At 69.6% G+C, this 113,608-nt stretch carries 97 protein-coding genes and 3 pseudogenes (2 of these 100 running past the window's edge); 50 read left to right on the top strand and 50 right to left on the bottom strand.

Going from position 1 to position 113,608, the window contains the following annotated elements:
• Positions 1-2,887, top strand: the 3' portion of a protein-coding gene (locus LZ199_RS46485; protein WP_323389801.1) for a protein kinase domain-containing protein. 734 nt of this gene lie to the left of the window's left edge; the window shows 2,887 of its 3,621 coding nt (coding positions 735-3,621); its start codon lies off the left edge, out of view; its stop codon occupies positions 2,885-2,887.
• A gap of 69 nt (positions 2,888-2,956) precedes the next feature.
• Here the strand turns inward: LZ199_RS46485 and LZ199_RS23455 are convergent, their stop codons facing one another.
• From LZ199_RS23455 to LZ199_RS23445, 3 genes are all read right to left on the bottom strand, one after another.
• On the bottom strand, positions 2,957-3,523 hold the full coding sequence (locus LZ199_RS23455) for a hypothetical protein (protein ID WP_253995968.1): 567 nt from the start codon (positions 3,521-3,523) through the stop codon (positions 2,957-2,959).
• A 92-nt stretch (positions 3,524-3,615) separates the two neighbouring features.
• A complete protein-coding gene (locus LZ199_RS23450) occupies positions 3,616-5,244 on the bottom strand; it encodes a sigma 54-interacting transcriptional regulator (protein ID WP_253995967.1) in 1,629 nt (542 codons plus the stop codon).
• Between the two features lie 70 nt (positions 5,245-5,314).
• Positions 5,315-5,707, bottom strand: coding sequence for a hypothetical protein (locus LZ199_RS23445; RefSeq protein ID WP_253995966.1), 393 nt, complete (start codon positions 5,705-5,707; stop codon positions 5,315-5,317).
• Between the two features lie 344 nt (positions 5,708-6,051).
• Here LZ199_RS23445 and LZ199_RS23440 point away from each other — a divergent pair, with 344 nt between their 5' ends.
• The gene (locus tag LZ199_RS23440; protein WP_253995965.1) at positions 6,052-10,998 is read left to right on the top strand and encodes a C39 family peptidase; all 4,947 of its coding nucleotides are present in this window, start codon (positions 6,052-6,054) and stop codon (positions 10,996-10,998) included.
• Between the two features lie 3 nt (positions 10,999-11,001).
• On the opposite strand, the gene LZ199_RS23435 is transcribed toward LZ199_RS23440, so the two are convergent.
• The 3 genes from LZ199_RS23435 to LZ199_RS46480 all read right to left on the bottom strand — a co-directional run bounded on the left by LZ199_RS23435 (position 11,002) and on the right by LZ199_RS46480 (position 12,672).
• Positions 11,002-11,424 carry a DUF4326 domain-containing protein gene (locus LZ199_RS23435; RefSeq protein WP_253996087.1) on the bottom strand — a complete coding sequence of 141 codons (423 nt, stop codon included), beginning with the start codon at positions 11,422-11,424 and terminating at the stop codon, positions 11,002-11,004.
• A gap of 12 nt (positions 11,425-11,436) precedes the next feature.
• Entirely contained in the window at positions 11,437-11,721 is a 285-nt protein-coding gene (locus LZ199_RS23430; RefSeq protein ID WP_253995964.1) for a hypothetical protein, read from the bottom strand.
• 183 nt (positions 11,722-11,904) lie between these two features.
• Positions 11,905-12,672: an SAM-dependent methyltransferase gene (locus LZ199_RS46480; protein WP_267145154.1), complete on the bottom strand. Its 768-nt coding sequence runs from the start codon at positions 12,670-12,672 to the stop codon at positions 11,905-11,907.
• 146 nt (positions 12,673-12,818) lie between these two features.
• On the opposite strand from LZ199_RS46480, the gene LZ199_RS23415 reads away from it, so the two are divergent.
• Positions 12,819-13,133 (top strand): hypothetical protein, encoded by a 315-nt coding sequence (locus LZ199_RS23415; RefSeq protein ID WP_253995963.1) that lies wholly within the window; start codon positions 12,819-12,821, stop codon positions 13,131-13,133.
• Positions 13,134-13,268: 135 nt separating this feature from the next.
• On the opposite strand, the gene LZ199_RS23410 is transcribed toward LZ199_RS23415, so the two are convergent.
• Together LZ199_RS23410 and LZ199_RS23405 are read right to left on the bottom strand one after the other, a co-directional pair.
• A complete protein-coding gene (locus LZ199_RS23410) occupies positions 13,269-14,801 on the bottom strand; it encodes a Fic family protein (protein WP_253995962.1) in 1,533 nt (510 codons plus the stop codon).
• Between the two features lie 317 nt (positions 14,802-15,118).
• Positions 15,119-15,682 (bottom strand): DJ-1/PfpI family protein, encoded by a 564-nt coding sequence (locus LZ199_RS23405; protein ID WP_253995961.1) that lies wholly within the window; start codon positions 15,680-15,682, stop codon positions 15,119-15,121.
• Positions 15,683-15,771: 89 nt separating this feature from the next.
• Here LZ199_RS23405 and LZ199_RS23400 point away from each other — a divergent pair, with 89 nt between their 5' ends.
• From LZ199_RS23400 to LZ199_RS23375, 6 genes are all read left to right on the top strand, one after another.
• Complete coding sequence (locus LZ199_RS23400) at positions 15,772-16,509, top strand: FadR/GntR family transcriptional regulator (RefSeq protein WP_253995960.1); 738 nt, start codon at positions 15,772-15,774, stop codon at positions 16,507-16,509.
• Complete coding sequence (locus tag LZ199_RS23395) at positions 16,506-17,888, top strand: FAD-binding oxidoreductase (RefSeq protein ID WP_253995959.1); 1,383 nt, start codon at positions 16,506-16,508, stop codon at positions 17,886-17,888. The genes LZ199_RS23400 and LZ199_RS23395 overlap by 4 nt, the downstream gene beginning before the upstream one ends.
• Positions 17,889-18,087: 199 nt before the next feature.
• The gene (locus tag LZ199_RS23390; protein WP_253995958.1) at positions 18,088-18,483 is read left to right on the top strand and encodes a YciI family protein; all 396 of its coding nucleotides are present in this window, start codon (positions 18,088-18,090) and stop codon (positions 18,481-18,483) included.
• 2 nt (positions 18,484-18,485) lie between these two features.
• Positions 18,486-19,742: an RNA polymerase sigma factor gene (locus LZ199_RS23385; RefSeq protein WP_253995957.1), complete on the top strand. Its 1,257-nt coding sequence runs from the start codon at positions 18,486-18,488 to the stop codon at positions 19,740-19,742.
• Positions 19,743-19,873: 131 nt separating this feature from the next.
• On the top strand, positions 19,874-20,518 hold the full coding sequence (locus LZ199_RS23380) for a peptidoglycan-binding domain-containing protein (protein ID WP_253995956.1): 645 nt from the start codon (positions 19,874-19,876) through the stop codon (positions 20,516-20,518).
• Between the two features lie 3 nt (positions 20,519-20,521).
• Positions 20,522-21,541 carry a hypothetical protein gene (locus tag LZ199_RS23375; RefSeq protein WP_253995955.1) on the top strand — a complete coding sequence of 340 codons (1,020 nt, stop codon included), beginning with the start codon at positions 20,522-20,524 and terminating at the stop codon, positions 21,539-21,541.
• A 98-nt stretch (positions 21,542-21,639) separates the two neighbouring features.
• On the opposite strand, the gene LZ199_RS23370 is transcribed toward LZ199_RS23375, so the two are convergent.
• Both LZ199_RS23370 and LZ199_RS23365 read right to left on the bottom strand, forming a co-directional pair.
• The gene (locus tag LZ199_RS23370) at positions 21,640-22,464 is read right to left on the bottom strand and encodes an alpha/beta hydrolase (protein WP_253995954.1); all 825 of its coding nucleotides are present in this window, start codon (positions 22,462-22,464) and stop codon (positions 21,640-21,642) included.
• A 148-nt stretch (positions 22,465-22,612) separates the two neighbouring features.
• Positions 22,613-24,190, bottom strand: a complete 1,578-nt coding sequence (locus LZ199_RS23365; RefSeq protein WP_253995953.1) for a beta-lactamase family protein — start codon at positions 24,188-24,190, stop codon at positions 22,613-22,615.
• 263 nt (positions 24,191-24,453) lie between these two features.
• On the opposite strand from LZ199_RS23365, the gene LZ199_RS23360 reads away from it, so the two are divergent.
• Both LZ199_RS23360 and LZ199_RS23355 read left to right on the top strand, forming a co-directional pair.
• Entirely contained in the window at positions 24,454-26,673 is a 2,220-nt protein-coding gene (locus LZ199_RS23360) for a phosphodiester glycosidase family protein (RefSeq protein WP_253995952.1), read from the top strand.
• A 123-nt stretch (positions 26,674-26,796) separates the two neighbouring features.
• A complete protein-coding gene (locus tag LZ199_RS23355) occupies positions 26,797-27,432 on the top strand; it encodes a hypothetical protein (protein WP_253995951.1) in 636 nt (211 codons plus the stop codon).
• Between the two features lie 39 nt (positions 27,433-27,471).
• On the opposite strand, the gene LZ199_RS23350 is transcribed toward LZ199_RS23355, so the two are convergent.
• From LZ199_RS23350 to LZ199_RS23315, 8 genes and pseudogenes are all read right to left on the bottom strand, one after another.
• Entirely contained in the window at positions 27,472-29,520 is a 2,049-nt protein-coding gene (locus LZ199_RS23350) for a serine/threonine-protein kinase (RefSeq protein WP_253995950.1), read from the bottom strand.
• Between the two features lie 70 nt (positions 29,521-29,590).
• Entirely contained in the window at positions 29,591-31,810 is a 2,220-nt protein-coding gene (locus LZ199_RS23345) for a serine/threonine-protein kinase (protein ID WP_253995949.1), read from the bottom strand.
• A 154-nt stretch (positions 31,811-31,964) separates the two neighbouring features.
• A pseudogene (gene sitI6, locus LZ199_RS23340) lies at positions 31,965-32,684 on the bottom strand (SitI6 family double-CXXCG motif immunity protein).
• Between the two features lie 139 nt (positions 32,685-32,823).
• Positions 32,824-33,636, bottom strand: coding sequence for an exopolysaccharide biosynthesis glycosyltransferase EpsA (epsA, locus tag LZ199_RS23335; RefSeq protein ID WP_253995948.1), 813 nt, complete (start codon positions 33,634-33,636; stop codon positions 32,824-32,826).
• Complete coding sequence (gene epsB / locus LZ199_RS23330) at positions 33,633-35,978, bottom strand: GH44 family glycoside hydrolase EpsB (protein ID WP_253995947.1); 2,346 nt, start codon at positions 35,976-35,978, stop codon at positions 33,633-33,635. The genes epsA and epsB overlap by 4 nt, the downstream gene beginning before the upstream one ends.
• Before the next feature lie 37 nt (positions 35,979-36,015).
• Positions 36,016-36,570: a serine O-acetyltransferase EpsC gene (gene epsC, locus LZ199_RS23325; protein WP_256569373.1), complete on the bottom strand. Its 555-nt coding sequence runs from the start codon at positions 36,568-36,570 to the stop codon at positions 36,016-36,018.
• A gap of 5 nt (positions 36,571-36,575) precedes the next feature.
• Complete coding sequence (epsD, locus tag LZ199_RS23320; RefSeq protein WP_253995946.1) at positions 36,576-37,604, bottom strand: exopolysaccharide biosynthesis glycosyltransferase EpsD; 1,029 nt, start codon at positions 37,602-37,604, stop codon at positions 36,576-36,578.
• Positions 37,601-38,122: a hypothetical protein gene (locus LZ199_RS23315; RefSeq protein ID WP_253995945.1), complete on the bottom strand. Its 522-nt coding sequence runs from the start codon at positions 38,120-38,122 to the stop codon at positions 37,601-37,603. The genes epsD and LZ199_RS23315 overlap by 4 nt, the downstream gene beginning before the upstream one ends.
• Positions 38,123-38,279: 157 nt before the next feature.
• Between LZ199_RS23315 and epsE the strand changes: the two genes are divergently transcribed.
• From epsE to sitA5, 3 genes and pseudogenes are all read left to right on the top strand, one after another.
• Positions 38,280-39,506 (top strand): exopolysaccharide biosynthesis GT4 family glycosyltransferase EpsE, encoded by a 1,227-nt coding sequence (gene epsE, locus LZ199_RS23310; protein ID WP_253995944.1) that lies wholly within the window; start codon positions 38,280-38,282, stop codon positions 39,504-39,506.
• 384 nt (positions 39,507-39,890) lie between these two features.
• Positions 39,891-41,453, top strand: coding sequence for a response regulator EpsF (gene epsF, locus LZ199_RS23305; protein ID WP_253995943.1), 1,563 nt, complete (start codon positions 39,891-39,893; stop codon positions 41,451-41,453).
• Positions 41,454-41,565: 112 nt separating this feature from the next.
• Positions 41,566-42,552: pseudogene (gene sitA5 / locus LZ199_RS23300) on the top strand (SitA5 family polymorphic toxin); the annotation flags it as partial.
• Between the two features lie 72 nt (positions 42,553-42,624).
• Here sitA5 and LZ199_RS23295 read toward each other — a convergent pair.
• Both LZ199_RS23295 and LZ199_RS23290 read right to left on the bottom strand, forming a co-directional pair.
• Entirely contained in the window at positions 42,625-43,878 is a 1,254-nt protein-coding gene (locus tag LZ199_RS23295; protein ID WP_253995942.1) for a type II toxin-antitoxin system HipA family toxin, read from the bottom strand.
• Positions 43,865-44,101, bottom strand: a complete 237-nt coding sequence (locus LZ199_RS23290; protein ID WP_253995941.1) for a helix-turn-helix domain-containing protein — start codon at positions 44,099-44,101, stop codon at positions 43,865-43,867. Before LZ199_RS23290 ends, LZ199_RS23295 begins: the two co-directional genes overlap by 14 nt.
• A gap of 420 nt (positions 44,102-44,521) precedes the next feature.
• Between LZ199_RS23290 and LZ199_RS23285 the strand changes: the two genes are divergently transcribed.
• Both LZ199_RS23285 and mgtE read left to right on the top strand, forming a co-directional pair.
• Positions 44,522-45,577 (top strand): cation diffusion facilitator family transporter, encoded by a 1,056-nt coding sequence (locus tag LZ199_RS23285; protein ID WP_253995940.1) that lies wholly within the window; start codon positions 44,522-44,524, stop codon positions 45,575-45,577.
• Positions 45,578-45,740: 163 nt separating this feature from the next.
• Complete coding sequence (gene mgtE, locus LZ199_RS23280; RefSeq protein ID WP_253995939.1) at positions 45,741-47,060, top strand: magnesium transporter; 1,320 nt, start codon at positions 45,741-45,743, stop codon at positions 47,058-47,060.
• Between the two features lie 6 nt (positions 47,061-47,066).
• Here mgtE and wzy read toward each other — a convergent pair whose 3' ends face one another.
• Positions 47,067-48,656 (bottom strand): exopolysaccharide repeat unit polymerase, encoded by a 1,590-nt coding sequence (wzy, locus tag LZ199_RS23275; protein WP_253995938.1) that lies wholly within the window; start codon positions 48,654-48,656, stop codon positions 47,067-47,069.
• A gap of 54 nt (positions 48,657-48,710) precedes the next feature.
• Between wzy and epsH the strand changes: the two genes are divergently transcribed.
• Positions 48,711-50,018, top strand: a complete 1,308-nt coding sequence (gene epsH, locus LZ199_RS23270) for an exopolysaccharide biosynthesis glycosyltransferase EpsH (RefSeq protein ID WP_253995937.1) — start codon at positions 48,711-48,713, stop codon at positions 50,016-50,018.
• A gap of 8 nt (positions 50,019-50,026) precedes the next feature.
• Here the strand turns inward: epsH and LZ199_RS23265 are convergent, their stop codons facing one another.
• The 4 genes from LZ199_RS23265 to LZ199_RS23250 all read right to left on the bottom strand — a co-directional run bounded on the left by LZ199_RS23265 (position 50,027) and on the right by LZ199_RS23250 (position 52,789).
• A complete protein-coding gene (locus LZ199_RS23265; protein WP_253995936.1) occupies positions 50,027-50,932 on the bottom strand; it encodes a nucleotidyl transferase AbiEii/AbiGii toxin family protein in 906 nt (301 codons plus the stop codon).
• Positions 50,929-51,513: a type IV toxin-antitoxin system AbiEi family antitoxin domain-containing protein gene (locus LZ199_RS23260; RefSeq protein WP_253995935.1), complete on the bottom strand. Its 585-nt coding sequence runs from the start codon at positions 51,511-51,513 to the stop codon at positions 50,929-50,931. Before LZ199_RS23260 ends, LZ199_RS23265 begins: the two co-directional genes overlap by 4 nt.
• Before the next feature lie 105 nt (positions 51,514-51,618).
• Positions 51,619-52,026 carry a carboxypeptidase-like regulatory domain-containing protein gene (locus tag LZ199_RS23255; protein ID WP_253995934.1) on the bottom strand — a complete coding sequence of 136 codons (408 nt, stop codon included), beginning with the start codon at positions 52,024-52,026 and terminating at the stop codon, positions 51,619-51,621.
• An 85-nt stretch (positions 52,027-52,111) separates the two neighbouring features.
• A complete protein-coding gene (locus tag LZ199_RS23250) occupies positions 52,112-52,789 on the bottom strand; it encodes a hypothetical protein (RefSeq protein WP_253995933.1) in 678 nt (225 codons plus the stop codon).
• Between the two features lie 227 nt (positions 52,790-53,016).
• Between LZ199_RS23250 and LZ199_RS23245 the strand changes: the two genes are divergently transcribed.
• Positions 53,017-54,711 carry a DUF4091 domain-containing protein gene (locus LZ199_RS23245; RefSeq protein ID WP_253995932.1) on the top strand — a complete coding sequence of 565 codons (1,695 nt, stop codon included), beginning with the start codon at positions 53,017-53,019 and terminating at the stop codon, positions 54,709-54,711.
• Here the strand turns inward: LZ199_RS23245 and LZ199_RS23240 are convergent, their stop codons facing one another.
• The gene (locus tag LZ199_RS23240; protein ID WP_253995931.1) at positions 54,712-56,910 is read right to left on the bottom strand and encodes a YfbK domain-containing protein; all 2,199 of its coding nucleotides are present in this window, start codon (positions 56,908-56,910) and stop codon (positions 54,712-54,714) included.
• 212 nt (positions 56,911-57,122) lie between these two features.
• On the opposite strand from LZ199_RS23240, the gene LZ199_RS23235 reads away from it, so the two are divergent.
• Positions 57,123-58,535 (top strand): serine hydrolase domain-containing protein, encoded by a 1,413-nt coding sequence (locus LZ199_RS23235; protein WP_253995930.1) that lies wholly within the window; start codon positions 57,123-57,125, stop codon positions 58,533-58,535.
• A gap of 15 nt (positions 58,536-58,550) precedes the next feature.
• On the opposite strand, the gene LZ199_RS23230 is transcribed toward LZ199_RS23235, so the two are convergent.
• From LZ199_RS23230 to LZ199_RS23180, 12 genes and pseudogenes are all read right to left on the bottom strand, one after another.
• Positions 58,551-59,504 carry a carboxypeptidase-like regulatory domain-containing protein gene (locus LZ199_RS23230; RefSeq protein WP_253995929.1) on the bottom strand — a complete coding sequence of 318 codons (954 nt, stop codon included), beginning with the start codon at positions 59,502-59,504 and terminating at the stop codon, positions 58,551-58,553.
• 135 nt (positions 59,505-59,639) lie between these two features.
• Positions 59,640-60,848 carry an exopolysaccharide biosynthesis GT2 family glycosyltransferase EpsU gene (gene epsU, locus LZ199_RS23225; protein WP_253995928.1) on the bottom strand — a complete coding sequence of 403 codons (1,209 nt, stop codon included), beginning with the start codon at positions 60,846-60,848 and terminating at the stop codon, positions 59,640-59,642.
• Between the two features lie 23 nt (positions 60,849-60,871).
• Entirely contained in the window at positions 60,872-62,389 is a 1,518-nt protein-coding gene (gene epsV, locus LZ199_RS23220; protein WP_253996085.1) for a PCP family exopolysaccharide biosynthesis protein EpsV, read from the bottom strand.
• A 2-nt stretch (positions 62,390-62,391) separates the two neighbouring features.
• Positions 62,392-62,796, bottom strand: coding sequence for an exopolysaccharide biosynthesis response regulator EpsW (gene epsW / locus LZ199_RS23215; protein ID WP_253995927.1), 405 nt, complete (start codon positions 62,794-62,796; stop codon positions 62,392-62,394).
• A gap of 29 nt (positions 62,797-62,825) precedes the next feature.
• Entirely contained in the window at positions 62,826-63,002 is a 177-nt protein-coding gene (locus LZ199_RS23210) for a hypothetical protein (protein ID WP_176433534.1), read from the bottom strand.
• A gap of 10 nt (positions 63,003-63,012) precedes the next feature.
• The gene (gene epsX, locus LZ199_RS23205) at positions 63,013-64,272 is read right to left on the bottom strand and encodes an exopolysaccharide export protein EpsX (RefSeq protein ID WP_253995926.1); all 1,260 of its coding nucleotides are present in this window, start codon (positions 64,270-64,272) and stop codon (positions 63,013-63,015) included.
• A gap of 3 nt (positions 64,273-64,275) precedes the next feature.
• Entirely contained in the window at positions 64,276-64,914 is a 639-nt protein-coding gene (gene epsY, locus LZ199_RS23200) for an exopolysaccharide export protein EpsY (RefSeq protein ID WP_253995925.1), read from the bottom strand.
• A gap of 18 nt (positions 64,915-64,932) precedes the next feature.
• Positions 64,933-66,483 (bottom strand): exopolysaccharide biosynthesis flippase, encoded by a 1,551-nt coding sequence (gene wzx, locus LZ199_RS23195; RefSeq protein ID WP_253995924.1) that lies wholly within the window; start codon positions 66,481-66,483, stop codon positions 64,933-64,935.
• Positions 66,484-66,590: 107 nt separating this feature from the next.
• On the bottom strand, positions 66,591-68,078 hold the full coding sequence (epsZ, locus tag LZ199_RS23190; RefSeq protein ID WP_253995923.1) for an exopolysaccharide biosynthesis polyisoprenyl-phosphate hexose-1-phosphate transferase EpsZ: 1,488 nt from the start codon (positions 68,076-68,078) through the stop codon (positions 66,591-66,593).
• Positions 68,079-68,416: 338 nt separating this feature from the next.
• The gene (fdhD, locus tag LZ199_RS46990) at positions 68,417-69,277 is read right to left on the bottom strand and encodes a formate dehydrogenase accessory sulfurtransferase FdhD (RefSeq protein ID WP_407667239.1); all 861 of its coding nucleotides are present in this window, start codon (positions 69,275-69,277) and stop codon (positions 68,417-68,419) included.
• A 60-nt stretch (positions 69,278-69,337) separates the two neighbouring features.
• A pseudogene (mobB, locus tag LZ199_RS46985) lies at positions 69,338-69,799 on the bottom strand (molybdopterin-guanine dinucleotide biosynthesis protein B); the annotation flags it as partial.
• Positions 69,800-69,941: 142 nt separating this feature from the next.
• A complete protein-coding gene (locus LZ199_RS23180) occupies positions 69,942-71,201 on the bottom strand; it encodes a molybdopterin molybdotransferase MoeA (protein ID WP_253995921.1) in 1,260 nt (419 codons plus the stop codon).
• Positions 71,202-71,616: 415 nt separating this feature from the next.
• Between LZ199_RS23180 and mobA the strand changes: the two genes are divergently transcribed.
• The 3 genes from mobA to LZ199_RS23165 all read left to right on the top strand — a co-directional run bounded on the left by mobA (position 71,617) and on the right by LZ199_RS23165 (position 72,976).
• Positions 71,617-72,222 (top strand): molybdenum cofactor guanylyltransferase, encoded by a 606-nt coding sequence (gene mobA / locus LZ199_RS23175; RefSeq protein ID WP_253995920.1) that lies wholly within the window; start codon positions 71,617-71,619, stop codon positions 72,220-72,222.
• 175 nt (positions 72,223-72,397) lie between these two features.
• Entirely contained in the window at positions 72,398-72,673 is a 276-nt protein-coding gene (locus LZ199_RS23170) for a hypothetical protein (protein ID WP_253995919.1), read from the top strand.
• A gap of 24 nt (positions 72,674-72,697) precedes the next feature.
• Complete coding sequence (locus LZ199_RS23165; protein WP_253995918.1) at positions 72,698-72,976, top strand: hypothetical protein; 279 nt, start codon at positions 72,698-72,700, stop codon at positions 72,974-72,976.
• A gap of 27 nt (positions 72,977-73,003) precedes the next feature.
• On the opposite strand, the gene LZ199_RS23160 is transcribed toward LZ199_RS23165, so the two are convergent.
• The gene (locus tag LZ199_RS23160) at positions 73,004-74,170 is read right to left on the bottom strand and encodes a hypothetical protein (RefSeq protein ID WP_253995917.1); all 1,167 of its coding nucleotides are present in this window, start codon (positions 74,168-74,170) and stop codon (positions 73,004-73,006) included.
• Entirely contained in the window at positions 74,167-74,571 is a 405-nt protein-coding gene (locus LZ199_RS23155; protein ID WP_253995916.1) for a hypothetical protein, read from the bottom strand. The genes LZ199_RS23160 and LZ199_RS23155 overlap by 4 nt, the downstream gene beginning before the upstream one ends.
• Positions 74,572-74,737: 166 nt before the next feature.
• Between LZ199_RS23155 and LZ199_RS23150 the strand changes: the two genes are divergently transcribed.
• Positions 74,738-75,043 (top strand): DUF3817 domain-containing protein, encoded by a 306-nt coding sequence (locus LZ199_RS23150; protein ID WP_163868554.1) that lies wholly within the window; start codon positions 74,738-74,740, stop codon positions 75,041-75,043.
• On the opposite strand, the gene LZ199_RS23145 is transcribed toward LZ199_RS23150, so the two are convergent.
• Positions 75,034-75,510: a hypothetical protein gene (locus tag LZ199_RS23145; protein ID WP_253995915.1), complete on the bottom strand. Its 477-nt coding sequence runs from the start codon at positions 75,508-75,510 to the stop codon at positions 75,034-75,036. The two genes, LZ199_RS23150 and LZ199_RS23145, sit on opposite strands and share 10 nt — an antisense overlap.
• Before the next feature lie 72 nt (positions 75,511-75,582).
• Positions 75,583-76,347, bottom strand: coding sequence for a hypothetical protein (locus tag LZ199_RS23140; protein WP_253995914.1), 765 nt, complete (start codon positions 76,345-76,347; stop codon positions 75,583-75,585).
• Positions 76,348-76,523: 176 nt separating this feature from the next.
• Here LZ199_RS23140 and LZ199_RS23135 point away from each other — a divergent pair, with 176 nt between their 5' ends.
• On the top strand, positions 76,524-77,138 hold the full coding sequence (locus tag LZ199_RS23135; protein ID WP_253995913.1) for a TIGR02265 family protein: 615 nt from the start codon (positions 76,524-76,526) through the stop codon (positions 77,136-77,138).
• Between the two features lie 3 nt (positions 77,139-77,141).
• Here LZ199_RS23135 and amrB read toward each other — a convergent pair whose 3' ends face one another.
• Entirely contained in the window at positions 77,142-77,948 is an 807-nt protein-coding gene (amrB, locus tag LZ199_RS23130; RefSeq protein WP_253995912.1) for an AmmeMemoRadiSam system protein B, read from the bottom strand.
• A 595-nt stretch (positions 77,949-78,543) separates the two neighbouring features.
• Between amrB and LZ199_RS23125 the strand changes: the two genes are divergently transcribed.
• Positions 78,544-79,098, top strand: a complete 555-nt coding sequence (locus tag LZ199_RS23125) for a hypothetical protein (protein ID WP_253995911.1) — start codon at positions 78,544-78,546, stop codon at positions 79,096-79,098.
• A gap of 57 nt (positions 79,099-79,155) precedes the next feature.
• Here LZ199_RS23125 and LZ199_RS23120 read toward each other — a convergent pair whose 3' ends face one another.
• The 4 genes from LZ199_RS23120 to LZ199_RS23105 all read right to left on the bottom strand — a co-directional run bounded on the left by LZ199_RS23120 (position 79,156) and on the right by LZ199_RS23105 (position 82,746).
• Positions 79,156-80,025 (bottom strand): hypothetical protein, encoded by an 870-nt coding sequence (locus LZ199_RS23120; protein WP_253995910.1) that lies wholly within the window; start codon positions 80,023-80,025, stop codon positions 79,156-79,158.
• A gap of 186 nt (positions 80,026-80,211) precedes the next feature.
• Complete coding sequence (locus LZ199_RS23115) at positions 80,212-81,147, bottom strand: proline dehydrogenase family protein (RefSeq protein WP_253995909.1); 936 nt, start codon at positions 81,145-81,147, stop codon at positions 80,212-80,214.
• Entirely contained in the window at positions 81,144-82,031 is an 888-nt protein-coding gene (locus tag LZ199_RS23110) for an alpha/beta fold hydrolase (protein WP_253995908.1), read from the bottom strand. The genes LZ199_RS23115 and LZ199_RS23110 overlap by 4 nt, the downstream gene beginning before the upstream one ends.
• Complete coding sequence (locus LZ199_RS23105) at positions 82,024-82,746, bottom strand: lysophospholipid acyltransferase family protein (protein WP_253995907.1); 723 nt, start codon at positions 82,744-82,746, stop codon at positions 82,024-82,026. The genes LZ199_RS23110 and LZ199_RS23105 overlap by 8 nt, the downstream gene beginning before the upstream one ends.
• 303 nt (positions 82,747-83,049) lie before the next feature.
• On the opposite strand from LZ199_RS23105, the gene LZ199_RS23100 reads away from it, so the two are divergent.
• The 13 genes from LZ199_RS23100 (at position 83,050) to LZ199_RS23040 (ending at position 97,036) form a co-directional block, all read left to right on the top strand.
• On the top strand, positions 83,050-83,562 hold the full coding sequence (locus tag LZ199_RS23100) for a hemerythrin domain-containing protein (RefSeq protein WP_253995906.1): 513 nt from the start codon (positions 83,050-83,052) through the stop codon (positions 83,560-83,562).
• A 193-nt stretch (positions 83,563-83,755) separates the two neighbouring features.
• Entirely contained in the window at positions 83,756-84,289 is a 534-nt protein-coding gene (locus tag LZ199_RS23095; RefSeq protein ID WP_163868546.1) for a cell wall protein, read from the top strand.
• Positions 84,290-84,420: 131 nt separating this feature from the next.
• On the top strand, positions 84,421-85,305 hold the full coding sequence (locus tag LZ199_RS23090) for a tryptophan 2,3-dioxygenase (RefSeq protein ID WP_253995905.1): 885 nt from the start codon (positions 84,421-84,423) through the stop codon (positions 85,303-85,305).
• Positions 85,306-85,606: 301 nt separating this feature from the next.
• Complete coding sequence (locus LZ199_RS23085; protein ID WP_253995904.1) at positions 85,607-86,728, top strand: hypothetical protein; 1,122 nt, start codon at positions 85,607-85,609, stop codon at positions 86,726-86,728.
• 120 nt (positions 86,729-86,848) lie between these two features.
• Complete coding sequence (locus tag LZ199_RS23080; RefSeq protein ID WP_253995903.1) at positions 86,849-89,722, top strand: GAF domain-containing protein; 2,874 nt, start codon at positions 86,849-86,851, stop codon at positions 89,720-89,722.
• Positions 89,723-89,785: 63 nt separating this feature from the next.
• Entirely contained in the window at positions 89,786-90,844 is a 1,059-nt protein-coding gene (locus LZ199_RS23075; RefSeq protein WP_253995902.1) for an OmpA family protein, read from the top strand.
• A 130-nt stretch (positions 90,845-90,974) separates the two neighbouring features.
• Complete coding sequence (locus tag LZ199_RS23070; protein ID WP_163868542.1) at positions 90,975-92,432, top strand: adenylate/guanylate cyclase domain-containing protein; 1,458 nt, start codon at positions 90,975-90,977, stop codon at positions 92,430-92,432.
• A gap of 54 nt (positions 92,433-92,486) precedes the next feature.
• Positions 92,487-92,903, top strand: a complete 417-nt coding sequence (locus tag LZ199_RS23065; protein ID WP_253995901.1) for a type II secretion system protein GspG — start codon at positions 92,487-92,489, stop codon at positions 92,901-92,903.
• Between the two features lie 166 nt (positions 92,904-93,069).
• On the top strand, positions 93,070-94,419 hold the full coding sequence (locus LZ199_RS23060; RefSeq protein WP_253995900.1) for a universal stress protein: 1,350 nt from the start codon (positions 93,070-93,072) through the stop codon (positions 94,417-94,419).
• A 230-nt stretch (positions 94,420-94,649) separates the two neighbouring features.
• Positions 94,650-95,237, top strand: a complete 588-nt coding sequence (locus tag LZ199_RS23055) for a Fis family transcriptional regulator (protein WP_253995899.1) — start codon at positions 94,650-94,652, stop codon at positions 95,235-95,237.
• Positions 95,238-95,362: 125 nt separating this feature from the next.
• A complete protein-coding gene (locus LZ199_RS23050; RefSeq protein WP_253995898.1) occupies positions 95,363-95,896 on the top strand; it encodes an O-acetyl-ADP-ribose deacetylase in 534 nt (177 codons plus the stop codon).
• Positions 95,897-95,950: 54 nt separating this feature from the next.
• Positions 95,951-96,430 carry a hypothetical protein gene (locus LZ199_RS23045; RefSeq protein WP_253995897.1) on the top strand — a complete coding sequence of 160 codons (480 nt, stop codon included), beginning with the start codon at positions 95,951-95,953 and terminating at the stop codon, positions 96,428-96,430.
• A gap of 150 nt (positions 96,431-96,580) precedes the next feature.
• Positions 96,581-97,036 carry a hypothetical protein gene (locus tag LZ199_RS23040; RefSeq protein ID WP_253995896.1) on the top strand — a complete coding sequence of 152 codons (456 nt, stop codon included), beginning with the start codon at positions 96,581-96,583 and terminating at the stop codon, positions 97,034-97,036.
• A gap of 543 nt (positions 97,037-97,579) precedes the next feature.
• On the opposite strand, the gene LZ199_RS23035 is transcribed toward LZ199_RS23040, so the two are convergent.
• Complete coding sequence (locus LZ199_RS23035; RefSeq protein ID WP_253995895.1) at positions 97,580-98,239, bottom strand: SCO family protein; 660 nt, start codon at positions 98,237-98,239, stop codon at positions 97,580-97,582.
• Positions 98,240-98,762: 523 nt separating this feature from the next.
• Here LZ199_RS23035 and LZ199_RS23030 point away from each other — a divergent pair.
• The 5 genes from LZ199_RS23030 to LZ199_RS23010 all read left to right on the top strand — a co-directional run bounded on the left by LZ199_RS23030 (position 98,763) and on the right by LZ199_RS23010 (position 103,506).
• A complete protein-coding gene (locus LZ199_RS23030; protein WP_253995894.1) occupies positions 98,763-99,071 on the top strand; it encodes a hypothetical protein in 309 nt (102 codons plus the stop codon).
• On the top strand, positions 99,068-99,997 hold the full coding sequence (locus LZ199_RS23025) for a cytochrome c oxidase subunit II (protein WP_253995893.1): 930 nt from the start codon (positions 99,068-99,070) through the stop codon (positions 99,995-99,997). The genes LZ199_RS23030 and LZ199_RS23025 overlap by 4 nt, the downstream gene beginning before the upstream one ends.
• The gene (locus tag LZ199_RS23020) at positions 99,994-101,751 is read left to right on the top strand and encodes a cytochrome c oxidase subunit I (protein WP_253995892.1); all 1,758 of its coding nucleotides are present in this window, start codon (positions 99,994-99,996) and stop codon (positions 101,749-101,751) included. The genes LZ199_RS23025 and LZ199_RS23020 overlap by 4 nt, the downstream gene beginning before the upstream one ends.
• A gap of 148 nt (positions 101,752-101,899) precedes the next feature.
• Entirely contained in the window at positions 101,900-102,505 is a 606-nt protein-coding gene (locus tag LZ199_RS23015) for a cytochrome c oxidase subunit 3 (RefSeq protein ID WP_253995891.1), read from the top strand.
• The gene (locus LZ199_RS23010; RefSeq protein ID WP_253995890.1) at positions 102,502-103,506 is read left to right on the top strand and encodes a c-type cytochrome; all 1,005 of its coding nucleotides are present in this window, start codon (positions 102,502-102,504) and stop codon (positions 103,504-103,506) included. The genes LZ199_RS23015 and LZ199_RS23010 overlap by 4 nt, the downstream gene beginning before the upstream one ends.
• Here the strand turns inward: LZ199_RS23010 and LZ199_RS23005 are convergent.
• A complete protein-coding gene (locus LZ199_RS23005) occupies positions 103,475-104,275 on the bottom strand; it encodes an acyl-CoA desaturase (protein WP_253995889.1) in 801 nt (266 codons plus the stop codon). The genes LZ199_RS23010 and LZ199_RS23005 overlap by 32 nt on opposite strands.
• 337 nt (positions 104,276-104,612) lie before the next feature.
• Here LZ199_RS23005 and LZ199_RS23000 point away from each other — a divergent pair, with 337 nt between their 5' ends.
• The 3 genes from LZ199_RS23000 to LZ199_RS22990 all read left to right on the top strand — a co-directional run bounded on the left by LZ199_RS23000 (position 104,613) and on the right by LZ199_RS22990 (position 108,435).
• Positions 104,613-106,283 carry a sensor histidine kinase gene (locus LZ199_RS23000; RefSeq protein WP_253995888.1) on the top strand — a complete coding sequence of 557 codons (1,671 nt, stop codon included), beginning with the start codon at positions 104,613-104,615 and terminating at the stop codon, positions 106,281-106,283.
• A 142-nt stretch (positions 106,284-106,425) separates the two neighbouring features.
• Entirely contained in the window at positions 106,426-107,874 is a 1,449-nt protein-coding gene (locus LZ199_RS22995) for a hypothetical protein (RefSeq protein ID WP_253995887.1), read from the top strand.
• 135 nt (positions 107,875-108,009) lie between these two features.
• Positions 108,010-108,435 (top strand): nuclear transport factor 2 family protein, encoded by a 426-nt coding sequence (locus tag LZ199_RS22990; RefSeq protein WP_253995886.1) that lies wholly within the window; start codon positions 108,010-108,012, stop codon positions 108,433-108,435.
• 6 nt (positions 108,436-108,441) lie between these two features.
• Here LZ199_RS22990 and LZ199_RS22985 read toward each other — a convergent pair whose 3' ends face one another.
• Positions 108,442-110,289, bottom strand: coding sequence for a sensor histidine kinase (locus tag LZ199_RS22985; RefSeq protein ID WP_253995885.1), 1,848 nt, complete (start codon positions 110,287-110,289; stop codon positions 108,442-108,444).
• A 502-nt stretch (positions 110,290-110,791) separates the two neighbouring features.
• Here LZ199_RS22985 and LZ199_RS22980 point away from each other — a divergent pair.
• From LZ199_RS22980 to LZ199_RS46195, 4 genes are all read left to right on the top strand, one after another.
• Entirely contained in the window at positions 110,792-111,442 is a 651-nt protein-coding gene (locus LZ199_RS22980) for a hypothetical protein (RefSeq protein WP_253995884.1), read from the top strand.
• A gap of 62 nt (positions 111,443-111,504) precedes the next feature.
• On the top strand, positions 111,505-112,083 hold the full coding sequence (locus tag LZ199_RS22975) for a YceI family protein (RefSeq protein ID WP_253995883.1): 579 nt from the start codon (positions 111,505-111,507) through the stop codon (positions 112,081-112,083).
• Positions 112,080-112,877 (top strand): Rieske 2Fe-2S domain-containing protein, encoded by a 798-nt coding sequence (locus LZ199_RS46725; protein ID WP_253995882.1) that lies wholly within the window; start codon positions 112,080-112,082, stop codon positions 112,875-112,877. Before LZ199_RS22975 ends, LZ199_RS46725 begins: the two co-directional genes overlap by 4 nt.
• A 145-nt stretch (positions 112,878-113,022) precedes the next feature.
• Positions 113,023-113,608 carry the 5' portion of a hypothetical protein gene (locus LZ199_RS46195; RefSeq protein ID WP_256569353.1) on the top strand. The gene runs 260 nt beyond the window's last position, so the window shows 586 of its 846 coding nt (coding positions 1-586); it begins with the start codon at positions 113,023-113,025; its stop codon lies beyond the right edge, outside the window.

The following is a 113,608-nucleotide window of genomic DNA, read 5'->3' as shown; positions in this document are numbered from 1 at the left end:
CGATTGGAAGGAAGGGGCCACCGCGACGGGGACAGTGCTCGGCACGCCGCACTACATGTCGCCCGAGCAGGCTCGCGGAGAGGTGGCTCGGTTGGACCGGCGCGCGGATGTGTACAGCCTGGGCGCCACGCTCTATGCGCTGTTGACGGGCACGCCTCCCATCCCCGGGGAGAACGGACTGGAGGTGCTCGGCCGCATCGCCACGGTGGAGCCTCGTCCTCCTCGCGCCCTGGACCGCGACATCCCCGTGGACCTGGAGGCCATCACCCTCAAGTGTCTGGAGAAGGAGCGCTCGGCGCGCTACGGCTCGGCGCGTGAGCTGGCGGAGGACCTGGACCGCTTCCTCGAGGGCGCGCCTGTGCTGGCTCGCACCGGGCCCGGCTATCGCGCGCGCAAGTGGCTGCGCAGACACCGGCGCTCCGTGGCGGTGGGCACGGGGGCATTGTTCGTGGTGACGCTCGCGGTGGGGCAGGGCGTGCTCGCCCGTCGCGAGGTCTCCGAGCGCGAGGCCCTGGCCCGCCGCTTCACGGAGCAGGTGGAGCGCATCGAGGCGCAGGCTCGCTATTCGGGCACGTCGCCCGCGCATGACACGCGTCCTGACCGACAGGCGCTGCGCGCGCGGATGCAGGAGCTGGAGACGGCGATGCGGGACGCGGGCCCTCTGGCTCAGGGGCCGGGTCACTATGCGCTGGGGCGCGGCTTCCTCGCGCTCGGTGAGGAGGAACAGGCGCGAGTGCATCTGGACGCCGCGTGGAAGGCGGGCGCCACGGAGCCCCGCGTGGCGTACTCGCTGGCGCTGGTGCTGGGACATCTGTACCAGCGAGCGCGACTGGAGGCGGAGCGGGTGCGGGACGTGGGGGCTCGCGAGGCTCGCTTGCGTGAGGCCGACTCGCGCTTCGGCACCCCGGCCCGCGAGTTCCTGCGTCGCAGCGAGGGCGCGGAGGTCCCCGCCCCTGAGTACGTCGCCGCGCTGCTCGCCTTCTTCGAGAACAAGTCGGACGAGGCGCTGGCGAAGCTGGATGCGCTGGGCACGCGACTGCCCTGGTTCCATGAGGCGCCGCTGCTGCGCGGAGACATCCTGCTCACGCGAGGGGCGAGCCGATGGAACACGGGGAATCGACAGGGCGCGCTCGCGGACTTCGAGGAGGGACGACGGGCCTATGCGCGCGCGGCGGACATCGGCCGCAGCGTGCCCGCCGTGCATCGCGCGCTGGCGCACCTGGAGGGGTGGGCGCTCCTCGTGGCGCTTTATGGGCAAGGCGATGTGGAGGCGCACTACGCGAAGGGCGTGGAGGCGGTGTCCCGGGCGCTCGTGCTCGCGCCCGATGACGCGGAGGCGCATGAGCTGGAGGCAGGGCTTCATCGTCGGCTCGCCGAGCACCATGCTCGACACGGTGGCGAGGTGGAGCCGCTGCTGGACAAGGCGCTGACGTCGGCCCGGCGCGCGGTGGAGCTGGCGCCGGCCCGGCCGCGCGTGCTGCATGAGCTGGCCCTGGCCCACTGGCAGCGAGCGCGCTTCCGACAGGAGAAGGGGTTGGACCCTCGCGAGTCCCTGCGTGAGGCCACCGCCGCCTTCGAGCGGATTGCTCCCGAGGCCCGCGACTACGACTTCCACGCGGACCTGGGGCAGGTGTTCCGCGTGTGGGCGGACCACGAGGAGGGTGCCGGAGGAGACTCGCTGCCGTACCGGGAGCAGGCCATCGCCTCGCATGAGCGGGCCGTCGCGCTGGATGCACGCAGGGCCGAGGCGTGGATCAACCTGGGCACCGAGTACCTGGCGCGGTCCTCACATCCGCGCGCCGTGACTCCGGCGGAGGACCTGGACAGGGCCGCGTCCTCGCTGGAGCGCGCGTCGTCCATCAATCCCGACCATGTGGCGCCGTGGTTCTACCTGGGCGAGGTGCAGCTCGCTCGGGCCGCGAGGCTGCGGGACTCGGGGAAGGACGCGGAGCCGGCGTTGGAGCGGGCGCTGGAGGCCTACCGCAAGGGCGTGGCCATCAACCCGAAGCTGCCTCCGCTGCACAACGGTATGGGCACGGTGTGGTTCGAGCAGGCGAAGCAGCGCTGGGAGCGAGGCGGTGACGTGGAGCCGCTGCTGCGCGAGGCGCTCCAGGCGTTCGGTGCCGCAGTCTCACTGGCACCAGCCCAGGGCTACGGACAGAACAACGTGGGCGAGGTCCAGGCCTGGCGCGCGGGGACTCGCGTGCTGGAGGGGAAGTCGCCCGAGGCCGAGGTGAGCGCGGCGCGTGTCGCGTTGAAGGACGCCCTGGCGCGGGTGCCGGACCTGCCTCAGCCCTGGATGAACCTGGGCACCGCGCTCCACGTGGAGGCGGCGTGGAGGCTGGGACAGGGGCTCCCACCGGGCCCGGGGTTGAGCGAGGCGATGAAGGCCCTGCGCCGCGCACTGGAGCTGAACCCGAAGCAGGCACAGGCGTGGCGCGTGTTGGGCGAGGCGCTGGCTACCGACGCGTTCTCGAAGGCTCGACCCGGACATGCTCGGCCGGAGGACCTCGCGGAAGTGGAGAAGGCCTTCACCAAGGCCATCGCGCTGGAGCCCGCTCAGCCCGAGCACCGGGTCTCCTTCGGGCACTTCTATCTGGAGTGGGGACAGGCGCTCGGAGAAGCGGGAGCGGCGCTGCTGGAGCGAGGCGTGGTGCTCGCGGACGAAGCGCTGGTGGAGAAGCCCGACTGGCCCCGTGCCCGAGCACTGCGCGCGCGCTTGAGTCTGGCCCTGGCGGAGCTTCCTGCCCGTGCCGGGGCGAGCCCGGAGTCAGGCCCTCAGGCGCGTGAAGCCCTCTCCCGCGCGCTCCGCGACAACGTGCATCTGGCTCGCGAACAGCGGCGCTTGTTCCCCGCCGCGAGTCATCCCTCGACTGTCGCGAGATAGCGCCTCCGTGCGGACTCGCGCCTGGGCGGTACGTGCCTCACCGCCCAGGCGTCGAAGCAGGCCGTCGACTCAGTGCGCGCCGTGGGGCTCGGGCACCTTGGTGACGACGTCGATGTTGCCTCGGATGGTCTGCTCATCCGTGACGGCGCAGTCCGACTGCTTGCACCCCCGCGAGCAGTCGTTGCCCGTGTTGTCACAGAGGCTCAGGCAGTACTGGCCCGGGGCCAGCGAGCTGTCCTCCCAGCTCCCCTGTCCCGTGAGGCTCGTCAGCGCGATGACGCCCCCATCACCGTTCGCGCCGACGTCGCGCAGGTCGACACAGAGCCCCTGGTCCGTCAGCGAGCTGAGCACCAGGCCCTGTCCCGCGCACATCTTCCAGCCTCGCTTGCCGGGCTTGGGGTTGAAACCCTTCCCGGTGGAGGTGGCCGTGACGGTGATGTCCAGGCAGCCCATGCCCCCATCCGCCGGACACGCGTCGACCGCGCAGCCGCCATCACTCGCTTGGATATCCGTCGCGTCGAGCGCCAAGGGCGCTTGCCCTGCTTCCATCGTGCTCGCCGGCTCACGCGTCCGCGTCGCACAGGCCACCCAGCCCACGACGAGCAACATCCCCACGACCAGGCTTCTGTTCCTCACGTTTCACACCCTCCCATCGACACAGTGTCGCCGTGTCCGCAGCACGCACCGTGCCACGCATGCACGGCGCGCTTCGGAGCAGCGACGCGAAGTCACTCCGCGCGAGGTGTCAGGCCCAGCTCCTTCAAGCGCCGACCCAGGGCCCTGCGTGAGACCTCCAGTCCGCGCGCCATCGCATCCAGGTCCCCCGCGTGTGTCTCAAAGGCGCGGGTGATTTCCTCCGCGCTCAAGTCGCCCGCGGTGCGCAGGTTCGGGCTCTTGTCGATGAGGTCGTAGAGCGACGGCCTGGGAATCCCCAGCGCCTCGGCGGTGGCCTTCAAGTCCCACGCATGCTCGCGCAGCGCGCCCAGCAGCTCCTGCTCCGTCACCTGGGACGCCTTGCGGCGCGGGGCCGGGGCCTCGACCTGGCCCACAGTGCTCGGCCCGTCGCTGGAGGACGGGATTGCGGCACCGGGCGCGACTCCCGCGGCGACCTCCAACTCCTGCTCCAGTCGCGGCTCCGCCTGGAGACACGGCTGTCCCCGGCTGCCGATGACGAGCTGCCGGGCGAGGTTGCGAAGCTGGCGGATGTTCCCAGGCCACGGGAAGCGCACCAGTCGCGTCGCGAGCGGCGCGGGCAACCACGGCTCCGCGTAAGCGTCGTCGTTGTCCAGCCGGTGCGCCTCGCCCAGCGTCGTCAGCTCCTCGCGGGCGAAGTGGAAGAAGAGGCGCCCCAGGTCTTCGCGCCGCTCCCGCAGCGGGGGCACGTGGAGGTCATAGCCCGCGAGCCGGTGCAGCAGCGGGGCCTTGAATCTCCCGTCGCGAATGCGCGCGTCCAGGTCCGCGTCCGTCGCGGCGAGCAGGCGCACGTCCACGGCGATGGGCGTGGTGCCTCCGACGGGGAACAGCTCTCCCGTCTCCAGCACGCGCAGCAGCAGCACCTGCACCTCGGGCGGTGCCTCGCCCACTTCGTCCAGGAAGAGCGTGCCGCCGTGCGCGGCGCGGAAGAAGCCGTCGCGGCCCTGCGTCGCTCCCGTGTACGCGCCCTTCTGCGTCCCGAACAACTCCGCGGCGGCCAGCTCCTTGGGAATGGCGCCCAGGTTGACGCTGAGGAAGCGGCCCTCGCGCCGACGACTGCGCTGATGGATGGCCTGGGCCACGTGCTCCTTGCCCGTGCCCGTCTCTCCCCGGATGAGCACCGGCACGTCCAGGTCCGCCACGCGCTCGATGTGTCGGCGCAGGCGGCGCACGCCGGTGCTCTCACCCACCATGCCGAGCGCATCCGGCGCGGGCGCATCATCCCCCGGCTCCATGAGGTGCAGCAGCAGCACCACGCGCCCGCCCAACTCCAGCGGGACACCGGTGGTCAGCTCCTCCTCGGACAGCTCCCACGTCCCTTCCAGCACCGAGCCCGCGAGCGCCACCCGCGTGCCTCCGTCGGGGCTCGTCAGCCGCACGCTCCCGGGCTTCCCACCGGGAGACAGCACCAGGGGCTTGCGGCTGATGAAGGGGTCATTCAGCGGCTGTCCCAGCGCGAAGCCGGGGCGCGTGAAGTCCGGTCCGTTGCGAGACAGGGACACCTGGCGGCCCGCGGTGAGCGCGTCGAGTCGCAGTCGCTCGCCGACGCGCCGGGGCACCGGGTGGGAGATGACGGTGAGGGCCGGCGCGAGGCGAAGCCCCTGTGGGCCGCCGCCACGCTCCGGCACGGCGGCGGTGGACACATCGGCGAGCGTGGGAGACATTGGTGGTGGGCCTTGCGCCTCATGCTAGCCCAGCAGGGCCGCCCTCAAGTCCCCACGCGCACGCGAGTGCTCAGCCGCTGATGAACCAGGAGGCGGACAGGTTCCAGCCGCTCAGCGAGCCGCTCTCCTGCGCGTTCAGCCCCGGGGTCGTCTGCCAGTTGATTTGATTGGGGCCCACGGAGGGAATGGTCCAGTTGAGCGTGAAGGTGGCGTTGTTCACCGCGGTGGCCTGGTACTTGACGATGCCAGCGGAGGGGTTGCTGAAGTCTCCAGGGCTGGAGAACTGCCCGGACTGGCCCGGGGCGATGGTGCTCGGAGGCGGGATGGTCCACTGCTCGTCGGTGGTCGAGCTCACCAGCACGAGGTTGCCCTGCGTCTGGTTGACGATGGTGGCGGTGAGGCTCTCCGTGGAATCGGGAGATGGCTTGGTCTGGGCCGGCTTGTCGATGCTCACTTCGGGCATGGCTCACTCCTGGGTGAAGAGGGCGTCGTCACGGCGCGATGGCGTCGCGAGCTTGCTTGCCCCCCGTGCCCTCCCTCAGTGCAGCGCGCGTGCCGGGCACTTCGACGCCGCTCTCCCCGGGAATCCCCAGGCGCGGTGACCTCCGACACGGCTCTCGACATGTCGGGTCCCGCCTGCCGACACGCCGGACAGGGCTAGGATGTCGAGCACGCCAGGAGGGCTGGGAGGTCGCTGTCAGGCGGTCATCCTCGTGGCGTCCTGAACCGCCGATGCGCCCTGAACCGATGCCGTCCTCCGTGTCCTCCTCCGCCCCGCTGTTCCTCTCGAGTCAACCCGTTGGAGGCGTGACGCCCGAGCTGTACGCCCAGGTGCGGGCCCTCTATGAGCAGGGCCTCTACCTCCAGGCGTACCGGTTGACCGAAGCGGGCGTGCCCCTGGAGCGGTGGACCGGGGCCCGGGCGCGGGTGCTGGCGGGGCGACTGCTGCATCAGCTCGGCGCCTCGCGCGCGGCCTGGCTCCAGTGGACGCGCGCCTGCCGGGAGTCCCCGCGTGACGCGGAGGCCCGCTACTACTTCTCGGAGCTGCTCCAGCGCCGCAGGGGTCCGCTGGCCGTGCTGGACTTCCTGGACGGCCCGGTGGACCTGGAGGCCGCGTCGCTGGAGCAGCGCTCGGACCTGCTGCTCGCGCGCGCGGAGGCGCTCGTCGTGCTGCGCGACTTCGAGGACGCGGAGCGCTGGGTGAACGAGGCGCTCACCCTCGTGCCCGAGCACCCCTGGGTGTACGTGGTGCGCGCGTCGCTGCTGGAGGAGCAGGACCGGCGCGAAGAGGCGCTCGACGCGCTGAAGCACGCGCTCTCGCTGCACCCCTTCTACCGCCCCGCCGTGCACATGACGGGGAGCCTGCTCACGCACCTGGGGCAGGACGCGGAGGCGCTGGAGCTGCTGTCCACCGCGTCGGCGCGGCTGGAGTGCTCGGCGGTGTCGGGACAGCTCGCGCGGCTCCAGGAGGAGCTGGGCCTGTACGACGACGCGTGGGCGAGCTGGGAGCGGACGGTGCTGCTGGCGCCGAAGCTGGAGGCGAAGAACTTCGGCCTGCTGATGGCGATGTGCTCCGACACCATGTACCTGCGCGGAGACGTGGCGCGGGCCATCGAGCTGTCCGAGCTGAGCGGCTCGCCCTTCCACCAGCAGGTGGCGGCGCGGATGGAGGCGAACGCGGAGGGGCGCCGGCGGCTGTTGCCCGTGCGCTTCGTGCGGCAGCACCACAAGACGTGCGCGCCCGCGACGCTGGCCTCGGTGGCGGCGCTGTGGGACGTGCCGGTGGAGCACCTGCAGGTGGCGGAGTCCATCTGCTACGACGGGACGCCCGCGTACCAGGAGCGCCACTGGGCGGCGACCACGGGCTGGCACGTGCGCGAGTTCCGCGTCACCTGGGACAGCGCCCGCGCGCTGTTGGACCAGGGCATCGCCTTCACGCTCACCACGCAGGAGCCGGGCAGCAGCCACCTCCAGGCCGTGGTGGGCTACGACGAGCGCCGGGGCACGCTGCTGGTGAGGGACCCGTCCACGCGGCACCTCGTCGAGTTCGACACGGAGAAGGCGCTGGAGCACTTCGCCTCCTGTGGCCCGCGCGGCATGGCGCTGGTGCCCCTGGCGCAGGCCGCGCGGCTGGACGCGGTGGAGCTGCCCGAGGCCGCGCTGTACGACGCGCTTCACCGGGTGGATGCGGCGCTGGTGGCCAATGACCGGGCGGCGGCGAAGGGCGCGGTGGAGTCGATGGAGCGCGATGCTCCCGGCCACCGGCTGACGTGGCAGGCGAAGCGCGCGCTCGCGACCTACGACGACAGCACGCCGGACGCGCTGGCGGCGCTGAGCGGGCTGCGCGAGACGTACCCCGACAACATCAACTACCTGATGTCGTGGCTGGGCTGCCTGAACGAGCTGGGGCGCCGCGAGGAGCTGCTCGCCGTGCTGCGCGAGCGCGCCCGGGAGAAGAAGGCGCATCCGCTGCTGTGGCACGCGCTGGCGGCCGAGCTGATGACGGACGCGCGCGAGGAGGCCGAGGCGGAGCGACTGCTGGTGCGCACCCTGCGCGTGCACCCCACCTTCGCGCCCACGTATCGCTCGCTGGCGCGGCTGTGGGACTCGCAGCTTCGCCGTGACGAGGCGCTGCGGCTGTACCGCGCGGCGGCGTGCCTGGAGAAGCTGAGCGAGGGCCATGCCTGGAGCTACTTCGAGGCGGCCCAGGCGCGCGGCGAGACGGCGCGCGCGCTGGCCTTCGTGACGGACCGCTTCCAGCGCTTCGGGGCGCGCAACGGAGGGCCCGCGCGCACGCTGTGTCGCGCGCTGGAGTCGCTGCGCCGGCCCGAGGAGGCGCGCGCCGTGTTGGAGCAGGCGTGCGTGTCGCGGCCCGAGGATGGTGAGCTGTCCCTCTTCGCCGCGGAGCTGTCCGCGCGCGTGGGTGACGCGGAGGCGGCGTCGCGCCACCTGCGCTCGGCGGAGGGCCGGGTGCGGGACGTGGACTGGCACCGCGCCGCCGCGGCCCTGGCCTCCCAGCGGGGAGAGCTGGCGGAGGCGCTCGCGCACTGGGAGCAGGTGCTCGCCCGGGAGCCGCTGCCCGCGGATGCGCACCGGGAGCGGGTGCGGTTGCTCACGGATTTGGACCGTGCCCCGGAGGCGAAGGCGCACCTGGATGCGGCGTGCGCGCGCTATCCGAAGCACGCGGGCCTGTTGCAGCTGCGCGTCATGTGGACGCGGGAGCACGAGCCGTCGGCGGCCTTCGACGCGCTGGAGGCCTTCCTCGCCGCGCACCCGGAGGATGCGTGGGCTCGGCGTGAGCGCGCGGGCCTGTTGTCGGAGCAGGGACGGCGCGAGGAGGCGCTGGAGGAGCTGGCTCGCGCGGAGGTGCTGGAGCCTCGCAACCCGGGGCTGCACTACAGCCGGGGACAGATTCTGGAGGCGTGTGGCCGCAACGCGGAGGCGGAGCTCGCCTACCGCGAGTCGATGCGGCTCCAGCCCTCGCGCTTTGGAATGCGCGCGCTGATGGGACTGGCGACGACGCCCGAGGCGCGGCGGGCCTCGCTGACCTTCGTGCGCGACGCGCTGGAGGGCATGGCCCAGCTCGATGACACGGTGCTCGCCTTCGAGCAGGTGTCGCGCGACGAGCTGTCGATGGAGGAGCAGGGGGCCTGTCTGGAGGCCCTGCTCCAGCGTCACCCCGACTGCTGGGAGGCGTGGGTGGCGCGGCTGCGGCACCTGCTCCGCGCGCGGGAGCTGGACACCGCGGCCCGCGTGGCGGAGCAGGCCACCACGCGCTTCTCGCTGCTGTCTCCGGTGTGGCTGGAGCGCGCGCTGGTACACCGGGCGCGCGAGGACAGGGCCGGAGAGCGCGACGCGCTGGAGGCGGCGTGTCGGCACTCGCCGGGCTGGACGCGGCCGGCGTGCGAGCTGTCGGAGCTGCTGGAGCGCATGGGCGAGCCGCTGCGGGCGCGCGAGGTGCTGGAGCGGGTGGGCCGCGAGAATCCGCGCGACGGCGTGACGCGAGGCTACCTGGCGGACCTGCTGTGGCGCTCGGAGGAGCACGACCTGGCGCTGGAGCGTCTCTTCGAGGCGCTGCGGCTGGACCCCTCCTATGGGTGGGGCTGGGCGCGGCTGCAGGAGTGGGCGGAGGAGCGCGAGCGCAAGGCGGACGCGGTGGCCTTCGCGCGGGAGCTCTGCGCGCGGCCCATGCCGGAGGAGCTCGCGCGACTGGCGCTCGTGGAGCTGCTGGAGGCGGAGGGAGAACCCACGCGCGAGGAGCGACTGGCGCTGCTGGACGGGGCGCTGGAGTCCTCGCCTCGCATGGATGACGCGCACGACGCGAAGGCGCGGACGCTGGTGGAGGCGGGGCGCTTCGACGAGGCGCTGGCTGCCTGTGCCCCCGCGGCCTACGGCGGCGCGGTCCCCGTGGCGCTGCGGGGCCGGGCCGCGTGGGTGCTCTTCGAGAAGGGCGCGCAGCGCGACGCGGTGAAGGCGATGGAGGCGGTGCTCCAGGAGGAGCCCCTCTACGGCTGGGGCTGGCAGACGCTGGGCGAGTGGGCCGAGTCGCTCAAGGACGACGCGCTCCTCCGGCGGGCCCGTGAGGCCCTGGTGAAGTTGAGCCCGGATTCACCCGTGGCGCACGTGCAGTGGGCGGAGGTGCTCGCGGAGGCGGGAGACCTGGAGGGTGCCATCGCCGGGTGGAGGCGCGCGCTGGAGCTGGCGCCGGACTACGCCTACGCGGCGACACACCTCTTCGACGCGCTGCTGGGCAAGGGCCGGCTGGACGAGGCGGCCCAGGCGCTGGACGCGGCGCGAGGCCATGCTCCGGAGGTGCTCGTGGAGGCGCGCGCGGTGCAACTGGCCTGCGCCCGGAACGACGCGGCGGCGGCCCGGCGGCACGTGGAGCTGACGTTGGCGTCGCTGGGGAACAGCACCTGGTCGCTGGAGCGCTGCGTGGAGGCCATGCGCGCCCGGGGTTGGAGCTCGGTGATGGAGCGCGCGGTGGACGCGGCGCTGGCGACGAAGGGAGGCGAGGCGTCGGAGACGCTGGCGCGCGCCTGGGCGCTCCAGCACGCGGAGCGCACGTGGACGTGGCGGGCCTGGGGCCGGCTGCGCGCGCTGGCTTCCGGGAGCGCCGTGGGGGTCGAGGCCCTGGGCGTGTACGTGGAGCGGTTGGGCGAGCTGGGGCGCACCGTCCTGCTGTCGCTGTTCCTCGGCTTGTACCCGGGCCTGCTGCGCGCGCATGCGCGGACCTGGGGGGCCATGGGCTATGCGCTGATGAAGCAGCAGCGCCGGGCACGGGCGTGGAGCTGGCTGCGCGACTGGCGGGCGCGGCCCACCGGGGAGCTGCGCGACTGGATGATGATGAACGTGCTCGTGTGCGGCTACTCGCAAGGGCACCGCGAGGAGGCCGAGGCGGCCCTGGCCCTGGGGCTGACGCTGTCGGAAGAGGGCACCCTGGCCAACGACTTGCGGGTGTGGCGAGCCTTCCTCATCGCGCTGCGGGACGACGGGGACGCCTCGGGCACGGCGCTGCTGGAGGTGAAGCACTCGCCGGAGGACGGCCTGCTGAAGCTCGTCCTGGGCCTCGCCAGGACGGTGCAGGCGGCGCGGACGTCGGGCGCCCGCGCGGCGCGGAGGGCGCTGCGCACGGCGGAGCAGGGCATGGCGGGCTACCAGACGCATCCGGTGGCGCGCAGGGCGCATCGAGACGCGGTGGCCCGGGTGCGCGCCGTCGTGGGCTGGCGCGCGTGGCTGCGCTCCGCCTTCTGACGGTCAGCGCCGCGAGTCCAGCCAGGACACCAGCACGTCGGCATGACAGGGGCCGGGCTTGCACCAGCAGCCCAGCCGCTTGCCCCGCAGCGAGAGCACGTCCTCGCGCCAGGCGGCGTCATGCCGGGTGCGCAGCTCCAGGTACCAGCGGAAGGACTCGAAGGCGTCCACGTCCGGGCCCATGCGACGCAGGGCCTCCGCGTGGACCTTCTGCTGCTCCGCCTCCGGCAGCGCGCCGAGCCAGGGGACGAAGTACCTCTTCCACATGGCGCCCGGGGTGCCGACGCCTCCGGGCTTGAAGGGGTTGCCGAAGCGACCGGGCACGGGGTTGGTGGGGCTCGGCTTCGCCCACGCGCGGAAGGCCCGGCCCACGTACACGTCACAGCCTTCGTGCACATGGACCGCCGTGGTGCGCGTCCCGGTCATCGGCGTCACGCTCTACTTCTTGCGCTTCTTGCCGGACGCGGGGACGGCGGCGGCTTCGGCGGCCGCGGCGGCCTGCTCGGCGGCGACCTTCAGCTCGTCGCGCTCCTTGGACACGCTGGCCAGGTCGCCCTCCAGCTCGCCGACCTTCGTCTTGAGGGCCTCGTTCTCCGCGCGCAGCGTCTCCGTGTCCTTGCGCAGCACGTTCGCCTCGGCCTTCGCGCGGTTCAGCTCACGCGAACCCCCACACCCGACGAGGGGAACCACCGCCAGCATCGCCACGGCCATCCATGCCTTCATGTGAGTCTGCTCCTGTGTGCCCCGGGGACCTGGGGACCTGATTCATCCGGCGGGAGCAAGGGCCCGAAAGGACCGCGCCCGTCCCACCGGCATCGAACCGGCGAGCCTAGGCATGGAGCCCTCACGAGCGGAAGCCACCGTTGCGCCGGATGCGCTCGCGCCGGGGGCGGGAGTGTTTGCATCTCAAAACGGGCCCTCGGGCCCGGGCTCGGGAGTGCCAGCTCCTTGGACTTCGTGAATCCACACGGACTCGACGCCCCAGGTGAAGAGGGCGCGGTGGCGGGAGAGGACGGTGAAGCCGGGCGCCTCCACGGGTCGGGTGACGGTGAGGACGCGGGTGCCGGGGCGGCAGGCGCGCAGGCGAGCGACGAGGCGGGCCCGGGTGTCCGGGGCGAGGGCCGTCCAGTTGACCAGGACGTGGGTGGCCTCGGTCAGCGCCCCGTCCTCCCGGGTGGCGTCCCCCTGGCGCAGCACCGCGCCCGTCCTGGCCAGGGGCTCCGAGGCGAGCGCGACGTGCTCTTCGAGCAGCTCGATGCCCAGCGCCTCCGCGCCCAGCCAGCGCGCGGCGAGCAGGGTCCTCCCGCGTCCCGCGCCCAGGTCCACCAGCCGGGAGCCCTTCGTCACGCCGGCCTTCCGGAAGAGCGACAGCGCGGTGTGCACGGGCGTCTCGCCGTACATCAGCTCGTGGAAGTCCTGGCCGCTGGCGCGCAGGACGCGGATCAACTCGAAGGAGCGACGCGGGCGGTAGGGCGAGACGCGCACCTCGCGCAGCCACAGCCGCAGGTACGCGGGCACCAGCCGGGGACGCCACGCGAGCACGAGCAGGTCGCCCACCCGGCTCACCGCATCCAGCACCGCGCTCCAGGCGCTGAGGAGGAGGAGCCGGGGGAGGGACAGGTCGTCGGACGACGAAGCGCGCCGCGCGGGCGGGATGGGGGCGTCCTCGGCCATGGCTCGGGCGGGCGAGGATAGCGCACCCGCCCGAGCGTGGCTCCACGTGGCCCACGGAGGGCGCGGCGCGACTTTTCGTGGGGTGCTGGGTTGGTACCTCCAGACAGCGTGAGCCGGCCTGGCCGGCCCGCGACAGGAGGACTGCCATGAAGAAGAACCTGTGGGCCGTGGGGACGTTGGTGCTGGGGATGTTGGTGGCGCTGCCCGCGAGCGCGGCGAAGGCGGACCGTCGTCAGGTGAGTCAGCAGGCGCGCATCGTCCAGGGCGTGAAGAGCGGGGAGCTGACGGGGCGCGAGGCCGTGCGGCTCCAGTACCAGCACCGGGAGCTCCAGCGGGACATCCGTCAGGCGCGGGCGGATGACGGCCGGCTCGATGTCCGGGAGCGCGCGGGCATCCAGCGCGAGCAGAACCAGCTCAACCGCCGCATCCACCGCCAGAAGCACGACGCCCAGTCGCGTTAGGCGTGCCGAGCGGGCGGAGTGAAGCCCTGTTCGTGGAGCAGGCGCCCCGAGTCTGGACGGAGACACAGAGCAGGTGGGGTGAACGCCGTGGTCTCTCGGGAGAGGGACCACGGCGTTCTGCTGTGTGACGGCGGCTCAGGTCGCGGGGGCGGCTTTGGGGCGAGGCATCAGGTATTTCTGGACGACCTTCTCCAGCGCATGGACTTCCTTGTCGGTCAGGTTGCTGAAGTACCTGGTTCGCTTCCGCTTGGACAAGCGCCCTCCATTCTGGAGGCAGAACTGGACGAAGCGGTTGCGCAGCGTGTCCGGCAGCTCGACGACGCCGTCGAGTTTCGGGCGGGCCTCGCGGTAGCGGACGACAAAGTCCAGTTCGTCGCGGAACTCCGTGCGGATGGTTTCTTCCGTCCAGCGGTAGAGGTCCTCCGCCATGCGCGTGAAGTCGACGTAGCGATAGAAGCCGCTCGTCTTGCCCTTCACCGTCAGGAGTCCCTTCTCATTCACCGTGTAGTCGATGAGCTTCATCAGCGGCTTGGAGAAGGACTCGAGGCAGGCGTCGTACTGGTCCTTCCTCTGCAACATGACCGCGGAGATGGGGAAGATGAGCCCCTGGGGGGTGAACCCGGCCCTGGAGAGGATGTAGTGGATGAGCAGCCTGTGGAGCCGTCCGTTGCCGTCCTCGAAGGGGTGGATGAAGACGAAGCCAAAGGAGATGGCGGCCGCATGGACGATGGGGTCCACCTTGGAAGCCATCATCCGGTCCAATGAGGACAGCAGTCCCGCCATCAGGCGAGGGACCATCTTGCGCTGTGGCGGAATGAAATGGACAAGCTGCCGCAGTCCCCCCACGCCGACGGACTCCCCCACATAGTTCTGCTCTTCGCGGTAACCCTTCTCCGCGAAGCGTTCCACGATGACATTCTGCATGTGGACCAGCGCGGCCTCATTCAGGGACTCCAACGCTGGGAGCTCACGCAGGAGGGAGACGAACCGCGCTGCGCGCTGCTGGCTGGGGGTCTCCCACTCGATGTCGAAAGAGGAGCGGGTCTCCTTGGTGTAGAGGTAGTCGACGGCGCGGCGGAGGGCATCTTCGTCGTAGGACTTCACGATGAGCGCCGCCTCGTTCGCGAGCCGCTTCGCCTCGAACTCCTGGAGGACGGGCGTACGGCGCACCATGGGGCAGAAGTCCACATTGCCCAGGAGGTTGTCGCGCACGCGATGGCGCCGGCTGTTGATGGGCGCCGCTGTGTAGTAGTGCTTCGGGTCGAGCAACTCGACGTAGTTGCCTGTGGTCACGTCCTCGAGTGGAAGCCGACGTCCCGTGAGGAACTCGTAGAGAAACCAGAGCCGACGGGTGTTCTGACCGGTGGGGCGTGCCTGGATGTGGCGGGACAGCTCGTCCTCGAAAGGCCCCTGTTTCACCGCGCGGAACAATGCGGCGAGCACCTCCAGGGAGATGCCTTCGTGCTTGAGCGCGAACTCCAAGTGGTCACAAAGCGCTGGACCCGGGTCGTATGAACTCGGGTAGGTGACGAACTCGCGCCCGTCGCTGCTCCGCACATGCTTGACCGAGCCCGCGCAGGCCGAGAGCTGATGGGGAGGCACGACATCGAGGCCATGATCCTCGATGGCTTTCGCGTACCCGATGGGGATGCCTTTGTTCAGGTACATGGGGTCCCCCTTCAAGTACGTGTAGGATAAATACGGGTAGGACTAGGACCTTCAGTTGCAGTGAACTGCAGGCGCACCGTGCTCTGAAGAATCGATAGGACCCGGCACTGTCCCCTATGAAGTTGTTAGATGATTGCGGAAATCGTTAGAAAACGCCCCCTCACCCCAAAAATCATTACAAAAGTGAGGCCGATGAGGGAGCAACCAGGCTGAAAAGCCCCTGCTCGGAGACCTGCCCCGCAAACGAAGAAGGCCCCCACTTGGGAGGCCTCCAGGTGCCAGAGGACTGGCTGCTTCGCTTCTTCAGTGACGGCGGCTCAGGCCACAGGCGCCTTGGCGCGCAGGATCTTCATGAACTCGCGCATCCAGGCCGGGTGGTCCGGCCAGGCGCGGGCGGAGACCATGTTCCCGTCGACGACGGCGGCGGAGTCGACGAACTCCGCGCCGGCGTCCCGCACGTCGAGCTTCAGTGCGGGGTACGCGGCGCTCTTGCGCCCCTTGAGGACGCCGGCCGCGGTGAGCAGCCGCGGGCCATGGCAGATGTGGGCCACGGGTTGGTTCTTCTCGAAGAAGTGCCGGACGATGCGCTGGCAGTCGGCGTCGTTGCGGATGTACTCGGGGGCGCGTCCTCCGGGGATGACGAGCGCCACATAGTCGGCCGGCTTCACCTCCGAGAAGGCCAGGTCCGCCTGCCACGTGTAGCCGGGCTTCTCCGTGTACGTGTCGAAGCCGTCCACGAAGTCGTGCACCACGAACTGGAGCTTCTTCTTCGAGGGGGCCGCGAGGTGGACCTCGTACCCCTCCTCCAGGAGCCGCTGGTACGGGTACATCACCTCCAGGGACTCCGCCGCGTCACCTGCAAGCATCAGGACCTTGGCCATGAATGTCGCCTCCGATGGGGGTCTGAACGAACGACCGGCGCATCGTCACCGCTGGTCTGACCATCAGTCAATCAGGTAGTCTGTCCGCCATGGTTTCCGGACGGACGTTCCAGGCGGTGGTGCGTAACCCCTTGTATCTCCAGGTGGCGGAGCGGATTCGGGAGGCCATCCTGAGTGGAGGGATGCCGCCAGGGGACACGCTGCCGCCGGAGCGGGAGCTGGCGGAGCAGTTCGGGGTGAGCCGGGCCTCGGTGCGCGAGGCCCTCCGGGCGCTCCAGGCCCAGGGGCTGGTGGTGGGGAAGGGGAAGGGACTGGTGGCCCGGGCGGCGAGCGGGCTGCTGAGCGAGGCGCTGACGCATGTGGTGCGGCTCCGGCTGGCGTCGCTGGAGGACCTCGTTGATCTGCGGTGCGTGCTGGAGTCAGCGGCGCTGGAGCGTGCGGCACGGCGCGCGGACAGGACGCACCTGGGCGCGGCGCGTGCGGCGCTGGAGGAGATGCGGCGGCCGGGCGTCACGGCGGAGTCGTTCCATGAAGCGGACGTGCGCTTCCACGTGGAGCTGGTGGCGGCGTCCGGAAACAGGGCGATGCACCTGGTGATGCTCGCACTGCGAGATGCGATGGCAAGGCACCTGCTCGACGCGCTGGGGACGGAAGAGCCGGGCGTACTCCAGAGGCTCGCGGATGAGCACGCGACGATGCTGGACGCGGTGGAGCGAGGTGACGCCGCGCGCGCCGCCGCGCTGCTACGCGAGCACATCGAGGGTTTCTACCGTGCGTCTGTCTCCGTGCCGATGGAGGCCACACCACGCCAGGAGAACGCCCCGTGACGACTGACGGAACCGCAACCCTGTTGCGAGAGTTGGCGGCGGTGCTCCCCGCCGAGGCGCTCGTCACCGACGCGGACGTTCTCGACGCGCACCGGAGAGACCAGGCCGAGTGGGCTCCCGCCGGAGTCCCCCAGGTCCTCGTGCGTGCCACGTGCACGGAGGACGTGCGCGCGGTGATGCGCATCGCCTCGGCACGTCGAATCCCCGTGGTGCCGCGCGGCGCGGGCTCCGGACTGTCGGGCGGAGCGAACGCGCTCGACGGGTGCATCGTCCTGTCGCTGATGCGGATGAACCGCGTGCTGGAGGTCGACGCGAAGGGGATGCTCGTCGTCGTGCAGCCCGGGGTGCTGAACGCGGAGGTGAAGGCCGCCGCCGCCGCACATGGACTCTGGTACGCGCCGGACCCGGCGAGCTGGGAGTTCTCCAGCCTGGGCGGCAACCTGGCCACCAACGCGGGCGGCCTGTGCTGCGTGAAGTACGGCGTGACGGGGGACGCGGTGCTGGGGCTCGAGGTGGTGCTCGCGGATGGCTCGGTGGTGCGCACGGGCGGGCGCACGGTGAAGAACGTCGCGGGCTATGACCTGACGCGCCTGTTCGTCGGCTCCGAAGGCACGCTGGGCGTCATCACCGAGGCGACGCTGAAGCTGCGCCCCAAGCCGCCCAAGGCGACGACGCTGGTGGCCACCTTCCCCACGCTCGCGGGCGCGGGAGCGGCCGTCACGGACATCATGGCGCGCACCCGCCCGTCGATGCTGGAGCTGATGGACCAGCCCACGTGTCGGGCCGTGGAGGCCTACAAGCCGCTGGGGCTGGACGTGGACGCCGCCGCGTTCCTCCTGGCGCGCTCGGACGCGGGCGGCGAGCAGGGCGTGGCGGAAATCGAGGCCATGGCGGCGTGCTGCGCGGCCACCGGGGCGACCTTCGTCACCCACTCCTCGGACGAGGCCGAGGGCGAGCTGCTCCTCACCGCGCGCCGCCTCGCGTACCCCGCGCTGGAGCGACAGGGCGCCACGCTCCTGGACGACGTGGGCGTGCCGCTGTCGCGAATCCCGGAGCTGCTCGCCGCCGTCGAGCGCATCGCCGCCGACCGAGGCGTCCTCGTGGGCACCTTCGGCCACGCGGGGGATGGGAACATGCACCCCACCGTCGTCTTCGACCGCCAGGACGCGGCCGCGCTGGAGCGCGCGCGAGGAGCGTTCGACGACATCCTCGGCGCCGCACTGGACCTGGGCGGCACCATCACCGGAGAGCACGGAGTGGGCGCCCTGAAGCAGCCCTTCCTGGGCCGGCAGTTCGGGGAGGAGGGGCTGCGCCTGCACCGCCGCCTGAAAGGCGCGATGGACCCCTTGGGCATCCTCAATCCAGGCAAGGTGCTCTGAATCCCACGGCTCGACGTGCCGCGTCAGTGCACGGAAGTCCGGGCGCTTCTCGTGTGATTGCGCGCGGTTGTTCCACTGGCCTGGGAGGTCGGTCGAATATCTTCAGAGCGGATGTCGAGACCTCGCTCCTGGCTCCGACATCCGGATGAACGCGCCCCAATGAAGGAGCGCGGGTGCCACGAGAAAGAGGGAGCCCCCCATGAAGTACATGCTCATGATGAACACGCCCACGGGCGGTGCGTACGCTGTCGCCAGCTGGCCGAAGAAGGACCTCCAGGCGCACATCGGCTTCATGATGAACTTCGCGAAGAAGCTCGGAGCCGCCGGTGAGCTGGTGGCCGCCGAGGGACTCGCGGGGCCCGACCAGGCGAAGCGCGTGCGCGCCGGTGAGGACGGCAAGCCCATCACCGACGGCGTGTTCCCGGAGTCGAAGGAGTTCCTCGCGGGCTACTGGATTGTCGAGGTCGACAGCCCCGAGCGCGCCTACGCCATCGCCGCGGAGGCCTCCGCTGCCCCCGGGCCTGGCGGCAAGCCGCTCAACCTGTCCATCGAAGTGCGGCAGGTGATGAGCGGTCCTCCTCCCGACGGGGTGTGAGGGTGACGTTGGAGCCACGCCACCTGGAGCACCTGTTGCGCGAGCACGCGCCGCGGGTGCTGGGCGCCGTCATCCGGAAGTTTCGAGACTTCGGAGCCTCGGAGGACGCGGTCCAGGAAGCGCTGCTCGCGGCGGCCCTGCAGTGGCCTCGCGAGGGCGTGCCGGACGACCCGCGCGCCTGGTTGATTCAGGTCGCCTCGCGGCGAATCACGGACCACGTGCGCGCGGAGGCGGCCCGTCGCCATCGCGAGGAGCTCGTCGTCAGCCTGGTGCCACCAGAGCTCCAGCTCGTGCTCGCGCTGGACAGCGACGAGGTGGCGGGGCGGGATGCCGCGCTCGTGCTGCTGTTCATGTGCTGTCACCCGGCGCTGTCGACGGCGTCGGCGATAGCGCTGACGCTGCGCGCGGTGGGCGGGTTGACGACGGCTGAAATCGCCAAGGCCTTCCTCGTCCCCGAGGCGACGATGGCGCAGCGAATCAGCCGCGCCAAGCAGAGCATCAAGAGCTCGGGCGTACCGTTCCAGAAGCCCACGCCGGAGGAGAGCGCGCAGCGGCTGGGCACGGTGCTGCACGTGCTCTACCTCATCTTCAACGAGGGCTACACGGCGACCTCCGGGCCGGAGCTGCACCGCACGGACCTGTCGGGCGAGGCGATTCGCCTGACGCGAATGCTGCACACGCTCCTGCCCGAGGACGGCGAGGTGGCGGGGTTGCTCGCGCTGATGCTGCTCACGGACGCGCGCCGGAAGGCGAGGACGGGGCCGGAGGGCGAGCTGATTCCGCTGGATGTCCAGGACCGGAGCCTGTGGGACGCGGGGATGATTGCGGAGGGCATCGCGCTCATCTCCGCGACGCTATCGAAGGGCTCGCTGGGGATGTACCAGGTGCAGGCGGCCATCGCGGCCGTGCATGACGAGGCGGCGCGCGCGGAGGACACGGACTGGCCGCAGGTGCAGGCGCTCTACGAGGTGCTGATGCGCCTGTCCGACAATCCCATGGTGGCGCTCAACCACGCCATCGCGACGGCGATGGTGCGGGGGCCGGAGGTGGGGTTGGCGCTGCTGAAGGAGCTCGACGCGGAGGGGCGGCTGGAGGGGAGCCATCGGCTCGACGCGGTGCGTGCGCATCTGCTGGAGAGAGCGGGCAGGCACGAGGCGGCGGCTGTGCACTACCGGAAGGCGGCTGAGCGCACCACGAGCCTGCCGGAGCGCAATTATCTGCTGACGCAGGCGGCGAGGCTGAGCGAAGCGGGGACGTAGGCGGTGTGGACCCGGGTGTGTCGCGGGGAAGCCCCTATGCCCTGAGGTGCATGCCGCGAAATGCCGGGCCTCGACTAGCGTTCCTGAGCGGTGGAGGAGTTGGGGCTCTTTCATCGACGAGGGGGAAGACCATGTCCACCACCCATGTCATCCGACGTGGTGAGTGCATGTTGTTGGTCGCGCGGCGCTACGGAATCCTGGACTACCGGCAGGTCTACGAGCATCCGGCCAATGCGGAGCTGCGTCGCAAGCGGCCCAATCCGAGCGTGCTCTATCCCGGGGACACCGTGGTGATTCCGGAGCCGCGCCCCAGTCGGATGCCGCTCTACACCGGGCTGCCGCGTCCCCTCACCCTCGATGCGACGAGCGCCCGCTATCTGCGGCTCGAATTGCGAGACGACGAGGGCGCGCCGTTGGCGAGCAGGCCCTATCTCTTGTTGTTCGGGACTCGGGTGGTGGAGGGGGAGACGGACGGCAACGGCCTGTTGGTGCAGCGCGTGCCGCTCAGCGCGAGCCGTGCCGAGCTGGAGTGCGAGGACCAGTGGTGGGAGCTGGAGCTGGGCGCGCTGCGTCCCATGCAGGATGTGCCGGATGACGGCGTCGCGGGGGCGGAGGCGAGGCTCATCAACCTGGGGTACGCGCTGGAGCCGACGGGGCGGATGACGCTGGAGCTGCGCAGCGCGCTCCGAGCCTTCCAGCACCGCACGGGCCTGGCCGTCACGGGGCGGCTGGACGCGGAGACGTCGAGACAGCTCGAGGTGTTGCATGGGAGCTGAGTCATGACGGCGAAGGTGGCGAAGGTGCGAGGCCCGCCGGAGCTGGCGCCGAGGAAGGTGGTGGTGGCGACGGCGCCGGAGCGTGAGGCGCACCATGCGACGCTGCGCGAGGTGCAATGCACGGACTGCGCGGTGGGGCTCTTGCGCCAGTATGTGAGCGAGAGTCTGCGCAGACAGGGGAAGGTGGACCCGGAGCACCGACGGTTCCACTTGAGGGGTGACGAGGAGCTGGAGTTGTCGCGGACGACGCCGCTCGCGCTCCAGCTCGTGGGCCTCCGTCGGGAGCGCGGCATCGGCTCGCATGGGGACGAGGACCTGCTGCTCGTGCTCTATGCCCCTGCGCTGCTCGTCGACGCGGACCGCCCGGTGCTGGAGGCGGAGGGGCTGCGCGAGGAGAACGTGACGGATGCGCAGGAGTACGTGGACGCGGTGCTGGCGGACCCCGTGCACGCGCCGCCGAGAGGCTGGCCCTTTCCAGGAGTCGATGTCTCCTGTCCGAAGTGCAAGCACTGGCGCGTGGCGATGTTTCCGATGACGACGGAGACCGAGTGCGAAGGCCACGTGAGCGCGCTGGCGCCCGGCATCTACAACGCGCACTTCCGCGTCGCGCGGCATGAGGGAGCCTCGTCGCCCGTGCTCAGCCTCGCGGAGGACAAGATTCCCGTGAGGCGGCGTCATTCCACCGCCGAGTGGCTCGGCACGGCGAGCTCCGCGACCTTCCTTCCCCCCGGAGCCCGAGACGCAGGCGCCGAGGCCCGGCAGGTGTTCCGCTCACCCGAGGACTTCGAGACCTTCCTGCGGTTGGCGATGTTGTCGAAGCGAGCGCTCTGCCCCACACGACAGGCGGGCTGCGCCCAGGTGCAAGGCTGCTCGCCCCGAACCCAGGGCCTGGAGCCCTGTGACTCCGGAGCCTGTGGCTTCCGGTTCGACTACGTGCAGGCCGAGACGACCCGCGCGAATCTGAAGACGCTCGTGGCCCGACTGGGTGGGCCTGATTGGGACGACCTCTTCGAATCATCCTGAGGCGCGAGCGGCACCTCAACCACTGGGGAGCGTCGACCCAAGCTCAAGCTCGGGAGAACGGGAGCGGGGACACTCCCCAGGTGCGCGACAGCGGAACGCTAGTTACGAACGGTGGCGTGCTCCCTGGCCCAGTTGAGCGCGAGGTCCGCGACGGCCTCCCAGCCCGGCTGCGCCACGGTGTAGTGCGAGCGGCCCTTCAGCTCCACGTACTCCGTCACCGCCTTCGACTTCGCGTAGCGCTTCACGTTCTCCCGCTGGATGCTGGCGGGGAGGATGATGTCCGAGTCGCCCGAGAGGAACAGCAGCGGGGCGCGCTCGTCGTTCTTCAGATTCACTGTGACTTCCGAGCGCGGCGTCAGGTTGGCGAGGGCGCCCTGGAAGAGCGCGCGGCCCGAGCCCGGCACGTACTGCGTGCGGTACACCTCGTCCGACTCCTCCTGCGTCAGCGTGTTGGTGAAGGCGTAGTGGAACTGCTCGGGCGTCATCGGCGCGGGGCGGTTGACGTTGGCGGGGTTGAGCAGCGTGGACGCCGTCGACTTGATGGTGGTGAACGGCAGCGTGTAGACGCCCTTCACCGGCGCGGAGTGGATGGCGACGCCCGCGGCGCCCACGCCCCTGTCGAGCAGCATCTGCACGAAGGCGCCGCCGAAGGAGTGGCCCATGAGGATGGGCGGGGTGGGCAGCGCGCGGATGATGCGCTCGTAGTGGTCCACAATCTGCTTCACGCGCAGGTTCTCCAGCGGCGTGGGGTCCTTCTGGAGCGCTTCCACGCCGACCTCCAGGCCGGGCCAGGACGGGGCGATGACGCGGTAGCCGGCCTTCGTGAAGCGGTCCATCCACCCCTGCCAGCTTCGGGGCGTCATCCACATGCCGTGGACGAGGACGATGGTGTCGGGCTGGCTCTTCTGGACGGTGGCGCTCATGGCTTGCTCCCTCTTGGGTTCACCGCGTCGTCGCGGTGTGCGTTGCTGACAAGAGGAACAGTAGAGACTTGGGCCGCCGCGAAAAACGGGGCGCTCGGCAGAGGACTGTTTCCACGCGGGAAACAATCCTCCGCGAGCGGGGCGACCGCTACTTCGGGGCCGCGCCCAGCTTCTCCAGCATCTTCACGGCGTTGGTGCTCTTCGGGTCCAGCTCGAGCGCCTTCTTGTAGAGCCGGATGGCGTCGTCCTTCCGGCCGGCCTCGGCGTAGCCCTCGGCCAGGCTGTCGTGAGCGTTGGCGTTGGTGGGGTACAGCTCCACGTTGGCTTCGAACACCTTCACCGCGTCGGGCACCTTGCCCGAGTGCAACAGGCTGTAGCCGAGCTCGTTGAGGACGTCTGGGGTCACCTGGGTGTCCTCCTTCGTTGCGGTGCTCTTGCGCGTCTTGAACCAGGCGAGCGCGGCGTCGGTACCCTTGATGCGCGCCAGCAGGTCCGTCGTCATGCCGATGCCGTCGGGAGTGATGGTGTAGCCCTTCCAGCCGTACTCGGCCATCACACTCGCGATGAGACGGTCGAAGAGGTGCGAGCCGTCATCCGAGTTGGTCATGACGGCCACGCCGCTGCCCGACTCGAAGGCCATGAGGAAGCAGCGATAGCCCTCGTTCCCTCCGCCGTGACCAAACCATTCCTGTCCGGGCCGACGCATGAAGCCGATGCCGAACGCCTCTGACTGGCGGGTGAGCATCTGCTTCGCCATCGCCTGGGACACCACGCGGCGGGACTGGCCCTTGGTTGCCTTGGACATCTCCAGCGCGACGCGCGCCAGGTCCGACGGCGTGGTCCACAGTCCGGCGGGAGCCATCTCCGGGTAGGTGTGCCAGCGTCCCTCCACGCTCTTTCCACCGGAGTAGGTGCCGCTGGCGGCGAGGGGCTCCAGCTCCTTGGGCAGGGGCTGCTCGAAGGTGCTGTGCTTCATGCCGAGCGGCCCGAGCACGGTCTCCTTCATGATGACGGGGAAGGGCTTCTTGAGCTGGTCCACCAGCATCTGCTGGACGATGGTGGTGCCGCCGCCGCTGTAGCGCGTCAGCGTGCCGGGCACGGTGTTCACGCGCACGGCGGGCGAGTTCGCGGGCTTCTCTCCATCCAGGACCTGGAGGGTGGTGGGCACGGGCTCGGTGCTGGAGTAGCCGCGGAAGCCGCTCGCCGTCGTGCCCGCGCTGTGCGACAGCAGCCGGCGCAGCGTCACCTTCTGCTCCGTGGTGAACTCGTTGTCCGGCACCTTCCAGGAGACGAGCGTGTCGTTGATGTTCGCGTCGAGCGACCACTTGCGCTTCTCCGCGTGGTGCATCGCCGCCATCGCCGTCACGGGCTTGCTGATGGACGCGGCCTGGAAGAGCGTGTCGACGGTGACGGCCTCGCTGCCGCCCGCGTGCTTCACGCCATAGGCCTTGGCCCACACGAGCGCGCCCTTGTCGAACACGGCGATGCTCACGCCGGGCACGCCGTACAGCTCCATCCACTGCGTGAGCGACAGCTTGCGCGGCTCCTCGCCGGGAATCGTGATGGGAGAGAGGCCCTGCTCCACGCGAGCGATTCGAGCGGCCTCGCTGGGGCGGGCCAGCCACTGCGTCGTGGGCTCGCGGGTGTCGGCGGCGGTGAGGAGGCCCACGGCCACGAGGCCCGAGAGGGCCACGGAGACAAGGCGGGAGAAAGGTCTGCGGTGCATGGAGGGTTTCCTGGTGTGACTCGTGCGGGGTGACGCGTCACCTGAGCCCTACGAGTTTCCTCTGGGTCGCTTGCACTCGCCACGTCTTGCGTCGTCACGACCTGGTGGAAACCCCTGAGCAGGCGAGCGTCAGTGTCCCGCAATCCGCCGCGCGGGTGTCTCCGGGGTGACAGACACGCCCCGTCCCGCGCGCGCGGCGAATCTGGGAAGTCCCCGAGTCGAGAATGAAAGGACGGTCTCGATTTCCCAGCAGGGGGTGAGGCATGGGCGGCACGACAGCGATTCGAGGTGGCTCGCCGACGACTTCGTCGGGGGCCTCGGGAGCGGATGCGGCCCGACGTGCGGAGGAGGCTCGAAGGCGCGCGGAGGCCGCGAGGAAGGCAGCGGAGGCGGCGCGTCGAGCGGCCGAGGAGGCGCGAAGGGCAGCGGAGGCCGCGCGTCGCGCGCAGCAGAAGGCGCAGGCGGACGCGGCGAAGGCGAAGACGCGGGCCGAGGCGCCCGGGCAGACTCCGAAAGAGGCCAAGGCCTCCCGGAAGGAAGCGGTGGAGGCGCAGCGGGCGGAGAAGCTCTCCGCGCAGCGAGCGGCTCGGGCCGAGGAGGCGCGGCAGGACGCGGAGGAGAAGGCCGCGCGCTCCGCGCAGCGTGCGCAGGGCGCCATGCAGGAGGCGAACACGCAAGCCACCGCGCAGGGCCTGGCGCCACCGTATGACGAGCAGCGCCTCAAGGGCGTCACGTCCAATGCGGTGCGGGACACGTCGGCGTCGAGCTTCGAGGCCGCTTCGAGCACCGAGCTGCGCGACAAGCTCTTGGGCAACGTGTCGGCGCCTCCGGAGGCATCGTCGCTGCTCACGGAGGACGCGAAGGACGGCAAGGTCAACTGCCTGGATACGGCGGCGGACTGGGTGGACAAGGCGTCGCCGGAGCTGCTGGGGCGCTCGGAGATGGTCTTCCTGAAGGACCAGCGGACGGGGACGGAAGGGCAGACGGGGCACGTGGTGGTGCGCCAGGGTGAGCAGGTGTTGGACCCGACGACGAACAAGTCGTACGAGTCGCTGGACGCGTACAAGAAGGCGCAGCCGCAGTACACGGAAGCGGGCACGGTGTCGGCGACGGATGCGAAGCGCATCTTCGACACGCCGCCCGGCTCACCCGAGCGCGCCGCGGAGCTGGACAGGGCGAAGCTGTCGCCCGAGCTCCAGTCGATGATGGTCGCGGACGCGAGCGCGCCGGAGAAGGAGGCGTGGGACCGCTACGACGCGCACGTGAAGAAGGGCCCGCCGGATGTGACGGACATCCCGAACGGGGGCCTGCGCCAGGAGATTCGCGACGGCTACAACGCGACGACGCAGCGACTGAAGGAAGAGGCGAACAAGGCCACTGTCGACCGACTGCGGCAGGAGCTGGGCGCCACGCCCGAGGGCCAGAAGGCGCTCGCGGACCTGGATGCGCGCGGGGTCGAGGTGAAGGTGGTGGACGACGCGTCCTATCCGGAGCTGCCCGGCGAGAAGACGGACGGCTACGCGTTGCCGGGCAACGGAGACATCACGTTGCGGCGCTCGGCGGCCAATTCGGACGTGTTGCTGCGCGAGGCGCGGAACTCGGCGCGGACGCAGGAGCTGAAGTTGCCGGCGACGGCGGAGGACGGCAAGCGGCTGTCCGCGGCGGTGACGGAGCGCATCGACGCGAATCCGCGTCAGCCAGTGGAGTTCGAGGCCGATGGCATCCACGTCGTGGCGATGCGGAACGCCACGCCGTCCGTCGTCGAGCACGGGGGCAGTGCCTTCGACTTCCTGGGGGGTGGGCGGATGCATGTGCCCGGGGCCTCGCCGTCCTTCACGGACGTGGCGCAGAGCGAGGGCCGGCAGCCGGGGAGCGACACCATCGTCAACACCAGCTTCTATGACTTCGCCCTCTTCGGAGACAGTCCGGTGGGGCAGGTGATTGAGAACGGGAAGGTGATTGGGGGTGAGTCGTCACCGGACCGGTTCTATGCGGCGTGGACGTCGAGTGGCCTGAAGTTCGGGCAGGGAGATCCGCCGGCGGATTCGAAGGTGGCCTTTGGTGGCGCGGTGCCGGTCATCATCAACAACACGCCGTATGGCGACGGGAATCAGTACAAGCCGGGGACGTCCTCGGCGGCGCCGCTCACGGGAGACCCGGGGGCGTATGCGTCCGACCTGACGCAGCGGAACAACGAGAGCTTCAAGGCGCAGGACAAGCGGGGGACCGAGGTCGGGAAGGTCATCGTCGGTTACGACCGGGACACGGGCACGACGTATCTGGTCGCGCAGGAGGACGGCAAGAAGCCGGGCAAGACGCTCGCGGAGATTCGCGACTCGCTGGTGAAGCTGGGGGTGGATGACGCGGTGTCGTTCGACGGCTCGGACTCGGCCACGCTGGTGCGGGATGACCAGGTGAAGGTGGACCCTGGCGCCATCAAGGACCAGACCATTCCCTTCGGATTGAAGCTGAGCCTGCCGTGACGTGAGGCGCGCGGGGGCCTGGGTGTGGGCCGGGCCTCCCAAAAGTAATCCTGGATGTAACCGTGTGGGCGCTTCTGGCGAAGAAGGGGTGTCTGTCCCTCATCGCTCTCGGAGGAAGCGCCCATGAATTCGCTGACCAAGGTGGATGGCCGTTCGTCGATGCGCCAGCAGGGCCCGAAGACGGATGACGCGCAGCGCGCGGACGAGGCGCGCAAGCAGGCGGAGGCGGCAATCAAGGCGGCGAGGGCGGCGCAGGATGCGGCGAAGCAGGCGCGTCTGCAGGCCGAGGCCGCGAAGAGGGCGGAGGCGCAGGCCTCGCGGGCGCGGGAAGAGGCGGAGAAGAAGGCGAATGCTCCGAAGCAGACGCCGGAGCAGCGGGAAGCTTCGAAGAAGGCGCTCGCGGAGGCGCAGGCGGCGGAGAAGGTGGCCGAGGCGAAGCTGGCCCAGGCGAAGGAGAAGTACCAGGCCGCCGCGGCGAAGGAGCTCGAGACCGCCCGTCGCGCGGAGAGGGCCAAGCAGAAGGCGAATGAGGCGGCGGGCGAGGCGGGGCAGAAGCCGCCGTACGGCAACAATCCGGAGGTCGGGCCCAACGGGAAGTCGCGGTCGTCCTACGAGAGCGGGCAGGTCCGGCCGGACATGGAGAGGATGATGGGCCGGACGCAGTCCGCGAACGGCATGCAGTCCGACAGCACGATGCAATCCGCGTCGGGCATGCCGATGATGAAGCCCTCGGAGATGATGCAGTCCGTGAGCGTCTGAGCGCGGGCGAGCGCTCCCCACGTCACATCGGACTGGGAATCAGGGGGGCTGGGCCACGTCCTGGGGATTCACATAGGTGGATTCCCATTCAGAGATCTGCTCTCTGAAGGTGAATCGTTCCGCGCCCGTCATCTTCCAGACGCGCGTCAGTTGCTCCTGGAGGCGGGCCAACTCTTTCAGCGCGGCCGGAGGGACTGCATGGTTTCCCGCGCGTTGACTCAACACGTTCTTCCCAAGAGTGAGTCGCGCCTGCAGGTCGCTCAGATCCTTCTTCAGCCGCTCATCTTCCGGGGGGGCCGCTAGGAGTTGTTGTTGCAGTGCCTTGAGGGTACGTACTACTTCACGGACCTCGTTCGTGGTGTCGCTGTGCTGTGCTTGCTGGTGGATTTGAATCAGCGATGTCTTGATTTCGGGCCTGGCACCCGTTTCTTTCACCGTCGCCAGATAGGTGGCCTCCAACTCGTAGACCTTTGCGAGCAGGGACCGATTCGCAGCGGTCTCGCCAGTGCGAGGAAGGAAGGTGTCGGGAGGCGCTGGGGCCAACCGGGCGGGTGGAGGTGAAGGTGGTGTTTCCACCGCGCTCTTCGTGGCGGCAACCTGCGCTGGTGGTGTGGTGGAGGCGTGCTCCACTGGCGGGAGAGCCACCGCCGTTGATGCTGCTGCGGGCGCGCTGGCTCGGGCTCGCCGCGCCAGGACTTCGTCGAGCGTTTGAATAGAAGCTTCCTCAATCGCGCCTGATGTCGTGAGCGTCAGTGGCTCATCCTTTACGCGCGCTCTGCTGGCGCGCGGCTTTCCCGTGGCCAACAGCTTGGGTTTGCTCCCTGGCGTCACGGGGAAAACGACCACGGCCGCCGGAGCCAGGAGGAGCGACGAGTCCGATGTCGCTGCTTCCATCTCGATGTCCGGAGGTGGCTGCGCCTGCTCCTCGGCGACAGGTGTGGGCAGCACGGGCGCCGCCGCGACTTGAAGCGAGGGCGTGGGTGGGGAGTCGACCACCGCGTGGACTTCGACCGGAGTGCGTTGCGCGAACAGATAGACGCTGGCGCCACCCAGTCCAGCGAGAGCGCTCGCACCGACGACCCAGCCCCATCTTCCGCGCGCGGGTCTAGGCGGGGTGGGGCGTCGGTGCGACACCGTCTTTGCCTCGGGTTCTTCGGCTCTCCCGGTGGGGCTCGGTCTCCCAGGTGGAGGTATGGGACTGGGAGCGCGTCGCAAGGCTTGCCGCACAGCCTCCGCGGATTCGGGGCGCAGGGCAGGGTCCTTGGCGAGCAGGTGCAGGACGAGGGTGTCGAGTTCCGGCGGAACGGAGGGGGTTCGCGAAGAAGGGACAGGGGGCGGCTGCTCGACGTGGGCGAAGAGAATCTGGAACGGCTCACCCTGGAAGGGGCGGACGCCCGTCAGCATCTGAAACGCCATGACGCCGACCGCGTAGAGGTCCGTCGCGGCGCTGACCTCTTCTCCTCGTATCTGCTCCGGAGCCATGAACTCCGGGGTGCCGAGGATGGAGCCCTCCAGAGTGGTGGGACCCTCGTGCGAGCGCACGAGCTTGGCGATGCCGAAGTCGACCAGCTTGACGGAGCGGGGTCCTCCATCCAGGGGCTCGGCGAGGAAGACATTCCCAGGCTTCAAATCGCGGTGGACGATGCCCGCGCGGTGGGCGGCGCCCAGCGCGCCCATCATCTGGTCCAGAATCCAAACAGTCGTCTCGACATCGAGTCTGCCGTGTCGGCGGATGAAGGCGGAGAGCGAGTCACCTCGCAGCAACTCCATGATGACGTAGGGACGACCGTCCGGCAGGGTCCCGAAGCCGAAGATGTCGATGATGCCCGGGTGGCGTATGGCATTGACGGCCCGCGCCTCGATGAGCAGACGTTCCACCTGCTGCTGGGACACGAACTCCGCTCGCAAGACCTTGATGGCGACCTGCTTGCCAATCAGCGGGTGCGTCGCGCGATAGACCACGCCCATCCCGCCGGAGCCGATGCGCTCCTCGACGATGAATTCACCCACCTGGGCGCCAAGCAGCGTGTCGATGGAAGGGGCTGCCGGAGCGGCTTCAAACTTCAGGGAGTTGTCCCGAGCGGTCATCGGTAGGGGGCGCCTTGGGTGGGCCTACGCCTATCGCTGATAGAGCGTCGGCGCGTGAAGGGCCGGCGGGTCACTTCGGCGCGGCGCGGTCCAGCTCTGCTTTCCAGGCATCGAGTGCCCGGTGCACGTCCATGCGCTCCGTGGCGGTCTCCGCTTTCAGCGCGAGGCCGTGGAGGCGGACGAGCGACTCCTCGATGGCCAAGGGGATCTCATGCTTGGTCGAGCGCTCAAGGTACACCGCCTTGAAGTGGATGAATCGTCGCGCCAGCTTGTCGTCGCTGGGAGTCAGGGCAGGGGTCGTGAGCATCTCCAGCACGGGCCCCGGCGCACGAAGGGTCACCGTGGGCAGAGGGGGCGGCGTGGGCGCGGGAGTCGTGTCCGCTGGCGGCAAGGCGGCTCGCGAGATTGGCTGCGCTGACGAGATGGGTGGCACTGACGAGACTGGCTGTGCTGACGAGACTGGGGAGGTCGGCGGAGCGGTTTGCGGTGCGAGCTTGGAGGTCTGGAGTGTGCTCAGTTGTTTGGCCAGCGTGGTGATGGTCGAGCTTACCCGTGAGCTCTCGGCCTTCGTTCCCGCCTGGAGAGCGCGTGCGTGGACGAGCTTGAGCCCCAGTTCGAAGTCGGCGGAAGGGGCACGGCCCGAGGTCTGCTTCAGGTAGCGCTCCTCGAGGTTGTAGACGCGCTGGACCAGCTTGGAGTCCCAGGGTGTCGTCGTGCCGCGATGGAGAAAGGCGGCGGGGTGCCTCGGCGTGGTGGACGGCTCGTCGGAGACGGGCTGCTTGTCCGCGACGGAGGTGGCTGGCGGCGTGGAGGGCGCGGCCTTCTGCACAGCTAATGTGGTGGAGTCGTGCCCATGGGAGACTGCGGGTGTGGCGGAAGCCTTGAGCGCCATCGAGGCGGATGGCTGTGAGTTCCCCTCGGGGCCAGCAGGCGCAGCAGGAGGCTTGAGCGCGAGCGAGGTCGATGGTTGCGCGCGCTCCTCGACGACAGCGGGCGTGGGTGGAGTCGCGCCTTGCGAGTCGGGGCTCGGAGCGTTGGCCGCGAGATGTTGAGCGGAGGTGGGAGTGCCATCGGGTGCGGTGTCCGCGGAGGCCTGCTGCGTGGGAGGCGGCGGGACTGGAACGAGCGCGTGTTCCCGAGGCTTCTGACGTGGCGCATCCGCCGAGTGGGCAGTGGCCGCGACAGGCGTCGCCTCCAAGCCCGAGGTGCCTCCGGACTTCCAAGGCGAGAGGAGGAATGTCGCCGCCGCACCGGCGGTGAGGAGCGCGCCGCCGACCGCCATCCAGACGCGTCTGGGTCGTGCCGTGGGGCGGGCGAGCTTCCCCTTGGACCAGGTGGACTTCGTCTCGCTTTCGCGGGCGGCGGGCTGGAGGACGCCGGTGGGGCCGGTGCCGAGCGGAGGGAGGACAGTGGGTGGAACCCGTCTCAAGGCCTCGCGCACGGCCTCAGCGGATTCCGGGCGCATGGCGGGGTCCTTGGCGAGCAGATGCAGCACGATCGTGTCGAGCTCGGGAGGGATGCCGGGCGCCCGCGAGGAGGGAAGCGGCGGTGGCTGCTCGACATGGGCGAAGAGCACCTGGACCTGCTCACCCTTGAATGGGCGCTCACCGGTCAGCATCTGGAAGGCCATGATGCCGACGGCGTAGAGGTCGGTCGCGGAAGAGACGGTGGTTCCACGAATCTGCTCGGGGGCCATGTACTCGGGGGTCCCGAGGATGGTTCCGTCCACGGTGGTGGGGCCGTCGTGGTCCCGCACCAGCTTGGCGATGCCGAAGTCGACGAGCCTGACTGCGCGCGAGCCGTCGAGGGTCTCCGCGAGGAACACGTTGCCGGGCTTCATGTCCCGATGCACCACGCCCGCTTTGTGCGCGGCCCCGAGCGCCGAGAGAATCTGGTCGAGAATCCAGACAGTCGTGTTGGGGTCCAGGCGTCCGAGCTGCTTGAGGGACGTAGACAAGGACTGGCCGCGCAGCAGCTCCATGATGATGTAGGGCCGCGCGTCGGGCAGGCGTCCGAACCCGAAGATGTCGATGATGCCCGCGTGGCGGATGGAGTTGACGGCGCGCGCCTCGATAATCAGACGTTCCACCTGCTGCTGGGCGACGTACTCGGCGCGGAGCACCTTGATGGCGACTTGTTTGCCAATCAAAGGATGGACAGCGCGATAGACCACGCCCATGCCTCCTTCACCGATGCGTTCCTCGATGATGAAGTCATTGACCTGCGTCGAGATCAGCGAGTCATTGACCCGTGGACCTCGTTCTCCCCGCGTCGTCTGGCTCGTGTCCATCTGTTTGGGCGGACCCTAGTGCCGACGTGTGAGGCGCTTCAATGAAAACGAGGGGAAGGGGAAGAGGTGTTTGACCTGGGTGTGTCAGACATTGACCACATGGGATGCGGGAGGACTCTCCTGGAGCAAAAGAGACCCGCGGGACCTCTTCGTCTCATCGAGCAGGCAACTCGCGGAACGTGAGGCCCGTCAATGCCAGATAGAGGATCGCCTCTACGAAGCGCTCGGTGCCGACGACCATGGTCGCGAAGTTGCCCACTCGGAATAGGTCGATGTCGGTCGGAAGTGAGGTCACATCGAGGATGGGGGCCGCTGGCCGAGAGAGGGCGAACCGGCCGCAGGTCTGACAGGGAGGAAGGACATCGGCGGGGACGCAGTCAGGGTGCAGCCGGCCATGAGGCTCCAACTGGAGCTCCAGCAGCTCGGGTGGATTCTTCTTCCGTCAGCGCAGCTCCGTACGACAGCCCCTCAGCCCGAGTGGATGTTGCGCCTGGAGTCGTTCCAGCGCGTCGCGGTGCAGGAGCAGCACGTCGATGAGCCACACGAAGTCGGCCAGATTGCCGGAGGCGGTGCCTACCAGCGGACCGAATCTCGTACCGGGCGGTAGCGGGGCGTGCGTGGGTGCGAGAGACCGGACCTGTTCACGCAGGCGTGCGAACTCGATGAAGGGCTCGGGCCGGGCTCGTCCGTAGGCATGCTGTTCGGGATGCGATGAGAGGTCGACGCAGGGATACGTGTGGCCTGCTCCGCTCCAGGTGACGCCGCAGGTGTGGCACTTCGCTCCAGGCAGCTTCCACCTGTGCGCGCCGTGGACTTCGCCTCCGTGCTGCTCGGCGACTTCGTCGTCCTCACGTACCCAGAAGAACCGGCTCATCCGTGCTCACGCTCCGGGGCGGGTGGAACGAGCTGCTTGGGAGTTCCGTTCCAGCCACAGGTATCACCCTGGAGAGCCAGGGTGACGCACGAGTCCTCACCGGGGATGCGGCACGCCACCGCTGCCTCATTGCAGGTGGCTACTCCGGCTTCCCACCCGTCCGCTGCCAGAACTCACGGACCAGAATCGTGGCGAAGCGCGAGTCATTCAGGATGTACCGGCGCCACAGGCGCTTGGGTTCATTCACCAGGCGGTACAGCCACTCGAAGCCCGCATTGGCAATCCACTGCGGCGCGCGCTTCGCCGTGCCGGCGATGAAGTCGAACCCCGCTCCAATGCCAATCGCCACGGTGGGCCCCAGCTTCCCGGCCACCTGCGAAATCCACACCTCCTGCTTCGGGCTCCCCAGCGCCACGAAGAGCAGATGCGGGTCCTTCTCCCGAATCCTCGCCACAATCGGGTCGTTCTGCGCGTCACCCGCGTCCGTCTTCACCATCGGCGAGTCCCACCCCACCACCTCCACGCCGAACTGCTCGCCCACTTGCTTCGCCACCTTCTCCGCCACCCCAGGGCCCGCGCCGAGCAGGAACACCCGCCACTTGCGCTCCGCCCCCAGCTTCATCAGCGGGAGAATCAAGTCCGAGCCGGCGATGCGCTCGGGCAGCGTCACGTCCATCGCCTTCGATGCCCAGACAATCGGCATCCCATCCACCACCGAAATCGTGGCGCGCGAGTACGCCTCGCGGAACTGCGCGTTGTCCTCCGCCAGCACCACGTGGTCCACGTTGGCCGTGAACACGTAGCCGCCCTGGTGCAAATCGACCAGTCGGCCAATCTGCTGCACGGCGTCCTCGAACGTGAGCTGGTCGATGGCCAGCTTGCCAATGTTCAGGCGCGGGCGGCCCGTGGAAAACGGCGTCGGCTTCGGAGTCTCAGGGGTCGCGGCACTCATGGCTTCTTCACCGTCAAATCAAGCACTGTCATCGAGTAGGGCGGCAGCCGCTGCGTCAGCGTCCCCGCCGTCTTGCTTCCAGCCGTCTGCTCCAGGAATCCACCCGGCGCGCCCGAATACCCCAGCACGCGCGCACCCTCGAGCGTCCCACAACCCTTCAGCTCCACCTTCGCCTGCGCGGCCTGGTCCGGGTCGAAGTTCAACACCACCGCCACCAGCTTCGTCCCCGACTCGTCTCGCGAGGCGAACACGCTGGTGCCCTCCTCCGCCTTCGCCGACACCCAGTAGTCCTGGAAGCGTCCACCGCGCCCGTCGAAGTCCCTGAACGCCCTGAACGCCCAGAACACCGGGCTGCCATTCGTGGGGTACTGCCAGAAGTACGCGGAGTAGATGTTCTCCTGCGCGAAGCGACCCAGCGCCTCGGCCTGCGCCAGTCCGCCGCTCATGTGGCCGAACGCGCCGAAGTTGTACTCGCCGATGGAGATGCTCCGCCCCGGGTAGTTCTGGGCAATCCACTCCTTGAGGCGCGGCAACAGGCGCACCGGCTCCGCAATCCAGGACTCGTCCTTGTACGTCGGGTCCCACAGGCCCCGCGTCGACCGGATGCGCCGCGCGTTCGTCTCCGGGTCCGTGTTGCCTTCCAACCCCACGCCGACGTTCGTCTGCGGGTAGAAGTGCACGTCCACCACGTCGAGGATGCGCACGCCCGTCTTCTTCTCGTGCTCGCGCAGCTGCCGCAGGTACCACGGCAACAACGGCACATCCCCGTGCGCGCGGCGGTCCGAGTGTGGTGCCTTGCCCGGCGCGAAGTCCGCGGCCGACCACAAGTAGTTCGTCCAGCCCCACTCGGCCGGGCCCGCGATGAGCGCGTCCGGGTCCGCCTTCCGCACCGCGGTGCCGTACGCAATCGTCCGGGACAACAGCCCGTCGTACGTCAGCGGCTCCGGGAAGACATCCCGGTGCGTCGAGTTCCAGAGCATGGGCTCGTTGTCCAGGATGTACATCCGGACGTTGCGCTCGCCACCGCGCGCGATGTCCCGCTCGCGGATGGTGCGGACCCACTCGGCGACGAACTCGGGCGAGGCCTCGGTGCTCGTCTGGGAGGGCGCGCCCGGCTTCAGCGGGGTGCCGTCGCGCGTGACGCCGTTGCCGGAGCCGTTGTCCTCGCCGCGCTGCGGACCGAACTTCGACACCGGGAAGCCCACGGACGTCGTGTCCTTGGCCACCCAGCCGAGCAGCGGCACCGTGACGGCGGACATCATGCCGTGCTTGCGGTTGGAGTCGATGAAGTCCTGGTAGCCCAGGCCGATGTCCACGTTCTGGAAGAACCAGTCGTTGGCCGTGTTCCACGCGCCGCCCAGCTTCCAGTTGTAGCGGGACGTGGGGTTGCCGCCCCAGCGGCGCGTCGTCGCGCCCATGCGGTACTGGTGCTGGTCCTTCTTCTCGCGCAGGCCATCCATGGCGATGCCGTAGATGAGCGGGCTGATGCGGTGGCCCGGCGCGGTGCAGTCGATGGTCAGCTTCGTCTCGCGACCGGTGCCCTTGCCCGTGCGTCCTCCGCCCGCGGCGAGCGCGGCGGCGACCTCGGGAGGCAGCGGCACCAGCGACACCTTGTCGAAGAGCACCCAGTCGCGCCCCACGTCCTTGGACGCGCGCAGCACCACGCGGTCGAACGCCTCGCCACGCGGGTTGAGCAGCTCCATGGGGATGAGGATTTCCGCCCACTCGCCGTCCTTGCGGACCTGGAGCTCGGAGGTAATCGGGATGCGCGGGAAGGAGGTGGAGCCCTGCGCGTCCAGCCGCACCTCCAGGAACTCGCCGTAGGACTCGGGAGCGCTGAGGCGCAGGGACAGCGCGCCGAACGAGCCCTCCAGCTTCGGGCGGTACAGAATCCACCCGCCATAGTTGAACAGGCGCATGCGCGCCGGAGCGCCCCGAGGCAGCTCGCGCTGCGCCCAGCCGATGTCCTTCCACCCGGTGCCCAGGCCCCCGTCGTAGAGCGTCTCCAGCGTGGCGGCCTTCTCCGTCGGCGCCGCTCCGGCTGCGGGCTTGGCGTCGCCCGTCGCCTGCTGTGCCGCGGGCTTCGCGTCGCCCGACTTCTGCGCCGAGGGCTTCGAGTCGCCCGTCGTCTTCTGTGCCGAGGGCTTCGCATCGCCCGTCGTCTTCTGTGCCGAGGGCTTCGAGTCGCCCGTCGTCTTCTGTGCCGCGGGCTCCGCGCCGGAGCCACCCGTGCCGTCAGCCTGGAGTCCCCGCGCCACCGCCACCGAGCCACCGGCCACGAGCGCGCACGTCAGCACGGCCGCGCCCGCCTTGCTCCGCGCACCCTTCACACCGTCCACCATGAGTGTCATCTCCCCCGGGCCCGCCTTGAGGCGCGCCTCACAGCACCACGTCGTCGGTGTCCTTGCGCGGGAAGACGCGGGCGGGAATGCCCACGGCCACGCTGTCCGGCGGAACGTCCTGGAGCACCACCGCATTCGCGCCAATCCGCGAGCGCGCGCCAATGCGGATCGGCCCGAGGATGCGCGCCCCGGCCCCAATCCACACATCGTCCTCGATGGTCGGGTAGCCGTTGTCCTTGGCGGTGCCCACGGTGTTGTTGCCGTAGAAGCGCACCCTGTCGCCGATGCGCGCGTCGCCGCCGATGACGATGCCCAGGCTGTGCACGAAGTACACGCCCTTGCCGAGCGTGACGTCCTTGCCAATCTCAATCCCCATCACCGCCGTCTGCGCCACGCGCAGCACGTGGTTGACCAGGGGGATGTGGTAGTCGAGCGCCGCCTCGCGGGCGCGGTTGAGCGCGGTGATGCGGTACGAATCACTGGTGAGCACCATCCGCGCGATGGACTTCGCGCCGGTGTCGCCGTTGGCGGCCTGCGCCAGCTCCAGTGCATCGGAGATCAGCGCGCCGAGCATCGAGCGCTTCGACTTCATGATGTTCATCGACTCCCTCCGCCCTGAAGGTAGCGAGCAACCTCGCGGGCGATGCCAGTCCATCCACCGGCCTCGTTGCGAGCGCCGCGCAGGTACTCCATGCCATACACCACCGACGTGCCAGCGAACGCGGCCTTCTCCAGCCCCAGCCTGTCCGCCGCCTTCGCCGCGCTCATCACCGCGCCCGTCAACAGCCGAGTGGCCTGGGGCGCGACGACGGTGGCCGCGAGCAGCGGGCGCGCCAGCGGGTTCGTCTCGAACAGGAGCCGCCACGGATTCACGCCGCGCACGTCCGGGTGCTTGCGCGCCACCTGCGTGTCGAACATGCCGTAGCGGTGCGCGCGCTTGAGCCAGCGCTCGAAGGACACGTGGTCGCTGCCGTGCAGCACGTACGCGTCGCTGGCGAAGACGAACGAGCAGCCCGCCTTCTCCAGGCGCACGCCCAGCTCCACGTCCTCGGACTGGCCCAGCGACTTGTCGAAGCCGCCCACGCCCACGTAGTCCGCGCGGTGGAAGGACACGTTGCCGGTGTACAGGTGGTTGCCGTGCGCGCGCGCTCCGGGGACGGAGAGCTCCTCCGCCATGCGGTGGTTGAGGTACGCGTACCAGCGCTCGAACAGCGGCATGTCGCCAATGGACGGGTCCGGCCGGATGCGGCCGAGCACCACGTGGCGCGAGCCCTCCGGGTGGTGCGCCAGGTGCCGCTCCAGGAAGTCGTTGGCCACCTGCATGTCGTCGTCCGTGACGAGGACGACCTCCCCGCGCGCGGCCAGCACGCCCCGGTGCCGGGCTGCCGCGGCGCCCGCGTTGGCCTGCACCTCCACGCGCAGGGCGTAGGGCAGCTTCGCGGCGAGGGCGAGCAGCGGCTCCTTCACCGGCTCCTTGGAGCCGTCGTCCACGACGACGACTTCGAACCGCTCGGGCGCGAGCGTCTGCGTGGCGAACTGCTCCAGCAGTCGGGAGATGAGGGGGAGCCGGTTGTAGGTGGCGACGACGACGCTGAGACGGGGCGACGGGGCGTCAGAAGACGTCATGGCTTCTTCTTCCTGGACGACGAGGCCCGGCCCTTCTTCTTCGGCCGAGGGAAGGTGACGCTGCCCACGAAGCGCTCCGCGCCGATGAACTCCATCGTCTTGCGGGCCGAGCCGAAGTCCGTCTCTCCCAGGGTGACGCACAGGAGGACGCCGTCGGAGGCGAGCGCCAGGGGGAGGCTCGCGGGGCGGGTGAGGACGGAGTCGATGACGGCGATGACTCGCTCACCCCGGGCGACGCGCTCGCGCAGCTCCAGCACGCGGCGAGGCGCGTCCGCGGGGGAGATGCCGGTGGCGTCCTCCAGGTGGATCTTCTGCGTGGCCGCGTACGGGGCGCCGGCCTCCAGGATGGCGGTGGCCGCCTCCAGCGCGGGGGCGCCCGGGTGGGCGGGGACCACGGTGAGCCAGGCCCAGCCGGTGCGCTCCAGGGCGAACCACAGCCGTTGCAGCGCCGGGGAAGGCACGGTGCTGTCGGGAACCTCGGCGTCCGAGGGAGTGGAGGGTGCGCTGGAATCGGCCATGGAGCGCCGCCCGGTATAGCGCAACGCATGGCGTCGGCCCAACGACCTGCCCGGGCGGGCAGGGGAGCGGGTGTCTATCGACCTGCCCCCGGTGATTTCCGGGGCTCGCCGCCCGGGGAGCGTGGGGGCGTGGGGGCGGGCGTGTTATGGAAAGTTCGTGCAGAAGATTGGTTATCTCATCCCTGAGTTTCCCGGACAGACCCACATCTTTTTCTGGCGAGAGCTGCAGGCGCTGCCGGGCAAGGGCGTGACACCGGAGCTGGTCTCCACCCGTCCCCCGCCCGCGCGCATCATTTCGCACAGTTGGGCGCGTGAGGCGATGTCCCGCACGGAGTACCTGTCACCTCCGGGGCCCCTGGGCGTGCTCAAGGCCGCGGCGGAGGTGGCTCGCGCCATGCCCACGGGGTGGGCCCGCTGCCTGGCGTCCATCGCCCGCGCGGAGGGGCTGGACGCGAAGGGGCGCGCGCAGTTGCTCGCCTTCGCCGTCATGGGCGGGCGGCTCTCGTCGCTGGCGCGGGAGCGCGGGTGGTCGCACGTGCATGTGCACTCGTGCGCCAACGCCGCGCACGTGGCCATGTTCGCCCATCTCCTGTCGGGGCTGACGTACAGCATCACGCTGCACGGGCCGCTGGACGACTACGGGCCGAACCAGAAGGAGAAGTGGCGGCACGCGAGGTTCGCCTTCGTCATCACGAAGAAGCTCCTGGGCGAGGTGAACGAGGAGCTGGCCGGACACCTGCCCCCGCGCATCGAGCTGGCGCCCATGGGCGTGGAGCTGAGCAAGTTCAACCGCTCGGTGCCGTACGAGGCGTGGCGGGGCGAGGGCCCGCTGCGCATCTTCTCCTGTGGCCGCCTCAACCCCTGCAAGGGGCACGCGGACCTCATCGACGCGGTCGGGATGCTGCGGGCGAAGGGCCTCGACGCGCGGCTCGCGATTGCCGGCGAGGACGAGGCGGGCGGCACCACGTACCGCAAGGTGCTGGAGGCGAAAATCGCGGAGACGAAGCTGGGCGACGCGGTGACGCTGCTGGGCGCGGTGGGCGAGGACAAGGTGCGGGGCGAAATCGAGCACTCGCACATCTTCGCGCTGGCGAGCCTCCAGGAACCGCTGGGCGTGGCCATCATGGAGGCCATGGCCATGCGCGCGCCGGTGGTGGTGACGGGCGCGGGCGGCGTGAAGGAGCTGGTGGACGACGGCGTGGACGGGCTGCTCGTGCCGCCGCAGGAGCCTCGGGTGCTCGCGGAGAAGCTGGAGCAGGTGGCCCGGAATCCGAAGGAAGCCGAGCGCCTGGGCGAGGCCGGCCGCCGCAAGGTGGAGACGCAGTTCAGCAGCGAGCGCAGCGCGGACATGCTCGCGCTGATGCTCCAGCGCGCGGTGGTGTAGTCAGCGCCGCGCGGCGGGCGGGTGCACCGGCGCGCGAGGAGGCAGGCTCGGGCGGGGAGGCTCGGAGGGACGTGGGAGCGCCCTCCTGGAGCCGCGCCGCTGGCTGACAGGGGGCGGCCTTGGGGACCCGTGCCGCTCAGTCGCCCGTGCCCTGGCCACGCGCCCGTCGATGTTCCGGACAGGAGAGCGTGCCGACGCGTCCCTGGCTCCATACCCTTGTGTCTGAACCGTCGGAGTCCTCGTGCTCCGTCGAGTGCTGGGCGACCGGGCGACCGGACCCAGGCTCGTCGGAGGCGAGACGGGCCGAGGCGTCGTGGAGGACTGCTCTTTGGGGCTCCGCTGATTACTGCGATGGGGACCTCGGGAGAGAAGGGAGGATCGGCCTTGGAAGGCACTGAGCAGCTCACCCCTCGCGCTCCCGTCCAGGTGGAGCCACACAGCACCAGCATCCTGCTCGTGGATGACCATGCCTCGAACCTGTTGGCGTTGGAGGCCATTCTCGAGCCGATGGGCCAGCGCCTGGTGAAGGCGTCGTCGGGAAGAGAGGCCCTGCGGTGGCTCTTGCGTGAGGACTTCGCGCTCATCCTCCTGGACGTGCAGATGCCGAGCATGGATGGCTTCGAGACGGCTCGCATCATCCGGCAGCGGGAGCGCACCCGCTATACGCCCATCATCTTCCTCACCGCGCATGGGCGCGACGAGGCGAACCTGGTGCATGGGTATGCGGCGGGCGCGGCGGACTACGTCGTGAAGCCGTTCCATCCGGACGTGCTGCGCTGGAAGGCGGAGTCCTTCGTCGCGCTCCACCTGAGGCAGCGGGCCTTGCAGCGGCAGGAGGCGGCGCTGTGGGAGCGCGAGCGGAAGGTGCTGGAGCGACACGGCGAGGAGCGGTTCCGCCGGGTGCTGGACTGCATGCCTCAGTTCGTCTGGGCGCTGCTGGCGGACGGCACCATCAGCTACGCCAACCGGGGCTGGCTGGACTACGCGGGGCTGTCGCCCGAGCAGGCTCGCCAGCGCGAGGAGAACCTGCGCTGCTTCCATCCGGAGGACGTGGCGCGCGTGCAGCTCACCTGGAATGCCCTGCGGCGCTCGGGGCTGCCCAAGGAGCAGGAGTACCGGCTGCGCCGCGCGACGGACGGAGAGTTCCGGTGGTTCCTCTGTCGCACGCTGCCGGAGCGGGACGAGGTGGGGCGGCTCGTCGGGTGGATATCGACGGCGACGGACATCGACGACGCGCGGCGCGCGGTGGAGTCCCTGCGGGCGACGAGCGAGGCGAAGGACATGTTCCTCACCATGGCGGCGCACGAGCTGCGCACGCCGCTGCAGGCCGCGCGGAGCTATGCGGACCTGGCGAAGGTGAAGGCGGCGGCGGAGCTGACGCCGCACGTGGACCGGGCGCTGGAGGGCATCCATCGCAGCGTGAGCCGGATGGCTCGACTGGTGGAGAACCTGCTGGATGTGGGGCGGCTGCAGCGGGGGGACCTGCGCCTGGACGAGAACGACGTGGACGTGGGCGTGCTCCTGCGCGACGTGGCGAAGCACTTCGAGCCCCTGCCGGAAGGGTGGAGCATCGAGGTGTCGGCACCGGAGGGCCTGTCGCTGCGGGCGGACGGGGAGCGGTTGGACCAGGTGTTCAGCAACCTGGTGTCGAATGCGCTGCGCTACTCGCCGGACGGAGGGGCCATCCACCTGGTCGCGAGAGCGGAGCCCGGGTGGGTGCACGTGGAGGTGAAGGACCATGGGCTGGGGATTCCCCCGGACCGGCTGGAGAGCATCTTCGAGCGCTTCGGCCGCGCGCATGGCGTGGCCTACGGCGGGCTGGGGTTGGGGCTGGCCATCGCCCGGGGCGTCGTCGAGCGCCACGGAGGACGCATCTGGGCGGAGTCGGCGGGCCGCGTGGGCGAGGGCAGCACGCTCCACATCCTGCTGCCGAGGTCCTTGAGTTGATGCCCGCGCGGTGACGCGGCCGTGTCAGCCGTGCCCTGCCCGAAATGTCGGAGCGCATTGGTATGGGTGATGACCACTCAGGTGGTTTTTGCGCCCGTGCCGGAGGGCTGCGATGGGTCGTGGTTGGGTATTGGTGGTGTGTCTGGGGTTGCTCTCGGTGACGGGTTGCTCGACGACCCGGGTGGTGCGTCTGGACACGGGCACGGGTTCGCCCAAGGTCCACACGCCGAGCGAGGGCGCGAGTCCCGTGGAGCTGGACGAGGACGAGTTCACGGAGGCGGTGGAGCGGCTCGCGCGGGACGTGAGGCCCTTCGCGCATCCGTTGCGAGAGGCGCGGCAGCGCTTCGGCGTTCCCGAGCGGGGCGGCGTGTATCTGTATGAGGGCCGCAGGCTCGTCCCGGTGGGGGAGGATGGGGACGACGCTTCCTCGCCCCAGTTGCTGGAGTCGTATGCGGACGAGGTGCTGACGCGGGACTACGGGCGCTGGTGTGAGCGGGAGCACCAGGGGGGTGACTGTCTGCGCCTGTTGGAGGAGGGGCCGTTGTTGGGGAGTGATGGCAGGTACGCGCTCGCGCTGGCCATCGCGATGGAGGGGGTCTGGGAGGAGACGGGCGAGGCGCTGGAGGGCCTGGCGGATGCACACGCGGTCCGCGCTACGCTGACGGCGTCGGTGGCGATGTACCTGCTCCTGTGGTCCTTGCCGGAGCCGTTGTCGACAGGGATGGCGGCGTTGCTGACGGCGACGGCGATGGCGTACCTGGGCGTGGACACGATGTGGCGGGTGTTGGATGCGTGGGTGGTGATGGTGCGGCGGGTGGATGCGGCGCGCACGTTCGAGGAGCTGAGCGCGGCGGGTGAGGCGTACGGAGAGGTGTTGGGGGAGAACGCGGCGCGGGTCTTCGTGCTGCTGGCGACCGCGGCGGTGGGACGCACGGCGGGGCTGGCGGCGAAGGGGGCGGAGTTGCCGGGGTCGGCTCGGGCAGCGGCGGCCGTCGAGGGGCAGGCGGGCTTCGCCTTCAGTGCGTTGCAGAGCGTGGAGTCAGTGGCGCTGACGACGGAGGGCTTCTCCGTGGTGCTGGCACCTGGTGTGCGCGGTGGTCCCAGGAGGCTTCAACCGGCGGCTCGGTGATGCGACCCAGGTGGGCGTACCATTGAGCCCCACGAACCAGGGTCAGGACGAGGCAGCGGTGGACTTGGAGTCGTCGGCGAGGTCCTGGAGTCGCTTCTTCATCGTCTCCCGGAGAAGCCGTGTCTCCCGTTCATCGAAGCCAATCTCATCGAGCCGCTCGAGCCATGGCGTCGCGGCGGCACAGAGCTTGTCGAGCTGCTTCACGAGGGCGCCTTCCTTCACCCCGAAGCGAGTACCGAACGCGAGGAAGTGGGCCCGCTTGAGGTTGTCGTCCCGGCCTTCGAACTTCAGCGCCATGCGCGTGTCGCCATAGGGCCTCGTGGTCAGGAGGTCATAGGCCGGAGATAGTCGGAAGCCATCCACCAGACTGTCTTCGAGGATGCTCACGTTCTTCGCGTGGAGGTCTCCGTTGCCGATGACGTAGCTGAAGGCGAGGAGCAGGAGGAAGCGGGCCATGTCGGGGATGGGCGCCGCGCATGTGTCCTGGATTCCCTCGGCGATGTCGGAGCAGGGGATGCGGTACTTGTCCGAGGGATAGCGGTCGAGGAACTGGCAGGCGTCCTCCTGGTGGAGGCGATGGAAGCGTTTCTCCTTCTTCAGCCAGACCCGATCGAAGCGCTGCACGAGGAGACCGGGGTTCTTCTCCCTGTCGTGGACGAGTCGGGTGCTGGCCACCTTGAGGCCACAGTCCTGGGCCATGCGCATGAAGAAGTGCTCGTTCTGTACGAGCTGCGGCTTGTCTGGAGGATTCAGCTTCAGGACGTAGGCATGTCGCCCGGCTGGCTTGAGGGGGAAGGAGATTGTGGATGCGGAGACCTTCTCCTGGACGCCGGGGATGGTGGGCTCCTCCTGGCCCTCCGCTGTTCGAGCGAGGCTCTGTGCGAACAACTCAGAGAAGAGAAGCTCCTCCGTGTTCAGCCGCTCCATGGGCGACGGTTGCGTTGATGGCTGCTCTCCTTGAGGGACCACCGAGAGGTCGCCGATGGTGTCGGCCCCCGAGGCCACCAGCAGGCTGAGCAGGTCGTCCTCCGACGTCTTCACGCGCTGGTGCAACACCCGTAGACGAAGCCCTTCGGGCAGCAGGCCCGCGAAGTAGGTGTGGAGGTTCGTGCCCAGCGTCTCGGTACGTCGACGCTGATAGGGAAGGTGGACTGCCGCTCCCCCCGGCTGTTGTCCGTGCCGTGCGAAGAAGGCCTCGTCGTATTCGAAGACAGACCCATGGGTCGTTCGGGTGATGGTCCCGACGAGCGTTGACTCCCGCCACACGGTGGCGACTTGGACATCAGTGGGGCGCATCGCGCAGTTGCTCGCTCACATGCAGGCGTTGGTTTCCTCGTTCGATTGCAAGTTGGAGTCCCAGGACGTTGAGCACGTCGACAAGCTTGTCGAGTCGAAGGGTCGACTTGCGACCGCTCTCCACGTCGTAGATGAAGACAGGTCCACACCCGGCCAGGTCGCTCAGCTCGATTTGCGTGAGGCCCAGCCGCTTGCGCTGGGTTCGAACCGCTTGGGCGAGCACTTGAAGCCAAGGGTTCTCATCAGGTGGTCCATCCGTTCGCATGGGTTTCCAGCGCTCCTGCGGACCCCTCGGTTCAATCGAAAATCCATCCGCTCGAATGGAATCTAACGTCGAGGCGTCTCATCGCCACAATTCATGGCTATTTTCCATTAGATTGAATGGATTCTGACTTCTTTGGGGGCGGCTCCAGGGCCACGGGGCAGTCGCCGCATCTCTGGAGTTGATTGCAGTCAGGTGCTCAACCGTGGCGCTGAAGTGACCTGAGTGAAACGACCGAACTGGCTTCACGGATCCGGCGAGGTTCCGCGGATCTCCAGCCCTCTCGGTTCTAGCTCGTGCGCGCCTTGACCTCGGGTCCTTCCGTCCGGGGAGAGGATCCTCGCATGGTAGGTTGCGCCCCCCTCCGCACCGTCAGGAACCATGGCCGCCCCCGCTTCGTCCGTCACCGCCGTCCTCGTCGCGTTGAGCGGAAACCTGCTCGTCACCGTCGTGAAGTTCGCCGCGTTCCTGCTGTCCGGCTCGGGGGCGATGTTGTCGGAGGCCATCCACTCGGCCGCTGACACGGGCAACCAGGTGCTGCTGTTCCTGGGCCTCAAGCGCGCCGCTCGCGAGCGCGACCAGGACTTCCACTACGGCTACGGCGGAGAGCGCTTCATCTTCGGCATCCTCTCCGCGTCCGGCATCTTCTTCGTCGGCTGTGGCGTCACCGTCTACCACGGCCTCCAGTCCCTCCTGCATCCGCACCCGGCGGAGCTGGGCCCCGTCGTCTTCGGCGTGCTCGGCCTGTCGTTCCTCATCGAGGGCGGAGTGCTCCTCTTCGCCGTGCGCGGCATGCGCAAGGCCGCCGCTGGAATGCCCTTCGGGCGCTACGTGCGAGAGAAGGCCGACCCCGCCGCCGTGGCCATCCTCCTGGAGGACGGCGCCGCGGTGCTCGGCCTGGTGCTGGCCACGGCCGGCATCGGGCTGGCGTACGTCACGGGCAATCCCATCTGGGACGCGCTGGCCTCGCTCACCGTGGGCCTCCTGCTGGGCCTCATCGCCATCTACCTCATGGTGGCGAACCGCTCGCTGCTCCTGGGGCGAGCGGTGCCCGAAGACGTCGAGCGCCGCTTCGTGGAAATCGTCCGGGCGCGCGGCAGCGTCGCGGACATCCATGACGTGAAGACGCGTCAGCTCACTCCAGAGGCCTTCACCTTCAAGGCGGAGGTGCGCTTCAGCGAGTCCTTCGTCGCCACGCGGCTGGCCGAGGCCATCCCCTCCAACATGCCCATCGCCGGAGCGCAGCGCTCCCTGGCGCTCCAGGACGTCGCCGCCCACCTGATTCGCTCGCTCAGCGAGGAGGTCGATGCCATCGAGGCCGACATCCGTCAGGCCATCCCCGAGGCGAAGCACATCGACCTGGAGCTGGAGCACCTCGCCGCCGCGCCTGGCACGGCCCAGGCGGCGCCCGGCGTGGTGGCCGCCCGAGGGACCTGAAGGCACCGACGTCACGTGGACAGGGCCCGTGCGTTGAGGCTCACACTCGGGCGCGCGGATGTCCGCCATCCCGCGTTTGAGGTGTCCCCACCTCGGGGGCCGTGCTTGAACGCGTCCCTGGTGCGAGGCCGGGTTCCCGTCCGCGCGAGCAGGGAGGCGAGCCGTGGCCCCCGAGTCGGACCCCATCCACGAGGACGAGCTGCGCGACGCGTGGCCCGTGCTCGCGCCCCGGGACAGGGTGGAGGGCTTCCGGCTCCTGCCTCCGGCGAGCGCTGACGACTTCTTCCTCTCGCTCTCCACCAACGACCAGGCCGGGCTCCTCCAGGCCCTCGCCCCCGGCGAGCGACGCCACTGGATGCGCGTGCTGCCCCCGGACGACGCCGCGGACGTCATCCAGCGCCTCCCCGCCGAGGAGCACGGGGCCTTCCTCGCCCTGCTGGACGACACCTCCCGCCGCGAGGTGCTGGTGCTCCTGGCCTACGCCGAGGACGCCGCTGGCGGCTTGATGAACCCGCGCTTCGTGCGCGTGCGTCCGGAGCTGGGCATCGACGAGGCGCTCGGCTACCTGCGCCGGCAGGCCCGCGAGCAGGTGGAGACCATCTACTCCGCCTACGTCCTGGACTCCGAGCAGCACCTCTTGGGCGTGGTCTCCCTGCGCCAGCTCTTCCAGGCCGCGCCTGGGAAGACGGTGCGCGACATCATGCGCACCGACCTCGTCACCGTGAAGGAGGATGCCCACCAGGAGGGCGTGAGCCACCTGTTCGCGGAGCACGGCCTGTCGGCCATTCCCGTGGTGGACGCGCAGGGACGGATGAAGGGCATCGTCACCGTGGACGACATCGTCAGCGTCGTCCAGGAGGAGGCCACCGAGGACATCCAGAAGGTGGGCGGCATGGAGGCGCTCGACGCGCCCTACTTCGAGGTGGGCTTCTTCGCCATGGTGCGCAAGCGCGCCGGCTGGCTGCTGGTGCTCTTCGTGTCGGAGATGCTCACCGCCACCGCCATGTCCAAGTACCAGGACGAAATCGCGCGCGCCGTGGTGCTCAGCCTCTTCGTGCCGCTCATCATCTCCTCGGGCGGCAACTCGGGCAGTCAGGCCACCACGCTCATCATCCGCTCGCTCGCGCTGACGGAGGTGCGGCTGCGCGACTGGTGGCGCGTGCTGCGGCGGGAGCTCCTGTCCGGCCTGGTGCTGGGCGCGGTGCTCGGCACGGTGGGCTTCCTGCGAATCACGCTCTGGCAGCACCTGTTCCACAGCTACGGCGAGCACGCCGGGCGAGTGGCGCTGACGGTGGGCTTGTCCGTGCTGGGCGTGGTGACGTGGGGGACGCTGTCCGGGGCCATGCTGCCGTTCATCCTGCGTCGGCTTGGCTTCGACCCGGCGAGCGCCTCCGCGCCCTTCGTCGCCACGCTGGTGGATGTCAGCGGCCTGGTCATCTACTTCACCACCGCGGAGCTGCTCCTGCGCGGCACGCTGCTGTAGCGGCCGTCAGCTCCGCTTCGCCAGCGCGGGCGCCGCGTCGTCCGGGTTCTCGTAGACGATGACGCCCGGGGGCGGCTCGGGGAGGGCGGGGGTGCTGGGCAACAGCGCGCTGCTCGGCATGGGCCACGCGCCGGTGGCCACGGCGAGCTTCCCCGACGTCACCACGCATATCGACGTAAGGAACGTGCAGATGTACGAGATGATGCCCATGTCTCCGAACACCTGATTGATGTAGCAGACGAGGGCGCCGACGATGACCATGGCGGCGGTGCGGTGCTCGGCGACGTTCGAGCGATGGTAGGAGCGCACCGCGAGGTAGATGGTCACCACCAGGTACATCCACACGCCCGTGTAGCCGACCATTCCCCCGAAGGCGAACAACCCCAACAGGGAGTTGTGCGGGTGGTAGCGGTACTGGGGAAACACGAAGGCGATGTTGGGCAGCGGAATCGGCTCCAGGAACTCATGGCCGTAGCCGGTGCCGAGCAGCGGGAACTGGGTCCACGTCGCGATGACGTCCAGGTTCTCGATATCGCGGTAGTCCAGGTTGCCTTCGCCACCCTCACCGTCGATGAGCGAGCGGACCTTGTGCACGGGCGCGAAGGCGCCGCCGCGCGCGTTCCACCCCACCGCGAAGTAGACGACCATCAGCGGGGCCAGCAGCACCATGCCGCGCGTGAAGGTGCGCTTGATGGGGGGCCACGGGGTGATGAGGTAGCCGGCCATGAGACAGCCCACGAAGCTGACGTAGGCGAGCCGCCGGTCGTTGTACATCATGCCCATGAAGATGCAGAGCATGAGGAGCAGCCCGCGCAGCGCGTGAGCGCCCTTGGGCTTCTCCAGGAAGCGCATCGTCGCCACCAGCAGGGCGAAGTTGAACGTCATCGAGTCCGAGTGACACGTGGTGTACTCGACGAAGACGCCCATGGAGGGCACGACGATGGCGCCGAAGTAGACGCTGATGGCGGCCTTGGTCAGCCCCGCGGCGATGACAGCGCGCGCGAAGATGGGCCAGTCCTCCGGCCCGCGCATCGCATAGTGATACATGGCGACGATGAACGGCATCATCGCGGCCTGGTGCCACTGCCACAGCGAGTTCTTGAAGTCCCCGCCGCGCATCACCCCGCGCACCTCCATGAAGAGGATGGCGATGAGGGACAGCGTCACCACGGCGATGAGCGGCCGGGGCATGGGCAGCGCGGGCGGGTCGATTTTCGACTTCGTCACCCGCCGGTACATCGCCAGCCCCAAGAGGCCGACGATGAGCACGTCGACCAGGGGGAAGCGCAGGGCGCCAATCTTGGTGATGTAGCTGAGCTGGGCGAAGAGCAGCTCACCCAGGGGGTGGAGCGGTGAGGGCCAGAAGCCGGACTGGGGGCGCTCGGGGACGTAGTCCACGGCGAGGACCAGGTAGGTGACAATGAGGACCGGGTAGCGGACCGGGACTTTGAGAATCAGCCAGACGACGCCCACCAGCAGGGCTGGGGCCAAAGCGACCACAGGGTGAAGGAGGGCCCCTCCCACGGTGGCGAGCACCAGGAAGCCAAGCAGCGCCACGAAGCGCAGGTAGGAGGGGCGGTCCGGGGCGTACGTCACGACGCGGTGGAGGCTACATCTGGAGGGCCGGTTGGGATAGATGAAGCCTCACGTATGCCTGCTCCCAGACCACGCGTCCTTCTGATTGCCGAGCTGTGCAACCCCGACTGGGTGAGTGTCCCGCTGGAAGGCTGGTCGCTCTACCGCGCGCTGGCCGAGGTGGCGGACGTGCACCTCGTCACCCACGTGCGCAACCGGGAGAACATCCTGAAGCAGGGGGTGCAGGAGGGCTCCCAGTTCACCGCGCTGGACTCCACGCCGGTGGAGAAGCCGCTCGACAAGGTGGGGCAGCTCTTGCGGGGCACGGCGGGGGTGGGCTGGACGACGGCGACGGCGTTGAGCGTGCTGCCGTACTACTACTTCGAGGAGGTGCTGTGGCAGCGCTTCGGCGCGCGCATCAAGGCGAAGGAGTTCGACCTGGTGCACCGCTACACGCCCATCAGCCCCACGACGCCGAGCACCCTGGCGCGGCGTTGCAAGGCGGCGGGGGTGCCCTTCGTGATGGGGCCGCTCAACGGCGGGTTGCCGTGGCCCAAGGGCTTTGGTGGGGCGCGTCGGCGGGAGAAGGAGTGGCTGAGCTACGTGCGGGACGCGTACAAGCTGATGCCCTTCTACAAGTCCACGCGGGAGAACGCGGCGGCCATCATCACCGGCTCGCGGGCGACGCGGGGGCAGGTGGCGGACACGTGGCAGGACAAGACGGTGTACGTGCCGGAGAACGCCATCGACCCGAAGCGCTTCGGCACGTCGAAGTCGGAGGGGAAGGTGGAGCTGCCCTTGAGGGTGGCGTTCGTGGGGCGCTTCGTGCCGTACAAGGGCATGGCCATGCTGATGGAGGCGGCGGCGCCGCTCATCCGTGAGGGCAAGGTGGTGCTGGAGTACATCGGCGACGGGCAGGAGATGCCGAACCTCAAGGCGCAGGCGGCGCGGGAGGGCATCGAGTCCGGGGTGACGTTCGCCGGGTGGGTGAAGCATCAGGAGCTGCAGGGGCGGCTGTCGAAGAACCACGTGTTCGGCTTCCCGAGCGTGCGCGAGTTCGGCGGCGCGGTGGTGTGCGAGGCGATGGCGCTGGGGTTGGTGCCCATCGTGATGGACTACGGCGGCCCGGGGGAGATTGTGAGTCCGGCCACGGGGTTCGCGGTGCCCATCGGCACGCCGGAGGAAATCGTGGCGAGGGTGCGCGAGGTGCTGACGAAGCTGGTGGCGGACCCGTCCGTCATCCGCCCCATGGGTGAGCGGGCGCGGGAGCGCATCTTCAAGTACTTCACTTGGAAGGCGAAGGCGGAGCAGGTGGTGGAGGTGTACCGCTGGGTGATGAGGGAGCGCGAGAAGCCGGACTGGGGCATGCCGCTGGCGGACTGAGGCGTGTGTCACTTCCGGTGCCTCCAGGCCCAGGCCTGGGGGCTCCAGGTGGCGTCGTGGTCCTCCAGGAGGACGGGGTCCAGGAAGCCGCGCACCGCATCGCCGAGCACCTCCAAGGTCTTCCAGGGAAGGTCGTCCTGCTCGGCCATGGCGCGGTAGGGCCCGCGCCACCCCGTGGGAGGGGATGGCAGGAAGAAGGGCAGGGAGTGCGTCTTCCGGAAGGTGAAGGTCCGAGTGAAGGCCGCACGCAGGCGGCTCGCTTCGATGGCCCTCACCGTCCCGAGCAGCGCCAGGTCCGGGAGGTCCTTCACCCGGGTGTTGGGGCGCGCGCGCGGCAGGGTATAGGCGTGGAGCTTCTCCGCGAGATGCGTCTCGAGGGGATAGAGGCGGAGCCGGGGTGGAGGGATGCCCGCGAAGCCCAGCGCGTCCTCCGCGTCGAGGATATCGGGCTCTCCAACCAGCGGGTCTCCGAAGGCCACGTCGACGCCGAAGGGCTGGCCGAACAGCTCACGTTCGATTCGGCACTCGGCTCGGAAGCGCCGTCCGTCATACCGCAGGCCCTCGGTCTGGATTTCGGGATGGCTCGGGTCGAGCCGCAACTCGAAGCGCATGAAGTCGCCGAGGTCGAGCTGCCCTGCTTGTTTGAGGCGTGAGAGGAGGTCTTTCGGGCTTCCCGTGAGGCGCAAGTCCACGTCGCGCGTCGTGCGTGCTCGTTCGAGCCGCAGCTCCAGCACCAATCCTCCCTTCAAGGTGACGGCATCGCCGAAGGACTGAGCGGCGCGCGCGAGAAATCGATGGAAGACAAGGAGCTGGCGCCGACGGCTGAAGTCATCCCCGTGTTTCGAGGACCTCCTCAGTCGTTGCTCGAGAGCATTCTTGAAGGCGCCGCCCGTCAGGTAGCGGCGGGTGCTCATCTCTTCCGGCGTCCTGTCGGTGAAGTGGCGTCCTGGATTCGCGCGACGTCGGACTTGCGGATGAGCCCTCGGTCGAGGGCCTGGGAGATGGCTTGATGCAGCAGCTCCGGTGAGAGCTGCGCGCGGGCGCAGTCCTGCAAGGTGCGAAGCGGCGAGGTCACCGGAATCGCGGCGGGCCGGGAGCGCTCCGCCCTGGTGACATCGGCGTGGTGGAGCACGACGCCTGGAGGAACTCGGAAGCGGCGGTGTTTCCAGTCCGCGGGCAAGGTCAGGTGGATTCGATTCGGTAGCACGTCGGAGAGCTGATGCAGGGAGAGTGCCGTCTCGTGAGAGAAGACGCCCTGCTGCTCAGACCAGAGCCAGACGGTGACGAGCGCTTCATCCTGGGCGAGAGGATAGTGCACCAGCCGGTACACCCCTCTCCGGATTCGGACGACCTTGCCGATGCGCACATAGTGCACGAGGAGCTGTGGCGAATAGCCCGCCTCCGCCGCCTGCTTCGTCGTGAAGAGGCCCGCCTGTCCCAGGGCGAAGTCGAAGAGCCGATTCCAGTCCGGCGTCCGGGCGCGCTTGCGAGCCATGCACGAAACTAAAACCTGATTTGAGTTTCGTGCAAGGTCGGCAGGAAGCCCGCACGAAACTAAAATGTCCTTTGAGTTTCGTGCGGAACGGGCCTGCGCCTCGGGTCACTTCCGGGTCTGCTTCACGATGACCGGGTCCGGGGGCGGTGGGGGTGGCAGCTCCAGCAGCTCCACCTTGACGCGCACGGTGTGGTTGGAGCGCAGCAGGATGTCCGCGCGGGCGTAGGTGTTGAAGTCCGGGTGCTCGAACCGCAGCGTGTACGTGCCCGCGGGCAGAAGGGGCAGGCGATAACGTCCCTGCTCGTCCGTCACCGCTGAGAACTCACCGATGAAGTTCGCCGAGGTCGCGATGACCGCTACGTCCGGGACGGGCTCGCGGCTCTTCACGCCGATGACAGTCCCGATGAACACGCCGGGTGGCGGTCGCTCGAGACTCTCCGCTCTCGACAACATCGGCACTGCGACCCACATCACCAACATGCACAAGAGATAGGGCGCGATGAGCTTCATCATGGAAACCTCGGACGGACTCGCGAGCGAGGTGTCCATGTTCCCGACCGCGCCCGCCCCCGAGCCTCACGACCGGCTCGTCACCGCATCACGGTTTCCGCATGACTCCAGGCGCATCGCTTCGCTTCAGCGCTTCGTGATGCTCGACATCGACGTCCGTGAGGCGTGCTCCTCCACGAGGTCGAGGAGGCGCTGCTCGGGCGTCCCTGGCGCCAGCTCCGCCAGCGACTGAAAGCCGCGAGGCTGACCCTTGAACTCCAGGGCCCGATGCGTCGGACCGCGGGCTCTGCATCACCTCCGACGCAGGCACCCGCGACGTGCGCAGGCTGATGAGCGGTGCGTTGCGCAGGCTCATGACGTCGACGAACTCCGGGACGTCGTTGATCCGCTCCTCCGTCTCGGCCCCCATGCGGATGGGCACCCCTGTGCCCACCATCGCGATGCGCCGGAGGAACTCCTGGTCCACCTGGACACCCGTCGTGATGGAGCCCACGTCGACCGTCGGCCCGCTGCTCCCCACCTCCAGTGTCTCGATGGGCCCGGTGGCTCGCCCCGCATCGAGCTCCACCACGGGACGGCTCGGGCTCCTCGTCACCGTGGGCCGGGTGCGCGCTTCACCCGCCCGTGCTCCCTCGTTGACAATCAACGTCACGTCCGTGACGGGCCCCTGACTCCGCTCGACGGGGACATCCTCGGCCTGCGCCCAGGCAGCCGGCGCCACCATCCACACGAGTCCACACAGCACTCCACGAAGGACGGACTTCACGTGGTCAACCTCGAAGCATCGAGTGGACACCCTCAACTGGAAGCTCCCCGAGATGATCTCCCCACGAGCCCCCCGGCTTCATCATGGTTCCGTCATGGTTGCCGACGCGGCGCGGCGGATCCACGCCAGGAACACCCGACCCTCGCGCCAGCCGCACCGTGCGAAAGCCGACCTTCCGCTCGGACCGACTCCAACCGGATGACGGGGACTCACTAGCCTTCCGTCCCATGCGCTTGCCCATCCTGGCGTCCATCCTGTCGCTGCTGTGGTCCGGTGTCTCCGCCGCCCATCCCCGCCCCGGTCCGGTCTGGGCCGAGAGCGCCATGGTGAAGATACGGCCCCAGACGCCGCCTCGGGTCGAACGCGAGGTCGAGCTGGTCGGCGCCCGGAACGAATACCTCTCCTTCCAGGTGGGCCTGCACGGCGGCGTGTCGGGCCTCAAGGGCGTCCGCGTCCGCCTGCCGGCCCTGTGGAACGGCCTGCGCCGCATCGACGGGGCGAACATCCTCCTCTACCGCGAGGCCCTCCTGGATATCACCCGGCCCACCCCGCCCGACGAGCCGGGGCGCTGGCCGGACGGGCTGATTCCCGACGTGGACGAGGTCGTCGGCGAGCAGCGCTCGGCCTTCCCGTTCGACGTCCCCGCCCAGGAGGCTCGCGCCGTCTGGGTGGATGTGCGCGTGCCTGAGAGTGCACGCCCCGGGCACTACCTCGGCCTCGTCGAGGTGTCGGGCCAGGGCTTCCGCGAGTACCTGAAGGTCCGCGTCACCGTGGTGGACGCCACCCTGGCCAGCACGTCCCCCCTGCGCACGGCCTTCCTCTTGTGGCCGCCCCACGTCTGCCGCGCCTTCACCGGCAACCCGAGCTGCCCCGTGGACACGCAGGTGCACCTGCTCAAGCAGTTCCACCGGCTCGCGCTGTCCCACCGGTTCACCCTGGCGAGCGCGTTCCCCCGGCTCCCCGAACAGCCCACGTGGGACCTGCCCGACTACGACACCTTCGATGAACGCTGGGGCCCGTTCCTCGACGGCTCGGCGCCCAACCCGCTGCGCGGTGCGCGCATGACGAGCCTCCAGTACCTCGGGCCCGCCACCGCGCCGGACCTCGCGGACTTCCAGGACGAGGCCCGCGCCCGAGGCTGGCTGCGCCGCTCCTTCGACTACGTGGGCGACGAGCCGCCCTATGGAACGACGTGGGAGGCCGTCGCCGAGCGGGCTCGACTCACGCGCTCGGTGGCGCCGGACCTGCGCACGTTCCTCACCGCCACCGTGACGGAGACGGAGTCACACGGGCTCATCGAGGACATCGACATCCTCAGCGTCCTGGTGAACTTCATCGACGGGACGCAGCCCCCGTACGAGGGCAACCAGCGGCCGAAGTACGACGGCTTCCTGGCCCGGCCGAACCGTGAGCTGTGGCTGTACCAGAGTTGCATGAGCCACGGCTGTGTGGAAGGCGAGCCACCGCCTCCGGAGAACCAGCCGGGGCAGGGCTGGCCCTCGTACATGGTGGACCGCTCGGCGGCGAAGGCGCGGGGCATGCAGTGGCTGACCTTCCGCATGGGCGCCACCGGCGAGCTGTACTACCAGACGGTGGGGCTGCTCTCCACGGCGTGGACCACGCAGTTCCGTTTCAACGGCAACGGCGACGGCACGCTCTTCTATCCGGGGCTGACGTCCATCATCGGAGGCACCACGGACGTGCCGCTGCCGTCCATCCGGCTGAAGCTCATCCGCCAGGGCCTCCAGGACTACGAGTGGCTGAAGCGGGTGAGTGACGCAGGAGACCCCGCGTTCGCGAGACAGGTCGCCGAGCAGCTCATCCCCCACGCGTGGGCCATCCCCGACGACGGGGCGCTGTTCGAGCGCGCCCGTCTCAAGCTCATCCGCCGCTACCTGGAGCTGCGCGCACGAGGGCACTGACTAGAGCACCGGGGGCGCCTGGTCGTAGTCCATGCTCTTCAAGGGGGCGAGTGACTCGAAGCGGTCCTGCCGCTGGTCAATCGCCGCCGCCTTGCGGATGAGGTCACCCAGCTCGCTCACGTCCTGTCGCTCCTTCAGGGCCACGCCTTGCCACAGCTCCAGCAGCGAGGCGTACGTCAGCGGACGCGTCCAGTAGGAGCCTCGGAGCTTCTCCGCGAAGGCCGCCGCCACATAGGCCAGGCGTGTCGTCGACCTGGCCAGGGCATAGTCGGCTCGCAGCGCGGTGACGGGCAGCTTTGTCTCCAGCTCCTTCGAGTCTCCGCCCTCCGGCGTCTTGTAGCGGATGCGCAGCGTGCCCACCTGCGTCGCGCCCTCGCGCAACTTGACTTCGTAGAGCGCGGTGACGGCGTGGCCCGCGCCCACTTCGCCCGCGTCCACGCGGTCATCGCGGAACGCCTGCTTCGTGAGCATCCGGTTCTCGTAGCCGAGCAGCCTGTAGAGGGACACATCCTTCGGGTCGAACTCCACCTGGAGCTTCACGTCCTTGGCCACCACCTGGAGCGTGCCGGTGAGGTTCTGCACGAAGATGCGGTGGGCCTCCTTCAGTCCATCCACGTAGGCGTAGTTGCCCTCACCGACGTGGGACAGGCGCTCCATCAGCGCGTCGTTGTAGTTGCCCATGCCGAAGCCCACCGTGGACAGGGTGATGCCTTGCGCGGCGAAGTCCTTCACCTTCGCCCAGATGCCGTCCGCGTCGGAGACGCCCACGTTGGCCACGCCGTCCGAGCAGAGGATGCCGCGGTTGATGCCTCCCTTCATCCGGTGCTCCGAGGCGATTCGATAGCCCAGCTCCAGGCCCTCCTGCGCGTTGGTGGAGCCCTCGCTGTAGAGCCCGTCGATGGCCGCGAGCAGGCGGTCCTGCTGCGTCGCGCTCGTGGGCGAGAGCACCTGACGGGCCTGGGAGCCGTAGACGACGATGGACACGAAGTCCCGCTCATCCAGTTCCTCCACCAGCATCCGCAGCGCGCGCTTCACCAGCCCGAGCCGGTTCTCCAGGTTCATCGAGCCGGACACGTCGATGACGAAGACGAGGTGGCTCGGCTTGCGCTGTGCGTCGCTCACCTCGCGAGCCTTCACGCCGATACGCACCACCTGGTAGCCCTTGCGCACGGGAGAGGGAAAACCTTCTACGTGGATGCCGAACGGCGCGTCCTGCGCGTCCGCGTAGCCGTAGTCGAACGTGTTGACGAACTCCTCCACGCGCACGCCCTGCTCGTCCGGAAGGGCCTGTCGCTCCAGGTACGCGCGCGTCAACGTGTACGAGGCCGTGTCCGTGTCGACGGAGAAGGTGGAGAAGCGCTCCTCCTCGGTGTTCACCGTGGGATTCACCCCGTGGCCCTTGAAGTACATGTCGAGGAACCGGTCGCCGTTCGGTGGGACGAGGGGCGCGGGGGCCTCGGGCGCCGGGCTGTGCGGAACGGGGAGGGCGACGGGCGTGGCCGCCGGAGGCGCTGGGTCGGAAGCGTGGCTGACAAACGAGCCTGGCGGTGGGCCGTTGACGCCATAGGCGCGGCGGGACTCGACGAGGCCGGCGGGGCCGATGCCGTAGCTGGTGTTCGGGATGTTGGGGGAGATGGGACCGGGGGTGGCGACGGGGACTCCGTACTCCTCGTTGTTGCTCGTGCCCGCGAGGGAATCATAGGTGCGAGAGACGCCGCCCCGTCCTCCGGGCCGAGCGACGGCGATGCGCTTGATGAACTCCTGGTCCACATTGACGCCCGTCATCGTGCTGCTCACGTCGATGATTTGCCGTGCGCCGGGAGGTGCCGTGCTGACGACCTCCACGCCTTCGCCGCGAGAGTCCTCGGGGAGCAGGCTCACGTCGGCACGGTGGATGCGCCCTGCCTTGACGCGAACCTGGTGCCGGATGCCGGGATGGAACTGCTTGCCCACGAAGCGCAGTGTGTAGACGCCCGGAGGCAGCAGGGTCATCCGGTAGCTGCCCCAGGTGTTGGTCTTCGTCGTCCACGAGCCCGGCCGCTGCGGCGAGGTCGCGGTCACCTCCACGTCAACGACGGGCTTTTGACTGCGTGAGTCGATGACCGTGCCAATGAGCGTGCCCGTGGCCGCCTGTGCCACCGCGGGCAGGGCGAACAGCAGCAAGAGGCCATACAGCGCCCCGCGATTGAAGAGCTTCATGACGTCCACCTCGGTGCTTCGAGAGGCGGCCATCGTCCGTGAGCCGCGCCTCGCGAACCGCACACGCGCCTCGTGGCTTCGTCATCGTTTGGTCATGGGGCATTCCAACCAACCCTCACGCGGCAAGGACCTGTCCGGGTGTCCTTTTCGAGGCTTCACGGGTGATGCCGTGGATGCTCTGTTGCGGCGTCCTCTCGGCGGCAGGAGCTCTCATGCGGAGTCGCTCGCGGTCTTTCCCGGCGTTCGTCGTCTTCCTCTGTGGGCTGCTCACGGCGGGGCCCGCGGTGGCCCAGGGCTCGCTGCGTGAGCGAATCGACGCATTCGTCCGCGCGGAGCAGAAGCGGCAGGGCGTGGTGGGGCTTGCGGTGGGAGTGGTGCAGCATGGGCGCGTCGTGCTGGCGAAGGGCTATGGCTCCGCGAACCTGGAGCACCGCGTCCCGGTGGGGCCGGACACGCTCTTCCAGTCGGGCTCCGTGGGGAAGATGTTCACCGCGATGGCGGTGATGACCCAGGTGGAGGCGGGCAGGATTTCGCTGTCGGCCCCCCTCACGAAGTACTTCCCGGATGCTCCCGCCGCGTGGGCGTCCATCACCGTGCGCCACCTGCTGAATCACACCTCCGGCATCCAGGACCTGGAGGGACAAATCGACGAGCGGAAGGACTACACGGACGAGGAGTTCGCCCGGTTCATCTACGCACTACCCCTCGACTTCCCGGCGGGCGTGCGGTGGAGCTACAGCAACTCCGGCTATGTCCTCCTGGGCCTCCTGGTGAATCGCGTCGCGGGGAAGCCCTACGTCGACGTCCTCGGAGAGAAGGTCTTCAAGCCCGCGGGCATGAAGACGGCGCGCGGCATCAGCGAGGACGACATCATCCCCCGTCGCTCCTCCGGCTATCGGCTGGTGGGCGGCGAGCCGAAGCACCAGACCTGGGTCTCGCAGTCCCTCAACACCACGGGAGATGGGGCGCTCTATTTCTCCTTGAAGGACGTGCTGGCGTGGGACGCCGCCGTGCAGCAGCGCTCCCTGCTGAGCGAGGAGAGCTGGCGCGAAATCCTGTCCCCCGCGCGGCTCAACAGCGGCGCCACGCAGCCGTATGGTTTTGGCTGGCAGCTGTTGGAGCGCAACGGCAAGCCCCTGCATCAGCATGGCGGTGCGTGGCAGGGCTTCCGTGCCATCTACTCCCGCTTCTTGGGGGACTCGCTGTCCATCATCGTGCTGGCCAACACGGACCGGGCCAGCCCCGCCAGATTCGCGGAGGGCATCGCCGCCCTCGTCAACCCCGCGCTCGCTGTGCCGAAGCTCGCGCCCATCGAGGACGCTGAGCCACAGGTCACCGCCCAGCTCACGACGTTGCTCGAGGAGGTGCGGGCGGGGACGGTGGACCGTGCCCGCTTCGCATACGCCCCGAAGTGGCTCGTGGACCAGGCGCTGCCGCACTTCAAGGAGCTGCTCAGGCGCCTGGGGCCCGCGGGGCCGCTGGTGCTGGCCCAGCGGGAGGTGGTGGGCGATGACCGCGTCTACACGTACCTGGTGCGCTTCGGCGCCGACACCCATGTCTTCTCGGTGTCGCTCATCCCGGACGGCCGTGTGTCGCTCCTCCGCGTGAGCGAGAAGCCGAACTAGCGAGGTCGCGAGGCTTCAGCGGAGCGAACGACTCAAAGCGGTCCTGGCGCAGGTCACGTGAGCCCGCTGTGAGCGACTCGAAGCGGTCCTGGGACAGGTCGCGTGAGCCCGCTGTGAGCGACTCGAAGCGGCCCTGGGACAGGTCGCGTGAGCCTGCTGTGAGCGACTCAAAGCGGTCCTGGGACAGGTCGCGTGAGCCTGCTGTGAGCGACTCAAAGCGGTCCTGGCGCCGGTCGCGTGAGGCCGCTTCGAGGAGGGGGCCTCACGGCTCGCGGAGGTACTCGGCGGTGCTGCCTGGAGAAGGAAGCGCGCGCGGCTCAGCGGCGGGCCGCGCCGGGGGCTCTTGGGCCCTTCGGCGCCGGGGACGGGATGGAGTCGCAGCGTCATCGACATCCCGGGCATGGCGGGGGAGACGTTGTACCGAGGGGGCGTGTCGCTGACGGAGGGCTCCTTCGTCACGGGCCCGGCCTCGGCCTCGGGCTCGAACCTGGACGTGCCAGAGTCATTGCCCTGGCAGCGAGTGACTGGACGGGCGGCGTCGGGGCACTTGACCCACTCCTCGCTCACGTTGAGGCACGTGTTCAGGGCGCCCACGTCGATGTGGGGTGGCTTGCCGATGACCTCCACCGGTTCGGTGAGGAGGAGCGGCAGCGTGATGTTGACGCGGAGGGTGCGGTTCAGCCGCAGTTGCACGTTGTCGCGCATGAAGGGCTGGTACGACTCCTTCTCGAACACCAGGGTGTACGTGCCGGGCGAAAGCTCGGGGACGCGATAGGTGCCCTGGGCATCGGTGAGGACGACGAGGTCACCCGGGAACGTGGGCGACGTCACCGTGACGACCACGTCGGCCATGGGCTGAAGGCTCCGTGCCTCGACGACCGTGCCGACCAAGGCGCTGCTCTGCGCGAGCGCCTGCGAGCCGAACAGCCCCAGGAGTCCACACAGCATCCGGGGAATGACAGCGTTCACGAGGCCCGCTCCTGTGTTTCGAGAGGTGGCCATCATCCAGAGAGCCCGTGCCTCGCACCGCACGCGAGGCTCCAGGCTCCATCATGGTTTCCGCATGAACCGGGCCCCCAAGGAGCCCGGCGCATCAACAGCAGCTCAGGGGCGCTCGGCCTCGCGCGAGGTGCGCACCCACTCGCCGCGCTTCTCCGCGCCGGGGCCGCGCAACATCAGCCCCACCTTCCACAGCACGTACACGGGCGCCCACGCCAGGTCCAACAGGCCGCGAGGCCCCACGCCGGACACCCACCAGCCACGCAGCACGTACGCGCCCAGGCTCATCAGCCCGAAGCCCGCCAGCGCCGAAGCCCACACCGCCGTGCCACCTGACAGCCACACCAGCACCGACGCCGCCACCGCGCTGCCCACCGCCGCGAGCACCAACTGGCTCAAAGGCGGCACCAGCACGTCCATGGACAAGTCCAACAGCAGCCCGCTCCGCTGCTTCAGCGCGTCCTTCAGGAGCGGCCAGCCGTGCAGCTTGCGCATCTGGCTGCGCCCACCCTCCCAGCGCTGGCGTTGCGAGCGGCTCTGCTTCTCCGCGGAGACCATCTCCCCCTGCACCTCCGCCTCCCAGGCGTAGTGCACGCGGTGGCCCTTGCGGCCCAGGCGGATGCCGTACTCCAAGTCCTCCACCACGCTGAAGGCGTCGTGCGGCACCTCGCGCAGCACCGCGTGCGTGAAGCACATGCCGTTGCCGCGCAGGCCGCAGGACACGCCCATCGCCTCGCGCCCCAGCGAGCGCACCTTGTGGAACATGCCCAACGCAATCGTCATCAGCCGCGTGCGCCACGACGCCGTCGGGTTCATCACCCCGTAGTGCGCCTGCGCCGCGTGCGCGCCGTCCGCGAGCCGCCGCGCGTACGCGTGCAGCAGGTTGGGGGACACCACCGTGTCCGCGTCCACCACGACGACGGCGTCAGCGAAGCCGTCCTTCTGGCTGAACTCGAAGGCGTACGCGAGCGCATAGCCCTTGCCGCGCTTCTCCGTGTCGTGCCGCTCCAGCACCGTGGCGCCCGCCTCGCGCGCCTTCTGGGCCGTGGCGTCCGAGCAGTTGTCCGCCACGACGAGGATGCGCCGCAGCGCCGCGGGGTAGTCCACCGCGGACAGGTTCGCCACGGTGCGGGCGATGCCCAGCTCCTCGTTGTGCGAGGGAATCACCACGTCGAACTTGCGCGTGGGCGCGGGAGGCACCGGCGCCGCGCGCCGCCACGACAGCAGCGTCAACAGCAGCAGGTAGCCGCACGCCACCGCCACCGGCAACAGCGCCACGCACAGCGCCAGGTCCACCCAGGTCCACACCGTCACGAGTCTCTCCCCCTAAGCGCGCGCTAGCGCCGCTCCAGCTCCGCCAGCACCGGGAGCTTCAGGATTCGCTCCACCTGCCACTTCTCCAGGATGCGCCTGCGGATGATGTCCAGCGCCACCGCCGCGAAGATGCCCATGGCGATGCCACCCACCACGCCCGCGGCGATGATGAGCTGCACCTTCGGCTTGGACGGCTTCTCCGGAAACTGAGGCGGCGCCAGCACGCTGAAGCGGTGCTTCATCGACGCGCGCGAAATCTCCAGCTCCGTCTTCGCCTGGTCCAACCGCCGCATCTTCTCCTGGTGCCGCATCACCAGCATGCGCACCCGGTCCGCCGCCACCGACACCTCCGGGTTGTCCGCCGTCGTCGGCCCGCCGAACGTCGCCGCGCCGAGCAGCGGCCCCGTCGTCCCCTGCTCCAGCTCGCCCGGGTCTCCACCGCTGCGCATGTACTCGTTGATGAGCTCGTTGAGCTCCGAGCGCAACGCCACCAGCTGCGGCGAGTCCTCCGTCAGCGCGACGATGCGCTGCTCCAAATCCGTGATGAGCGGGTGCTGCGGCGAGTAGATGACCCGCTGCTCCGCCAGCTGGTTGCGCAGCTCCGTCAGCCGCCGCGCGCGGAACTCCTCCACGTCGGAGATGGCCCGGCGCTTGGTCTGCACCATGAACCGCATCTGCGCGAGCAGGTGGTTGGTGTTGATGCCCAGCCCCGCCTGCGCCTGGGCCTGCGCGTTGCGGCCGCCGCGCGTCGCCGCCTTGGCCTCGTCGCGCTTGCGCCGGGCCTCCACGCGCTTCACCGTCGCATCCAGGTCCGCGATGGCCTTCTTGATGCCCTCGCCCTCGTCAATCACCTGCTTGTCGAGGATGGTGATGGCCTCCGACACCGCGCCCATCTCCGCCGCCTGCCGCATCTCCAGGAAGTTCTTCTGCGCCGCTTCCACGATGTTGAGCGCCAGCTGCGGGTCGCTCCAGTCCACGCCGATGGTGACGGTGCCCGTGCCACCCTCCACCATGACGAGCATGGCCTGCTCCAGCATGGCGGTGAGCGCGTCGTGCTTGTCTTCCTCCGACATGGGCGGAGGCGGCTTGCGCGTGAGCGTCTCCTTCAGCTTGCTCATGGGCGAGCGCTGCAGCTCCCAGTACTCCACCAGCTTCGCGTCCCGGACGATGGCCTTGATGTTGTCCGTCTTCATCACCATCTCCCACGCCGCGCGCGTGGGCTGGTCCGCGTCCACCGGAATGGAGCGGCCCGGGTTCGCCAGCGAGGCGATGATGAAGTTGCGTTGCGTCAGCATCCGCGTTTCGACGTGGTACTTGCGCGGCATGATTTTGCTGACGCCCGCCGCCAGCCCCGACACCGCCGCCATCACCACCAGCGCCAGGAACCAGTGACGCAGCACCGCGTTCTTCACGAAGAAGACCGCGTCAATCGCGAAGCCCCAGTCGATGAGGTCCGAGGGCGCGTTCGTCTCCACGCGCTCCGGCGTATACGCCGGGCGGGGAGGGACGGCCTGCGGACCCCGAGGCCCGGGGGCCGGCATCGTCACGACGTCCTCCTCGCAGCGGCGCTCTTCAGGAGCTGGCCCACCCGACGGGAGAACTCATCCTGCGTGAAGGGCTTGCCCAGGTAGCTGTTGGCTCCCGCCTCCTCGGCGTGCGCCTTGTCCTCCGGCAAATCCCTCGCGCTCACCACCAGCACCGGCACGTCCTCCATGCCCTTCTTGCGCCGGATGTGCTCGCACAAGTCGTAGCCGGAGATATCCGGCAGCGTCAGGTCCAGGCACACGAGGTCCGGACGCGCCGCCGCCTCCAGGTGCTTGAGCGCGGCCTGGCCATTGGGCAGCTCCACCACGTTCTTGAATCCCATGGCACGCAGGTAATCGCCCAGCATCTTCCGAAAGAAGGGCGCGTCCTCCACCAGGAGAACCGTGTGCAGTTGGGGCTCCATCCGTCGTCAGCCTTTCTTCTCAGTCACGCTCAGTCGAAGCCGAGCCGTGGCACCCAGACGATGACGCCGTAGGTGTATGCCGCGTTGAAGAGGATCACCCACAGGATGGCCTTCTTCAGTCCCCTCATCGGGTTCTCATCCCTCGCCGCGATGGCCGGAAGGGTGATGGTGAGGAAGAGGACTGACATCAGGATGAGCTTCGCCATGGGTCCAGCCTCAGAGGATACCAGTTTGACGCAGGGACAGGCCCAGCGCCGCCGCCCACTGGAACCGGGCCGCCGGTAGCTCGGGCGAGCGGCTCCACGTCCCCCGGGTGTCGGCATCCACCGACATCCAGCTGTTGAGAATCCAGGATGCCGTGACTCCGCCGGACACCAGCCGGTCGCCTGTCGCGCCGCCCACCGCGAAGGCGGTGCCGCCCGTGGTGGCCACGCGCACGCGGGGCCCCAGGGCCCACGTCCCCGTCACGGTGAGGTCCGCTCGAGGGTACACGCGCGCCGTCAGCCGGTCCGTGAAGGGCGACACCCGCACGCCCACCCGCCCGTCGAAGTCCGCGGTGCGGGAGGGGATTCGGTGGCCCACCGCGAGGGTGAGGTTGGGCAGCAGCTCCGTGCGGGGCCCGGTGTCGGGCGTCTCGCCGCCGGGCTCCGGGTCCGGGTCGACTCCCGCCGCTGTCAGGGAGCGGACGATGCTGGCCCCGGCGCCGGCCTCCAGGGACGTCCTGCGCGTCATCCGCCGCGTCCAGCTCTCCGTCAGCGTCACGACGGTGTTGTTGGCGCCGGTGGAGAAGCGCGCGTGCGTGACGGCGGCGGACGTCGTCAGGGCGCTGAGCGAGGACAGCGCGTGGCTCAGCGACGTGTCCAGGCGCGGGCCGTACTGCAGGGGCACCGCCTCCCGGGCCGGGCCGTCCAGGCCGCCGCTGACGGAGAAGCCGGTGGTGGCGGACAGCTGCCAGCGCCGGCCCAGCCAGCTCGTCTCGCCGGTGAGCGAGGTGGCGGACGACACGAAGTGGACGGTGTCCGTCTCCGGGAGCGGCTGGAGCGGACCGCCACCCACGGGCGGGCGCAGCGGGCCGTCTGGGTCTATCGGGTCCGGGTCGAAGTCCGGCAGCGCGTCCGTGGTGAGCAGGTTGACGCTGCCAATCACCAACTCCTCGCTCAGCCGGAAGGACAGGCCGCGCTCGGGACGCCAGAGGGCGGCGAAGCGGCCCACGTGCTGGACCTCGGTGCGCGCCTGGGCGGTGACTTCGCGCAGGCTGATGCGCGGGGCGTAGTCCAGCTGGAGGGTGGTGTTCCCCTCGCGCCGCTCCAGGCCCACTATCGGCGTGAAGTCGGTGTCACCGGCGATGGAGGGCGCGTCCTCCTGAGCGGCGTCTTCGTTGGAGCGCACGCGTGAGTCCACCCGCACCGACGCGGTGTAGGTGATGGCGGTGGAGGAGACCTCCAGCCACATCGCGGTGAGCGCGGCCCCCAGCACTGCTCACTCCACCACCACCACGTCACCAGGGCGCAGCCGGAATGTCGGCGCGCGCCCCTCGGCGTGGATGAGGTCCTGGTAGCGGAAGCGGATGCGCAGCGGGCCCTGTCCGTCCTCGTGGCGCATGACGAAGATGCGGTCCTGGTGCGCGTATTCGGTGAAGCCGCCCGCGCCGGCCAGGGCCTGCAGGAGGCTTGCGCCCACGTCGATTTCCAGCGGGCCGATGCGGTTGACCTCACCCACCATGGTCACCTTGATGGGGCGCGCCATCTCCAGCGCCACGGTGACGACGGGGTGGTTGATGTAGTCCTTCAGCCGCGTCTGGATTTGCTGCGACAGCATGGCCGGGCTGTGGCCCGCGGCCTCCACGTCGTCCAGGAAGAGCAGGCTGATGCGCCCGTCGTCGCGCACGCGCGCCTGCGTGGTGAGCGACTCCTGGTTCCACACGCGGATGTTGAGCAAGTCCCCCGCGGCGATGCGGTAGCTCGCGTCGAGCGGGGGCGGCTTCTCCTGGTACTCGTCCACCCAGGTGTACTTGCCCAGCCCGCTGCACGCGGAGGCCACGAGCAGCAGCACGGCGCACGCGAGGACGCGCGGCGGGAGGTGGAGCGCGGGGCGATGGGTGCGGTGCGGGGACGACATGGGCTCTGACGGTTTCCTCTAGGGGGCGGGGGCGACGGCGATGACGGCCGGCGCCGATTCGGGGTTGCCACGGCGGCGCGCCAGCTTCACCACCGCCAGGACTTCTCCCGGCCGTATCGCGCCGAGCGCCAGCACGCCGAAGACATACAGCGCGGCCTCCACGCCCAGCCGGGGCCAGTCCGCAAGCGAGTAGAGCACTGTCCGGTCCAACGCGACGACGACCACGCAGACGACGGCGGTCTTGGCCACCATGACGAGCAGCCGGCGGTCCACCGCGGAGCGGCCCATGCGGCCGAGCATGATGACGGTGATGACCACCTCCATCAGCAAGAGGGAGATGGCGGTGCCCGCCGCGCCGCCGCCGTCGCCGTAGGCCGCGTGCAGGCGCGGCACCAGCATGAGGTTGAGCAGCGGGTTGAGCAGCAGGCTGCCGAAGATGCTGGTGCCCGTCACCCACCACTCGCGGTTCGTCATGGTGAGCCAGGCGCCGCACGTCATCGTCACGAAGGCGAGGACGAACAGGGGCGACTGGAGCCGCAGGAGGTTCACCGCCAGCGAGTAGTCCTTGCCGAGCAGGCCAATCCACAGGGGCGCGCCCATGACGATGAGCATCATCATGGGGACGGTGACGGCGAGCGTGCCCTCCAGCGCGCGGCGGGCGATGGCGCTGACCTCGTCCTCGGAGCGCGCGGCGGCGCGGGACATCAGCGGCAGCAGCACCCAGCCCATCACGGGGTTGAGGGCGAAGGTGACGTTGGAGATGCTCCACGCGGCGCTGTACCAGCCGACCTCCTCGTGGTTGCCGAGCATCCCCAGAATCATGATGTCCAGGCGCCCGTTCGTCGCGAGCGCCGCGGCGGTGAGGAAGTAGGGCAGGCCCGCCTTGAACACCCGCCACGTGGCGGGGAAGTCGACGCGGAACACCAGGCCCATGTGCTGGCGCGCCAGGTGCCAGCCGATGGCCAGCTTGATGGCCTCCGACGCGACGACGGGCACCGCGAGCCACGGCAAGGGCAGGCCCAGCACGCCGACGGCGAGCAACCCTCCGCCCCACACCACCTTGGTGACGACGTTGGAGATGGACAGCCCCGCGACCTTGCCCTTGGCGTGCAGCAGTGCCGCCATGGACGCGTTGCACATGACGAGCAGCTGCGCGACGCCGAAGACGTAGACGAGCGCGCGCATCTCCGGCGGGTCGTCCCGGTAGCCCATGACGAGCGCGAGCGCGCCCATGAGGACACCGGTGAGCACCAGCCGCACCAGCATGGAGGCGCCGAAGAAGTCGCTGGCGTGCTCGGGCCGGCGCGACACCTCCTTGCGGATGTACATCTCCAGGCCGAGGTTGGTGGCGATGAAGAAGATGGCCGAGAAGCTGTCCGCCCAGTTGAAGCGCCCGAAGGCCTCCGGGGACATGTAGTGCGTCAGCAGGGGCCGGATGCCGAAGGCGATGGCGTACGTCACCAGCAGCGAACCGCCGAGCTGCAGGCCGTTGCGCACCGCGCCCATCGCCTCGTGGGAGCGCTCACGCTCCTGGGCGTCATGCTGATTGGATTCGCTGTGGGTCGTCACGGTGGGAGCGGGCCTCCCGGCAATTGGCCGGACAGCCCGTGTGCATAGAAGACGAGCGGGGGCGGCACGTCAATGCCGCCCCCGAGGAAGTCAGGCCGCCTGGAAGCCTAGCTGGCCCCGCGACCGGTGATGACGACGGGCACCGTCTGGAGGAGCAGCCGCAGGTCGCTCGTCAGGGTCCAGTGGTCGATGTACTGCATGTCCAGGTACATCCACTCCTCGAACGAAATCTGGTTGCGACCGGAGACCTGCCAGATGCAGGTGAGGCCCGGGCGCACCGAGAGGCGGCGGCGCTGCCACGTCTCGTACTTGGCGACTTCGTTGGGTACGGGCGGGCGCGGGCCGACGATGCTCATCTCGCCGCGCAGCACGTTGATGAACTGGGGCAGCTCGTCGATGGAGAACTTGCGGATGAAGCGGCCGATGCCCGTGATTCGCGGGTCGTTCTTCATCTTGAAGACGGGGCCGGACTGCTCGTTCTGCGCGGCCAGCTTCTCCTTCAGCTCCTCCGCGTTCACCACCATGGAGCGGAACTTGAGCATGTAGAACGGCTTGCCGTTCTGCCCGACGCGGTACTGCTTGAAGAAGATGGGGCCCTTCGACGTGAGCTTCACCACGAGCGCCACGAAGCCCAGGAGCGGCAGCAGCATCCACAGCGCGACGGCGGACACGCAGATGTCGAACAGGCGCTTCATCGCCATCTGGTGCGGCTTGGGGCTCACCGCGGCGAAGTGCAGGAAGCCGTCCGCCACGGCGCGGCTGTCCACCGGGCGCGCGCGGTCCAGGCGGAAGCTGTGCGCGGGCAGCGCGAAGGGGACGCCGAAGCGCTCGGCCAGCTTGATGGACGCCTGCATCGCCTCGCCCTGCTTGAGCGTGTTGCCGGCGATATAGACTTCGTCCACGGCGGTGTTGCGCAGGATGTGCTCCAGGTCGTCCACCGTGCCGAGCACCTTGGCGGGCAGCTCGCCGATGGAGCCCGTGTCGTCGTGGAAGCGCACGTAGCCGATGAGCTGGCGGCGGCCGCGGCGCGCCAGGTCCTCGCCGGAGTAGCGGCCCATGGCGCCCGTGCCGACGATGACGACCGTGTCCGTGGGGCGCTCCTGCGAGGCCACCGAGCGGAAGACGAACAGCCGGAGCAGCAGCGCCACCGGCCAGAAGACGATGAGCAGCGGGGCGAGGCCGGGGACCTTCATCGTCTCCGGCAGGGACAGGTGCACCACGGCCAGCACCGTGACGACGGCCAGCGTCGTCACCGACACGAGGGCCACGTGGTCCAGCTTGCTGCGCTCCGCGAAGCGCGAGTCGTACAGACACAGCGCGGTGCCGGTGATGATCCACACGACGAGCGACGTGAGGATCAACGCGGGCAACAGCCAGCCGGGCTGCGCCAGCAGCAGGCCGTCCATCCACGCCGAGGCCGCCAGCACCGCCGACATCAGGACCAGGTCCACCGTGAGGTTGAGCTTCGCCGCGAAGCCGGGCGCCAGCTTCGGCCCGGGAACCAACTCCTCCGCGACCCCCATGTTGCCCTGAGCGGATGCCGACCCAGGAGCACCGACCGCCGCACCAGTACTTGCGCTGCTCATCGTGTCCACCCCCCTCTACCTGCTCGCTGAGTGTTCAGTTCCGGTAGAGGATGCCGTTGAGGCTGAAAATCTTCAAGTCGGAAAGAACTGCTTTTTGCCATGCTTGTGCGGCGCGTTGCAACCCCCCGCACGGTGAGTAAGACGTGACGTCGTGTGAAATCTTTGGATCATGCGACTCGCGTCGTACCTCGTGGGGTCCCAGCGAACACCGGAAGCCGCCCCTTCACTTCCCCGGGTGGAGGCGCGGTCCTGGAGACTTTGCATCTACGGTGCCGGTCTGACGCGGAGAGTACGGTGGTGATGACGGGGCTGGATGCATGGCTTTGTGAGTCAGGAGTTTCAAGGGGTTAGCCCAATTCCAGCCGTTCAGGGTGGGTGTAGACGTTGAAGCGGCCGTTCCGGACGAACGTCGCGAGCGTCACGTTGGAACGCAGGGCCAAATCGATGGCCAGCGTGCTGGCGGCGGAAACACCCGCAACGACTGGGATTCTGGCCATGACGGCCTTCTGGACGATTTCGAAGCTGACGCGTCCGCTGACCGCGAGCACCGTGGGCTGACGCGTCAAGACAGTGGCGGGCGCCGGGGCCGCGCGGATGGCCCCGGACAGCACGAGAGCGCCCACCACCTTGTCGACGGCGTTGTGGCGGCCCACGTCCTCGAAGGAGGCGAGCAGCTGGCCCTCCGCGTCGAGGGCGGCGGCGGCGTGGACTCCGCCGGTTCGGGCGAAGTTGCGCTGCACGTCGCGGAGGCGCTCGGTGGCGCGGGCGACGACGGCTGGTGGGAGCCTGGGGCCTGGGGCGAGGGTGACACAGCGGGAGAGCAGGTCGTCCACGCTGCGCCGCCCGCAGACGCCACAGGCGGAGGTGGTGAGCGTTCCTCGGCGGGTGGCTCGGATGGGTTCGGAGTCAATGGTGACTCCCGGGGCCGGAGTGACTTCGAGCACATTGCCCCAGCCTTCTTCGCCTGGCCGGCCGCAGTGGGCGAGGGTGCCCAGGTCCTCCGCGCTTCGGATGAGGCCCTCGGCGAGGAGGAAGCCCACGGCCAGCTCGCGGTCGTGTCCGGGGGTCCGCATGGTGGTGGCCAGGGTATCGCCGTTGACGCGCAGCTCGAGCGGCTCCTCGACGGCGATGGAGTCTTCTTCGGCGGGCAGCAGGGATGCGCCGTTCCACCGGTACACCGGTCGGGTGCCCACGCCGCGTGCATCCACGGGAGGGAGGGGGGCGCGGCGGGGAGGGCGCAGGTGTTCGAGGAGGGCGTCCGCGATGGCGTCCGTGTCGAGCGGGGAGAGCAGGCGCGCGGTGGACGGGCTGGTGGTGAGTGCGTCCGTGACGAGCGCGAAGACGTCAGGCCGTGAGGCGGAGAGCGGCGGGCCGATTCCCTCGCGCCACACCTCCAGCTTGGGGAGGGGGCCGTCCTTCCAACCTTCCACGAGCACCAGGTCCAGCGTGCCGGCGAGGCGCGTAAGGAGTTCGGGCAGGGCCTCCGTGGGAGCGGTGGCGGTGGTGAGCTGCACACCCGCGGGAGTGGCGAAGCCGGTGAGGCACGCGCCGGCTTCCTGGAAGCGGGCGGTGTCGCTGCCAGCGCGGTGGAGTGCGTGTGCGTCCGAGGAGTGCTTCACGGCGGCGACGCGCAGGCCTCGCGTGGCGAGCAGTGGGAGCAGCCGCGTGAGGAGCGTCGTCTTCCCAGCGCCGGACCAGCCGACGATGCTGAGAGCAGGCACTCGGCTCATGGTGAGGTGTCCGATGCTGTGTCCACCGCCTGGTGGTGGGGACGGTCGAGCATCTCGACGGCGCTGAGGGCGGGTACGCGGCTCACGGCGCGGTGCACGAGGCGGCCGAACTGCTCAACGGCGCTGGGCGCGGGCACGCGGCTCATGGCGTGATGTCCGAGGGTGCGTCCACCGCGTGGTGGTGGGGACGGTCGAACAGCTCCACCTCGATGAGGTCGTTCTCGTTGAAGTCAGCGCGGCCCGGAGGGAGGACGGCCCAGCCGTCTGCCTGGACGTTCTGGAGAATCTGTCCGGCGCCCTGGGGGCGCAGCAGCGCGCGGAGGCCGTCGTCGCCGTACTCCAGCGTGGCGGTGATGAGGTAGGTCAGTCCTGCCTGCTTGTGGCGAGCCTCGGACAGGCGCGCGCGGACGCGGCGGCGCGCTTCGAGCACGCCCTGATGCTTGAGCAGCAGCGGCCGCGCGAACTGGTCGAAGGCGACCGTGGCCGCGCCCGGATTGCCCGGCAACACGACGATGGCGGTGGTGCCCAGGCGAGCGACGGCCACGGGCTTGCCTGGCTTCAAAGCCACGCCGTCGACGAAGAAACGCGCCCCCATCGCCGCGAGCACGCGCTTCACATGGTCCTTGTCCCCCACCGAGGCGCCACCCGTGGTGATGAGCACGTCCACCTGCGGCGCGAGCCGCGTCAATGCCTCACGCAGGGCGTCCTCGTCATCGCGGGCCCGGGCCATGTGGAGAACTTGTGCGCCCGCTTCACGCGCGAGCGCGGCGACCAGGACCAGGTTGCTCTCATAGACCTGATGCGCGAGCGCGGGCTCACCCGGACGCACGAGCTCGTCACCCGTGGCGAGCACCGCGACACGGGGCGCCGGCCGCACCTGCACGGTGGTCTCTCCCTGTGAGGCGAGGACCCCGAGCACCGAGGCATTCACGCACTGGCCCGCGCGGAACAGCAGTGCGCCCGCGAGCACCTCCTCGCCCGTGCGACGGATGTCGTTTCCGGGCGCCACGCCGATGAAGAGCTCCACCGTGAGGCCGTCGTCCGACGCGCGCGCGGCTTCCTGGCGCACGACGGCATCGGCCCCCGTGGGAATGGGCGCCCCGGTGAAGATGCGCGCGGCCTCTCCGGGCTGGAGCGCGCGAGCGGGCAGGGCACCCGCATAGATGGTGTCGATGATGCGCAGCCGCGCGGGGCGGTCCCGGTTGGCGCCACGCGTCTCCTCCGCGCGCACGGCCCAGCCATCCATCGCGGAGTTGTCACAGCCCGGCAGCGAGCGCGACGCCCGGACGTCCGTGGCCAGGAAGCGGCCATGGGCGTCGAGCAGGCGCACGGGCTCGGGAGCCGCCGGAGCGAGGGCTTCGAGCGCGGCCTGTCGGGCGGCGGAGAGGGACGTGAGCGGCATCGGGAGCGCGCAGACTACGCTGTGCGCCCTGGCGATTGTCCATTGGACCGGAGGCCGTCTGTTCGGCTGCTGGCCTGGGTGGTGGGCCGGGGCCTGGCGTGGCGAGTCGCCGCCCCCACTGCGGACCCCACCCCGTGGATCGGCTTCATGGCTCAGGCCCGTGCCTGCTTCGGACTCGCGACCTGGGCCCGCTGCATAGGGCTTCCGTGCTCGGATGCTCCACGTGGACTCGCCGCGTTACCCCCCGCATCGGGCTCGAAGTGCGGGGCCGCATTCACCTCTGCGCGCGAGGTGTGGCATCCTGCCGTGAAGGCTCTCGTGCGTGCTTGCTTCACGGCACTCGGGATGGAACGTGTGGCGTCACGCGCGGCCGGGGGCAAGTGCCGACGTTCCAGGGGAGAGCGAGACACGAGCCATGGACACCGCGTATCCGGACGTGACGCTCGCCATCATCGCGGGTGGCCAGGGCCGCCGCCTGTCTGGCGTGCCCAAGGGACTGCTGGAAGTCGAGGGCCGCACCGTGCTGGCGCGCATGCTCGCCCTGACGCCCCTCTTCGGAGAGGTGCTCCTCGTCGCCAACTCGCCGGAGCCCTACGCCCGCTATGCGCTGCGCACCGTGGCGGATGTGGTGCCGGACAAGGGCGCACCCGGCGGAGTCCACGCGGCGCTGTCCGCGGCGCGGACTCCCTGGGTGGTGGCGGTGGCGTGTGACATGCCCTTCATCTCGCCCGATGTCCTGCGCGTGTTGCTCGACGCGCGCGGTGACGACGTGGACGCGGTGTGCTTCGAAGCAGGCGGGCGCGTGGAGCCCCTGCTGGCCGTGTACCGCGCCGCGCTCGCCCGGGTCTGGCGCGCCACGTTGTCCGAAGACCCGTCCCTGCGTCAGCTCCTCTCACGCTTCCGCGCGCGACTGCTGCCCGAGTCCGCGCTGCGCGCCGTGGACCCGTCGCTGCGCTCGCTGGTGAACGTCAACACGCCGCAGGACCTCACGCGGTACGCGGTGACTCTGCCTGGCGAGTAGTCCTCACCCAAGTCAGACACGCTCCATGCATGGGTGTCATTGTCTCGCCTGGAGGGCCTTTCCAGACCCGGGGCAACGCGCATCGAGGGCGCGCGCGTCACGCCGCTCACGCTGACGTGTCAGTTCAGGAGCGCGCGCCGACTCTCGCGGATGCCCGTCTTCAAGGACCCAGCTCATGCCAGACCAACGTTTGATGAAGACGTATGTCGACCGCGCCTATCAATTCACGACCATGGTCTGGCACAACGGCTCCGTGGTCGCCTTCACCATCGATGAAGCGCGGGTCATCCACTATTCCGTGCTCGCGCTCGACAATCCCGACCCGGACCGGGGCGAACTCGACGTCAACTTCTGGCGGGAGGCGCCCTCCGTCCTGCGCTTCCCCTCTGAAATCAAAGAGGTCGGCTTCGCGACGGCGGGCGCCACGCGCATGCCCGTCGTCAAGAAGTGAGGGCGCGAGGAGACCGCCCAGGACTTGTCGGCCGAGGAGCTGAATCCCTTCCTCTCCACCACCGCGCGACTCACCGCGGGGAGCGTTCCGTTCCACGCCCTCTCGGATGGCAAGCACCTCTTCCTCTCCAGCAACTACGAGCTCATCCAGCGGCTGGAGCCCTACGTCCGCGAGCACCTGGGCAGCCAGGCCCGGCTCGCGGACGCGACGCGGCACGCGCTCCAGCGCTACCTGCCGGAGCTCCTGCCGCAGGCGACGCAGGTCATCCAATACCTGTCGCTGTACTACGAGGTCCCCAGCTAGCGGACCTCGCGGTGCATCCCGGCGCCGTCAGGAGCGAGGCGCCGGGAGTTGCTGCAGCAGCGTGGGCAGCTCCGCCAGGTCGAGCACGAGGCTGGGGCGAATCTGGCCGACGGCATCCGCCAGGTCCTCGCCCTGGCCCTGCACGCCCAGGCCCACGGTGAAGCGCTCGCTCACCGTGACGCGGGTGGAGGCCACCACGCTCGCGCGCTTCTGGTCCGTGTTTCCCAGTTTCAACAGTGACTGGGTGGCTTCGAGCTTGAGCTGGAAGCGCTGGGAGGCGACGCCGAAGGACAGGCCGACGTCCACCCACTTGTCCATGGACAGCTCCGGGCGCTGGCGCTCCTGGAGCACGCGCACCTGGATGGCGGCTTCGAGGTTGGAGTCCGCGCTGCTCAACATCTCCACCGTGGCCGCGCCGAAGCCGCGTTGGATGGCGACGCCGTCGCCGTCGTGCGACTTGAGTCCGGGGGTCACCCAGCGCCCGCCCACGGAGACGAAGAGGGCGGTGGACGCCTGGCGCGTCTCGCGGGTGCAGGCGGGGAGGCCCTGGCGAATCTTGGCGATGCCCGCCTGGCGCGTGGCCTCCATGGCGAGGCGGTAGTCGCCGAGCGCCTTCTCGAAGTCGGCCGGGTCCACGAAGTCGCCGGGCAGGGGCTTGTCGGGGAACTCGTAGAGGCTGGGGTCGGTGAGGACGCGCTGGATGCACGCGTTGTAGGCGGCGCCGTAGATGCTGCGCTCTCCGAGGACATCCACGGACAGGCCCGCCATCACCGTGGCGAAGCGCCCCTTCTCCGGGACGCCGTCCGGGTAGGGGGTGTCCTGGCCGATGCCGAGGGTGATGGCGGTGTCCTGGAGCAGGCGGGTGACGACGGACGCGTTGCGCGCGGCGACGGCCTCCGAGTAGAGGCGCTCGAAGCCGTCGGTGAGCAGGTAGGGGTTGAGCTGGAGGGCGAAGGACGCCTGGGTGCCGTCGAGCACCGCGCCCACGCCGCGCAGGCTGACGACGAGGGCGGAGGGGTTGGAGGGGTGGACGACCTCGCCGGCGGTGGCGATGTCCAGGCCCGCGGCGGTCTCCGAGCCACCTCGGAGGATGCTGGGGAAGTCCAGCTCCACCGTGCCCGCGTCCGGGGTGCCACCGTCCTGGGCGCTGGCGGTGGAGGCGCAGACGAGGAGCAGCGCGAGGAGCGCCCTCATTCCACCACCGTCCAGGTGAGGGTGATGAAGTCGGCTCCGGAGCCCTTCTGGAGGGAGAAGTCGTCCCAGAGGGCCTCCTTCTGGCCCTTCTCGAAGACGAGCGTCGCGCGCTGGAGGAACTGGGCGCCCATGCCCACCGGGTCCGCGACGGTGAGCACCGCGCGCACCCAGCCCTGGGCGGCGGTGGGAAGGAAGTCATCGGGGAGGGGAACGGTGACGGCGCCGGAGAAGACGTCCGCGTGGAGCTGGCGGCGTTCCTGTCCCTGCATCTTCCCGCTGATGACCAGCCGCATGGCGACGGTGTTGAGGGTTCCGGCGGGCCGCTCCAGCACCAGCTTCGCGCCCTTGCGGTCCTCGCGTGGCACCTGGATGGTGGACTCCAGCTTGTCGTTGCCTGACATGGTGCTCCCCCCTCGGGTCGTGGCGCCGGGGTTTCCCAGCCTCACCTGGCTCATTCTAGTGGGAGGGGTGACGCGGAATGAAGCCAGGCGGGCGGGCGACCGGGTGCGTCACCCTGACGCATGGACGGCGGAGGCCGGGGATGGGAGACAGGAGGGGGAGAGCGCCATGTTGAAGACCCCCCTTGGACGGTTCCGCGCGGTGGCCCTGTTGGAGGGCCTGTCGTTCGTGTGCCTGTTGTTCATCGCGATGCCGCTGAAGTACGCGGCGGACATGCCGTTGGCGGTGCGCTTCACGGGCATGGCGCACGGGTTGTTGTTCGTGCTGTACCTCTTCGCGTTGATGGAGGCGGCCATCGCGCTGCGCTGGTCCTTCGTGCGCGTGGCGGTGGCGTTCGGCGCGTCGCTGGTGCCCTTCGGCAACTTCCTGCTCGACGCGAAGCTGCGCAAGGAGAGCGCCCCTGCTCAGGGGTGATACGGAGCGCGTTCGAGGAACCGCCCGTCCGGTGAGATGGCGTAGACCTCGAACCAGTCGAACTCGAGCGTGACACCGGGGCCGAAGCCAGGGCACTTGTCCACGCGCCGCTCGACTTGAACGAAGTAGATACCCGCCTCGAAGCCGATGCGCAGCTCCAGGGAGCGGGGCGAGAACGCACACTGATGAGTGTGCTGCTTCGGAAAGCGCTTCATGGCTTCTTGCAGCGCGGTGTGCGCGGCAAGCACGGCGGGACCATCCAGCGTGGCCAGCGGGTGAATCTCCTCGGGCCATTGAATGGGGCGTGCCCCCGTGGCCGCCAGCGATGTCCCCGCATCCTGTGTCGACGTCGCGGGCCGAGGTCTCGCGACTCCCGCATCCGTGCTCCCCGCGTCGGAAGCGGGCGGAGGAGCGCCGCCATCCGCCAGCAGGGAGACCAGCAGGAGCAGGGGATTCAGTCTCAGCATGTGGCACCTGGAGAACGTGCATCGGGACGGCGTGACGTGGTGCGAGGTCGCATGGGCGTGGCGTCGAGCAGCCTAGGGGTGCACCGCGGAAGAGCAATCTGGAGGAGCGCCGTGGGGCCTGATGGCGCTGGAAGGGCGCGGCCGACACGTGGCCTGGAAGCTCCAGTGCTTCTGGGTTGCGTCCCAGAGAAAGACCTCGCCCGCCGGGTTCCACTTGTAGAAGCGGGGAGCGCTTCGATGGCCCGTGGCGAGCCATCCCCAGGTCGAAACGGGTTGTCCCTTCGCATCCCGGGCCAGTCGGCCGCTCGGCGTCGTCGCATAGGCCATCATCACCCAAAGGCCCTCTCCCGATTTCGCCAGGGGCCAGACGACGAGGTCCTTGGCGCTGACCTCCGCTCCGCAGGGATGGTTGTGGGCATAGCCGAAGATGGGCAGGTCTCTTCCGAAGTCCACGTCATCCACACCACCAAATGGAGGTCTGCACGCACGGGTCGAGGTCGCCATGTCGCGAACGGGCCAGGACACGCGCCAGTCGTCGGGCGTGCGGTAGATGGCGGCGCAGTACTCAGTGGCATCAGGGCGGGGACGTCCTGTCTGGGCGTCGCAGGCATCCATCGCCCCAGGTAGCGCCATCAGTGCGTGAAGGGTGGGAAGGACCAAATCATCCGGGACGGTCGCCGAGGCGTCGAGCACGACGGGAACCTCCGGCCATGGGCCTGGTGCCACGGACAGGAAGGCGTCGCCGTCCAGCACGGGCAGCTCGGAAGGAAGGTAGTAACGTCGAGCGCTCGTGCAGGAGATGGCGAGGGCCAGCCCGAGCCAGACTGGTCGCGTCAATGCGCGGAGCCGAGACAGCTCTGGCGTTCGCGAGGTCGTCATTTCACCCAACGTAGTGCATCGGCTGCGTTCCCAGAATTGGAACGCGCCAGGGCGATGCTGACCCTCCAGGAGTTCGCGCGCGCGAGGAAGCTGTGCGACCATTCCGCGCGCTTTTTCGAGGTGGAGGTCGGCTCATGGAACGCGGGACGTGGAACACGCCTGAGGCAGTGCAACGGGAGCTGGATTCTCGGCTCGCCCTCGTTCAGTCCTCCGAGCACATTCGCGGCATGCACTTCGCCGCCGTGCTCGACACCGTGCGCTTCCTCGGCGGTGAGCCCGCGGTGAAGCACATCGTCGACGCCGGTGACTTCCCCGCCGACCTGGACCCCGACAAGCTCTACCCCGTCCCCCCCTTCATGCGGCTGTTCTTCGCCGCCGCCAACCTGCTCGCGCCCCAGCTCGGCGGCGTCGAGGAGGCCATGCGCCAGATTGGCGTCCAGGGCACGCTCGCCTTCGTCCGCTCCATGTTCGGCACCGAGGTCCGCCAGCAAGTCGGCGGAGACCCGAAGCTGCTCGTCAACATGCTCCCGGAGGCCTACCGCATGGCCATCGACTTCGGCGAGCTGCACGTCGAGTGGACCGCCAACCGCGCCGGCCGCATCCACATGCGCCGCATCTTCACCCCCGTCGCCTACAACGAAGGCATGCTCGAAGGCGCCCTCCAGGCCGTCGGCGCCCAGGACATCCGCGTCGAGGGCCGTCAGACGTCCCTGCTCGACAGCGAGTACTCCCTCTCCTGGGACGACTGAGCCCTACCGGGCCACGCCCCGCGCGGGCGACTCGAAGACGAAGGCGCCGTACCCGATGACCTCGGCTCGCGCTCCGGCCAGGTCCCCGGAGCTGCGCAGCCCCACCAACCTGGGCCGCAGCCCTCGCCGCTTCGCCACGCGCAGCAAGCCGTTGATGGCCTCCGCGCCACACGCGCTGCCCGCATCCAGCGGCCCCTCCAACGCCAGCACCCGCGCCACCGTCACCTGGTCCGCGCGCCGCGCCTCCTCGTAAGGCAGGTAGTGCGACAGGTCCGAGCTCACGACGAGCAACACGTCCTCGTCCCACAGCGCCTCCAGCACCTGGGCCACCTCCTCCTCGTCCGCGCGGCCCACCACCAGCGGCAGGACAGTGAAGCGCTCCAACACCCGTTGGAGGAACGGGAGCTGCACCTCCAGCGAGTGCTCCGACTCATGCGCCTCCGTGGAGGCACTCACCCGCGCCAGCCCCGCCGCCCGGCGCACCAGGCCCACGTCCAGCCACACGTCACCCAGCGGCGTGCACAGCAGGTCCACGTCCGGGTACGCCAGCCCCCGCAGCGAGTGGAAGTGACACGGCCCCAGCAGCAACACGCGCGTGACCTCCCCGCGCCGGGCCCTCAGCGTGGCGTACGCCGCCGCCGCCACCTCCCCTGAATAGACATACCCGGCATGGGGGACGATGAGCGCGGAGGCAACCCCGTCCTCCGGCCCTCGCGCCTGCTCCAGCCACGCGTCCACCTGCCTGGCCAGCGCGGCGGGACTGGAGGGGTAGAAGGAGCCCGCCACCGCGGGCGCGCGCACACGAGGCATGTCCTCCCAACCATCCTTCCGTGGGGCGCCGCATGACGGGGTTGGGTGGAATCCTACGGACAGGCGGCAACGCGAAGATATGCCAATCATTGCAATTCTGTTCGCTTCTGGGACGTGCGCGTCCCGACTTCGGACGCTCAGGGCGGCATTCCGGGTCTTTCCGGCTGACAAGGGATTGATTTCACCAGGAGTTCGTCTGGCGTGGGGCTTGCTACCGGTGTCCTCGTACCGTGCGCTCCTTCCGAGTGGTTCAGGGCTGCTCGGGGCACGGTACCTCGCGCATGGGAGGGCCGGCCGGGACCTCGACTCCTCCATCCCGGCCGCCCCTCCCGTCCGTGAGCCCGGGCTCGCGGACGGCCTCCCGCGTGTCCGCGCCAGGGCTTCCGTCCATGTCTCAGCGATGTCTCACGCGCGGCGTCTCCCGGTGATGAAACCCGCGTGAGGCGCGGGCTCGCGGCGAGAATTCTCAAGTTGCGCTCATGCGGTAGAGGACACAGGGGCGACGAAAAAAGGATGCGCGCCCGCCTTCATTGACTAGAAGAGGCCGCCGAGCGCCCGGGAATGACCGCGGGCACACGCAACGGAGGGACGCTTCATGAAGGCAAATCAGTGGCAGGCCATGGCCGTAGCGGCTGGGTTGATGGTGTCGACGACTGCTTTCGCGCAGTCGACGGGTGGTGCTTTCGGCAACGCCGGGCAGATTGTCGTCAGCTCGGATGCGTCGGCGGACCTGGGCTACACGACGGAGGGCGCGGGGTACGGCTTCTTCAGGCTGGCGCCGAGCGTGGACTACTTCCTGAAGGAGAACCTCTCCATCGGAAGCGGCATCAACCTGTCCGTGCTGTTCGGTGAAGGGGACTCGCTGGCGGCCTTCGGCATCAACGCGCGCGTGGGCTACAACATCCCGTTCTCGGAGAAGCTGTCGTTCTGGCCCAAGGCCATCGTCACGCTGTTCGTGGGCGACAACATCCTGTCGCTGCCCGACGGCACCGGCTCGGCCTCCACCGTCATCCTGGAGGGCTACGCGCCCGTGCTGTACCACGTGACGTCCCACTTCTTCGTGGGCGCCGGTCCTCGCCTGGCCATCGGCCTGGGTGACGACGTGGACGTGACGTTCAGCGTCGGCACCACGGTGGGCGGCTACTTCTAGAGTCTGTTTTCCCGGCGCGCGGCGGGCCTGGTTCCGCCGCGCGCCGGAGCTTCGTCGTCAGGGCAGGGTGAGGCGGCTGACGCCCCCGCTCGGACGCGCAAGCGGCAGCACCCGGGTCTCCTCCACCCAACCCTCCGCGGCCGGTGCGGTGCCCTCATGGATGAGGCGCAGGCCCAGGTGCAGCGAGCGCGAGCCGGTGCCCGGCGCGTAGAGCAGCACGACGGACGTGGCCTCCTCGACGACCCGGCGTGACACCGGCCTGGGCGTCTTGTTCCCACGGCCTGCCCGCACCACGCGCCAGTCCTCCAGCTCCCAGCCCACCACGCGGCCGTCGCGCAGGTGCACGGACACGTTCGCCCAGACGGTGCCGTTCGCGGGCACGCGCACCGGCTCGAGCAGTCGCCGCAGGTCCGTCGCCAGCGCGGCCGGTTCGGGCATCGCGTCCTCGCGTCGTCCGGCGACCTGACGGGCCTGGAGAGGCCGCTCGCTGGCGAAGGACGCGCCCGGTTCCAAGGCCCACGAGGCCGCCTCGCGCCGCAGCCGCAGGACGACCTCACCCCCGGAGTGATGGGTGGTGGACATCAGCGCGCGGGCGATTGTTCGCTGGAGGTCTTCGCGGTCGACGGTGCGTCCGGCCCGTCCGCCGCGCTCCACCGACTGGTAGCCCACCAGCGTGAGGGCCCCGCGCTCCGCCCAGAAAGTGAGCTCCAACCGCGAGTCGACATCGCGCACGCTCCCGGCCAGCACCGCCACCTGTCGGGCCACCTGGCGCGCTTCCCGACGTCGGGCCTCTTCGTGCTCGAAGGGCTCGTGCGCACCGGAGCGATTCGAGCCGGTGGAGGCGCACGCGAGGCCCGTCGATATGAGGATGAGCGCCACGGTCCGAGCGCACACCCGGAGTCCGCGGTGAATGGGCAGCCTGGACATGGATTCCCCCTCCGAGCGACAGCGCCGCCCGGTGAGCCTGACTCCGCGCGGGACACGCGGGCCGACCCGATATTCTTGAGAGGGAAAGACGCGCGGCGCGGGGGAATCCTGAGCGCCCGGGACTCACGGACGGGACGTTTGTCCATTCACCCACGCTCACGTCGCCCGGCGCGCCGGGGTCGCGACTCACCGCACGAGGTGGCGCACGACGAACGCGAGGTTGGCGGGGCGCTCGGCCATGCGGCGCATGAGGTACGGGTACCAGTGACGTCCGTAGGGCACGTAGACGCGCACCGGGTGGCCCTGCTCGGAGAGCCGTTGCTGGAGGTCTTCGCGGATGCCGTAGAGCAGCTGGAATTCGAACGCGTCGCGCGGCAGGCCCCGGCGCGCGGCGTGCTCCAGCGTCGCGTCAATCATCCGCTCATCGTGCGTGGCGATGCCGTGATACACGCCGCTGTCGAGCAGCACCTTCATGCACCGCACGAAGCTGGCATCCACGTCTGCCTTGTCTGGAAAGGCGATGTCCGGTCCCTCCAGGTAGGCGCCCTTGCACAGTCGGATGCGCACGCGCTCGGCGCACAGCGCGCGGGCGTCTGCTTCCGTGCGGCGCAGACAGCTCTGGAGGACGGCGCCCACGTGTCGCTCACCGTGCTCCGCGTGCAGCGCGCGGACGATGTCCAGCGTCGCCTGGGTCACCGCGCCGTGCTCCATGTCGATGCGCACGAAGGTGTCTCGCGCCCGCGCGTCCGCCACGACGGTGCGCGCGTTCTCCAGCGCCAGCGCGGCGTCGAGCAGCAGTCCGCACTGCGTCAGCTTGAGTGACACGTTGGCCTTCACGCCCGTCTGGTCGATGCGCGCCAGCAGCCGGCGGTACTCGCGCACCTCGTCTCGTGTCTCCGCCGCGTCGCGCACCGCCTCGTTGAGGTGGTCGAACGAGGCCCAGAGTCCGCGCGCGGTGAGGGCCTTCACCGCGTCCAGTGCTTCCTCCAGGCTCTCGCCCGCGACGAAGCGCCGGGACAGTCGCCGCAGGGGCCCCATGCGAGTGGCCCAGTCCTTCAGCCCTTCCTGGCGCGAGAGGAACAGCAGGGCGGAGCGCGAGAGCTGCGCGGTGGTATCGCTCATGACGTGAGTCCTGGAGGGGTGGTGCCGTACTCCTGGAGGAACGCGCCGACTGCCGCGTTGAACGCCTCCGGATGGCTCATGTACGGCAGGTGGCTGGCGTCGCGCAGCAGCTCCAGCCGGGCCCCCGGGATGTGTTCAGCCACGTCGCGCGCGGCGTGAGGTGGCACCAGCAGGTCCTTGCCGCCCTGGACGACGAGCGTGGGCACGCGGAGTTGGTGGAGGCGGGAATGGAAGTCCGCGGCCAGCACGTCGCGCAGCCGGCGCAGCAATTCCACGGGTGTCAGCCGCCGCGCCTCGCGCACGATTTCCGCGCGGCCCTCGGGCGGCAACCTCGCGCCCCCGAGCACCCTCGCCACCGTGGGCGCGAAGACATACGCGAGCGGACGCGGCGTGCGCACCAGCGTGGACAGCGTCACCGCCAGCCTCCGCACCCGCCTCACGCTGGCCACCGGAGACACCAGCACCAGCGCCTTCACCCGCTCCGGATGCGCCAGCGCGAAGGCGATGGACAGGAGGCTGCCATAGGAGGACCCCACCAATGCGAAGCGCTCCGGCAGCCTCGCCTCGGGATGATTCAGCACCGCCAGGTTCCACTGCAGCGGGGTGTGCGTGGCGGGCGTGTGCAACGGCGGCGTCCACAGCAACAGGCGCAGCCGCCCGGCCAGCGGCTCCATCGGCGCGAAGGAGCGTCCGTTGGCACCCAGTCCCGGAAGACACACCACGGTGCGGGCTACATCGGTGTCGCCCTCGGGGAAGGTGAACAGCCGCACGGAGGTGCCCTTCACCTCGCGCTCCTCACAGCGCAGGTGCGCGTAGCCGTCAGGGACGTCCTCCACATCAGGGACGCGCGCGGGCACGAGGGCGCGAGGCGGAATCTCAAGCATGGCGGGCCCTCACCAGCAGCCGGTGCACGCTGGTGGCCACCCTGTCGCGGAACGCGCGCAGGCGCGGCTCGGAGGCGCCCGCCGGTGGCGGGGTGTGGGGACTGCCCAGCGCGAAGGTGAGCCGCACCGGAAACGGCAGCGGCCCCAGTCCCACCAGCAGCGGCACGCGGTACTTCTCCCCATTGGTGAGGTGCAGCCCCAGCCGGGCCTCACCCGGCGGGAAGAGGAACGTGTCGTCCACGCCGAAGCCCCCGAAGGGCACCACCGGCACCCCCGCATGCGAGGCCACCCGCGCGAAGCCCAGCGCATGCTCCCAACGCAGCTGGTAGCGCCCGCGCGGACGCTTGAAGACCTCGCGCGCGCCTCCGGGGTAGCAGACGACCAGCGCCCCGGCGCGCAACACCTCCAATGCGTTGTCCCGGGTGCCCTCCACGCCGCCCAGCCAGGGCAACACCGTGCGGACCACCGGAATGCGGAAGAAGCCTCGCTCCGCCAATCCCACCACCGGACGCCCGGTGGCCCGGTGCAGGAGATGGAAGAAGGCGGGCGTCTCGTAACCCCACACGCCGTGGTTGCCCACCAGCAACACCGGGCCGCTCCTCGGCAGATGCTCGACGCCCACCAGCCGGGCCCGGTGATAGAGCGCGGACATCGCCGCGCCCCGCTCGGCGAGGTGGAACACGGCCCTGCGCACGGTGGCGAGCGGAGCTTCCACGAGGAGTCATGATGGAGACGCCCCCTCCCATCGCCATCCAACCCGAGCAGCCGGCCGGGCCCCCGCTCCCGCACCCTCGGTCATCGCAAACCCACGCACCGTCCTTGGGGGGACTCGCCCTGCCCACCCCGGAGGTTGCTTTGAGTAGGCAACGCTTCGCCCCCCGCACCCATGGGCTTTCAGCCGCCCACCAGGGCACGATGCGGGTCGTTGTTTCAGCCCGCCGAACGTTCGCTCGACCTGTCGTTTGAGTTTCAATAATGTGAGGGTGAAGCGCAGCTTTGGTTGTCTGCCTGCTGAACCATGCAGATGGTTGAGGGCATGGGAGGCCCGTTCGACATCCTCGTGGAGGAGCACCGTGAGCTGGAGGAGCGCTTCGAGCGGCTCGTCTCCGGCGCGGAGGAGGAGCCCTCGAGCGCCCAGCGCGAGCTGCTGGAGCTGTTGCGACTGCACACCTGGCTGGAGGAGCGCTGTCTGCAACCGCTGGTGGCCCGGGTAGAGGGGCGCTCTCGTGCCCATCAGCAGGCCGAGGATCATCAGGCCATGCGCGAGCTGATGGATGAGTTGGAGGAGCTGTCCCTGGGCGACACCGATTGGCAGGCCCGGCTGTTCGCGCTCGAGGATCTGACCGTCGCGCATTTCCAAGAAGAAGAGAGTGCGTTGTTGCCCAGACTCACCACCGCGTTGGACCCGCTCGAGCAGCGACAGCTGCGCGCGGAGCTGATGCTGGCTCGCGAAGAGCTGCGCACCCTGGCCTCGGGGCCCTTTGTCTCGGGGTCCACCCCCCTGCTGGAAGACCTCCGCTGGGACGGCTGAGCGCCGTTCCCGCCCCACTGGAATGGGACCCCGACCGGTACGGTAGGGGGGGTGATACGTCCTTCAGTCACACCTTTTATCGCTTCCTTTAGACAAATCCTAAATTGGAAGGTATGGGTATGAGCAGCATCACAAATCAACTCCCCCTTCCATACCTTCAACAACCAGACTAGCCAAGACGAGGATTGAACGAATGTCCGTGGATAAAGCGTTTCGGGACATGATCCGTAACGAAATCGAGGTCCAGCTCAAGCCGCTGCGTGACGTGGTCTCCCGCCTGGAGTCCGGGACGGCGGATCTGGATGCACTGCGCAACGTGGCGGAGCGGCTGGCCCCCCTGGCCGAGGTCGTGGGCCCCCTGTTCGGCGCCCAGGTCGCGGCGGCGAAGCCGGGCCGCAAGGCCGTCGGTCGTCCTCCCGCGGCGGCGCGTGGCGCGGTGAGCGCGGCGGCGTCGGTGTCGGCGGGTGGCAAGCGCCGTGGCCGCAAGCCGTCGGCTTCGGCGGATGGCTCGCGCGAGTGCGCCATCGTCGATTGCGGCAAGCCCAGCCGGACCAAGGGCTACTGCGCCGCGCACTACCAGAAGCTGCGGATGCTGGAGAAGACCAACCGCCGTCCGTCCGCGTGGGTCGACTACGCGCCCGCCAACAGCGTGGAGGACATCAAGCTGCCCCGTGGCCGCGCCGCGTCGAAGGCCCTGGCCGCCGCCGCCCAAGCAGCGAACGGTTAATCAGCGGCACGTTTGGCCCCGGCCCGGGCAGACAGTGACCGCACCTCCGTCAACCGTGCTCCCTGGCAGGGAGAGGGTTCGGGGGCAGCCCGTACGGGAAGTCTTGCCCGCGGGGGCTTGCAGGGGCATGAATGCCCGGGCCCATGAACAAACGCGATTTGGAGCCTGGAATCATCACCGACCTGGCCGGAAGGACCACGTACGGTGATTACCTACAGCTCGACAGGCTGCTGACGGCGCAGGTTCCGCGCTCGCAGCCACCGCATCACGACGAGCTGCTCTTCATCATCCAGCACCAGACGAGCGAGCTGTGGATGAAGCTGCTCATCCACGAGCTGAGCGCGTGTATCCGCTATGTGCAGGCGGATCGGCTGGAGCCCTCGTTCAAGATTTTCGCGCGCGTGGGGAACATCCAACGGATGCTCTTCGAGCAGTGGAGCGTGCTGGAGACGCTCACGCCGAATGAGTACCTGGAGTTCCGCGACGCGCTCGGGCCCGCGTCTGGCTTCCAGAGCTGGCAGTACCGCGCGGTGGAGTTCCTCCTGGGCAACAAGGACTCCAACGCCCTGGGTCCCTTCCGCCACCAGCCGGAGGTGCATGGAGAGCTGGAGCGGCTGTTGGAGTCTCCCAGCCTCTATGACGAGTTCCTGCGCCATCTGTCGCGCACGGGGCACGCGATTCCGGAGGACCACGCCCAGCGCGACTGGCGGCTGCCGTACGTGAAGAGCCCGGCGGTGGTGGAGGTGTTCCGTCGCATCTACGAGGACCCGCACGCGCACTGGGATGCGTACGAGATGTGCGAGAAGCTGGTGGACACCGAGGAGCGGTTCCAGCTGTGGCGCTACCGTCACATGATGACGGTGATGCGAATCATCGGCTTCAAGCAGGGCACGGGGGGCTCCTCCGGGGTGTCCTTCCTGCGCAAGGCCTTGGATTTGCGCTTCTTCCCGGAGTTGTGGGATGTGCGCACGGAGCTGGCACCCCCCGCGGCCCGGGCTCATAAACCGTCGACATGAGCGCGCTCGGGGCCGTCATGGCAGGCGTTGCGCCCCAGTCTTGACGTGCGGCCAATTGAGAGGAATGGCGGGGCCCTTCGCTGACAGGCTTCGCCCGAGTGAAACATCGACAATGTGACGGGGTGGATGGGCGGGTGTCGGAAGCCACCCTGTCCGCCGGGCGGGCGAGCGGCGAGCGGGTGGTGTGGTCGGCTCCCGGGCTCCGGGCCTCCCGCTCCTGGCTTCAAGACTGACGGTTCGTCGACAGGGTCGGTGCGCAGGGCCTGGCGTGGGGGAGGGGCGCGCTAGGCTTGCGCGCACCATGGCTGCCTCGGCTCCCCTGCTCTTCGAGAAGGCCCACATCCTCTGCTACCGCACCTTCGACATCGCCGAGGAGATCAACCTCGAGCGCGCGCGCAAGGCCGTGTCCGAGGACACCCGCCGCCTCAAGCTGTCGCGCGAGAATGGCCAGTACCTCCAGCTCCCCAATCCGCCGCTGGCGTATGAGCTGGGGCGCCGGCCGCTCGCGCTGAAGGACGGGCCCGTCACGGTGGATGCCACGGCGCGCCTGTTCGACCATGGCGCCGCGTCCATCATCCTGCGCGTGCCGGTGGTGCCGGGCACGTCCCTGGAGCACCTCACCCGCGTGGCGGACGAGCTGTACGACAGCCAGGCGCTGGAGGACCTGGCGCTGGATTTGGTGGAGGGCGTGCGCAACACCATCGCCTCCGCGGTGCAGGAGCCGCACCTGTGGGACCAGAACGAGAGCTACACCGTCATCTTCGCGGAGAGCATCCAGGGCAACCCGTCCGCGGAGGAGCTGCTGGAGGGCGCGGACCTGGCGCGGCTGCTCCTGGGAGAGAACGGCCAGACGCCGCTGTCCCGCCGCGAGAGTGAAGCCGTCACGCAGATGCGCTTCAGCTACACGGTGAATGACCTGGTCGTCATCGACTGGAACAGCGCCTTCGTCTACGAGCCGTCGGGCTCCGGGGACATCCCGGACCTGCTCGAAATCGCCAACGCGCAGCTGTTGGAGTTCCGTTACTACGACGAGCGGCTGGACGAGCACATCGCCCGCATCCACGACGAGGTGCAGGCCAAGCGCCACGGGTGGACGCGGTTGTTCCGCAGTCCGTACCGCACGCTGACGCGGCAGACGCTCACCACGCTGGTGGACCTCAACGAGTTCATCGAGCGCGTGGACAACAGCCTGAAAATCATCGGCGACTTCTACCTGGCCAAGGTCTACGAGGGCGCGGTGCGCCGCATGCGCATCTCCGCCTGGCAGGGCTCCGTCACGCGCAAGCAGCAGCTGCTCGCCCAGACGTATGGCCTGCTCAAGGGCGACGTGGACATCGACCGCTCCCATACCCTGGAGGCGGTCATCGTCCTGCTCATCGTCCTCGAGATTTTCTTCGCCTTCTTCAATGTGTTCGCCCACTGAACGGTGAGGCCCCCCTGTACCTGAGGACAGGGGTCCGCGGGTTTCGCGGCCCTGGCCGACATGGGACACTGGCGCTTCGCGGTGGGCCCCAGTGGGCCCGGACCGGGGGGACGTGTGGGCATGAAGGTGCCCGAGGGCAACCTGGCCGCGACGGACCGCGTGACGCGGTCCCTGGCGCGGCTGGCGGTGGCGCCGCCGGTGCGGGCGGTGCTGGAGGCGTTGCTGCGCGAGGCCGCGGCCGCCCTCTCCGTGTCCGACGTCTTCCTCTGTTGGCGAGAGGACGAAAGCGTCCCTCACACGCTCGCCACGCCCGGGTTGCCGGCTGACGTGGTGGAGGCGTGTGGCCAGCGACTGTTGGCGGGCACGCGCGACATCGACGGGGCGCTCCTGCCGTACCTGTCGGTGGACCTGGAGCGGGACGCGCTGCTCGCGGGAGCGACGGAGGCCCGGCGGAAGCTGGGCGCGGTGGGGCTCGTCTCGCTGCCGGTGTCCGCCTCCGTGACTCGGGGGGTGGTCGGCGTGCTGGGCGCGCTGCTGGCCGAGGGGCGGGTGCCGTCGGAGGAGGAGCTCCAACGCCTGGGCCTCTACGCGCGCCTTGCGGGGCTGGCGCTGGAGCGGGAGCTGGCGGTGGAGGGGACTCGCGGGGAGGTGGAGCGGGCCCGCGCGGAGGTCGAACAGGCGGAGGTGCTGCGGCTGAGCCGCTTCCAGGCGGTGACGGAGGCCTTCGGCCAGACGCTCACCCGCGAGGAGGTGGCCCACGTGGTGTTGGACCTGGGGCTGCCGGCGGTGGACGCGACGGCGGGCATGGTGCACCTGACGCCCGAGGGGGGCGCGTCCGCGGAGCTCATCGCCGCGGTGGGGGTGCCGGAGGGACTCCTGGAGCCCTTGCGCGTGCTGCCCCGCACCGGCGAGGACCTGCCGGGCCAAGACGCGGTGCTGGCGGAGGCGCCGGTGTGGCTGGAGACGCTGGCGGCGATACAGGCGCGCTACCCCAGGCTCGCGGCGCTGATGGAAGAGGGGCCGCTGCGCGCGCTGGCGCTGGCGCCGCTGTTCGTCGAGGGGCGGGTGTTCGGCACGCTGGCCTTCGGCTTCGAGCGGGAGAAGGACTTCACCGCGCTGGAGCGCACGTCCATCGTCGGGCTGTCGCGGCAGTGTGGCCAGGCGCTGGAGCGCGCGCGGCTGTACGAGCGTGAGCACACCGCGCGGCTGGAGGCGGAGGCGCTGGGCGCGCGGCTGAGCCTGCTGGCGGACGCGAGCGCGCTGGTGTCCGGCTCGCTGGGCTGGGAGGAGACGGTGTCCGGCGTGGCGCGGCTGGCGCTGGGCCACTTCGCGGACGGGTGCTCGGTGGACTCGTACGACGAGGGCGTGGTGCGGCGACTGGCGGTGCTGCACGCGGACCCGGAGAAGGCGCAGCGGGTGCTGGAGCTGACGAGCTTCCCGCTGGACTCCGGCCAGCCCTCCACGCTGGCGCGAGTGCTGGCCAGCGGGCAATCCCGCATGGAGACCCGCAGGACGCGCGTGCCTTCCGCGACGGGAGGCGAGCCGACGTGGGGCACCAGCGCGCTGCTGCTGACGCCGCTCGTCGCCCGGCAGCGCACGCTGGGCGCGCTGACCTTCGTGCGGGACGCGGAGCGGGCGCCCTTCAACGCGACGGATTTGTCGCTGGCGGAGGAGCTGGCGCGGCGCGCGGCGCTGGCCATGGACAACGCGCGGTTGTTCCGCGCCGCGCGCGCGGCCGAAGAGGAGAGCCGCCGCGGCGCCGCGCGACTGCACGTGCTGGTGCAGGTCAGCCAGCTCATCGCCGAGGCGGGGTTGGACCTGCCCACCGTGCTGGACGTGCTGGCGAGCAAGGTGTCCGAGGCGCTGGGCGGCGGGTGCGTGCTGCAGTTGCTCGCGGAGGACCGGGAGCAGCTGGAGCTGGTGGCGGCGCACCACCCGGACCCCGTCGCACGCGGCGTGCTGGAGTCGTCGCTGCGGATGAATCCCGCGCGCGTGGGCGAAGGGCTGTCCGGCCGCGTGGTGGCCACGGGGCAGACGCTCTTCGTGCCCCGGCTGAGCGCGGAGGAGCTGCTCGGGGACCCTTCTCCCGAGGGCGTCACCTTCCTGGAGCACTACGGGCCGCAGAGCCTCATCATCGTCCCGCTGGGCGCACGAGGCCGGGTGCTGGGCACGCTGGGCGTCATCCGCGAGGCGCGCGGGCGCGAGTATACGGCGGAGGAGCGCGCGCTCCTGGAGAGCCTGGCCGCTCGGGCGGCCTTGGCCATCGAGGACGCGCGGCTGTATGGCGCGGCGACACAGGCGGTGAAGGCGCGCGATGAGCTGCTGTCGGTGGCGGGGCATGAGCTGAAGTCGCCGCTCAACGCCCTGCAGCTCCAGATTCACCTGCTGGCGCGGATGGCGAAGGACGCGGTGGCGGCCAGTGGCCTCGCGGAGCGCGCGGAGAAGGCGGCGCGCGCGGGACAGCGACTGGGGTTGCTCATCGACGATTTGCTGGACGTGTCGCGCATCAGCGCGGGCCGGCTGACGCTCAACCGCGAGGAGCTGGACCTGGCGGCGCTGACGCGCGAGCTGGTGTCGCGCATGTCCGAGGAGCTGGTGCGCGCGGGCAGCGAGGTGCTGCTGCTGGCGGACGAGGAAGTGGTGGGGCAGTGGGACAAGCTGCGGCTGGAGCAGGTGCTGGTGAACCTCTTGTCCAACGCGGCGAAGTACGGCGCGGGGCGTCCGGTGACGGTGCAGGTGGAGCAGCGCGGCGCGGTGGCGGAGCTGGCCGTGAAGGACCAGGGCATCGGCGTGGCGCTGGAGGACCAGGAGCGCATCTTCGAGCGCTTCGAGCGCTCGGAGTCCGCGCAGCACTTCAAGGGCCTGGGTCTGGGGCTCTGGATTACCAAGCGCATCGTCGAGGCCCACGGCGGTGGCATCCGCGTGCAGAGCCAGCCCGGCAAGGGCTCCACCTTCACCGTGGAGCTGCCCCTGTCCGGCACGCTGCCGACGTGAGCCCGCGCCTCCCGTCGGCGAACGGCTTGGGCGTGACACATCACCTGGACAGCGCTCGGCCCCGTGCGCTCTGGTGACGCGGTGATGATGCGAGTCTCGCGCGGCGGAGTCCTGTTCGCCCTCTTGTTGATGTTGGGAGGAGCGCTCGCTTCAGGCTGTGGCCATTCGCCCCAGGCCCGGCCCGCTCCCGATGGCGACGGCGACGGTGTGGCCGATGCCGAGGACGCGTGCCCGCTCATGCACGGGCCCGTCGCCACGCGCGGCTGCCCCATCAAGGACACCGACGGCGACGGCCTGGACGACTCGGTGGACAAGTGTCCGCGCCACGCGGGCCCCGCCTTCCGGGAGGGCTGTCCCGCCCGGGACTTCGACGACGACGGCGTGGAGGACCACAAGGACGCCTGTCCCCGCGAGGCCGGCCCGTTGGAGCGCAAGGGCTGCCCCATCATCGACCCGGACCGCGACGGCGTGGAGGGTGACGCGGACGTGTGTCCCGAGGAGTTTGGCCCCGTGGAGCGACAGGGCTGCCCGGAGAAGGACGAGGACGGCGACGGCGTTCCGGACGAGGACGACGCCTGTCCTCGTGACGAAGGCGTCCCCTCCCTGAGCGGGTGTCCCGAGCGGGACAGGGACGGCGACGGCCAGGCGGACCACCGGGACAACTGCCCCACGACGTCTGGCCCGGGGGCGAACCAGGGCTGCCCGGCCCAGGACAAGCAGCGCGTCAGCCTCCGGCGCGACAAGCTGGAGCTGCTGGAGCGCCTCACCTTCGAGAGCCAGACGGCGAAGCTCCACCCCAGCTCCCACGCCCTGCTGGACAACGTGGCCCGGGTGCTGCTCGCGCACCCGGAGCTGAAGCGCGTCATCGTCGAGGGACACACCGACGCCTGGGACGATGCGACGACCGGGCGCGCGTTGACGCAGGCGCGAGCGGAGGCGGTGGTCGCCTACCTGGAGGGGCAGGGCGTGCCGACGGAGCGGCTGGAGGCGCAGGGGTTGGGGGCGGACAAGCCCCTGGAGTCGAGCGGGACGTCGCTCGGCCGCACGGCCAATCGCCGCGTGGAGTTCACCTTCCCTCCGCCGCCCTCCCGGAAGTCCCCCCGTCCCGCACCCCGGCGATGACGCGGGTGCCACCAAGGGGCGGGTCGTGGGCGCCTCGTCTCGTCCCGTCCCTGGAGTCCTCCCGGAGCGTCGGGAGGTGGGATACTCTGGCGTCCGCGTCCAAGGCTCCACCGGACGCCGAGGTGACCCCATGAGCGCATCCCCCCTCTTTGGTGACCTGCTGCTCAAGCTGGGTATCGTCACGCCCGTGCAGGTGCAGGAAGCCCTGGCCCTCCAGGCGCTCACCGGCCAGCGCGTGGGCGAGGCGCTCATCTCCCTCGGCTACGTCACCCGGGAGCAGATTCAGGACGCGCTGGGAGAGGCGTTGGGTCTGCATCACGACAAGGGGCCCTCGCAGCCCGCCCTGGGCGAGCTGCTGGTGGGGCTGAAGTACGTCACCCTCGCGCAGCTCGAGGAGGCGCTCGCCCGTCAGCGCCGCGACGGCCGCAAGCTGGGCGAAATCCTCGTGGAGCAGGGCCACTGCACGTACAAGCAAATCTACGAGGCGCTCGGCCTGCAGAACCGCATCGCCGGCCGGCAGGAGAACCCGCGGCCCTTCATCGACGGGCGCCGCCGCGTCGTCGTCGTGGATGACAGCCCGCTGGCGTGCGCCTTCGTCCAGGAGGGGCTGGTGGCCCTGGGCTACGAGGTCCTCTGCTTCCAGGACCCGTTCGAGGCGCTGGAGGGCATGAGCCGCCTTCAGCCCGCCATTGTCCTGAGTGACTTGGAGATGCCCGGGTTGGACGGCGTGGAGCTGTGCCGCAGGCTCAAGGAGGGCCCCACGCGGGGGCTGCCCGTCATCATCCTCACCGCGAATGACCGCGAGGCGGAGCGCGTGCGGGGCCTGCGCGCGGGCGCCGACGACTACGTCAACAAGTCCGCGTCCATGGACGAGCTGGCGGCGCGAATCGAGAGCGTGGTGCGCCGCACCGGCGAGACGGAGCGGATGCGCAAGCTGTTCGCCCGCTACACCTCCGCGGCGGTGGTGGACGAAATCCTCAAGAGCGCGGACGCGGTGGTGCTCACCGGCGAGAAGCGCGAAGTGACGGTGCTGTTCGCGGACATCCGCAACTTCACCGGCCTCGCGGAGAGCCTGCCTCCCGAGCAGGTGGTGGGCGTGCTCAACCAGGTGCTGGGCCGGCTGTCGGACGCGGTGCTCACGTGCGGTGGGACGCTGGACAAGTTCCTCGGCGACGGGCTGATGGCGGTGTTCGGCGCCCCGGTGGCGCGCACGGACGACGCGCTGCGCGCGCTCCAGTGCGCGAAGATGATGATGGACGCGATGACGGACCTGCGCGTGGAGGCGGAGGCCGAGTGGGCCGCCAACGGACGCGAGGGCCACCCGCTGGTGCTGGAACTGGGCGTGGGCATCAACTCGGGCGTCGTCGTCGCCGGCAACATCGGCAGCACGGTGCGCTCCGAGTACACCTGCATCGGCGACGCGGTGAATGTCGCCGCGCGGCTGTGCGCGCTCGCGGGCCCGGGGGAAATCCTCGTGGGCGAGCGCACCCGGGAGCTGGTGGACGCCAACGAGACGGCCTTCGAGGACCTGCCGCCCGTCCGCCTGAAGGGTAAGCAGCAGCCGGTGCCGCTATTCCGCGCGCTTTAGTCCCGCGTGAAGTCTTCCCCACCCTGGGCCGCCGCTGGCGGTAGGGTGGGGGCCATGAATCCGTCCGCTGATGACCGCCCTCCGCCCTCCCGTCGCTCACCCGTGCTGTGGGTGGGGCTGGTGTTCGCCCTCGCCCTCATGTGCGCGGTGCTGGTGGGGGCGCTGACGCGCTCGAAGGCGGTGTACTCGGAGAGGATCCACCAGGACATCGCCGTGCTGGAGGACGCGCTGTCGCGCTTCCACGCGGACGGCAACGCGCTGCCGGAAGAGGCGGACCTGGAGCCCCTGCTGGTGCCCAAGTACCTGCCGGCGCTGCCGCTGGACCCCTGGGGGCGGCACTACCGGTACACCAGCAACGGCAACCAGGTCTTCATCGCGACCTTCGGCCTGAGCGACGACCGGGGTGGCAGCCGCGAGGAGCAGGACCACACCAACCACGACGGGCACCCCCGGCCCGAGAAGGCGAAGTAGCCGTCCTGCCGTGCCCTCGGTCGACCCGGGGGCCTGCGTGCGATGGGCCCCGGACCTCGAGCCCGGGACAGCCTGACGTGACGGAGGGGCCCCCCGCCCGGTGGCATCGTGCGCATCTGTCCCGAGGAGGGATGGAGTCCAGGCCATCCCCGCGAGGAGGGCGGCCATGGCCATCGTCTGTGCGAGCCCGCTGATGGCGCGGGAGTCCCGGGAAGTGGAGGTCGCCGCGGCGCTGGCGGCCAGGCTGGGAGAGCCGCTCCTGCTCGTGGGCGTCATGGACGGCGAGCCGCTGACGGAGGCCTCGCGTCTGGAGGCCCAGCGGCACCTGGAAGCCCTGGCGGAGCGGCTGGAGCTCCCCCCGGGGCGGGTGAGCTGCCGGGTGCGCTCGGACGCGGACGAGGTGCTCGCCGACGAGGAGTGTCGGCACTCGCGCTGGGTGGTGGCCGCGGCGGAGGGCTGGCGCACGTCGGCCTGGAGGCGCGCCTCGCTGCCGGAGCGGCTGGCCCGACGGGGCTGCGGCCCGGTGCTGGCGGTGCGCCGCGCGGAGGCGCTGGTGGACTGGCTGCGAGGGCGGCGCAGGCTGCTCGTCCTGGTGGGCGTGGATCCGCTGTCCCCCACGGCCGACGCCGCGGTGGCCTTCCTGCGCGAGCTGCGCCGGGTGGGCCCGTGCGACGTGCTGGCCACCTACGTGTGCTCGCCGCTGGAGGAGCGGGAGCGGCTGGGCATCCACACCCCCGTCCATGTCGACCTGCTGGAGCCTCGGGCCCGGGACATGGAGGCGCTGGACGCGGCGGTGGAGACGGTGCTGCTGCGCGACGTGCGCGAGCAGGTGGGGGACCTGCTGGGCGAGGGCGGCGTGGAGGTGGTGCTGGAGCCCGGCTTCGGTCGGCCCGCGGACCACCTGCTGCACGTGGCGCTCTCACGCGGCGCGGACCTCGTCGTGGTGGGCATGCGCGCGCGGGGGGCGATGAAGCGGCTGTGGCACGGCTCGGTGTCTGCTGGGGTGCTGCGGCATGCGGAGCAGGCCGTGGTGTGCGTGCCGGATGTGCTGCATGAGCCCCGGCACGCGCATCCGCCTCGCAGCGTGCTGGTGCCGGTGGACTTCTCCGAGGCGAGCGCGCGCGCCATCTCCCAGGCCCGCTCCCTGGTGGGGCCGGGCGGCCGGGTGCACCTGCTGCACGTGCACCGCAAGCGCCTGGGCGAGGCGGGGGATTACATCGACCATTACGGCGTCCTGCCCGAGCCTCCGCGCGAGCGCGACGTGACGCTGCGGCGGCTGTGGGAGCTGGTGCCTCGCGACGAGGGCGCCCAGGCGCTGCGCTGGAGCGTGGAGGGCGTCACCGGCGAGGACATCGCCCTGGCCATCTGCCAGGCGACGGAGCGCGAGGGCGTGGACCTGGTCTGCCTGGGGACTTCGGGTGGGCCCGCGCGAGAGCAGGACGCGCTGCCCGGCGCGGTGGCTCGGGAGCTGGTGGCGCGCTGCCGCCGGCCCGTCATGGTGGTTCCAGGCTCGTGAGGTGGTTCCAGGCTCGTGAGGTGGTTCCAGGCTCGTGAGGTGGTTCCAGGCTCGTGAGGTGGTTCCGGGGTCGTGACGCTCTTGAGACAGCAGTCACCCAGGTACACATGAAAGGGTTTTCAGGTGGGTCGATTCTGGCCCCACCTGCCAGGATACCTGGCCCGTTGAACGGAAGACCCGATGGGGCGCTAGAATCCCCCGCACCACGCATCACAGCAGGGGGTTTGCCGGTGACGCTCAGTGGTTACCGAGAAGAAGAGCTCGTCTGCAATCGTGCCTCGCTCATCATCCACGGCGGCACGGAGGAGGAGCGCCGCAGCTGGGCCCAGGAGGCCGCGCGCAACTTCGACGTGGAGCTGGTGGAGGTGAAGCAGGCCACGGACCTGGCCGCGGCGCTTCGCCAGCGCAACGGCGTGTTGTTCATCCCCGACGCAGCCAAGCTCGGGCGTGACGCGCAGGGGCTCATCCTGCGCTGCCTCCAGATGCAGGAGGAGCGCCCCAAGGTGGTGGTGGGCGTGTCGGGCGCGGCGGACGCGGCGCTCTCGCGCGGCACGCTGCGGGAGGACCTGCACTACCGGCTGCACCAGGCGCAGGTGGACCTCCAGAAGGACGGCCTGCGGGAGCTGCTGCGGCGGCGCTGGTCGCTCCAGGCGGAGCAGCTCGCGCTGAAGGCCGCCGCCGCGAAGGCCGCCGCGGAGTCGGAGCGCGAGGCCGCCGAGGCCCGTCGCCCTGGCTCGGTGACTCGCACGCTGCCCAAGGCGCGCAAGTCCGTCTCCAGCTCGCGCAAGCCGGCGGCCCGCAACCTGTCGCCTCGCTGAAGTCCGCGCGTGCGCGCTCCTCGCGCGAGGGGCACTGTGTCCCCTCGCGCCGTCAGGCGTGGAGCGTGGAGCCTGGTGCGAGGGCCCGTCGGCGCCCGGCCCACTCGAAGACGCGAGGAGACCCCATGTCGCTGGAGCTCATCCGAGGAGACATCACCCGAGTCGACGCGGACGCCATCGTCAACGCGGCCAACAGCTCGCTCCTGGGCGGCGGCGGCGTGGACGGCGCCATCCACCGCGCGGCGGGCCCGGAGCTGGTGGCCGAGTGCCGGCTCCTGCACGGCTGCCCCACCGGCCAGGCGAAGGTGACGCGCGGCTACCGCCTGCCCGCCCGTCACGTCATCCACACCGTGGGCCCCGTCTGGCGCGGCGGCACGCAGGGCGAAGAGGCCACGCTGGCCCGGTGCTACAAGAGCGTCTTCGCCCGGGTGTCGGAGCTGGGGCTGCGCTCGGTGGCCTTCCCCTCCATCTCCACCGGCATCTACGGCTTCCCGATTGAGAAGGCGGCGCCCGTGGCCCTCCGGGAAATCCAGGCGGCGCTCGCCCGATTGTCACACCTTGAGAAGGTGACAGTGGTCCTCTTCTCGGAGGCGGATTTGGAGACGTATCAGCGCGCGCTCGCGGGGCTACAGGGGGCTGCCGGGGGCGAGAATGTGTGAACGAGGAAAACTGGGCTAGAGTTTCGCCCACGTCCTTTCTTCGTGGAGCATCACATGTCTCAGGAAAACGCTGCTGGTAAGCCAAAGCGCGGGCTCAAGCGGCCCATCGAGGTGGTCCGCGCCGAGCTTCTGAACGACTCGGACACCAAGAAGATCGCCGCGGCCGTGAACATGAAGCTCGAGGACTACGTGGAGCTGGTCCTGAAGTACGCCCAGGACAAGGACCTGCAGCCCGAGCTGAACATCGTCCCGGATGACGAGCTGCGTAAGAACGGCATCACCCCGGTGACGTCCGACGAGGCCGCCGACATCATCATCCGAGGGATGAAGGGGGAGCTGCCCGGCTCCGCGCCCGACTTCGACAACTCCAAGTTCGAGCAGAAGGCGAGCGGCGGGAAGCCCTCGCTGACGACGCCGGACCCGGCCACTCCCGCGGCCTCGGCCCCTCCTGCGGCTCCGGCGGGTCCCCAGGACGCGGCCGCGCGGCAGGCGATGTTGGATCAGATCAAGCGCGGTGGTGGCGGCCGGGCCTGAGTTCGTACCCCGGGGCGGAATGTCGGAGAAAATCCGACGGAAATTCCGGCGGAAACAAATCAACCGCTCCGCCGAGAATCACTCTGAGTCTTCGCTTCGGCAAAAACTTCCTTCTTCCTCTCCCCTTTCTTCTCTTCGAGGTATCGCGCCATGGGCCTGTTCTCCAGCTTCAACCCCCTCAAGTTGATTCAGAAGCCCCTGGAGCTGCTCGGCAAGGCGGCGGAGACGGTCAGCAAGGTCGCCGGCGGCATCGCGAACATCGGCGGCAAGGTCCTCGACTTCCTGAAGAAGCCGGCTGAAGAGGTGATTTCGCCCATCACCGACAAGATCAGCGAGCAGATCAAGAAGATCCCCTTCCTGGGCAAGTTCCTGGCCCCGGTGGTGGAGAACCTGATGAAGCAGGGCGTCACGTCGCTGGTCGGCGAGGGCCCCATCGGTGGCATCGGCGCGCTGGCGAAGGCCGCCACGAAGATCGAGGACGTGGTCAAGGTCGCCGAGACGGTTCGCAAGGGCGCCGACAAGGTCGACGCGTTCGCGGACAACTTCCTGGGCCAGCAGAACGTGCAGAACATCTTCGCCCAGCGTCAGGCTTCCTTCATCGAGTAAGCGCTCTCGCGCCCCTGGCGCGATGATGCGGCACCGAGGGCCGGCCTTCCGCGAGAGCGGGGTCGGCCCTTCGGCTTTGCGGGGCAGAGGAGCTGGGGCTGGCCTTCCGCAGGAGCGGGGCTGGCCCTCTGGCGTTGAAGGGCAGGGGCGGGCAGAGATGGATGGGCACCGAGGGCCGGCCTTCCGCGATGCGGGGCAGCTCTCTCTGGCGTTGCGAGGTCAGCCGAGGACTCGCGGCGCGATGGCCGAGCCCGGGTCTTCCGCATGAGGAAGCAGCCCAGCGGCGCCTCCGGTCATGGTGAAGCCGGCCTCGCCCAGAGGTGCCGGAAACCAGACCTGGGTGGTCCGGCACCCATCGTGATCCTTACGACATGAGACTGGGGCCGTACTCAGTGTGCGGATTTGAGGCTGCTTTTCTCAGCTTCCGAGGCAGCGGATCACGCCGTCGAGAGGCGATGTCGCGAGTCCGTGAAGCGACTCCCCTGAAGAGCGCGGTGGGCCGGGTGGATCATCACGGCCCGGCTTCAGGGAGGGTAGTTGGGGTCAGCCCTCTTCGTGGGCCAGCCGCTTCACGTCGCGCAGGAGCCGGTCGGTCGAGTCGCTGTCCGCGCTGTCGTAGTACCCGCGAATCTGTCCATGCGAGTCCACGAGGACGAAGTGGGTGCCGTGGAAGATGGAGAGCAGGTCCTCCTCGGCGGCGCCGGGCTCGCGGCCCATGCTGACCTTGAAGCCGTGGACGATGGTGTCCTTGAGCACGTCGTAGTCGCCGGTGAGGAAGCTCCAGCGCGCGAAGTTGGCGCCGTGGAGCTGGCCGTACTCGGTGAGGCGCTCGGGCGTGTCGTACTTCGGGTCGACGGAGAAGGAGACGAACTGGAGGTTCGTCCCGAACGAGTCGGTGTTCGTCTGCACCTGGGCCATCTTCCGGGTGAAGGCGGGGCACACGGTGGGGCAGCGGGTGAAGATGAAGTTGGCGATGAAGGGGTGGCCTCGGAGCTGGGCGCTGCCGAAGGGCTGTCCGTCATGCCGGGTGAAGGTGAAGTCCGGGAGGGCGCCGAGCTGGGGCAGGGGCTCGCTGCCCGCGCGCATCAGGTTGACGGCGGCGACCGCGGCGAGGCCCAGCGCGACGACGGCGATGCCGGCCCAGAAGCCAGGGCGTTGCGTGAGACGGGCCGGGGGGAGCGCGAGAGGAGAGTCGGCGGACATGGCCCGGACCTAACGAAAGGCCCGGGAGGGCACAAGCGCGTCGGACGGCCCAGGGTCAACCTGCCTACTCGCGAGCTGTAGCGGGCATCAGGCCGCCCCGAGGGCAGGCGGGCCTGAGGGAGCGCGCGAGGAGCCCGTGGCTTGAGACCACCAGGGCCGCGTGCTAGCCGGGAAGGCGGTGATGACTGGCGAGCGCTCCATACCGGGTCGACGAGCCGCGTCCCGCCCTCCGGGGCGAGGGATTCGCCGGAGCATGTCCCCCGGTGGAAGCGCATCCGGCTCTCTGGAGCGAGGAATGGCTGGGCGCCCGCCACTCCATGAAGGCGCATCCACTCCTCCGGAGCGAGGGATGGGCGAGTTCCTCGACTCGGGTCGATACGCCGCATTTCGTCTTCCGATGAGGGTGCTGCGAGGGAGCCTGTCCCTCGATGGCGACTCAGCCACGACGAAAGCTTCATGCGAGCGCACCCGCTCAAGTGGGCGAGCCGCATCCCGTCTTCAGGGACAAGCGATGGAGGGGCGCATGGCTCTCGCAGGCGTGGACGTCACCGAGGTGACTCGCGACGCCTGTTCCAGCTCAGGACAGAGAGCCGTGTCCCGCGCCCCCGAGAGAAAGATGCTCGGGAGGATTCCTCTCGTCGGGCTCCTCATGGCGCTCATGCCGCTGGACGTGCTCGCCTGTGCGACGTGCTCCCTGCGCGAGCCCGAGTCAGCGGTGCGTTCGGCGCTCCTGGTGGTCGGGTTGATGCTCACGCCCTTCCTGGTGGTGGGCGTGGGGCTGTGGGCGGTGCGGCGCGCGGGCCGGGAGGCCTCTCGGGAGGATGGCGCGTGAGCACCTCCGCCGAGACAGCCCCCCATCCGTCGTCGGGCATGACCTCGGACATGAGCGCGCGGACGCTGGCGCTCCGCGAGGATGCTGCTGTCGACAGGCCTCGCATCGACGCGCTGCCAGGCGAGCGCACGTCCGTCGAGGGAAGGACCCAGCCATCATCGAACGCACCCTCGGCCACGAGCGCGAGGACGCTGGCGCTCCCCGAGGACGCGAGTGTCGACGGGCACCGCATCGACGCGCTGCTGGGCTGGAGTCACCGCTTCGAGGCGGGGATGGCCGCGCTCGCGCTCGGGTGGATGGTGGTCGCGGTGTGGCGCTTCCGGAACGCGAAGCGAGCGGCCTCGGACGGTGGCACGAAGCGCTCCCGCGCGTGGGTGTTCGGCCTGGCGCTGAGCACGTTCCTCGTGGTGGACGGAGCGCTGCTGGTGGGCTCGGAGGGCTACCTCCGGGACGTGCTGTGGAACCTCCAGGTTCCCGCGACGGACCCGCGCACGGTGCGCATCGAAATCAACGCGCATCAGTGGTCTTGGGAGGCGCGCTACGCAGGCGAAGACAACCGCTTCAACACCCCCGACGACGTGGTGACGTGGAACGACCTGCGCGTGCCCGCGGGTGTGCCCGTCTGGGTGCAGCTGGTCTCCACGGACGTGGTGCACGGCTTCTCGCTACCGAACTTCCGAGTGAAGCTGGATGCGATTCCGGGACGCGTGAATCAGACCTGGTTTCGAGCCGCACGCGAGGGCACGTGGGAAGTGGCCTGCTACCAGCACTGCGGCACCAGCCACTATCGGATGCGCGGCGAGCTGCGCGCCCTGTCCCAGGAAGCGTATGCCGCGTGGCTGCGCGAAGCGGGACGGCAGGCCGTGCAGGCCTACGACGTGGATGACAGCGCGGCCCACTGGGGCTGGGAGTGGAAGGCACCGTGAGCCTGCTCTCGCTCGACCACAAGGACGTGGCGCGGCGCTACCTGTGGAGCGGCCTGGGCTTCCTGTTGCTGGGCGGACTGCTCGCGCTGGCCATCCGCTGGCAGTGGGCGTGGCCGGGGCAGCCGGTGCCAGGGCTCGCCTGGGCGCTGCCCGAGTCCCGAGGCGCGTTGACTCCGCCCACGTACACGGCCGTCTTCACCATGCACGGCCTGGTGATGATCTTCTTCGCGGTGACGCCGCTGCTCTTCGGCGCGCTGGGGCACTTCGTGTTGCCGCTGGCCATTGGCGCGCGAGGGCTCGCCTTCCCGAGACTCTCCGCGCTGGGCTACTGGATATACGCGCTGGGGGGCGTGCTGGTGCTGGCCTCGTTCGCGGTGCGGCTTGGGCCTGCGAGCGCGGGGTGGACGGCGTACCCACCGCTGTCGACGTCGGCCTTCACTCCCGGGTTGGGACAGACGCTGGTGACGGTGGCGGTGCTGTGCGCGGGCACGTCGGCCTTCACGTATGGCCTGAACTTCGTCGTCACGGTGGCGCGGTGTCGAGCCCCGGGGATGACGTGGGGACGGCTGCCCCTGACGGTGTGGGGCCTCTTCTTCGCCTCGGTGTTGAACGTGCTCTTCGTGCCGGTGCTGGCCGCCGCAACGGCATTGCTGTTGATGGACCGGTTGCTGGGGACACAGTTCTTCATCGCGGGCGCGGCGGCGGTGGGCGGTGGTGGGGACCCGGTGGTGTACCAGCACCTCTTCTGGCTGTTCGGCCATCCAGAGGTCTACATCCTCATCCTGCCCGCGTGGGGCATGGTGGGGGACCTGGTGGCGTTCTTCAGCCGCAAGCCCGCGCATGGCTATCGGCTGACGGCGGGAGCCATGGGGACGGTGTCCGCGCTGAGCGGGCTCGTCTACGCGCACCACCTCTTCACCAGTGGCATGTCGCCGTTGCTCGGGCGCACGTTCATGGTGCTGACGCTGCTCATCTCCCTGCCTGCGGAGGTGATGTTCCTCAACTGGCTGATGACGTTGTGGCGAGGCAGCGTGCGGCTGACGTCGCCGATGCTCGCGGCGCTGGCGACGATGGTCGTCTTCGGGTTGGGCGGAATCACGGGCCTGGCGTTGGGCGCGGTGGCCACGGACGTGCCGCTGCACGGGACGCTGTGGGTGGTGGGGCACTTCCACCTGACGATGGGAGCCGCCAGCTTCCTGGGTGTCTTCGCGGGCCTCTACTTCTGGTTCCCGAAGATGTTCGGGCGCGCGCTGCACGAGGGACTCGCGAAGGTGCACGTGCTGTCGAGCGCGGTGCTGTTCCTCGGTGTCTTCGGCGGACAGCTCGCGGCGGGATACGCGGGACAACTGCGGCGGCTGTATGACCCGTACCAATACACGTACCTGAAGCACCTGCTGCCGCTGAACCAGTGGACGACGGTGTGCGCGTTCCTGCTCGGCGCTGTCCAGGTCGTGTTCGTGGTGAACCTGGTGTGGACGTTGCGGCGAGGGCGCGCGGCGGAAGCGAACCCGTGGCAGGTGGGCACGCTCGAGTGGACGTGCGCCTCGAGCCCGCCCGGTGAAGGCAACTTCACGCAAGTCCCCGTGGTGCTGCGCGGGCCGCATGCGCTGTCGCAGCCCGAGGTGCTGGAGCGACTCGGCCGCGACTGGATTGGACAGGCGGAGGTGCTGCCAGGAGTGGCCCGACAGGACACGACTGAAGAAGCAGTGCCCGCCTCCGAGGGCACCGTGTCCACCGTGCGGAGCGTGACATGAGCGAGCACGGACGAAGTCCAGCCAACCGCATGTCGAGCACCGTGTACGGACCGAGGTGCGCCATATGAGCGCGGAGCGCAACCCGATGGGGGGCAAGGCGGAGACGCGCGTCGACCCCACTCCGCATTCGACGTCTGGAGCCCTCGGCATGAAGCCGCTGCCTTCCGTGAGCGACGCCCGCACGGAGCCCTCTTCACTCGAAGCGAGCACGTCGTCCGCTGCCGCGGAGACCGCGAACTCGGAAGGAACAGCGTGGCTCGGCACGGTGCTGGGGCTCGCCGCGTGGTCGATGTTCTTCGCCTCGCTCGCCTTCGCGGTGGGCTGGTACAGGATGCGCGAGCCGTGGCCCCCGCTCCCAGTGTCCCTGCTGGGACTGGGCCTCACGGGGCTCCTGCTCTTCACAGGAAGCGGCGTGCTTCACCTGGGCCTCCAGCGGCGCGAGTCATCGTGGCCGGCGCGGTGTGCCCTGGCCCTGGGGCTGGCCTTCCTCGCGCTCCAGGCGATGTGGACACACCAGGCCTGGTGGACCGAGCACGTGCGAATCCCCGAGGGCGGCGTCTCCGCCTCCGCGTTCCACGGGCTCACGGCGCTGCATGCGCTGCATGTGCTCGGGGTGACTTCTGGTCTCTTCCTCGTCTGCTGGCGCCACGCGCGCGGCGCGGACGTGCGACCCTCGCTGCGACGTCACGTGCTGGGCTGGCACTTCGTGACGGCGATGTGGGTGCTCCTCTTCGTGGCGGTGTACCTCCCATGACGACTCCTCGTGGAACCTCCCGTGTCAGCACCGTGCGGGCACTGATGGCGCTGTTGCCGCTCGTGCTCGCGGGCTGTCGCTCCAAGAGCGCCCCCAGCTTCGAGCCTCTGAAGCTCGCGGACGGCCGGGTCATCCCAGCGGAGACGCTGACGCGCGGGCACTCGGTGTACACGTACTACTGCGCGTCCTGTCACGGAGAGCAGGGCGACGGTCAGGGCCCCGCGGGGCGTGGGATGCGGCCCGTGCCGCGCAGCTTCCGTCAGGGCCTCTTCAAGTTCGGAGGCGTCGCCGTCGGCGAGCTGCCCACGGACGAGGCGCTGAAGCGCACGCTGCGCCGAGGACTGCACGGCACGCCGATGTTCGCGTGGGACGTGCCCGACGCGGACCTGGAGGCGGTGCTCCAGTACCTGAAGACCTTCAGCCCGCGCTGGAAGGAGGAAGTCCCGGGCAAGCCCCTGGCCCTCTCACCCGACCCGTGGAAGGGCCGCGACGCGGAGGCCATCGAGCGAGGCCGCGTCGCCTACCACGTCTCGGGCGCGGGGAACGCGGGGTGCTCCAGCTGCCACGTCGCGTACCTGCCGCGCGCGGAGCTGGCCGCGCTGCTGAAGAAGGCGCTCGGGCGCGACGTGGACCTGTCCAAGCTGGACCCGTACACGGCCCTGGCCCGCGAGTCGGACCACCCCGTGGCGGTGGACGCGAAGGGCGAGCCCACGAAGACGGAGAAGGTGCTGCCTCCGGACTTCCTCTTCCAGTCGCTGCGCACGGTGTGGCCGGTGGGCGGGACGGTGGATGGCGCCCCGTACACGGCCGAGCGCCAGCGCGAGGACCTCTACCGCGTCATCTCCTCGGGCGTGGGAGGCGCGGCGATGCCTACGTGGAAGGGCGCCATCCCCGAGGAGAACCTGTGGGCGCTCGCGTACTACGTGCAGACGCTCGTCGTGCTGCGCGACACGGACGCGGCCGATGAGCTCAAGTCCCGACTGCGAGGCTCGACTCAGTGAACCGTGCCCGAGGGACCACGGGCGTCACGCGCGCTGCTTCCACGGGCTCGCGAGCCAGCCGGATGAGCTTCAGTCGGGACAAGAGCCGCATCACCTGCCACGTGGGGTCCAGCTCGAAGCGTCGAGCGGCGAAGTTGGGGCTCGCGGGCCGGGCGTGGTGGTTGTTCTGGAACAGCTCGCCCATGCAGACCACGTCCATGGGCAGCGTGTTGCGTGACGCGTCCCGGGTCGCGAAGTTGCGATAGCCGGAGCGGTGGCCGAACCAGTTGACGATGGCGCCGTGCACCGGCCCCATCACGAAGTGCGCGGGCAGCAGCGCCCAGTGCCACGGGCGCGTGGCGAAACGCCGATAGAACAGCGTGTAGAGCGCGCCGAAGGTGACGCGCGAGGGCCAGCTGTTGAAGACCTTCTCCAGCGCGGGCCACTTCGGATAGCCCCCGAGGAAGCGGGCTTCCGGCTGGATGCGCCGGGAGAGCAGGCCCTCATAGCGCCGTGCCGTGTTGAGCATCATGTGCAGCGGATTCCGCTGGTGCTCGGGCGAGTGCGGGTCCTTCTCGGTGTCGGCGTAGGCGTGGTGCTCGCGGTGGAGGATGGCGTAGGCGCGCGGGTCCAGGTAGCTGGAGCCCTGCACCAACGCGGTGCAGAGGTGGAGGGCGCGCTCGGTGCGAGGCCGCATCGTGTACATGCGATGCGCGGCGTAGCGGTGCTGGAACAGGCTCTGGAAGAGCACGCTCAGCGTCCAATGTGATGCGAAGAAGAGGTAGACCATACCGGCTCAACCTCCGGGCATGTCATCACCCTGTCAGGCCCGTCCCGAAACGGGCCGCGGGCTTCGTTCACTCACACGAGGCCAGGTGGCTGGACGGCGGCTCGGTCGGAGCCACCCTCGCGGGACCAGTCGTCCTGGGCGCGTGGAGCCCGCCAGGTGGACCGGGCACCCGTGCGTTCCTTCCGCGTCCCTCTTGCGATGAAGGGCTCCACGCACCAGCGAGCGGGAGTCCAGGCCCTGGTCTGCTTTTCCACCCACTCCCTGGGAGGGGGTCGCCGACGCATCTCAAGGAATGCAACCGACGCGACGCCCCAGCCTCGAACCGATGGGAACCGCCATGAAGAGCGTTGCCGAGGTCATTCGTGAGAATCACGGAGAAATCGTCAGGCGGTGGACCGAGGAGGCGACCCGCGCCGCCTCTGCACGGGGACTCGAGGAGCCTGAGTTCAAGAACATCATGCCGACCTATCTGGCCTCGCTCGCCAGCGATGAACCCCTGGGCATCGCCAACAGCATGCGACGACGGCACGTCGAGAGCCACGTGGCCACGCGGCTTCGCCAGGGGTTTCACGTGGCCGAGGTCATCGAGGAGTTCATGCTCCTGGGGCGGTGCATCTCCTCGATGTGGGCCACGGCTCCGCGAGAAGAGCGGCCCGATGTGGCGGACGTCGAGCAGCTCTTCACCGAGCTGCATGGCGCCTCCCAGGCCGTCATCGAACTCTTCAGCGAGCACATGCGGGAGGATGAGCAGACGGAGAAGCGGTACCTGCGGCTCATCCAGAAGGTGGCCACCGAGTCACTGAAGGTGGATGCGACCTCGCTGAGAGGGCGCCTCACGGAGGTCCTCGAGCTGGTGATGGAGGCCCTGGGAGCCCAGGCCGCGCTCCTGCTCCTCAATGAATCGGAGCAGGACGGACTCTTCATCGCCGCTTCCGCGGGTGTCGCGAAGGAAGCCCTGGAGCGATATGCCCTCACGTTGGACGCGACGTCCTTCGCCACGCGGGCGGCCTTCGCGACGCGTGATGAGGCGGTGACCCCCCAGGACGCCATCTCCGGGATGGAGGCCGAGGCCACGGTGCTCGAGGTGGGTGACGCCCTCCGTCAGGAAGGGCTGCGCTCGCTGCTCGGGATTCGGCTGGCCACGCCGCATGCCCTGATAGGAGTCATGTGCATCGGCATCTCGGAGGCTCGCGACTTCACGGCCCGGGAGCGCCGGCGGCTCGAATCACTGACGGAGCGCCTGACGGTCCACCTGGACAACGCGAAGCTGTACTCGAACCTGCAAGCGAAGCTGGAGGCCCTCAATGTCGAGCGCGAGCTGCGCGAGCGCTTCGTCTCCGTCCTGGCGCATGACTTGAGAGGGCCCCTGTCGGCGGCGAGGGTGGGGGCGCAGCTGCTCCTCCGGCGCCCGGAGATGTTGGATGAGCGGCGTGAGCTGGCCCGGCGCATCGACCAGAACATCGAGCGCACGGACCGGATGGTGAGGGACTTGCTCGACGCGAACCGCATCCGGGCGGGCCAGCGCATCGTGCTCCCGCTCGCGCCGTGTGATTTGACGGCCCTTGCCCGCGAGGTCATCGAGGAGCTGAGCACCGTCCATGGCGAGCGCTTCCTGCTCGAGGCGCCAGGGCCCGTCCAGGGCAACTGGAACGCGGACGAGCTGCGCCGGGCCCTCTGGAACCTGGCCAGCAACGCGGTGAAGTACGGCTCGACGGAAGCCCCCGTCACCCTCTCCGTCGCTCGGACCGAGCACGGCGCGCGGGCCTCCGTCCACAACGAGGGTCGGATGATTGCGCGCGCCGAGCAGGAGACGCTCTTCAAGCCCTTCTCGCGGACGCGCTCCGCGCAGGCGGGGCCCGCGAAGGGCTGGGGGCTGGGGCTCACCCTGGTGTGGGGCTGTGCCCAGGCCCACGGCGGCAAAGTCACCGTCGAGAGCGAGGCGCACTCCGGGACGACCTTCACGCTGGAGCTGCCTCTGGACGCGGCGCCCTATCAGCCCTCGGCGTGACGCGGGCGGCACGTCCACCTCGGGAGATTCCACGTCCCGGACTCGCGATGCCTCGTGAGGGAGCGCGCGTCCTCGCGCCTCGAAGCACGGGGTTGGTGTGTCGGATGCACTGGGGCCAGCGCTTCCTTCCGGAGAGCACCCCATGTCCCGAATCGACGCCCCTGGCGGTACACCGCTGTCCCTCGACACCGTTCCCGACGCGACTCCCACGCCGCCCACGCCGTCACGTCCGTCCGCCTCGCCTCCGCGCGAGCGCAACGAGGTGAGCGCCCATGGAGGGAGTGCCTCCCCGGGACGCACGTCCTCGCGAGGCACGGACACCCCGCCGCGAGTCACGGGCCCGAGCGTGTCGGCCGGAGAGCTGGCGGCCCTGGGCGGCAAGCTGCGCGCCCCTCGCGCGGAGGTCCCCTCGGAGGTGGCGTCGGAAATCCAGTCGCGGCTGACGCGGAGCCTCGGCGACTGGGCCGTCAGCGACACCGACGTGAAGACGGTGCACGCGTTGCTCGGCCAGCTCCCTCCCGCCGCCTACCGGGCGACGCTGGAGTGGATGGAGCGCGGGGGACTCTTGAAGACGTTCCTCTCGGAGCAGGACCCCGGCGCCCGTGACGCCTTCCTCAAGCAGGCCGAGTCCCAGGGTGTCCTCCAGCGTCTCCCGGGAGAGCCCGCCTCGGGGCCGCTGGGCTACCCGGGCAGGCCTGGGTTCCTCCGGGATGAGTCGTCGCTGCCGGCGTCCCTTCGTCACGCCGTGCGCGAGCACTCCGTCGCCGCGGGCAGGGCCTTCCACGCGGACCACGCGGCGTACCTGGGGCGGTACGTGAAGGCCGTGGAGGACGCGGGGAGCCTGACGGAGCTGCGCAAGCTCGGAGCGCCCAGGGACGCGCGGCTGCCGGACTCGGTGCTGGGGCTGGACAGGCGGGACCCCGAGCGGGAGGACCTCGCGAAGCAGTGGCGGCAGGCGGTGGGGACGCCCGGGTCCACGGCGTGGGTCTACCAGGCCGTCAACGTGAAGCAGCGGGAGCTGCTCGGGGAGCGCGCGGGGGGCACCCTCGCGTTGAAGGGCAAGGCGGAGCTGACCCAGGGCAACCTCAAGCTGGGAGGAGACGCGCAGGTCGACTCACGCGGCAAGGTGGACCTGAAGGCCGCGAGCGGCGTGGAGCTGAAGGGCGGGCCGGTGGGCTTGAAGGTGATGGCGGACACGAAGGGGAAGCTCCAGTCGGAGGTGAAGCTCGACCTGGGGCTCGTGAAGGTGAGCCAGGCCTCGGACGGAGAGCTGAAGGTGTCACTCGGCGTGGGCAAGCATGCTGGCAGCTACACGACGCTCAACCTGGACGAGGCGCGGTTTGGCGGAGGCGTCTTCGCCCAGGTGGAGGAGGCAGGGAACAAGGCGGAAGTGCGGCTGGGGTTCGACCTGCAGGGGCTGACGGCGAAGCGCGCGAAGGAGGCCGTGGACCGCGAGCACGTGGGCCTCTTCGACGAGCCTCCCGAACTGGGACGCGGCCTGGCCTGGGACGCGCTGCCGGAGTCCAAGCGGGAGCGGTATGCGCGGAACGGTTGGAATCGCGAGGAGTGGACACGGGTACAGGGGCCCTGAGGGCCACCGTACGGACGGCCCTCCTGGCGCCACCCCGCCGAGCAAGCGAGGAGGCTGGAAACGAGGCAGGGCGGCTTCTCCATGCCCACCCTTTTTCCGGAAGCGACCCTTCATTTCAGTCGAGTGAGGCAGCGGATGGCGATGGAGCGAGCTCAGCGGTTCGTGGAGGCACTGTCGAGGTTGGAGGAGAGCGGCGACGTGGAGGGCCTCATCGAGCTCTTCAGCGACGATGCGCAGGTGAGCAACGTCGCCTCGTCCCACGTCTTCTCCGGCCGGGAGGGCGCGCGGCATTTCTGGCGCGAGTACAAGTCCACGCTGCGCCAGGTGAAGTCCACCTTCCGCAACATGATTGAGGCCGGCGACAGGGTGGCGCTGGAGTGGGAGTCCCATGGCACCGCGCACAACGGCGCGGCCGTGGCCTACGAAGGTGTCTCCATCATCGAGTGGGACGGCGAGCACATCCGCCGCTTCTACGCGTACTTCGACCCGCACGCCCTGGGCTCCGCGCTGGTGAACGACACCGCGAAGCGCTCGGAGGTCCCCGCCACCGCGCCGGCGTGACGGCTGTCAGGGGGATTCGGGCGTCCGGGGCAGCTCCACCGTGACGGTGGTGCCCAGCCCGGGCGAGCTCTCCAGGTGGATGTGCCCGCCATGGGCCTCCACCACCTGCCGGGAGAACCACAGCCCCAGGCCGAAGCCGCCGTAGTGCCGCAGCGGCACCGCGCGGCCGAAGCGCTGGAAGAGGTGCGCGAGCTGCTCGGCGGGGATGCCGATGCCCCTGTCCCTCACCACCAGCCGCGCCAGGTCTCCGGGGATGCAGGTGACTTCCACCTCCACGGGCCGCCCCAGGCCGTACTTGAGGGCGTTGGACACCAGGTGCGTCACCATTCCATCCACGCGCGCGTGGTCCCACCGCCCGGGCACCGCGCTGGTGGCGTGCAGGAAGAGGGTGGCGCCCGCCCGCTCGCGCTCTTCGGTGAAGCGCGCCATCACCGCGCGACACACGTCCACCAGGTCCACCGGCTCCGGGGTGAGGTGCAGGCGGCCCTCGGACAGGTGGGCCACCTCCAGCAGCTCGCGCACCAGCCGTCCCAGCCGGTCCACCTGCTGCACGGCGGACGTGGTGCGCTCGCGCACGTCGCCGTCGGAGGACATGCGCCGCAGCCGGGAGAGCTGGAGCTTGAGGGCCGTCAGCGGCGTGTTCAGCTCGTGGCTGGCGATGGCGAGGAACTCGTCGCGCAGCTGGAGCGCCTGCTGCGTCTGGTGGAACAGGTGCGCGTTCTGCACGGCGGCGCTCGCGCGGCGGGCCAGCTCCACGGCGAGCGCCAGGTCCTCCTCGGTGTGGTGACGGCCGGACATGCCGTGGCCCAGCGTCAGCGCGCCGAGCACGCCCTCGGGCGTCTCCAGCGGCACGGACAGCCACGAGGTGGGGGCCAGGGCGCGCAGCAGGGCGAGCTGCTCGGGGCCGCACGCGGTGGCCTCCACCCAGGCCGCGTCGACGTCGGGGTGGAAGGAGGGCAGGCCGCTGGCGAGCGAGCAGATGGGAGTGCCGGGGCGCTCGGGCGGGTGCCAGCGGCTGGCGGCGAGCAGGCCCGCGCACTCCGGCGTGGCGGCGTGGAAGGTGCGGCGCACCTCATGGTCCGGCCCGAGCACGTCGATGATGCAGAAGTCGCCCAGCGTGGGCACCAGCCCCAGGGCCACGCCGCGCAGGGTGTGGCCCAAGTCGAGCGACGTCGCGAGCACCGCGGTGGCGTGCTGGAGCAGTCCCACGCGCTCCACCTGGGTGCGCTCGGCGGCGAGCAGCCGGGCCCGCTCCAGGGCCATGGTGGCCTGCTGCGCGAGCATGTCGATGAAGGCGCGCTCCTCGGCGTCGAAGTCGTGCGCGCGGCCCCAGATGAAGGCCAGGCACCCCACCGTCCTGTCGCGTGAGAAAAGGGGAAGGCACGCGATGGACACGTCGCCGCTCTCGGGGCGTGCGGCCTCGGCGGCCTCCGGGAAGCGCTCGGCCATGGAGGCCAGGTCGGTTATCCACAGGGGCGCGCGGGTGCTCACGGCCACGGCGACGGGCACGTGGGCGGCGTTCACGGGGACGTGGGTGAAGGCGGCTTCGATTGCGGGCGGGCAGCGCACGGTGTGGACCATCTCCATGGACGTGCCCGTGGCGTTCATCAGGTAGAGCGCCCCCGTCTGGGCCTCCAGGGTGCGCACGGCCTCCACGACGACGGCGCGGGCGACGTCCTCGGGGGTGAGGGCGCCGGAGAGGGCCAGGGTGAGGGACTGGAGGCTGCGCATGCGGGAGCTGGCGAGCTCGGCGCTGGCGCGGGCGAGGCGGCTCTCCGCCAGCAATTCGACTCCCGCACCCTGTCCTTCAGCGGGTGGGGGCAAGCGGAGGCTGACGGACGAATGCTTCTCCATGCGCGCGCTTCCCGACGGCGCAGGTGACGCCGCGAGTCCCATGCACTGAAACGCATCCCAGGCCGGATTTCCGGCCCCGGCGGGATGAGTGTCCTGCGGCAGTCAGTCCTCCGCGCGGCCAGTGAACACACCGGCCGCCGACTTCCGACCCCGAGCCCGGAGGAAGGTGGCTGTCGGACAGAGCGCCCCACCTCTCATGCTGCTTCCTCTACGCGGAGTGTGGCGCTACCGTTCCGGCTGGGCCTCGGAGTCACTGCTCCAAGGTCATCACTGGCACGGAGGTTTCGTTCGGGTCCCTCATGCAGGTGGTCTCCTGTCGCCTCCCCCTCCTTCATCGCGTCCACGAACGCCCACCCCCTGGCCGGCTCCCGTTGCGGAGACTTCGCAATCGGTCCCGGGTTCTTCGTGAGTCACGCCAGCATGATGGACGCAGAGGACGCCCGGCCCACCCGCCGCCCGTCCGCCTCGGCCGCCTGCCACGCGCCCTCACGGATACCCACTGATGAACCGTTTCGCCGCCGTCCTCGTCATCCTGTCCTTGTTGTCCACCACCACCGCTCGCGCCCAACAGAAGTCGCCTCCCAAAGACGCACCGAAGACGGAGGAGCCCGCCGAGAAGCAGCCTCCGGCGGAGGACCCTTCGCTGGACTTCGACCTGCTGGAGCCCGATGAACTCACGGGCGCGGCCCAGGTGGACCCGGAGCTGCAAGCACGCCTGGACCGCCGCCGCACCATGCTCAAGCTGCATCAGGGCCTGGGCTTCGCGTTGGCCGCGGGACTCGTCACCACGACGGTGATTGGTCAGCTCCAGTTCAACGACTCGTTCCGCGGGGGCGGTGATGACCGCAACCTGCTGGGCCTGCACCGCGGGTTCGCGGTGGGCACCTCCGTCGTCTTCGCCTCCGTCGGCTTGCTGGGCCTCCTGGCGCCCAAGCCCCTGGAGAAGGAGGAGTTCCAGTGGGACACCATCACCTTCCACAAAATCTTCATGTCCATCGCGACGGCGGGGATGCTGGCGCAGGTCATCCTCGGCATCATGGCGACGGACCGGTTTGGACGGTTGTCGGAGACGGACCTCGCCACCGCGCACCAGATCGTCGGCTACACCACCCTGGGCGCGGTGTCGGCGGGTGTCTTCACGCTGTTCTTCTGAATCTTTCCGCCCGGGTGCCGTTGGGCATCGGGTGGGCTGACTTCGATTTTCTGGAGATGGACATGACTGTTCGACGACTCGCGCTGCTCACCACCCTGCTTGTCTCCCTGCCTGCCCTGGCCCAGGGCACGGCGAAGACGTACGCGCTGAAGAAGGACGCCAGCACCCTCACGTACAAGCTCAATCACCCGGCGCACAAAGTCGTGGGCACGGCGAAGCCCATCGCGGGCAAGGCCAACCTGAAAGCGGACGGCACGCTGCAGGTGATGGTGGTCGCCAACGTGAAGGACTTCGACTCGGAGAACCAGAACCGCGACATCCACATGCAGGAAGTGACGGAGGTGGCCAAGTACCCCACCGTCGAGTTCAAGGGCGCGGCCACGGGCGTGACGCTGCCCACGACCTTCCCAGCCAAGGTGCCGGTGACGCTCAAGGGGCAGCTCGACTTCCACGGGGTGAAGCAGAAGGTGGAGGTGCCGGTGACGGTGCTGTTCAAGTCGGCCACGGAGGTGACGACGGAGGGCTCCTTCACCATCAGCCTGGAGGCCTACAAGATTGAGCGTCCCTCGCTGCTGATGGTGAAGGTGGATGACGAGCTCGTGCTGGAGCCCAAGCTGGCGTTCGAGGTGGAGGGCAAGTGAGCACGTCACGAAGAGGCTTCTTGAAGGGCATCCTGGGCACGGGCGCGGCGGCGACGGCGCTGCCGGGCTGCGCGCCGGATATCAACCCCGCTCCGGTGACGGACGTGTCGGCCAGTGATGCGGGCACGGTGGACCTGCTGGTGTCGCGCTATCCGGACCTGGAGCGCGTGGGCGGGGCCCTCACCGTGCGCGTGGCGGGCGAGGACACGCCGCTCCTGGTGACGCACTCGGCGCAGAATGACTTCTCCGTGTTGTCGTCGATCTGCACCCACGCGGCCTGTCCGCTGGGCTTCGACGGCCGCGACGTCGTCTGCCCCTGCCACCTGTCCAAGTTCAACCCGGTGGACGGCTCGGTGACGCAGCGGCCGGCCACGGTGGGGCTGCGCAAGTTCTCGTCGCGGTACAACGCGGGCACGCAGGTGCTGAGCATCGACCTGCGCGCCGGCGAAGAGGGCTTCCCGTCGGCGGTGAATGGCGAGGTGCGCCTGCCCTTCGCGCAGTTCCCCACGTTGAAGGACAACGGCAGCGTGGTGGATGGGGTCCCCACCGGCTACGGCAAGCGCATCTTCGTCTTCCGGCTGGGGGACGGCTCGCTGTCCGCGGTGGACTCGCTGTGCACGCACGAGGCCTGTGAGGTGTCCTCGCGTCCGGCGGAGCAGGACCTCATCTGCTACTGCCACAACTCCATCTTCACGGCGAAGGGGGATGTGACGCAGGGCCCCGCAGTGCTGCCGCTCAAGAAGTTCACCGTGACGGAGACGACGGACGCGGTGGTGGTGTCGGGCGTGCAGTAGGTCGCGCCAGGTGTGGCCCTCTCCGGTGTCTCGGGAGGGTCGACGAGGAGGGCCTCGGGGTTCCACGGGAGTGGGACTCGCGAGGCCCTCCTTGTTTTTTGGGATGTCGGCGCCGGTGGGGCCTCTTGTCTCCCAGAGGGAATTCATGCCGACCAACCGGTTGTGTCCGAGGCTGTCCTGGCGACGTGGGGCCTGGGTGTGGGGCCTGCTGCTGGGGCTGCTGGTGTTGCCAGTGCCCGCGCGGGCGGAGGTTTCTCCCGACGTGCGGCGCTACCTGATGTCCATCAACCGGCTCATCGAGGACCTGGAGCACGAGCGGGCGCTGGAGCAGATTGTTCGCGCGAAGAAGGTGTCGAAGGGCCCCGAGGACGACGTGGCGGTGTCCCTCTACGAGGGCGTCGTGCTGGCGGAGCTGAGCCAGGGGCGGCAGGCGGAGTCGGACGCGGCCTTCAAGTCGGCCCTCTTCCTGAATCCGGACGCGAAGCTGCCGCTGACCGTGTCGCCGAAGCTGCGCGAGCGCTTCGAGTCGGTGCGGCAGAAGGTGCTCAAGGAGCTGGCCGTGCGCGGTGAGACACCGGACGCGCTGAAGGTGAAGGCCCCGGAGCCCGCGCGCGCGGTGGCGAGCAATCCCGTGGAGCTGTCGATGGAGGCGGAGGGACAGTCCTCGCTGAGGGCACGGGCGTGGATTCCAGCCGTGGTGGGTGGGGTGTTGGCGGCGGGGGGCGGGGTGG

The sequence above is a fragment of the Myxococcus qinghaiensis genome (genome assembly GCF_024198215.1).
GTDB classification, from domain to species: Bacteria; Myxococcota; Myxococcia; order Myxococcales; family Myxococcaceae; genus Myxococcus; species Myxococcus qinghaiensis.
Note: the sequence above shows the minus strand (reverse complement) of the source record. Positions and strands in the feature narration are given on the sequence as shown.

What these genes read in the sequence shown, in the direction of transcription:
- LZ199_RS23450 (WP_253995967.1), bottom strand. Translation starts at nt 5,244, where the DNA reads ATGTCTCCCACGCTCGCCGATGTGTCCACCGCCGCCGTGCCGGAGCGT.
- LZ199_RS23445 (WP_253995966.1), bottom strand. Translation starts at nt 5,707, where the DNA reads ATGCCCGAAGTGAGCATCGACAAGCCGGCCCAGACCAAGCCATCTCCC.
- LZ199_RS23435 (WP_253996087.1), bottom strand. Translation starts at nt 11,424, where the DNA reads ATGACCGGGACGCGCACCACGGCGGTCCATGTGCACGAAGGCTGTGAC.
- LZ199_RS23430 (WP_253995964.1), bottom strand. Translation starts at nt 11,721, where the DNA reads ATGAAGGCATGGATGGCCGTGGCGATGCTGGCGGTGGTTCCCCTCGTC.
- LZ199_RS46480 (WP_267145154.1), bottom strand. Translation starts at nt 12,672, where the DNA reads ATGGCCGAGGACGCCCCCATCCCGCCCGCGCGGCGCGCTTCGTCGTCC.
- LZ199_RS23415 (WP_253995963.1), top strand. Translation starts at nt 12,819, where the DNA reads ATGAAGAAGAACCTGTGGGCCGTGGGGACGTTGGTGCTGGGGATGTTG.
- LZ199_RS23410 (WP_253995962.1), bottom strand. Translation starts at nt 14,801, where the DNA reads ATGTACCTGAACAAAGGCATCCCCATCGGGTACGCGAAAGCCATCGAG.
- LZ199_RS23405 (WP_253995961.1), bottom strand. Translation starts at nt 15,682, where the DNA reads ATGGCCAAGGTCCTGATGCTTGCAGGTGACGCGGCGGAGTCCCTGGAG.
- LZ199_RS23400 (WP_253995960.1), top strand. Translation starts at nt 15,772, where the DNA reads ATGGTTTCCGGACGGACGTTCCAGGCGGTGGTGCGTAACCCCTTGTAT.
- LZ199_RS23390 (WP_253995958.1), top strand. Translation starts at nt 18,088, where the DNA reads ATGAAGTACATGCTCATGATGAACACGCCCACGGGCGGTGCGTACGCT.
- LZ199_RS23380 (WP_253995956.1), top strand. Translation starts at nt 19,874, where the DNA reads ATGTCCACCACCCATGTCATCCGACGTGGTGAGTGCATGTTGTTGGTC.
- LZ199_RS23375 (WP_253995955.1), top strand. Translation starts at nt 20,522, where the DNA reads ATGACGGCGAAGGTGGCGAAGGTGCGAGGCCCGCCGGAGCTGGCGCCG.
- LZ199_RS23370 (WP_253995954.1), bottom strand. Translation starts at nt 22,464, where the DNA reads ATGAGCGCCACCGTCCAGAAGAGCCAGCCCGACACCATCGTCCTCGTC.
- LZ199_RS23365 (WP_253995953.1), bottom strand. Translation starts at nt 24,190, where the DNA reads ATGCACCGCAGACCTTTCTCCCGCCTTGTCTCCGTGGCCCTCTCGGGC.
- LZ199_RS23360 (WP_253995952.1), top strand. Translation starts at nt 24,454, where the DNA reads ATGGGCGGCACGACAGCGATTCGAGGTGGCTCGCCGACGACTTCGTCG.
- LZ199_RS23355 (WP_253995951.1), top strand. Translation starts at nt 26,797, where the DNA reads ATGAATTCGCTGACCAAGGTGGATGGCCGTTCGTCGATGCGCCAGCAG.
- LZ199_RS23350 (WP_253995950.1), bottom strand. Translation starts at nt 29,520, where the DNA reads ATGACCGCTCGGGACAACTCCCTGAAGTTTGAAGCCGCTCCGGCAGCC.
- LZ199_RS23345 (WP_253995949.1), bottom strand. Translation starts at nt 31,810, where the DNA reads ATGGACACGAGCCAGACGACGCGGGGAGAACGAGGTCCACGGGTCAAT.
- epsA (WP_253995948.1), bottom strand. Translation starts at nt 33,636, where the DNA reads ATGAGTGCCGCGACCCCTGAGACTCCGAAGCCGACGCCGTTTTCCACG.
- epsB (WP_253995947.1), bottom strand. Translation starts at nt 35,978, where the DNA reads ATGGTGGACGGTGTGAAGGGTGCGCGGAGCAAGGCGGGCGCGGCCGTG.
- epsC (WP_256569373.1), bottom strand. Translation starts at nt 36,570, where the DNA reads ATGAAGTCGAAGCGCTCGATGCTCGGCGCGCTGATCTCCGATGCACTG.
- epsD (WP_253995946.1), bottom strand. Translation starts at nt 37,604, where the DNA reads ATGACGTCTTCTGACGCCCCGTCGCCCCGTCTCAGCGTCGTCGTCGCC.
- LZ199_RS23315 (WP_253995945.1), bottom strand. Translation starts at nt 38,122, where the DNA reads ATGGCCGATTCCAGCGCACCCTCCACTCCCTCGGACGCCGAGGTTCCC.
- LZ199_RS23295 (WP_253995942.1), bottom strand. Translation starts at nt 43,878, where the DNA reads ATGCGCCCCACTGATGTCCAAGTCGCCACCGTGTGGCGGGAGTCAACG.
- LZ199_RS23285 (WP_253995940.1), top strand. Translation starts at nt 44,522, where the DNA reads ATGGCCGCCCCCGCTTCGTCCGTCACCGCCGTCCTCGTCGCGTTGAGC.
- epsH (WP_253995937.1), top strand. Translation starts at nt 48,711, where the DNA reads ATGCCTGCTCCCAGACCACGCGTCCTTCTGATTGCCGAGCTGTGCAAC.
- LZ199_RS23265 (WP_253995936.1), bottom strand. Translation starts at nt 50,932, where the DNA reads ATGAGCACCCGCCGCTACCTGACGGGCGGCGCCTTCAAGAATGCTCTC.
- LZ199_RS23260 (WP_253995935.1), bottom strand. Translation starts at nt 51,513, where the DNA reads ATGGCTCGCAAGCGCGCCCGGACGCCGGACTGGAATCGGCTCTTCGAC.
- LZ199_RS23255 (WP_253995934.1), bottom strand. Translation starts at nt 52,026, where the DNA reads ATGATGAAGCTCATCGCGCCCTATCTCTTGTGCATGTTGGTGATGTGG.
- LZ199_RS23245 (WP_253995932.1), top strand. Translation starts at nt 53,017, where the DNA reads ATGCGCTTGCCCATCCTGGCGTCCATCCTGTCGCTGCTGTGGTCCGGT.
- LZ199_RS23240 (WP_253995931.1), bottom strand. Translation starts at nt 56,910, where the DNA reads ATGAAGCTCTTCAATCGCGGGGCGCTGTATGGCCTCTTGCTGCTGTTC.
- LZ199_RS23235 (WP_253995930.1), top strand. Translation starts at nt 57,123, where the DNA reads ATGCGGAGTCGCTCGCGGTCTTTCCCGGCGTTCGTCGTCTTCCTCTGT.
- epsV (WP_253996085.1), bottom strand. Translation starts at nt 62,389, where the DNA reads ATGCCGGCCCCCGGGCCTCGGGGTCCGCAGGCCGTCCCTCCCCGCCCG.
- epsW (WP_253995927.1), bottom strand. Translation starts at nt 62,796, where the DNA reads ATGGAGCCCCAACTGCACACGGTTCTCCTGGTGGAGGACGCGCCCTTC.
- LZ199_RS23210 (WP_176433534.1), bottom strand. Translation starts at nt 63,002, where the DNA reads ATGGCGAAGCTCATCCTGATGTCAGTCCTCTTCCTCACCATCACCCTT.
- epsY (WP_253995925.1), bottom strand. Translation starts at nt 64,914, where the DNA reads ATGTCGTCCCCGCACCGCACCCATCGCCCCGCGCTCCACCTCCCGCCG.
- LZ199_RS23180 (WP_253995921.1), bottom strand. Translation starts at nt 71,201, where the DNA reads ATGCCGCTCACGTCCCTCTCCGCCGCCCGACAGGCCGCGCTCGAAGCC.
- mobA (WP_253995920.1), top strand. Translation starts at nt 71,617, where the DNA reads ATGGACACCGCGTATCCGGACGTGACGCTCGCCATCATCGCGGGTGGC.
- LZ199_RS23170 (WP_253995919.1), top strand. Translation starts at nt 72,398, where the DNA reads ATGCCAGACCAACGTTTGATGAAGACGTATGTCGACCGCGCCTATCAA.
- LZ199_RS23160 (WP_253995917.1), bottom strand. Translation starts at nt 74,170, where the DNA reads ATGAGGGCGCTCCTCGCGCTGCTCCTCGTCTGCGCCTCCACCGCCAGC.
- LZ199_RS23155 (WP_253995916.1), bottom strand. Translation starts at nt 74,571, where the DNA reads ATGTCAGGCAACGACAAGCTGGAGTCCACCATCCAGGTGCCACGCGAG.
- LZ199_RS23150 (WP_163868554.1), top strand. Translation starts at nt 74,738, where the DNA reads ATGTTGAAGACCCCCCTTGGACGGTTCCGCGCGGTGGCCCTGTTGGAG.
- LZ199_RS23145 (WP_253995915.1), bottom strand. Translation starts at nt 75,510, where the DNA reads ATGCTGAGACTGAATCCCCTGCTCCTGCTGGTCTCCCTGCTGGCGGAT.
- LZ199_RS23135 (WP_253995913.1), top strand. Translation starts at nt 76,524, where the DNA reads ATGGAACGCGGGACGTGGAACACGCCTGAGGCAGTGCAACGGGAGCTG.
- amrB (WP_253995912.1), bottom strand. Translation starts at nt 77,948, where the DNA reads ATGCCTCGTGTGCGCGCGCCCGCGGTGGCGGGCTCCTTCTACCCCTCC.
- LZ199_RS23125 (WP_253995911.1), top strand. Translation starts at nt 78,544, where the DNA reads ATGAAGGCAAATCAGTGGCAGGCCATGGCCGTAGCGGCTGGGTTGATG.
- LZ199_RS23120 (WP_253995910.1), bottom strand. Translation starts at nt 80,025, where the DNA reads ATGTCCAGGCTGCCCATTCACCGCGGACTCCGGGTGTGCGCTCGGACC.
- LZ199_RS23115 (WP_253995909.1), bottom strand. Translation starts at nt 81,147, where the DNA reads ATGAGCGATACCACCGCGCAGCTCTCGCGCTCCGCCCTGCTGTTCCTC.
- LZ199_RS23110 (WP_253995908.1), bottom strand. Translation starts at nt 82,031, where the DNA reads ATGCTTGAGATTCCGCCTCGCGCCCTCGTGCCCGCGCGCGTCCCTGAT.
- LZ199_RS23100 (WP_253995906.1), top strand. Translation starts at nt 83,050, where the DNA reads ATGCAGATGGTTGAGGGCATGGGAGGCCCGTTCGACATCCTCGTGGAG.
- LZ199_RS23095 (WP_163868546.1), top strand. Translation starts at nt 83,756, where the DNA reads ATGTCCGTGGATAAAGCGTTTCGGGACATGATCCGTAACGAAATCGAG.
- LZ199_RS23090 (WP_253995905.1), top strand. Translation starts at nt 84,421, where the DNA reads ATGCCCGGGCCCATGAACAAACGCGATTTGGAGCCTGGAATCATCACC.
- LZ199_RS23085 (WP_253995904.1), top strand. Translation starts at nt 85,607, where the DNA reads ATGGCTGCCTCGGCTCCCCTGCTCTTCGAGAAGGCCCACATCCTCTGC.
- LZ199_RS23080 (WP_253995903.1), top strand. Translation starts at nt 86,849, where the DNA reads ATGAAGGTGCCCGAGGGCAACCTGGCCGCGACGGACCGCGTGACGCGG.
- LZ199_RS23070 (WP_163868542.1), top strand. Translation starts at nt 90,975, where the DNA reads ATGAGCGCATCCCCCCTCTTTGGTGACCTGCTGCTCAAGCTGGGTATC.
- LZ199_RS23065 (WP_253995901.1), top strand. Translation starts at nt 92,487, where the DNA reads ATGAATCCGTCCGCTGATGACCGCCCTCCGCCCTCCCGTCGCTCACCC.
- LZ199_RS23060 (WP_253995900.1), top strand. Translation starts at nt 93,070, where the DNA reads ATGGCCATCGTCTGTGCGAGCCCGCTGATGGCGCGGGAGTCCCGGGAA.
- LZ199_RS23050 (WP_253995898.1), top strand. Translation starts at nt 95,363, where the DNA reads ATGTCGCTGGAGCTCATCCGAGGAGACATCACCCGAGTCGACGCGGAC.
- LZ199_RS23045 (WP_253995897.1), top strand. Translation starts at nt 95,951, where the DNA reads ATGTCTCAGGAAAACGCTGCTGGTAAGCCAAAGCGCGGGCTCAAGCGG.
- LZ199_RS23040 (WP_253995896.1), top strand. Translation starts at nt 96,581, where the DNA reads ATGGGCCTGTTCTCCAGCTTCAACCCCCTCAAGTTGATTCAGAAGCCC.
- LZ199_RS23035 (WP_253995895.1), bottom strand. Translation starts at nt 98,239, where the DNA reads ATGTCCGCCGACTCTCCTCTCGCGCTCCCCCCGGCCCGTCTCACGCAA.
- LZ199_RS23030 (WP_253995894.1), top strand. Translation starts at nt 98,763, where the DNA reads ATGGCTCTCGCAGGCGTGGACGTCACCGAGGTGACTCGCGACGCCTGT.
- LZ199_RS23015 (WP_253995891.1), top strand. Translation starts at nt 101,900, where the DNA reads ATGAAGCCGCTGCCTTCCGTGAGCGACGCCCGCACGGAGCCCTCTTCA.
- LZ199_RS23010 (WP_253995890.1), top strand. Translation starts at nt 102,502, where the DNA reads ATGACGACTCCTCGTGGAACCTCCCGTGTCAGCACCGTGCGGGCACTG.
- LZ199_RS23005 (WP_253995889.1), bottom strand. Translation starts at nt 104,275, where the DNA reads ATGGTCTACCTCTTCTTCGCATCACATTGGACGCTGAGCGTGCTCTTC.
- LZ199_RS23000 (WP_253995888.1), top strand. Translation starts at nt 104,613, where the DNA reads ATGAAGAGCGTTGCCGAGGTCATTCGTGAGAATCACGGAGAAATCGTC.
- LZ199_RS22995 (WP_253995887.1), top strand. Translation starts at nt 106,426, where the DNA reads ATGTCCCGAATCGACGCCCCTGGCGGTACACCGCTGTCCCTCGACACC.
- LZ199_RS22990 (WP_253995886.1), top strand. Translation starts at nt 108,010, where the DNA reads ATGGCGATGGAGCGAGCTCAGCGGTTCGTGGAGGCACTGTCGAGGTTG.
- LZ199_RS22985 (WP_253995885.1), bottom strand. Translation starts at nt 110,289, where the DNA reads ATGGAGAAGCATTCGTCCGTCAGCCTCCGCTTGCCCCCACCCGCTGAA.
- LZ199_RS22980 (WP_253995884.1), top strand. Translation starts at nt 110,792, where the DNA reads ATGAACCGTTTCGCCGCCGTCCTCGTCATCCTGTCCTTGTTGTCCACC.
- LZ199_RS22975 (WP_253995883.1), top strand. Translation starts at nt 111,505, where the DNA reads ATGACTGTTCGACGACTCGCGCTGCTCACCACCCTGCTTGTCTCCCTG.